This window comes from Chryseobacterium sp. JM1, assembly GCF_000737715.1.
Classification (GTDB): Bacteria; Bacteroidota; Bacteroidia; order Flavobacteriales; family Weeksellaceae; genus Chryseobacterium.
This window is the reverse complement of record NZ_JPRN01000006.1, coordinates 173014-285027: the sequence shown is the minus strand read 5'-3', so window position 1 is coordinate 285027 and position 112014 is coordinate 173014. Positions and strand designations below refer to the sequence as shown.

Sequence of the window (112014 nt, the reverse complement as noted above, 5' to 3'; positions counted from 1 at the left end):
AATGCAAGTTTATTTAACATAAAATTCATGAACAGGCCTTATAAATCCATAAGAGACTGGTAAGCAGAGAGAAAAATTATAAACAAATGTTTAATTTTTTGGCTTTTCTTTTCTGTAATATGGATTTTATCTTTTCACGTGTTCATAGATCAGGCTCAAAAACTCAGCGTAAGACTTTTCCAAGCCTATGATATCTCCGGATTTTAGATTTAAACCGCCGTTTCCGGAGGTGTCAGATTTTATTTTGGCGGAAGAGGCCTGGAAATAAAGGTTTTCATCAGCTGTCTTGGGTTGAATTTTAATAGTAGATCCTAAAAGCTTCTTTGTAGAAATGGTATAGACTTCTCCGGGAATGACATCCAGGGTAATGTAGGATCTTGGGGTTAATACATAATCCTTCTTATTGATGTTAATCTTCTGATCTTTGTCTGAGGAAGCAAAAACATACAACATTCCCTTCTCTATCGTCAGTTTTTCTTTGGGAGTATAATATAAAACTATTTTATAATTTGCAGGATTGAAGGCCTGGGGAGTACCATCTATATTTTCGAAAGGTTTAAATGAAAATGTATTGGCGCCAATTTCTTTTGCCTTCTTATATATTAATGAAAAAACGCCAGCGTCATCATTTGAGAATCCCTGAACATCAATTTCTCCCAAATATTCGGCATCCACTGTAGATTCTGTTTTTTGATACAGAAATTTATCTGTGTTGTCGTTTGTTTTTGCCACTTTTGAAAGGTATACATTCTGGGCAGTACACAAATGGGCACAGAATATGGAAAAGGCAACGGTGAGATTCTTAATCATAATTATTGTTGTGTTAGTATTCTGACAGATTCTTCAAGACTGTTTTCCCAATGTTTTGGTTCAATCTTATATACTTCTTCTATTTTATCCAAAGACATAGTACTTCTGGCCGGTCTTTTTGCAGGAGTAGGATACTGTTCTGTTGTCAGAGGATTTAACTGTATTGAAGAGTTTGAAAATTCTGCAATCTTTTTTGCAAACTCAAACCATGTTGTTTCCGGATAGTTTGAAAAATGAAAAATACCAAAGCTCTTGTTTGGATTCTGAATAATATCCATGATTGCTTCTGCAAGGTCATTGGCATTGGTAGGCTGTCCGAACTGATCAGCAACAATTCCAAGTTCGTCTTTCTGAGAGAATAGGTTCAGCATTGTTTTAACAAAATTCTTATTAAACTCTGAGTACAGCCAGGAGGTTCTTAAAACAATAGTTCTAGGATTAATTTCCAAAGCCAGTTCTTCTCCTTTTCTTTTTGACTCTCCATATATTCCCGTAGGGCTGGTAAAGTCATCTTCTGAATACGGAAGATTTGTATCTCCATCAAAAACATAGTCGGTGGAGATGTGGATCAGTATACTTTTGTGATCTGCACAAGCCTGAGCCAAATATCCAACTCCGTCTGCATTGACTGCAAAGGCTTTATTACTTTCTTTTTCGGCTAAATCAACGGCTGTATATGCAGAGGCATTGATACAGTAGTCGGGCTGATTGTCATAAAAAAAACTGCTGACCTGATCTTCATCTGTAATATCTAAAGTCTGTGAATCTGTAAATATGAACTCATAGGAGTTTTCAAAATCAGGGGCAATTTTTCTGATACAGTTACCCAACTGCCCATTGCTTCCTAATACGGCTATTTTTTTCATCTGTAATTTTATTATTTTACTTATCAAATGTACTGTTAAAAGAAAATATTCACTTTATAATGCGTAATTATTTTCCTTTATCATGTGATCACGAATTTTTTGCGTTCTGAGATCTTAAAAATTTCACTCTCGGCTGGAAATCTTTCTGTTCAAGATCTACATAGAATTTATGGAACGTTTCTTTTATATCTTCCGGATGAATTTCGGATTTTCTTGTTTTGATATTGAAATAGATCACGGTAACCCACAGTACGGCGTGAACCGTTTTTTCGTCAAGGCTTTTCATTAAAATTTCCACCTTAGCCGTTCTATCCTGTATTTCGATGGTTTTACTGCTGATCACCACCTGGGTATTATATCTTACTTCTTTCAGGTAAGCGATTTCGTTTTGAATGGCAATCCATGTACATCCCGTTTTCTTGGTGTATTCTTCATAGGTAAATCCATAAAATGTTTCTACATGGTCTTCTCTGGCATTGAACATATAATCCAGATATTTTACATTATTCAAATGTCCTATCGGATCACAATCGCTGAACCTAACTTTTACGGTTGTTGATACTTCTTTTTCCATAGCGCAAAAATAAAAAAACCACCTCTAAAAGAGGCGGTTAATTTATAAAACTTTGTTAATTTCTTAGTTGATCCCTAATTCTTTCTTAACAGCTGCTGTAGCATCAGCACCAGCTCTGTAAACAAATGCCGGAGAGTTTGCATCCATAATGAATTCGTATCCGTTAGCTTTAGCTACTTTCTCGATAGCATCATTCAGTTTTTTCTCAATGGGTCCAAAAACTACATCTTTCTTAGCTTCTAAATCTTTAGCCGCTTTTTCCTGCATTTGTCCAATTTCTTCCTGAAGTTTTTGTAATTCTCCTTCTCTAGCTTTGTTTTCGTCAGCTGTTTTCTTAGGAGCTTCGTCCGTATACTGCTTCAATTTAGCCTGACCTGCATCTGCTTTTTTCTTGATCTCAGATTGTTTAGTATCCAAGAACGTTTTTATATCAGCATCAGCTTTCTTTTTTTCCGGCATTGCATTAAGCACTCCCATTACATCTACAGTAGCAAATTTCTGAGCTTTTGCCATACTTACCGACACAACCATTATTACCGCGGCAAATAATACACTTAATTTTTTCATAATTGGTAAAATAAATAATTTAATTTGTTTTTAGATTGTAAATTTAAGCAAAAGTTAATTGATTTACTTTTTGCTTTTAGATTTTTCTTTTTTATCAGATGTAGATCCTTTCAATAAGATCGTCAATACTTTTTCTGTATAATCATATCTTGGAAGAAGGAAAAGCACATTGTTATCGGTTTTATCAAGAACCGTGCCCAATCCGTTTTTTTCAGCCATTGTTTTGATGGCGTTCCAGATCTCATCCTGGAAAGGTACTACAAGATTGGTTCTCAGTTTTGTAATCTCTCCATTAGCTCCAAAACGCAAACTGGTTGTCGTTTTGATGTTCTTTTCAAGATCCATTACTTCTTTTTCTCTAAGTTTGAGCTGGTCTCCTATCAACAATACTTTCTCACTTTCAAATGCCGCTTTTTTTCTTTCATACTCAGACTGCAAATTCTGAAGTTCAGACTGCCAGGTATCGATCTGGGAGTTTAATCTTGCTTCAGCTTCTTTGTACTGAGGCATCTTATCTAAAATATAGCCTGTGTCTACCACTCCTACTTTCTGGGCATTTGAAAACCCGAAAAGCAGAAACAATACAAATGTGAAAATGATTTTAAAGTTCTTCATATCTATGAATTATAATGATTGGTTCATCAAGAAGTGAGGAATCATTTTAGATTGTTTTTCTCCTGAAATCGTCTTATCAAATCCATAAGCGAAGTCAAATCCGATCAAACCAAACGCTCCCATATAAACTCTTACCCCTACCCCTACTGATCTTTTCAATTCGAATGGGTTGTATGCACCCCAACTGTTCCACACGTTACCTCCTTCTGCGAAAGTAAGTGCATAGATCTTGGCAGTCTGGTTCATTGAGATCGGGTATCTTAATTCTAAAGTAAATCTATTGTAGATTGTACCCCCTCCTTTTGGTGTAATATCAGCCGGCTCACCTCCGTAAGTGGAAGCATTTTCATATCCTCTTAAAGGAATCAATTCACGGCCGTCATATCTACCACCGAATAAACCTGTTCCTCCAACATAGAATCTTTCGAATGGCGGAGCACCCAGTTTTTTGTTATATCCATCCATGAATCCCATTTCAGCAGAAGATCTTAATACCAGTTTTCCGGCGATCTCGTTATAGATATCAGCTTTGAACTTTATTTTATAGAATTCCATCCACTTATACTTATCCACTGGTGACATTGTAGAGTAATCCTTGTTACTGAACAATGAGTAAGGTGCCGTCATTTTCGCGGAAAGTTCAATATTTGAACCCATTGTTGGGAAAATCGGGTCAATACCTGCAGAGTTTCTGCTTAAACCCAGGTTAAGACTTAAGTTATTTGCATCACCATAGTATTCTGTAGTATCTCCAAACTGGAAAGGATAATTACTGAATTTATAATTCTGGAACTGGATACCTGTATATAATGAGAAATAATCATCCGGCCAGTTTAACAGTCTGTTCAGACCAACTGATGCGGAGAAAATATTAAGTTTCTGGGCACTACCAGTAGCATCACTGTATTTTACTCTGGATGTATTTAAACTTACCGAAAGTGCTGTAGGTTTTGTTCCAAACAACCAAGGTTCAGTAAATGATACTCCGTAGTTCTGGAAATACTGTCCGGCCTGTGCCTGGATAGACAAGGTCTGGCCATCTCCCTGAGGTACCGGTTTAAAGTCTTTAAACTTAAGGAAGTTTTTAAGAGAGAAGTTGTTGAACGTAAGTCCTAAAGTTCCGATAAAACTGTTACCACCGTAACCTGCCTGTAACTGAACCTGAGAAGAACCTTTTTCAACCAGTTTCCAGTTGATGTCCACCGTATTATCCTGCTGGTTAGGCTGGATGTCCTGACCTACCTGCTGTGGATCGAAGAAAGACATCCCCGCAAGATCAAAGTAAGTTCTCTTAATCTCTGTCTTTTTGAAAAGCTCTCCCGGTTTTGTTCTTAAAGCTCTAAGCACCACATGGTCATGGGTCGTTGTATTCCCCTGCCAGGTTACTTTATTCCAGGTTGCCTGCTCTCCTTCAGTAATTCTGATTTCAAGATTTACAGCATCACCTGTTACCGATTTTTCTACCGGTGTAACGCTGGAGAAAAGGTAACCGTTATTCATGTACACAGACTTGATATCTGAGTCATCTTCTTTACCTCCGTCTTCTCCTACTTTTTTGTTGAAACCTACAGCATCGTAGATATCTCCTTTTTTATATCCTAAAAGTCTCTGTAAATGCTCTGTAGCGTAAACCGTATTTCCGGTGAATGTAATATCTCCGATATAATACTTTTTACCTTCTTTAAGCTTTACATTGATCTCGTAGTTATTTCTTTTATTTCTCCATACAGAATCTGAAACAATGGTAGCGTCTCTGTATCCTAAAGAGTTATAGTAGCTTACAAGGCTCTGCTTGTCTTCCTGATATTTTTCTTCAATAAATTTTGAAGATTTCAGGATTCCACCGATACTGAATCTTCTCTGTTTGGTTTCTTTGAAAGCTTTATTTCTAAGCTTCGAATCCGTAACGCTTTGATTTCCTTCAAATTCGATATGGTCAATTTTTATTCTTTTGCCCTTTTCTACATTGATGGTCCAGTCTACCATAGACGGATCATTAGCGTTTACTTTATCCTGGATGGTAATTTTAGCGTCAGCAAAACCTTTTTTCACATAATCCTTAGGAACTTTTGTCTTAAGGCCGGAGATCAGGTTTTGGGTGATCTTTGTTCCAGGCTTCAGATTATTATCTTTGATCAGTTTTTCGCTTTTGGATTTACCAATTCCTTTTCCTGCGAATTTTACTTCACCAAGTTCTTTAAGGTCTTGCAGGTAGAATCTTAAAATTACGGTTTCTCCTTCAATACTCTGCACATACACTTCAACTTCCGAAAAAGACTGGGTATCCCAAAGCTTTTTAACAGCGTTGCTGATTTTCTGTCCCGGAATATCTACAACTTCGCCTTTTGTTAAGCCTGTAAATCGTAAGATCTGAGCTGGCGTGTATTTTTTTACCCCATCTACAACAATGTCTTTAAGTGTGTAAGTTCCTGTGCCATTTTCTGCATGTACAGCATTATTTACTTTAGTGCTGTCCTGAGGAGTCACTTGTCCATAAAAATGCGCAGAAGCAGCAAACATTATGATGGGTAATAGTCTAAACTTCATTTTATCGAGTCTTTCTTTTCTTTAAATTTATTGGGCTTTTATCTGATCGCCTGTTAATCCGTATCTTCTTTCCTTATTTTGATAATCAACAATACACTGGAAGAAAATATCTTTTGTGAAATCGGGCCATAGGACATTTAAAAACTGTAGTTCCGCATAAGCAATCTGCCAGAGGAGGAAATTACTTATTCTTATTTCTCCGCTGGTTCTTATCAACAGGTCTACAGGAGGAAAGTCTTTTGTATAAAGGTAGCTTTCGAATAATTTTTCATCAATATTCTCAACATCCACTTTTCCATCTTTCACGTCAGCACTTATGTTTTTCACGGCTTCGAGTATTTCGTTCTGTGAGCCGTAGCTTATGGCAAGCACTAAGTTCCCTTTTGTGTTTTCTTTTGTAAGCTCTACTACACGTTCCAGCTGTTCTCTCACTAGGAGAGGAAGCTTTGCGAGATTCCCTATAACATGCATTCTGAGGCCTTTGCTAAAGATCTCTTCCGCTTCCAGCAATAACGTTTCCACCAGCAGATTCATCAGTGTACTTACTTCATCTGCAGGACGGCTCCAGTTTTCAGAAGAAAATGTATACAGTGTTAAATAAGGTATATCAATCTCATTACAGGCATTAATAGCATTTCTTACTGCATTAATGGCATTCTTGTGACCGAAGGTTCTGTCTTCGCCACGGGTTTTTGCCCATCTTCCATTGCCATCCATAATGATGGCGACGTGTTTCGGTAAATTCTCAGAATTTATTTTATCTTTAATCAACGACATATTAGTTAATCACAATAGCACGGAGGTCTTCCGAATGAATAGGTAAGTCCTAAACTAAAAGTATTCATCCAGTCCTTAGACCTTTCGTCACCTATATTTCTTTTGTTAATAAGTTCCTGCTCTCTTTCTTTAGAGACTGCATAATAATTCCCAGACTGCAATAACGAAGCTCCTGTAGCAGGGTCCAAAATATCCGCATTAAAGCTGGATGTTACATCTTTTGGCATTAATCTGCTATGGTCAAGCTGATCCGTCATTGTATATCTGAATGTAGCTTCTGCAAATATAGCCCAATTATGATTGAACTTATACTTTAAACCTACTCCAAAAGGAATATGCATCGTTACTTTTTTTCCTAATGTATATACCGGAGTACTTTTAAAATCCAGTTCATTAAGAGGAGCCTGTGCTACTCCGTCTGCATCTCTTCTGAAATCGTTCACAAGATCTGCCTTGGGAGCATCAAACATCAAAGCACCGATACCTCCGAAGATGTATGGGCTTACCATGCTTACCTGCTCATTATTAACAGGGAAAAGATTGTATTCGAACATTAAACTGGCTTCGTATACGTTATTTTTTCCATAAGAGTTTCTGTTCACTCTGTATTCTTCTTTCGCAGCTTTATCGCTGAACTGGATCTGGTTATACCCAAGGTCCAATCTCACGGTCTGATGCGGATTAAAATTAAATCTATATAATAAACCTCCATAAAATGGGAATCCCCATTCTGACATCCTGTCTAAATCCAACGGCTTTTGTAAAATGTAATTGGTCCTTCCTACGTCCCCTACTAGGTTACTCATCCCTAGACGAACTCCCAATTCGTTTCTTTGTGCTTTAACACTTACCATTCCAAGGAAGGCAAGAAAGCTAAACAATAATTTTTTATTCATAAAAGAATATGGATTTATGGTTATTTTAAAATTTAATTTTTGCAAATATAAAACATTTTTATATTAATGATATTCTTAATGTATAGTTAAAAATAAACAAAAAAACATAATTTGTTATAAAGTAAACGGCAAAGTGCCAAAAATATTCTTTTTTCCTTAGATTCCAAATACTGATCGTATAAAAAAACCCCCATTTGCTGAGGGTTTAAAACGCTATTTTTTATTAAATATTGTCTGTACCTTATTTCGTATTTTAATCAGTAAGGGTTCTTTATAATTTTTGTCTTCATCAAAATAGCCATATCCGTACCCATAACCATATCCGTAACCATATCCGTAGCCATATCCCTGCTTCGTATTGTAATCATTATATATAAGTCCGAAATGATCGATCTCTCCATTGTGGTACTTTTCAGTGATCATTTTCAGCATATATTTTTCTGTATATTCATGACGCACCACATAAATATTGGCATCAGAATGTTTCATCAGTTCATAAGAGTCTGCTACCAGACCTACCGGTGGGGAATCGATGATGATGAAATCGTATTTCTCTTTCAGTTCTTCTATAAATCTGATATTTCTTTCACTCATTAAGAGTTCTGAAGGGTTTGGAGGAATCGGCCCCGAAGTCGCCACATCCAGGTTCGGGATCTTCGTTCTGTTGATGATCTGATCTATTTCCACTTCTCCCGTAAGATAATTTGAGATCCCGTATTTATTATCAATCTTAAAATCTCCGAAGATCTTCGGTTTTCTAAGGTCCATCCCAAGAAGGATCGTTTTTTTATCACTTAATCCTATTACAGAAGCCAGGTTGATGGAAATATATGTTTTCCCTTCCCCGCCGATAGATGAAGTTACCAGGATCGTTTTCCCTTTCCCATCCTCTTTATTGTTCTCCATCAGGAATCTAATATTGGCACGGATTCCTCTGAATGCCTCTGATACTGAAGATTTAGGCTGCTCAAGAACCGTTAGCATATTTTCGTTGCTGTTGTTTCCAATCACACCCAGAAGCGGAATTTTAGTTGCGCTCAGCAGTTCTTTAATATTTCTGATCTTGTTATCCAGCACTTCTCCTATCAGAATAAATAATAACGGAAGAACCATTAATCCGATAATAATTCCAAATTTGATTGCTTTTACATTGGGTCCTATAGCACCCTGACCCAGATTTTTGGCAGGGTCAATGACTGTAATATCAGACTGATTGGTCGCCACTTTCATTTGCGCTTCATTCTGTCTGGATAAAAGACTGTTGTAGGTAGCCTCTATCATATTGTATCCTCTCTCCGCATCCAGATATCTTCTTTCTTTTTCAGGATACGAGGTCAGATCAGAATTGGCCTCTGCTACCTGACGATCTATCTTATTGATCTCATCATAATATTTCGTATAATAATTTCTCAAAGTACCGGATGAACCGGATCTTGCTTCGTCAATAAGTCTGTTTATTTCTTTAATCGGTTCAGAGTTCGGTCTGTAAATAGAAGCCATTTCTCTTTTCTTCGCGTATAGTGCTTTAAGCTCTGTAACTGTTGCGGAGAAGAAACCGTCTTCGAAACCGGCAGCATTGGTGCTGATCATCTTATCGAAATCCTGTGACTGAAGGGTTGTCTTGATATTATTCAGTGAACTGATTTTGCTCACAATATCAGCCTTCTTCCCTTCAAGATCTTTTATTTTGTCCAAAGATTTTTCGTCTCTGTCCTTAATATTATACAGTTTCTCCGAAGTTTTCAAATAATTCAGGACAGCTGCACTTGAATCCAGTTTTTTACGGATATTATCTATATTGGCCTGCAGATAAACATCAGTGTTTTTATTCACTATATTTTTATCAGCCAGCCTTTTCTTCTGAAGTTCATTTACTGACTTATTCAGGAAATTGACGGTACTGTTAAGGTTGAATCCTTTTTTATTAATGATCATGATCGTACCAATCTCTTTGTCAAACTCTACGGCTATCGTGGAAACAATATCATTAACACTTTGATTGACAGAGTTAAGAGTAACTATAATGTTGTCAACCTTTATTTTAGGGGTCTCCGGATTTTTAAGCAGTCTGAATCTTAGATTCGGAGAATTATACCATTCGTTGATCTTTATGATCTTATTGGCAGGCTTCGCGTACCCATTAACAGACTGAAAACCTTCAGATTCATAGCTGTATAAATTCGTAGACTGTCCTTCTTCAGGAAGAACGACTTCATAGGACCCATTTCCTTTTGGAACAAGGGTAACCGGATAATTGATCTGCTGCAGGTGCTTTTTATCAATCTGTATGAAGATAGGCGAATCTGTTTTATCAATATAAGTGGATTTGATCAGTCCTTTTGTCGAATAATTCACAAAAAGATCCAGCTCCTTTACCAAGAACTCGTTATGAGATCTGGATAAAAGCATCTTTTTAAGATAAATCCCGTCCTGGTTTCCACTCTGTCCCCAGATAAAGTTGATAGACTGGTTGGGTGTGAAATAGCTGGAGGTATTATTGGATATGCTCAAAGAAAGGTTTGAAGCATATATATTCTGTGCATAATATTTACTGTAAACCCATGAAATAACATACCCGATACACAGCATGAATACAAACCAGTACCAGTTTTTAAGGATTCTTCTCAGAAAATGTTCAATATCAAATAATGCAAACGATCCATACTTTTCCTTCTGGGGTTCGCTTTTCCCTACTTTGGTGTCTCTTTCTGGAATCATGGTTAAAGATTTTTAAGAAGCAGGTAAATTGATAATGCTGTTGTAATCACAGATACTCCGGTGGTAAGTGTCTGTACAGGATCTTTTCCAAATCCGTTCAAGCTTTTCCCTCTGGTATTCAGATAGATTTCGTCACCATTCTGCACATAGTAGAACGGGGAATTCATGATATCTTCACGGGTAAGATCAATCCTTGCCTTTTTGATTCCTTCCGGCAGTTTTCTGTGGATCACGATATTTTTACGGTCAATGGTTCTGTTCAAACCTCCGTTAATAGCCAAAGCTTCGGTAATAGTCAGTGTATTTTTATGCACTACCTTTTCACCTGAAAGACCAGTAGTTTCAACATCTCCCAAAATGTAATAAGTGATTCCGTTGGTATTCAGTCGTACTTCCGCTTTTCCTTCCTGGAAGTTTTCGTTTACTTTTTCCTGAAGTTCCTGTGTAATATCTTCCAGCGTTCTTCCTTCAGCTTTTACGTATCCTACTCCAAAAACATTGATATCTCCTTTGGAATCCACCTTCAAACCATTAAAATAGAAGTTCATATTTCCACCGTTGGCCGAACCTCCTACTCCTCCTGCTAATGCCGCAGGATTAGCACCACCTCCTACACCGCCTGATGTATTCAGAGAAGAATAAAACTGAGCCGCGTCTCCCTTGGGAGTGGTCACAATGTTGAGATTAAGGATGTCATTTTTTGTAATTCGGTAGGTAGGAATGTTGTAAGGAACAAGCCCTTCTTCGTTAATGACCAGGCTTTCACTTGGCTGCATATACCTAACATCCTTTTTGGTGATGCAGGATGTAATAAAAAAGGGGAAAATTAAAAATAAATACTTTAAGTTCTTCATCATATTTGAATGTATTGCAAAAGTAAAAATTAAATTGATATTTTCTTATTATTTCGTAAGCGATAAATCAAATCCGGCAGATAAGCGCCAAAAAAACCTAATAAAATAATAATCAACAGTAAAAGATTGATATTAAGATGTCTCAGGTAATAGGCCACGGTTACGATCATAAGATAATATACAATGATATAAAATGTGGAACGTCTATGGGTAAGATCCAGTTTCAGGAGCTTGTGATGGATATGGTTTTTATCCGCATCAAACGGTGATTTTTTATTGCAAAGCCTAACAATGATCACATTCAGGGTATCTACAATCGGCAGAATAAGAATAGCGACTGCGACGGCAGGTGCCGACTGAAGATGGTATCTCGGAACATTGGGAAGTTCTTTGTCTATAAAAATATCGATAAAACAGATGGATGTAAAAGCCAGCAGGAAACCGAGAAGCATAGATCCGGTATCTCCCATGAATATTTTGTTGGTCCTGTAGTTGGACAGATTATAATAAAGAAATGCCAGTACGGTTCCGATAATAATAGCTGATAAAACAACCAGCGGATAATTATATTCACCTAATCTGTAATAACTTATCCCGAACAGCGCACTGCAGATCACGGAATACCCTCCTGCAAGCCCGTCGATTCCGTCTATCAGGTTGAATGCATTGATCAGAATGATAAAAGTAATGATGCTAAACAGTACACTTACCATATAGCTCATCTCATATATTCCGAAAATCCCAAATAAGCTCCGGATTCTGATGTCTGATCCTATCACCACAAGTGAAGATACAATGATCTGTGCCACCAGCTTCTTATACGCCCGCATCACCACAATATCGTCCATAACTCCGATGTAGAGAAGGATAATTAATGAGGCGAATAAAAATTTGTAGAGATCAAAAAGCTCATACGCAAAGATCGATGCGCTGATCCCGATGGAATAAAAGATGGCAATCCCGCCAAGATTGGGGATTTTTCTGAGATGGGAACTCCTTACTCCGGGTTCATCCATAAGATTCTTTCTTCTGGATATTTTAATGATGGTGGGTATGGAGAAAAAGGTAATTAAAAAAGCGAACAGAAAACCGAATCCTATTTTCACATAAAAAATAGAAATACCTGATTCGCTTAAGAACAATTCAAAATTCTTCATTTTTTTTTATCAAGCACATCATTCATGCCTTTCATAAAACTCATTAGAATCCTTTTATAAAAGACTATCTGTCAAAGTTTTAGTAATGACCGAAATAATTGCACTTATCATTTGTGTTATAACATTTTTCTTATCAGTTTCTTTTGTCCGGCAAAAAATAACAGATAAAAAATCTTTTTTTTCACCGGCAAAGATAAAAGATAATTCTTACCAAAACGACTATAGCTCAATATATCTTGAATATTTATTTTCCTTTCGTGCATAAAAACAGCCAGTTCATCTGCCATTGTATTGAAAGTTTCTTCGCTCTTCACAAATGCTACATACGCCAGAAAAGAATATACCCCTTCAAAGATCTGAAAATTTTTCAATTCTTTTCTTTTGTGGGAATATCCGGATTTTTCAAAGGCCAATTCTACATCTTTAACTGCTTTCAGGATATCCAATCCTTTTTCAGTGTGGGTTTTTGTGATAGAATCCGTACGTTCCAGATACTGATAATGAAAATTCTGCGTCTGAGCCACCACTTCACACTCAAGAAGCAACTGTGGAATCAGCTGGATATCTTCAAAATGAACTCCTTTCTTAAATCTTTTATGGTCAAAAAGCTCTTTTTTAAAAAGCTTATTGCAGGCAAAATAACTCAGATCCGAAAATACGGAAAAGTGATCTTCCAACATGATCTTCTCAGACATATTGGGAATCTGGGTGAGTTTCTGGGTAATTTTCCCGTTCTGATCGACTTTCTGGATATTACAGATCACCATTTTGGCATTATGTTTTTCTCCCAGCTGCATCATCTCTTCAAACATCGTCTCAGTCACATAATCGTCACTATCCACAAAACCGATATATTTTCCTGATGCTTTTTCCAGTCCAAAATTCCTGGCATCGCTCAAACCTCCGTTTTCTTTGGTAAAAGCTTTTATTTTCTCCGGAAATTTCCGGGCGTACTCTTCAATGATCAATCCGGAACTGTCTTTACTCCCGTCATCTACCACAATAATCTCAATTTCCTGAAGACTTTGGTTAATCAGAGAATCAAGGCATTTGGCCAGATAATTTTCAACATTATAAACGGGAACTATAATTGAAACCATCATTTTGTTCTTGTTAAATTAATAATCCCTTTTGCTAAAAACTCACTGAATTTCTGGTATCCAAGCTTATTCAGATGCAAAGGATCTCCAAACAGGTTCCGGTCTTTTTCATAATCTTTGGTCACTTCATCGAAATTTAAAACGACTACTTTCTGATCCAGTCCATTCCGTTTTAAATCTTCCAGGAGTGCATTTCTGTAATCCTGTATTTTAAATGCTGTACCGCCGTTTAAGACCCATTCAGCGCCTTTGTTGCTGAGTCCGCTAATGATATTTTTATTTTTTAAATCTTCTTCCACTCCAAATTCGGGAAGAGAAACCACCACCGGCTTAATGTTGTAATGAAGCAGTGTTTTAATGATCATCATCATGTGATGGGTATAAAAATCCGGTCCCACATGGGTAGCTGCATCATTTACGCCTGCAATAACGATACAGTAGTCCGGTTTTTTCTCAATCACTTTTTTGGAAGAAAATTCTTCACCATCTTCTTTAAAAAGGTTTTCATAGATCCTTCTGGTCTTGGCACCCGGATTTCCGGAAGAATAGATCTCTGCATGAATTCCTTGGTCAGACAATTTCCTGCTTAAAAGGGAATCTAGGTTCTGCCGTACGACCCAACTGTCACCAATAATACCGATCTGTAAACCTTCTTCGGGTGTTGTACCGGACGAAAAATAATTTTCTTCCCCGGCATAAGCGTATTTATTCCAGAAATAAACGAAGCAGAAGGCTCCGGCTAACAGAACAATACTTAAAACAATCTTTTTTTTCATCTTGTGTATCCTTAAAAGGTCAGCCTGGGATTAAGCGTTCCTCTTTTTGCTTCTTCAAAATCTTTTTTGGAACATGGAATGCAGTTTTCAATATTTTCATCGTCTCCAAAGTACCACAAATTACTGAATGTATCCCGTTTGAACGCATACTGATCATCATCTATCAAAACATAGAACAGTTCATAATGTCTTTCCCTTGGATGAGACCGCTGAATATTGATTCCTTCGATCAGATACCAGATCATCTGGGCCAGCAACTGGTGATTCAGCTGGTTTTCGGAATAAATATTATAATTAAAAATCCCGACAGATTTCAAATTTTCACTCAGTCCTATTTCTTTCATGTAGGCACAGATCTCTCTTCTGTTCAAACCGTTGACCTGAGGATTCATAGAAAACGGCTCGCTAAAACTTTCAACGGCATCACAATTCAACGTTACCAGATCGGTTTTTCTGAAAAAAGGTTCTGTTTTTTCTGTGGAATTCATCATTTCGGCAAGACGGATGATGTCAAACTCCACTTCTTTAATCAGTCTGATGGAATCTGCTTCATTCAAATGCTTCTGATAGCCTAAGTGATGGTAATTTTTAATCGAGAAATTTTTGGAACCTAATATTTTTCCCAAAAAGGTATGCTCATTGATCTGTTCCCCCTGTTTCAGGGAAATAATATTGCTGATCTGGGTATAATTAATATTTTTCTTATGAAAATTCAATGTGGAAAATAATGAAAAAGCAAAATCATTGGATCCCCCGATAATGACCGGAAGGGCTCTTTTGTAATGACATGCCGATAAAACCTCCTGCAGAATATAATGGGAATCCTGAACAGATTTTCCGGAAACCAGATCTCCAAGATCTACGACAGGAATTTCAAAATCCAGCTGTGAAAGTTTATAAAACTCTTTTCTTACCGCTGTAAAATCCTGTACCTCCGCATCGCCGCCTGCTCCTCTGTAATCCGAAACAAAGAGAAGGACAATACTGTCTTCTTTGATATCTTTCGTGATTCTGCTGCCTATCTGCCAGCTTTCTGTTTTGAAATTTCTTGGTGAAATGATAAAATCTTCAAAATCCATATTTTTTAATCTGAAAACTTGAGAAAATGTTAGTTTATTAATTCCTTTACCGAACAAACATACAAAAAAACCACAGCAAGTACATATGCTGTGGCGTATTTTGTTGATAAAAAAAGCCGTCAACACATATTGTTAACGGCTTTGTATACTTATTTTAATATTACTTCTTTTTGGCGGCTGGCTTTTTAGCTGCAGTTGTTTTCTTTGCTGCAGGTTTCTTGGCGGCCGGCTTCTTTTTCTCTGCAAAAGCATTTTTATCCTGATCCGTGATCCATTTCTTCACCTCATCCAGAGACACATCTTTCAACTCTTCAGCTTCGTATTTGGTGTCGTCTTTTTTCTTCGGAATTTTGAACATGGCTTTCCCAAATTTTACGAATGGCCCCCATCTTCCGTTTTCAATGGAAATTTTTTCTTTTTCCCACTGCTGGATATATCGGTTGGCTTCTTTTTCAAGTTTGGCATCAATCAGTTCATTGATGTCATCCTGAGAAAGATTATCAAAATTGTATTTTTTAGGAACATTGATAAAAAGATCTTTGTATTTGATAAAAGGTCCGAATCTTCCGGTTCCTTTCGTTACAGGATCTCCTTTGTAAGAAGCAATCGGTGCATCAGCTTTTTTCTTTTCGTTGATGATCTCTTCTGCACGCGCCTGGCTTACTGAAAGCGGATCTTCTCCTTTTGGAATACTGATGAATGTTTCGCCCCACTTCACATAAGGTCCGAATCTACCCACTCCTACAGAAACAGGCTGCCCGTCAAATGCGCTTAGTTCAAATGGTAATTTGAAAAGTTCCAGTGCTTCTGCCAGCGAGATGGTTGCAATATTCTGCCCTGTCATCAGGGAAGCAAAGATTGGTTTTTCTTCATCTTCCGTTTCTCCGATCTGGATCATCGCTCCAAATCTTCCGATTCTTGCGTGTACATTTTTACCAGTCTTAGGATCTACTCCAAGAAGTCTGTCCCCATTGGCTCTGTCTGCATTTTCTTCTACATCTTCAATCCTCGGGTGGAATTTTGAATAGAAAGTGGTCATCATTTCTTTCCACTTTTGGTCTCCGTTCGCAATTTCGTCAAAACTTTCTTCTACTCTTGCTGTAAATCCGTAGTCCAGAATTTCTTTGAAGTTATCGGTCAGGAAGTCATTTACGACTTCACCGATATCTGTAGGTATAAATTTATTTTTGTCGCCCCCGAATTTTTCTTCAAGAACTTCTTTTTTGATCTTATCGTTGGTAAGAGACATTTTCACCACTTCACGGGTCTGAGGATCAATTTCTCTTTTGTCTACATATTCTCTGTTCTGAATGGTCTGGATCGTCGGTGCATAAGTAGACGGACGTCCAATTCCCAATTCTTCCAGCTTTTTCACCAAACCTGCTTCCGTGTATCTTGCACTTGGTCTTGTAAATTTCTCTGAAGCTGTGATTTTTTTATAACTTAAGATTTCACCTACACTTACTTTAGGAAGCAATTTCTCGTTGTTGTCCTCATCATCATCTTCTGTCTTTACAATTCCGTAAGCTTTTAAGAAACCATCAAAAATGATCACCTCACCTTGTGCTTCAAAATGCTGAGGCAGTGATGCATTTCCTATTTCGATCACCGTTTTCTCAATTTTAGCATTAGCCATCTGAGAAGCCAGTGTTCTTCTGTATATTAATTGGTATAATCTGTTCAATTGGGCATCACCGATACTTTTTACAGCAAAATCAGTTGGACGGATCGCTTCGTGAGCTTCCTGTGCCGATGCCGATTTTGTGGTATAATTTCTTGGTGAAGAATATTCAGCGCCGTATTCTGATGTGATTTGTTTTTTTGCGCCTTCGATAGCTTCCTGGGAAAGGTTCACGGAGTCCGTTCTCATATAGGTAATGTACCCTTCTTCATACAGTCTTTGGGCAAGACGCATGGTGTTGGTTACATTATATCCTAATCTTGATGAAGCCTCCTGCTGTAGTGTGGAAGTGGTGAACGGTGCAGATGCAGTACGTGTTCCCGGTCTTGTTTCAACATTCAGAACTTTAAATTCTGTAGTTTTTGCTTTTTCTAGGAATTTTTCGGCGTCTTCTTCTTTCTCGAAGTCTTTTTTAAGTTTGGCAGAAATTTCCTGCTCGGTTTTATTTAAGAAGATCCCGTCCAGTTTAAAGCTCGCTTTCGGAACAAACTCGCGGATCTCTTTTTCTCTTTCTACGATTAATCTTACGGCTACAGACTGTACTCTTCCTGCAGAAAGACCCGGTTTTACTTTTTTCCAAAGTACCGGAGACATTTCAAAACCTACGATTCTGTCCAGAACTCTTCTTGCCTGCTGGGCATTCACAAGATTCTGATCAATATCTCTTGGGTTTTCAATAGCTTTTAGAATGGCATTTTTAGTAATCTCGTGAAAAACAATTCTTTTTCTGTTTTCAGGCTTCAATTTCAATTCATCTGCAAGGTGCCATGCAATAGCTTCCCCTTCACGGTCCTCATCGGAAGCCAGCCATACCATCTCTGCTTTCTTTACTGCAGCCTTTAATTCTGTTACCAGTTTCTTTTTATCAGCCGAAACTTCGTAATCAGGACTGAAGGTGGCAAGATCTATTCCCATACCTTTTTTTGGAAGGTCACGGATGTGTCCGAAACTCGATTTCACATCGAAATCCTTCCCTAAATATTTCTGAATAGTTTTTGCTTTTGCCGGGGACTCTACGATTACTAAATTTTTCGACATTCTAAAAAAATTTTTTGCAAAAGTAAAGCTTTTTTATTATATACTTTTTGTTAAAACAGTTTAATTTAATATTTAGATCCGTTTAACAGGCCTTCCCGAGGGCATTTTTATAGATATCAAGTCCTTTAGGGCGTATGGTTTAGGGCAAAATTCAGCTTTAATAAAATAGATGATATAGAATTTTTCATCGGTGTTGATAGATGCAAAGTATATGGAAGGCATAAAAAAGCAGAACAGGAAACCCTATTCTGCTCTGCTATTGCTTTTTTAAGTTTTACTGTTTAATGATTTTCACAATTTTCTCAGAATTATTAATTCTTATCAGATATATTCCTGAAGTGAGTGCTGAAAGATCGGTTTTTCCGTTTTCAAACTTGCCGGATCTCACCAGCTGTCCGGACATATTATAAATCTGATAATAGTAGCCTTCTTTCTCAGGAGCATTGATATAAAGGACATCTTTTACCGGATTCGGGAACAAGGTCATTTTATTTTCATTTACCTTTTCTTTTACCTCAGCACTGCTTAAAACGGCAGCTCCTTTTCCGGAAGCCAAAGCGGTAATCTGCAGTTTCGGAATAGGACCTGCTTCATTTCCATCTGTATCATATTTTATTCTAACACATCGGCAGCCCGTTCCAAAATACGGGTCGTTGTTATCATGGAAAGCGATGAAACGGTTGGATGAAGATGCCGCATCAAATAAAACATTTATGGATCTTCCCAGATAATTGGCCGCCAAAGCTCCTGTCCATACCCCCGGAAACTGAAAATTCACAGTATTGAAAGTTCCTTGCGGGGACTGATTGGCCAGAACACTTCTGAACCCGCGGGATCCTGAATCCGGAAAGTTCCCTACGGTGTATCCGGCACCATTAAACATATACCCAATGGTAGATGTTGTAGAAGGATTTCTCACCCTTGTTCCGGAATAATCTGTGGCTACACTGTAAAAAGTGGCAGCATTTTTATCTTTTTTATACCAAGGCGACTGTCCAAAATCCTGATTCGAGATCAAAGCTGAACTTGTAATATCCGGAATTCTCCAGCCTTCAGGACATGGATCAAAAGGAGATTTCTTCCCTCCTCTTCCCCATCGGTCCGGAGCAAGGTTGGGTTCATTCGCCAGCCAGTCTGTTCCATTGGTATAATTCGGCATGGCACTGTTATAGGATGCAAAAGAACTCGGAATCATATAGACCAGAGGGTTTTTAACGGAGTAAGACATCACTTTCGCTACTTTTTCTGCAGGTCGATCTGTACTCTGTGCATTTACAGATGCTGCATACGTGTTGTACGGAACAATATAATTTCCCGGTATCGTATTGTAAGTAGCCGGAGTCAGTGTTGTATAGCTCACTGTTCCGTTATCCGCCGCCGCTCCTAAAAACACATTATAGGAAGCTCTGTTATCTGCATATTGAAATGTAGGAATCGGGTCTTTTCTTCCCCACTGATAATGCATTCCTGTGGAAGCTCTTATTTTGGCAAGCTCTGCAGCAGTGGGACTCAATCCGTTAGCCACCATTGGAAAGGCATCTGTTGCTCCCAGGTTTCTGTCCATGAATTCAGTTTGAAGAACAACATCTGCTTTGTTCACATAATTCACATAATTGACCGCCTCAATTGCCGGAAGCTCTGTGGTATAATTAAAAGATCCAAGAGCAGAATCCGTGATCCAGATATGCCAGCTCCAGTATACCGGAGACGTAATACTTCCATTATGAAGTGTTACGACTGCATTTCCGCTTTGATTGGGTCGGATCTCCACTGAGATTTTTGAGCTACTGATACTTTGAAGCGAAGAAGGTGAAGGATTAACCACACTTATTTTATTAATCAGAGCTGTGTTGGTCGTCCACAACACATTCGCTTTTAAGCTGCTGAAATTGGAAGGATTCAGAATTTCCTGATTGTTCAGCAATTGGCTCTGTACCGAAAATGCTTTACTTACAGGAATCTCTACCGTAAACAGCTGGGTATTCTTAACAGCCTGATAGGTATTGGGATTATTCATTCCCTCTCTATACTCTGTAGGGGACAATAAATATTCGGAAGGGAAATTATATTTATTTACAATATACAGCGGGTCTTTGATGCACCGACAGCCATTCGCTTCTGACGTATACATTCCGGACATCGGCATATAGGTATATCTTCCTATAATGTTCGGATAAGCGGGATCAGGAACGTCCGGCTGACCTTTATCAGGGATCATATAAAGCCCTCTGGTGATTACCGTGGGAGATCCATCAAAATGCCTGCCCATAGTAGCGGTCCATAAAGCGGTATGGTGCTGATCGGTATACTGTCCTTCATGGGCACTTCTGATCAGCTGTCCTGTTCCCGGAAAAACACCCATATTGTTTCCGCCCACATTCGAAAGATCAAAACCCAGATTGGGATAAATTCTGAATCCGGTCATGAATGCAGGAACACCGGTATCAGTAGGTTTTATAATGTGATATTTATTCGTTTCAAAAAGGTCTTTCCCCATATTGGTTCTGACACCGAAAGGAGAAAAATCTACCCTAATATCATCTGCATAAGACTGAGAACCTAAATTGGCAACGAGCATTGATGGTACTCTCCATCCATTCGGACAAGGGTCGTAAGGAGATTTGTCTCTGTAAGGCTGAGCACTGTTGTCATTATTATAATCCGCATTGATTAACCCTCTGGAATTATCCGACCAAAGATTAAGCTCTGAAAGTCTACCATCGCCTATTTCTGAGTAACGTCCAAACCAGTTGACCGGGAGATTCGGGTTATTGTTATAAAAAGCCTGGACATTACTTCCATCTTTATTTACATAGATCAGGCTTAACGGGTTCTTTACAGAAAGTCTGATATTACTGATGACTTCAGCATTGGCAAAAGGAACGAATTTCGTAAGGTTGTCAATACTTGCAGCACCTGCCATATTCTTAGCTCCCCGATGTCTGACTCTCCCCACAGACCCGGACACTTCATAAAAATCATTTCCTCTGGTCACTAGGGGTGGAATCGGATCTTTTCGTCCCCACTGATAAAGAAGCCCGATACTCCTGTTCCAGTCTGAGGAAGTAATAGAACTGCTTAAAGCACCGAGATTACGGTCCATCCATCCCCAGTCGGAATCGGGAATAGGCTCAACAGTTCCGTCGGTCTTCACTCTAGTGATATTGCTAAAGCTTTTATAAGTGGCCCCGTTGCCCGGATCGTCAGTTACCCAGATATGCCAGCTCCAGTAGATCTCTCCATTTATTCTGAAGGCAATGACAGCATTTCCTTTTTTGGTTTTATTGATGGGAACTTTTATTTTGGCATTCTGATTAGAATCCAGAATCTCGAGAGAATATCCTGTTCCTGATTTGATCAGCCCGTGGGAATCTTCCCACAAGACATCGGCAGTTACTGTACCCGGAGGAATCCCGCCGTCTTTAATGTATTTGTCATCTGCCCACATAGCGTAGGCCTTCCGGACCGGAATCAGCAGGCCTTCACTGCTTTGACCGGGATCAAAAATATAACTGTTGGGAGCTTTTGTCCAGTCCGGAGCTATCTCTCTGCTAACAGGTCTACGTAAGGTATCACCTGTTAACATTAATCTTTCCGTATATCTATACGAGGGAGGAATTTCATTTAATCCCCTGCTATTCATGGAATAGGTACCAATCGACACTAAGCAAAAAATTGCCGCAAAATTTTTAACTAAATTTCTCATATCCTTAGACTTGTGTGCCCTTCAGGAAATACAACTTTTAAGCCTTCGCCAATAATAAATCATTAATAATATAAATAAGAATATAATATTCAAATTATATCATTAATAATCAATCAGTAAAATATTATAAATACGAAAACGGCACAACTCGTTTCACAGCATGCAAAAATAAATGATTCAAATGAGATATGAGAACGGGAAATTCAAGTTGAATAAATTTTAATAAAAGAGGGGGAAAGCAGGAAGCGGGAGTATGGAAATAACAAAAAAGACAGCCTTAAAGCCGTCTTTTATATAGTATATAGATTAAGTTCTTAAGGAAGAATGTGGTTTTTATAAAGCTCGGTTGTAAATCTACCCACTTTAATATTGTTAAATGAGCAGAAAACAATAATATTAAAAATAACAAGCGCTATGATAAAGGCGTAAATCATTTTCTTCATCCCACTAGACACTACATACATCGCATTAGGGATAATAACGAATGAGAAACCAATAAATGCACCTACCAGCCTGGATGAAAACACAGGATTATTTCTGAAAATGAAATAAAAACATATTCCTATTACCGCATAAGCTCTGTGATATTCATAATATGGATACAGTTCTTTCATCTTGGTATCGAAAGCAAAGAGGAAGAAGGTAAGGATCATCATCATGGCCTCGGGAATTCCGAAACCACCATTCAGCCTTTCTATGGACTCATCCATATATCCGTTCAGACCTTCTACAAGGATATTCTCAGAAGCCATACTGCTCAGGAAATCTCCAAAAACCCTGTACACTTCAAAAGGTGAAAGAAATACGGAGATAATGATCAGCACAAGCATCACTGTTTTACTCAAAGGAATACGTACCAGCCAGTACAGCGGAAGAAACAGGTAACTTACCGTATGGATTCCGGACGCGATAAATATAAAAAAGAGATAATGCCAGAGTTTCCGCTCTTTGATATACCGTATGGCAAAATAAACAATGAATGTCCCTAAATTCTGCCTGATCTGCCCACTCTCCCCAACAAAAAAGTAGGGAACAAACATAAAAAGGGTAAACGTAAAGGGATAAAAAGTATTGTCTTCCGTATATTCTATCTTAAAAAAAATAGCGCAGACGGCAATGACGAGTGTGAGGACATAAAAGGGAGCATCAAAGACATTAAGCAGTATTTTATTGATCAAAGTATACAGCCATTCCACATCCAGCTGATCCGGTCCCTCAATATGAAGCATCTTCAGAAAGATACTTTCATAGCTTTTGGTGTCGGAATAGATGTACAATCCTTTGTAACTTCCGTAATCCGGACCTACGTTGTCACGGAAACCAACCAGTATGATGAGATAGATTCCCAAAAACCAGAGCCATTTTTTATCTACTTTTTTGCCGAAAACTTCCTGTACACTAAAAAAAAGCATATAGACAATCGCCACTATAAAATATGGATGTAATACACTCATGCTAGTTGTAGGTTTTATTTAACCGGTGCAGGGTGCACAAGGAGGCTCCAAATCTGTAATAAGATAAGAAATACAGCAGAAAAGGGAATACTATTGGGAATAGAAATCCGTCTATTTTTTCATCATTTTTTTTCAACATATCTAAAACAGATTCTTATTTCTTTAATAATAATATGGGTTTAAAATATATTTCTTGAAAGGGAACTTTTGCAAAAGTAGAATATTTTTTTATTCTGCCTAGAATATTTTGTTGATTTTCAGACAAAACTTATAGCCCAAATGTTTTGAACTAATGTTGAAAAAATTAAATTTGCAGACTTGATTTCACCATATAATGCATCGTTTTTTTATTTTTTTATATTATCTCATTTCTAAAAACAGGGTCCTTTCTGCTCTTATTGCTATTGGGACGGCTGTTCTATGCGGATTTTTTGCTTCAAAAATTAATTTTGAAGAAGATATCAACCAGATAATTCCTAAAAATGAAAAATCAGATCTTACGGCAAAAGTTCTCAAACAGCTGAATTTTTCGGACAAGATCATCGTGATTATAGAAAACAAGTCCAAAGAAGATAATTTTCAGTTATCCGAAACCGCAGATACTTTTCTGCAGAAAGTGGAACCTTTGAAGAAATACATCGGTGCTATTCAGGGAAAGGTGAACGACAGTGAAATTTCGGAAACATTTGATTTTGTGAATCAGAATCTGCCTTTGTTCCTTGATGAAAACGATTATAAGGAAATTGAAAGAAAACTTCAGAAAGACAGCATTTCAAAACAGGTAGAGAACAATTATGTATCTCTGGTTTCGCCTACGAGTCTTGTGACGAAAGAGTTTATCAAAAAAGATCCGCTGGGCATTACCTATTTAGGCATTAAGAAATTAAATGCTTTAAACATCAGTAAAGATTTCAAGCTTGAAGACAATTACATTGTCACCAAAGACGGGAAAAACCTCCTTCTCTTCATCGATCCGAAAAACAAAAGCAACGACACCAAGGGCAATGAAGTCTTTGTCAATCAGCTTAATGAGATAAAAGACGGCATCAACAAACAGTTCAAAGGAAAAACGGAACTCAGCTATTTCGGTTCTCCGGTAATTGCTGTAGCGAATGCACAACAGATCAAAAAAGACATCCAGAATACGGTCATGATCTCAATGACGGTGTTATTGATCCTGCTTATTTATTATTTCCGGAACTTTTTCACCCCGATTATCGTATTTCTCCCGACTGTATTTTCAGTACTCCTCGCCCTGCTGATTCTTTATTTTATTAAAGATAAGATCTCTGCCATTTCTTTAAGTGTAGGGGCTATCCTTATCGGGATCACGATTGATTACGCTCTTCATATTCTTACCCATTATAAACATAATAACAATATAGAAGAACTTTACAAAGAGATCACCCAGCCCATCGTCCTGAGCAGTGCTACAACAGCCGTTTCTTTTCTCTGTCTGGTATTTGTACGTTCTGAAGCATTGAAAGATCTTGGTCTTTTCGCTGCCATTACTGTTATTTTATCGTCCATCACGGCATTAATCATCGTTCCTCAGCTTTATAAGCCAAAGCAGAAAGGGGAACATCAAAGCACCAATTTTATAGACAGGATCGGGTCTTATCCTTATGAGAAAAATAAACCTCTGATTATAGGCTGTTCTATTATCATCGTGGCCTGTCTGTTTGGTTTCAGACATGTAGGATTTAATGAAGATATCGGGGACCTTAATTATATTCCAAAAGATTTAAAGATAAGTGAAGCCAAGCTACAGAAACTTTCCGACATCACTTCAAAATCTATTTACACCATTTCTTACGGTAATTCTGAGGAAGAAGCCCTGGCAAGAAACTCCCGTCTGAGCAATTTCCTTGAAAAAGAGAAAAAAGAGGGAAAAATTCTGAGCTACAGTTCACTCGGAAATGTTGTTCTTTCTGAAAAGGATCAGAAGCAAAGGATTGAAACCTGGAAGAAATTCTGGGATGCGGATAAAAAGAACCGCACGGTTTCGGAACTGGTGAGCAGTGGAAATCAATTTGGATTTAACAGCAGTGCTTTTGATAACTTCAATGAAGTTTTAAATAAAAATTATACGGAATTAAGCCTCAAAGACTACGAAAAAGTAAAAGCATTACAGATCTCCGAATTCCTGAGCAATGAAAACGGTTTTTATACGGTTTCCAATGTGGCCAAAGTAGATGAAAAGAAAAGAGATCACTTTATAAAAGATGTTGAGAAGCATCACGATGCACTGGCCATCGACCGCCAGCAGATGAACGAAAACTTTCTGGGACTGCTGAAGAGAGATTTCAGTACGCTGATTAATTATTCGCTTCTGGCCATTGTTCTGACGATTATTGTTTTCTTCAGAAATTTTGAACTTACAGTTCTTACGATGTTTCCTATTGTATTGACCGGAGTAGTAACAGCGGGCATTCTGTATTTTCTTGGATTGGAATTAAATATTTTCAGTACTGTGGTTTGTACACTGGTATTCGGTGTGGGTGATGACTTCAGTATTTTCCTTACAAAGGCGATGCAGAAGGAACATACCACCGGGAAAAACGAACTTCCGACTTACAGAACCTCCATTATTCTGGCGGTTTTCACAACGATATTATCCATCGGTTCTTTGATCTTTGCAAAACATCCGGCATTACATTCACTGGCGCTGGTTGCCCTGATCGGAATGTTCTCCGTGATTATTATTACCTCAACGCTTTATCCGTTCTGGTTTAGATTACTGATCACCAACAGAGCGAAAAAAGGACTTTCTCCTATTACATTCAGACTGTTCTTAAGATGTATCATTTCCTTCTTTTATTATGGATTGGGAGGATTGGTCTTTTCACTGATCGGGAGTGTCTTTGTCAAAAGATCGAAAGGGAAAACTTTAGATATCATTAAATTAATTTTAGCTAAATTTTTAACATCAGTATTGCACATCAGTCCTTTTGTAAGAAAAAGAGTGATAAAAAATCCAGCAGAAGATTTCAGCAGACCGGCCGTGATCATTGCCAATCATACTTCTTTTCTCGACACCCTTGCGATCGCCATGGCTACGCATAAGATTATTTATCTGGTGAATGACTGGGTGTATGATTCTCCGGTTTTCGGAAAACTGGTAAGAGCGCTCGGTTTTTACCCCGTTTCCCAAGGCATAGAGAACAGTATGGAAAAGCTGAAAGAAAAAATTGATCAGGGATATTCGCTGGTTGTTTTCCCGGAAGCAGAACGTTCTTACACGAATGATGTAAAAAGATTCCACAAAGGAGCCTTTTATCTTGCCGAACAGTTCGGACTGGATATTCTTCCATTATACATTCACGGGAATTCTGAAGTGCTGCCGAAAGGTGACTTTATCATCTACGACGGAAGTATTACAGTAAAAGTTGGTGACAGGATCAGTAAAGATGATCTGAGTTTTGGAAAAAACTATTCCGAAAGAACGAAAAAGATCAATGCGTACTTCAGAGAAAAATTTGCCGAACTAAGAATCGAACTGGAGGATGAAAATTATTTCAGGAAAAAATTATTCCTGAGTTATTTATTTAAAGACAGTGAGGTGGTAAAAGAAGTTAAGGATGATTTCAATGCCAACAAATCGGTTTATTTTGAATTGAATAAACACATTGCCAGAGATGCATCTATTCTGCATATGGCTGATGATTTTGGGCAAAAAGATGTACTTTTAACTCTTTATCAGGCCGAAAGAAGAATTTTTTCCCTTATCACAGATGAGGAAAGAAGACAAACGGCTATGCAGACTTATCTGGTGAAAAGAAGAAAGATTCACTATATTAAAAATGTTTCTGAGATTCATAAGACTGTTGACACTCTTTTGATTTCGGATCAGCAATTTGATGTCAGCAGCCTGGAGAAGCTTCCGGAGGCCATTATCTTCCTGAATACGATTCATTCAGACTTTAATAATTCAGATTATTATGAAGAATTTAATTCAAAAGGAATAAAAATATTCAAAAAACACTAAATAAATATGAAAAGCATATTTTTGTAACCGTTAAAGAATACTAATGAAAAAAAATATACTCGTAATCTACTATTCACAGACTGGACAGCTGGAAGATATTGTAAAGAATATAGCGCAGCCTTTCGAAGCCAAAAAGGAGGAATATGACCTTACGTATTATAATATTCAGCTGAAAGAGGATTTTCCTTTCCCCTGGCCGGAAGATGTTTTCTTCAATACGTTCCCTGAATCTTATCTTCAGATCCCGAAAGAGATCTTTCCTCCTTCTGAAGAGATTCTGAACAAAAAATATGACCTCATCTTATTCGGATATCAGGTATGGTATCTTACACCGTCTATTCCTATCATCTCCTTTTTAAAGAGTGGTTTTGCGGAAAAAATACTAAAAGGCACGGATGTGGTTACCATCTCAGGAACCAGAAATATGTGGATGCTTTCTCAGGAGAAACTAAAGGTATATTTAAAAGACCTTGGTGCAAAACTGGTCGGAAACATCGCCTTAGTGGACAGACATGACAATTATACAAGTGTACTCACCATCTTACGCTGGCTGACGACAGGAAAGAAAGAGAAATCGGGAATGCTTCCTGCTGCAGGGATTTCGGATGAAGAAATTTCAGGATCTGTAAAGTACGGCAGAATTATAGAAAAGCATTTCAACAGTGGAAATCTTTCCGGTCTTCAACCTGAACTGGTACAGAACGGAGCGATAGAAATCCGCCCTTTTTTAGTAAGAGTGGAAAAAGTAGGGAATAAAATATTCACCATATGGTCTAATCTGATTATGAAGAAAAAAGAGAAACGTCCATTGTTGATAAAATTCTTTAAGGTATATTTGATGGCTGCGATATGGATTATCTCACCTGTCGTCTTAGTTTTACACCTACTGACAACCCCCATATTTTGGTCTAAAAGACAAAAACAAAAAACATATTTACAAGGAATTAATTTAAAATAGAATGTACGACGTATTTATAACAAAAGCATCAACATACTTACCCAACAACCCGGTATCAAATGATGAAATGGAGACTTATCTTGGTCTGATAAATGACGCTCCTTCTAAAGCAAGATCACTGATTTTAAGAAATAACAAGATCACCACAAGATATTATGCTTTGGACAAAGAAGGAAATCCTACTCATACCAATGCACAGCTGACCGCAAAAGCTGTAGAAGGACTATTCGATGAAAATTTCAAAAAGGAAGATATGAAACTGTTGTCCGTAGGAACTACTTCTCCGGATCAGATGCAGCCTTCACACGCTTCTATGGTTCATGGTGAGCTGAATATCGGTAAATCTATTGAAATTAATACCGCTACAGGTCTTTGTAATTCCGGGATGAATGCCCTGAACTACGGATTCCTTTCTGTAAAGGCCGGTGTGAATGAAAATGCAGTATGTGCAGGTTCTGAGAGAATGTCTGCATGGATGACCGCCGATAAATTCAACCATGAAGCTGAAAATTTAAAAGCACTGGAAGAAAGACCTATCGTTGCCTTTAAGAGAGAATTCCTGAGATGGATGCTTTCTGACGGTGCAGGTTCATTCCTTCTTGAAAATAAACCGAGAGAAACCGGAATTTCTTTAAAAATAGAGTTCATCGATTTTTATTCCTACGCTCACGAGATCGAAGCATGTATGTATGCAGGATGCGACAAGCAGGAGGACGGAAGCCTTAAATCATGGGCAGACTACCCTTCTGATGAATGGCTGAAGCAATCTATCTTTGCCATTAAACAAGATACCAAGATCTTGGACAAATACATCCTGGTAAAAGGTGCGGAAAGCTTAAGGTCTTCTTTCGACAAACACAATTTAGATCCGGCAAAAATCGATCACGTTCTGGCTCATATTTCTTCAGGGTATTTCAAAGAAGGCTTGAAAGACGAATTTGCTAAAAAAGGAATGGATTTCCCTGCGGAAAAATGGTTCTACAACCTTTCTGACATCGGAAACATCGGAGCAGGCTCTATCTTCGTAGCACTGGAAGAATTAATGAATTCCGGAACGCTGAAAAAAGGAGAAAAAGTATTGCTTTGTGTTCCTGAAAGCGGAAGATTTGCTTATTCTTGTGCCCTGTTAACAGTTTGCTAATGGAGAATCAACTGCCGACATCCGATACGAATTTTGTGGGAAGCCTTATTCCCCAGCGTTTTCCGTTTGTCATGGTTCATGAGCTTACGGAATTTTCTGAAAATCATCTGGTATCAGGATTTGAGATCAAAGATGATAATATTTTTATCCAGGACGGAATATTTCAGGCTTCGGGACTTATAGAGCATCAGGCACAGAGTGTCGCTTTGCATACCGGTTACAAATATTATCTTTTAGGAAAAGACGCGCCTACCGGATACATCGGTGCCATCAAATCTTTTGAAGCGGAAATCCTCCCTAAAACAGGTGACCGTCTGGTATCGGAAGTAACGATCCTGAATGAAGTAATGGGCGTAACACTGGTAGATATTGTCACGAAACTGAATGGCGCAATCATTGCAAAATCCCAAATGAAAACTGCTGTAAAATAACTGTAATGGAGATCAAAGAAGACCAACTTATCAATATACATAACTTTCTGCCGCACCGCGAACCGATGCTGATGGCAGATTATATTCTGGAATTGACCAAAGAAAAAGTTGTGACTTCCTTTGAAATAAAAGAAGATAATGTGTTCGTCTACAACAATGAACTTGCAGAGGCCGGCCTGATTGAAAATCTTGCCCAAACCTGCTCTTCTATTCTGGGACAAAGCTTCTTTGAAAATCCTGAAGCAGATACCAAAGTAATTGGCTTTATCACCAATATTAAAAAGATCGAACTTTTCGGTCTTCCGAAGACAGGGGATAAGATCATTTCAAAAGCCTCGCTGATCTCTCAGTATGAAAATGTCTGCAATATCTTTTGTGAGACGTTTAATCATGATGAGCTGCTGATCAGGGCAGAGATCAATCTGTTTATTCAGGAGATAAAATCTTAATACTTCATTTTAGTTAAAATATATAACCGTACGATTACCGTGCGGTTTTTCTTTTTGGGGTTAAAGCCAGTTTTATTGTTCTTTTAAAACTACCTCATCAAATTGTAAGATAAACTGTGAGATATGGAAAGCCTGCCGGTAACTTCCGGCCTCCATCTTCCCTCTTCCCTCCTAATGATCAAACAACCCTTATTTTTCGATATATTTGATGAAAATAAAAGTATGAGTGTAAAAGTAAGGTTCTATTCAGATAATGTTGAATTTGATTTTGAAAATTCTGTTGAGTTTCCCGTAGCTCCGCAAATTGGGGATGAAGTGAATCTTATTTCATTTTTTAAATACAAGACCTCCGAAAGACTGGAATACTATAACAATATGGATGATCTTGATCTGTATAATGACGCGGTAGTATCTCAGCGTACCTGGTGTAATGATCTTGACAAACAGGAAGTGTATCTGCTGGTAAAACTGACTTACCGTCCAAACAGATAAAATTTTCTTTTGAAATTAAATTCAAAAAATAAAAAAGCGGAGCATTGCTGCTCCGCTTAAAAAAATTGGTATCATAAAGGGTTAGTACCCGAAGATTTCTTCAAGAGATACCTCCTGGAACGTTCCCATTTTATTGATGGATTCCATATTCAGGTTTTCTTTCTTACCGATGATCGCTGTGTTGTATTTCATAGGCTTGATCTCAGTATTGTAGAAGCTGGTAAGCTGTGGTAATGTCAGCCCCTGGATTTCAGCATATGTATCTTTTCTGATATCATAATCTACTCCCAGTTTTTTCAATGCTAACTGATTAAAGAAAATATTCGTTCTGTTAATTCTGTTAGACGCAATCTGCTTCAGCGCAGAACCTTTTGAGTTCTCAAACTGTGCAGGAATCTGCGGCAGAGAAGCCATAAGATCGCTCATTGCATTGACTGCTGATGGAAGCTTATTAGCCTGAGTTCCGATATAATTCGTGATATAGTTGGCATGTCCTTTTTCTGAAGCATTAGCATAATACACATAGGCTGAATACGCCAGTGACTTACTTTCTCTGATTTCCTGGAAAACAATAGAAGAAAGTCCTGATCCGAAATAGCCATTGAAAACATTCGCTTTTCCGAAGTTACTTAAGTTTACATCACCACCTTTAGCTACTTTAGACATTTCCATCTGAACCATGTCGTAGTTGGTGAAATATACTTTTCCGTCTGCTGCGGGCTCCTGATATTCTTTAGCTTTTGCCGGCTGAACGCTCGCTTCTGTAATATATGGCTTAACTGATTTTTCTAAACCTGACTGCTCCTGTCCATAAAGGAATACCTCATATGGCGACTGGTTCAGTACTTTGATTTTCTTAGTCAGTTCATTCACATCAATGCCTTCAAGACGTTCTTTAGAAACGACATCTGCCATTCTCGAATTTTTGCCGTATTTTGCATAGTTCGTCAAAGCAGCCATGATTCTGGTTTTATCTTTTTTAGCAGCAGCTCTTGCTTCAAGGATTGTTTTCACCGTCTTCGCGTAAGTCTCTTTATCTGCTTTTACATTCGTCACCCAGTGGTTCATCAGCTCAGCACCTTTCTTCATATTGGCTTCAAGACCGCTCAATGTGATGATTACCTGATCGTTTGAAGTTCTGAAACTGTAAGTGATTCCCAGTTTGTAGAACTCACCTTTCAGCTGTTCAGGGGTGTATTTATCCGTTCCAAGATATTCGAAAAGGGTTACTGCTACTGAAAGCTCCTTATCGTTATCCGTTCCAAAAGGGAAAATATAGCTGATCTGTGCTACATCATTATATTTATTCTTTACAAAGCTAACTTTCTTATCTTTGATCTGAGTCGTCTGAATAGCCGCTTTATAATCGATGAACTCAGGTTTGATCTCAGCTACTTTAGTGCTTAGAATATCTTTAAGGAAAGGAGACTGTGCTTCTCTGTTCAGTTTGATTGGAGTAATTCCAGGATTCTGTACACGAACCAGTTTATCATTCACTCCTTTTTCTTTGTAAACAACCACATAGTTGTCTTTGAAAAATTCGTTGGCAAACTTTACCACATCAGCCTTTGTAATTTTCTCGTACTGGTTGATATCATTTAATTCCTGCTCCCAACTTTGCTCGTTGATATAAGTACTGTACAGTGTAGTAGCTAATCCGTCTGCAGTTTCCCACGACTTCATACGCTGTACCTTTTTATCATTAACGATTGCTTTCAGCATCCAATCCGGGAACTGCCCTTTTTTCACAAGATCCAGCTGATCCAATAGCAATTTCTTAGCATCATCAAAGCTCTGTCCTTCTTTCGGCGTTACAGACATGGTAAAAGCACCATAGGTTTTAAAAGCAGATTCGTAAGCGCCTGCACCCAGTACTTTTTGGGTCTGGTTCATATTAAGATCTATAAGACCTGCATCTCCCCTGTTGCTTAAAATTTCTGCAACGACATCTGCCAACCTTGCATTCTGGCTTCCATTAGAATCGGATCTCCATGCAAGAGTCATTCTCGGCGTACTTGGGCTTTTCACGGTTCTGGACACAATGCTTTCCATAGGCTGTTCCGATACCATTTTTTTCATGGGCAGCTCTTTGTATTTGAAAGTTCCGAAATACTGATCTACCATTTTGATGGTTTTATCAAAATCCAAATCTCCTACAAGAACCACTGCCATATTATTAGGCACATAATAGGTGTCAAAGTATTTATGAATGGCAACCATAGACGGGCTTTTCAAGTGCTCTGAAGTTCCTATTGTTGTCTGCTGACCGTTTGGATGTTTTGGGAAAAGAGCTTCCATCATTGCATAATTCACAAGACGGCCGTCGTTATCCTGAGCTCTGTTGTATTCCTCATACACCGCTTCCAATTCTGTATGGAAAAGACGCAGTACCAGTTCGGAAAAACGTTCTTTCTCTACCTGAAGCCACTTTTCAAGCTCATTGGCCGGAATATTATTTTTATAAACCGTTTCATCAAGCCACGTGTGGGCGTTTGTTCCTGTTGCTCCCAATGAAGAGATCGCTTTGTCATATTCGTTGGCAATCGCATATTTAGATGCTTCCTGAGAAACTTCATCTATTTTCTTATAGAGTAATTTTTTCTTTTCAGGATCCTTTTCTGCTTTGTGCTGCTCGTAAAGATCAGAGATCTGTTGTAACAATGCTTTTTCCTTTGCCCAATCCTGCGTTCCCAAATGAGAGGTTCCTTTGAAAACCATGTGCTCAAGATAATGCGCCAAACCGGTGTTATCGCTAGGGTCGTTATTAGATCCAGTTCTTACCGGAATATAGGTTTGAATTCTCGGAGCATCATCATTTTTTGCCAGATACACCTTCAGTCCGTTTTTCAGCGTATAAACTCTTACCCCGGATTGGTCATTCTTTACCGTTTCATAAGTGTACCCCTGACTGTCCGTCATCTTCTGAGTATCAAACTTCTGTGCCATTGCATGAAGCATGCAGAAAAGCGAAACAGAAATAAAAAATTTCTTCATAAGTCTTATTTTATTTTATCCAAATTTCTTAGAACATTATTAGTCTACATTTATAATACACTTGTTACAGCTTATGTATTACAAATTCTGAATTAATATTTTTCAGTTAAAAATAGCTTTTATCCCTTTAAAAAGCCTATCCGGTGCATTCTGATTTAATATGATTTACATATAATGTATTTTCACTATTTTAGCCAACTGATTAAAAAGAATTAAAAAGGTGATCCTTTTTGATTCTTAAAGTAGAAAAATAATACAGTTTACATGAAAAAACAAGACCTGCCTCAGGATGAAAGCAATCTGAAGTCAGCAAACATGACCGAAGTCTTGTATGTGACGGATGAAAACGATAATTATACGACGGCCAACAGCATTGGCTGGGAAGCTAAAAAAGCAGCCCTGGAAGAATCTCTGGAACTTATTCATGAAAGAATTGAAGAAGCCAGACAGGACGTCGCCAATAATATATCGAGTCCCATTATGTATTTTATGGAACTGAATAAAATGGATCTGGGTGTTCTTGCTTCCTATGTCGGAATGTGGCAGTGGAGAGTAAAAAGACACTCAAAACCAAGAGTATTTAAAACACTAAACGAATCCGTACTGAAAAAATATGCCGATGCGTTCGGGATTTCAGTGGATGAATTAAAGAACTTTGACGGAAAATAATACTGAAATGAAGCATACCATCCTATGCACAATTTCATTTCGCCAATGAAAAAGATAAAAGCAGCAAATGAAACTTAACTTTGAACACCATCAGACCGCGCATTGCGAAAACGGTGTTGCCTCCAATCTGTTACTCAACAAAGGCTTAAAACTCAGTGAACCAATGATCTTTGGGATCGGTTCCGGACTGTTTTTCGTCTATCTGCCATTTTTGAAAGTCAATTTTGCTCCCGGCTTCAGCTATCGTCCGATGCCCGGTGCTATTTTCAGCAAAGCAGCCAAAAGATTGGGAATTAAAATCAAAAGAGAAAAATTTTCTAATCCTAAAGACGCACAGTCCGCTTTAGAGAGAAACTTAAATCAGAATATCCCGACAGGGCTTCAGGTGGGCGTTTTCAACCTTACCTATTTCCCTGAAGAATATAAATTCCACTTCAATGCCCACAACCTGGTGGTATACGGAAAAGAAGACGGAAAATTCCTGATCAGCGACCCGGTAATGGATTATACAACTTCTCTGTCCGAAGCTGAACTTGAAAAGGTAAGATATGCCAAAGGCGCACTGCCTCCAAAAGGACATATGTACTACCCGACTTACATCCCGGACAATGTAAATATTGAAGAAGCCATTAAAAAAGGAATCAAAGACACCTGCAAAAACATGCTGGCTCCGGTTCCCCTTATCGGAGTAAAAGCCATGAGATGGGTCGCCAAGAGCATCCCGAAATGGGCAGCAAAGAAAGGAACTAAAGTCACTAACCATTATCTCGGACAGCTGATCAGAATGCAGGAAGAGATTGGTACTGGTGGTGGCGGTTTCAGATTTATCTATGGAGCTTTTCTTCAGGAAGCAGCGGTCATCCTTAAAAATGATGAATTAAAAGAGCTGTCCAAAGAAATCACTGCGATTGGTGACCTGTGGAGAGACTTTGCCGTGGATATTGCCCGTGTTTACAAAAACAGGAATTCAAAAAGCGATATCTACAACAATCTTTCAAAATCTATGCTTCATATCGCAGATCTGGAAGAAGCTTTCTATAAAAAACTGAGAAAAGCGATCTGATATGGCGGAGAATATGATTGAGATCAAAAATCTATACAAAAAGTACAAAAACTCCGAAGAGTTTTCTGTGAACGATATCTCGCTGAATATTGAGAAAAATGAGATCTATGGAATTCTGGGACCAAACGGTGCCGGAAAAACCACTCTGATTTCCATGCTTTCAGGATTAATCAAACCTACCTCCGGACAATTTACGATCAATGGTCTGTCTCCTCAGAAAGACAGTTTCAAGATCAAAGAAATTATCGGAATCGTGCCTCAGGAATATGCGCTCTATCCTACTCTTACGGCTAAAGAAAACTTAATGTTTTACGGAAGTCTGTACGGATTAAAGCATAAAGAACTTAAAAGAACCATCGATGAATCCTTGGAGATCATGGGACTTTCAAAGTTTGCAGATAAAAAGGTAGAACAGTTTTCCGGAGGAATGAAACGCCGGTGCAACCTTATCGCAGGAACACTTCACAATCCGAAAGTACTGTTCCTTGATGAACCGACTGTAGGTGTTGATGTTCAGTCTAAAAAAGTAATCATCGATTTCTTACAGGAACTGAATAAAAACGGGACGTGTATCATTTACACCTCTCACCACCTTTCCGAGGCAGAAGAATTCTGTACGAAGATCGCCATTATCGACAGAGGAAGAATACACGCGGTAGGAACACCGGAAGAACTGGTAGCACAGATCGCCAACGCTGAAAACCTGGAAGACGTTTTCATATCATTAACAGGAAAAGAACTAAGAGATGTTGTTGTATAAACTTTGGAGAAGCTTCGTGAAGGAAATCCTTCTTCTGAAGAGAGATATTGGGGGAATAGTCATTATTTTCGTCATGCCGTTGCTGTTAATTGTAACGATTACATTAATTCAGGATTCTACTTTCAAAAATCTGGAAGGTTCAAAAATCCCGATTATTTTCATTGATAATGACAAATCCGAGGTATCCAAAAACATAAAACAGGAACTGGAAACCAGCAAAACATTCCAGCTGCTGACGAATTATAACGAAAAGTCAGCGCAGGAAGCCGTGTTTTCTGGAGATTATCAGATGGCCATCGTCATTCCTGAAAATTTAACGAAAGATTTAAATTCAAATATAGATTCCAAAGTTCAGACGATCGTAAGTTCGTTCGGACTGGAAGGCGATGCAGCAGCGGTGAAAAAAGCAGCTCCGAAAGCCAAAGAAATTCATCTGTATTTTGATCCGGCAACCAACGTAGGATTCAAAAACTCCGTGATGAATTCTGTGAATAAAATGGTGTTTGAGATCGAAAATAAAAAGATCTACAAAGCATTTCAGGATCAGCTGGGAACAGAAGAAAACCTTGATGAGAACAAAAACCTCATCAGCTTCAAAGAGATCACCCCGAAAAAAGGAGCGATGGATGTGATGCCGAACTCAGTTCAGCACAATGTTCCGGCCTGGACGCTTTTCGCGATCTTCTTTATTGTCGTTCCGCTTTCTATCAATTTAGTCAAAGAAAAAAGTCAGGGCACGAGTGTAAGAGCGAGAATCAGCCCTACGCCATACTTTGTTCATATTTTAGGAAAAACATTCACGTATCTGATCATCTGTATCATTCAGTTTTTACTGATGGTCGCTGTGGGAATCTACCTTTTCCCTTACATGGATCTGCCGGCATTTGATGTTTCAGGGAAAATGTTCCAGCTTATTGTGGTGACTTTATTTTCCGGACTGGCAGCCATCGGATTTGGGGTTTTACTGGGAACTATTGCAGATACTCAGGAACAGTCTGCGCCTTTTGGAGCTACTTCGGTGGTAGTTCTGGCCGCTATCGGAGGAATTTGGGTTCCCGTATTTTTAATGCCGGAATTTATGCAGACCGTAGCCAAATTCTCCCCGATGAACTGGGGTTTGAATGCCTATTATGATATTATTTTAAGAAACAGTGGTATCGGAGGAATTGCCAAAGAACTTGCTTTCCTTTTTGCATTCTATATTGCGATGGTCGCTATTTCTATTTTTTACGAACGAAAACAAAATGCAGTCTAAAGAAAACATATTAACCTGTACGGAAGAAGTAAGGGTAAGATTCAACGAAACAGATCCTCTGGGCATCGTCTGGCACGGACATTATATCGTGTATTTCGAAGACGGAAGAGAAGCCTTCGGAAGGGAGCACGGCCTTACTTATCTCGATATTCAGAGAGAAGGCTACGTGACACCTATCGTAAAAAGTACCTGTGAACATTTTCTTCCGTTAAAATACGGAGAAACATTCAGGATCGTCACCACTTTTGTGAATTCCGTATCTGCCAAACTGATCTACACCTATGAACTGTTCAATCAGGATGATCAGCTGGTATGCAGCGGAGAAACCATTCAGGTTTTCTTAGACAGTAATGGAAGCTTATGCCTTTATAATCCTGAGTTTTTTCAGGCATGGAAAGATAAAATGGGATTATAATGAAGAAAGAAATTTATATTACAGACTACAACTGCGTCACTCCTTTAGGTTTTGACGTTACTTCGAACTGGAATCATCTGGTAGAAGGAAAATCAGGCGTGGGTCTGCATCAGGTGATAGAAAATCAGGACGCTTTTTATGCTTCCATTATTGATACTGAAAAGCTGGAAAAAGAATTTAAAAACAATTTTGACGGTCAGGATTTTACAAGACTTGAGAAAATGTTTCTACTGAGTTTAAAACCTCTGGTTGAAAAGGATGATATTTCGGAAGAAACGGCTTTCATCCTATCAACGACCAAAGGAAATATCAGCTTATTAAAAAATCAGACGGCATTACCGGAAGGCGTTTATCTTTCAAAATTAGCACAGAAAATTGCTGATTATTTTGGATTTAAAACAAAACCCATCGTGGTTTCCAATGCCTGCGTTTCAGGAGTAATGGCTATTGCTGTTGCTAAAAATATGATTAAGGCCGGGAAATATAAAGATGCTTTTGTAATTGCCGGTGATGAGGTTTCAGAGTTTGTGATCTCAGGATTCAACTCTTTCCAGGCCATCGGAACGGAACCATGCAAGCCTTACGACAAAAACAGAAACGGAATTAATATCGGTGAAGCGACCGCAGCGGTGTATATCACTTCTGCTCCAAGTGAAAACGAAAAGTTTAGGTTTAAAATATCCGGAGACTCCGCCGTGAATGATGCCAATCACATTTCGGGACCTTCCAGAACGGGAGACGGATTGTATGCAAGCATCAAAAATGCAATGACAGAAGCGAATGTTACCTCTGATCAGATCGATTTTATTTCCGCCCACGGAACCGCCACCATCTACAATGACGAAATGGAAGCCATCGCCTTCAACAGAATGGAACTTCAACATGCTCCATTGAACAGCATGAAAGGATATTACGGACACTGCCTTGGCGCATCGGGACTTTTGGAAAGCATTATTTCTATGGAAAGTGCCCGCCACGGACTGCTGATTCCTTCTAAGAATTTTGAAGAAACGGGAGTTTCCCAACCTTTGAATATCATTACAGAAAACCAGTCTGCAGCCATTCAGTATATTTTAAAAACAGCTTCAGGCTTCGGCGGATGCAATGCAGCGATTGTTTTAGAAAAATGTTAAAATGAAAGTGATGAAGAAAACGGACAGCTGTACCATAGAACATTCGAAAATAACCGTTAACGGACTTCCTGTTTTTGAAAGCCATGCGGAAACATTTCACGATTTTGCGAAAGAAGCTTATAAAAGTTTAGAAATCAATTATTCCAAATTTCACAAGATGGATAATCTGAGTAAGCTTGCTTTTCTTGCTTCGGAAATAATTTTAAAAGATGAAGATCACAGCAGAACAGCAGTGGTTCTTGCCAACCGATCATCCAGTCTGGATACGGATTTCAAATACCAGGAAAGTATCAACTCAGAAGAAAATTACTTCCCTAGCCCTGCCGTATTTGTCTACACCTTACCTAATATCTGTGTAGGTGAGATCAGCATCAGACATCAAATGCAGACGGAGAATGCTTTTTTCGTTCTGGATGAATTGGATGAACAATTTTTAAACGACTACGCAGAGCAGATCCTGCTGTCCGGAAAGGCAGAAAAAGTTCTCTGCGGCTGGACGGAACTTTATCAGGAAAATTATAAAGCTTTTGTATATTTGCTAACCCTATAAAAATGTAACAATATAACAATGGAACAATATAACAATGTAACAGTCTAGCAATGTAACAATTCTAAACATAGAAATGGATATATTCATGCATTGGTACACTGGTACATTAAGTACATTGGTACACTATTAATCTATATTATGGAAAACTTAAAAACAGAATTAAAGCACAAAATCATTGAAGTTCTAAACCTTGAAGACGTTTCTGTAGAAGAGATCAAAGATACCGATCCTTTATTCGGAGGCGGATTGGGTCTTGATTCTATTGACGCTCTTGAGCTTATCGTTCTTTTGGATAAAGACTATGGAATAAAATTAGCCGATCCTAAAAAAGGAAAGGAAATTTTCCAATCTATCGATACAATGGCTCAATTCATTGAAGACAACAGAACGAAATAAATAAATGTACCAATATATCAGTTTAACAGTCTAGCAATCATTGTTACACTGGTAGATTGATACATTGGTACATTAATACACTGTTACATTAAAAATAAATGAACAAGAAAATTGCCATCACAGGAATGGGCATCATTTCTTCCATCGGAAACAATGTGGAGGAAAATTTTATTTCGTTAAAAACCGGAAAACACGGAATTTATGACATCCAGATGTTTGAGACCCGCCATGCCGGAACTATAAAAACAGGCGAGATAAAATGGTCTAATGAAGAGCTTGTACAACAGCTTCAGCTGCCTGAAGACAATAATGTGACAAGAACTTCTTTATTAGGCATGATCGCCGCAAGAGAAGCTGTAGCATCTGCCGGAATTTCGGATATCAATGAATACAAAACCGGTCTCATCTCTTCTACCAGTGTCGCCGGAATGGATATCACGGAAAGGTATTTCTACTCTTACGAAGACTTTCCTGAAAAGCAAAAATACATCGATGCTCATGATGCGGGAAATTCCTCATTGGCCATCGCTGATTATCTTGGATTAAACGGTATGGTTTCCACGATCAGTACAGCCTGCTCTTCAGCAGCGAATGCGATCATGATGGGTGCTAAACTGATTAAAAACGGTGTTTTGGACCGTGTGATCGTGGGTGGCACGGATTCTCTTTCAAAATTTACTTTGAACGGATTCAATACGCTGATGATTCTTACCGATTCTTACAATACACCATTTGATAACGACAGAAAAGGGTTGAACCTTGGGGAAGCCGCCGCTTTTATCATTCTTGAGTCTGATGAAGTCGTGAAAAAAGAGAACAAAAAAGTCCTGGCTTATCTTTCCGGCTATGGCAATGCGAATGATGCCCATCATCAGACCGCTTCGTCAGAAAACGGACAGGGTGCTTTTCTCGCCATGCAACAGGCTCTTAAAATATCCGGTCTGGAAAAAGAGAACATCGATTATATCAACGTTCACGGAACGGCGACTCCCAATAATGATTTATCAGAAGGAATTGCCATGATCCGGATCTTCGGTGAAGGTCAGGTTCCTGAATTCAGTTCTACCAAAGCTTTTACCGGACATACTCTGGCAGCAGCAGCGGGAATTGAAGCGGTATTTTCCATTTTGGCGATGCAGCACAGCGTCATTTTCCCTAATCTGAATTTCAAAACGAAAATGGCAGAATTTGACTTAACTCCGGTTACAGAACTGAAGGAGAAAGACATTAACCATGTGCTTTCCAATTCATTCGGGTTCGGAGGGAACTGTTCTACTTTAATTTTCTCAAAATCATGAACGCAGTATACATCAACAGTGCATCCTGCATCTCTGTTCAGGACACTTTAAAAGAAAATTTTTTCCTGGATCTTAAAGCTGACCCATCTGTTCAGATCTTAAAAGCTGTAGATCCCAACTATAAAGAATTCATTCCCCCTGCGATGATCAGGAGAATGTCTAAAACCGTAAAAATGAGCTCTGTAGCCTCCAATTATGCTTTAAAAGAAGCAGGAATTGAAAAACCGGATGCCATCATTGTAGGAACGGGAATGGGATGTTCCCAGGATTCTGAAAAGTTCCTGAAAAATGTGATCGATAATAATGAAGAGTTTCTGACTCCTACATTTTTTATCCAATCGACTCATAACACCGTTGCAGGACAGATCGCTCTCGGACTTCAGTGTCATGCGTACAATTTCACGTATGTCAACACCTCTTCCTCACTGGAATTCTCTTTTCTGGACGCTCAGCTTCAGATCAACGACGGAGAGGCTGAAAATGTTCTCGTAGGCGCTGCAGATGAGCAGACAGCCAGAACCATGGAACTTTACCGTCTCAACAATACGATAAAAAAAGAAGAAGATCTTCCCGCTGATTATTTACATTCCGAAACGGATGGCGTGATCTGGGGTGAAGGGGCAGCTTTTTTTGTTTTAGGAAAAGATAAAACGGAAAGTTCTTTCGCAAAACTTAGAGACATTCAGATCATCAACAGATTGGAAATAGAAAAAACATCAACTTTTATAGGAGATTTTTTAGCTAAAAACAATTTGAAACATAAAGACATCGATGCTGTAATCTTAGGTTTCAGTGGTGATGCCACATCTGATGTTTACTACACAAAAGCAATGGATGCGTTTCATAATTCAGCTTTACTGTATTACAAACATTTGAGCGGAGAATTCAATACAGCAAGTGGCTTTTCCACATTTATGGCCTGCCATATTCTGAAGGAACAGCAAATTCCGGAAGTCATGATGATCCATTCAGTGCAAAAGACCGACATTAAAAATATTCTTCTTTACAATCATCTGGCTGGAAATGATCATAGTCTGATGTTGCTGGAAAGAGCTTAATCAAACAGGAAAACATCCAATTGGTAGGTTTCCTGAATGCAGAGATCAAAATAAGTACAACTCAAAATACCGGAAGATGAAGCATTATCCATTTATTCTATTTTATCTTTTCTGCAACGTATTTATTTATGCGTTTCATGGAAGTATCTGGGTTTATCTGGCTGGATTTCTGGCTTTTTCTTTCGTCGTGGTTTGGGGATCATTTGATATTACGCTGGGATATTTTGTAAACAGCATTACCCATAAAAGAACGAAAATCAATGAAGTTGCCCTGACTTTTGATGACGGGCCGACTGAATTTACACCCAAATTTTTAGATCTGCTTCAGGAACATCAGGTAAAAGCTACTTTTTTCTGTATCGGAAAACAGATCGAAAAATACCCGGAAACTTTTCAGCGGATTATTGCCGAAGGCCACACCATCGGAAATCATACGCTTTCCCATTCAAACAATACAGGATTTCTGTCTGCCTCAAAAATGACAGAGGAGATTGAAAAATGTGACGAAATCATCTTAAAAACCGGTCGGATTAAAACTGATTGGTACCGACCTCCTTTCGGTGTTACGAATCCGAGCATCGCAAAGGCCATCAAAAGAACTCATAAAAAAAGCATCGGCTGGAATGTCCGTTCACTGGATACGGTTACAGAAGATGAAAAGAAAATCTATAAAAAAGTAACCAAAGGCCTGAAGAAAGGAAGCATTATCCTTCTTCATGATACCTCTGAAAAGACGTACAACGTATTGGTCGATTTATTGTTATTTTTGAAGGAGAGAAAATATTCGACGTTTACAGTCGATTCAATTAACAAAATCAAATAAAAATGATTAAAAATATTGTTTTAGGAGCATTTATATTCATTTCAGGTTTCTTTTCTGCCCAGATGACCGCAATGTCAGGCGCAGAAGCTAAAGCATTTGTAGCGAAAGTGTCTTCTGAAACCCAGGAGATCAAAACCCTCCAGAGCGATTTTACCCAGACCAAAAAGATGGATTTTCTGGATAAAAGCATCGTTACCTACGGAAAAATGTCTTTGAAATCACCGAATATGCTGAGCTGGAAATATACAAAACCTTATCAGTACAGTATTGTTTTTAAGGAAGGTAAAATTTTCATCAATGATCAGGGGAAAAAATCGTCTGTAGATGCCAAGAGTAAAACTTTTGAGAAGATCAATAAACTGATTGTAGGAAGTTCAAACGGAAAAATGTTCAGCGATCCTGAGTTTACCGTGTCCTATTATAAAAACGGAAATTTCAATGTGGCCAAATTCACTCCGAAATCTGCCCAGCTGTTGAAATACATCAAACAGATTGAACTTCATTTTCCAAAAAACCAGTCAACGGTTTCACAGGTGAATATGACGGAAGCCTCGGGAGACACGACGAATATTGTATTCAAAAATACCAAGATCAATGCAGCGATTGCAGCTTCAGAGTTTAGTTTATAGTCTGGTTTTCCTGCTGTTGGTTTCGTGTAAAAGCTACCAGCTGACAGATGCAAAACCGGTTCAGAGTGCTGAGAAAACGGTTGAAAATTTATATTTTTCTTCCGGTGAAGATTATGTGTATAAATGCCAGATGGATATTTACAAAAATCATGTAAGCGGAATTCTGATCATTAAAAAACTGAATGAAACGACTCACCGCGTGGCCATGACTTCAGATTTTGGAAATAAATTAATTGATTTCGAGATTTCTGAGAATGATTTTAAATTGAATTACGTTCTTCCCGATCTGGATAAGAAGATTGTGATTAATTTTTTAAAGAACGACTTCCGGGAGCTGCTTAAAAGGAAATTTCCGGTGAGTGAATCTTTTGAAAATGATCATTCTAAAATCTATCTTTCCAAAGCCGACAAAAGGGCTTACTACCTGTTTTTCAATAAGGAAGACGGACTGCTGAAGAACATCATTTACACAAAAAACAATAAGGAAAAAATCGATTTCAGTTTTGCAGCAAAAAAACATATCTTCGCGGATAGCTTAAACCTGCAACACAAGGACTTTAAGATCAATATAAAACTATTTCAAATAACTGAAACCGAACAGAATTAACATGAACAAATTTCTACTATCAGCTGTCCTATTCATTTCAAGCCTGTCTTTTGCACAGGTAACTTTCAATCCGGGAATCAGAGTGGGGGCCAATATCGCCCATTTTTCTGATGGTCCCGCTCACGACTACTGGTATTATGTGGATAGTCAAAATTATTATTATAACGGAAGCAACACCTATGATATAAAGTCGAAAATTGATTTTTATATTGGTTTTCAAGCGAATATCCGATTTGCTAAATTCTATGCACTTCAACCGGAAGTTTACTATACGCGTCAGGGAGCGAAATACGAAAGCCAGAACCCTGCTGTAGCCTCAAAGACTGTAAGTGTTTCTTATGTGGGAGCAGCGGTAGTGAATAAATTTTATTTTGATAAATTCAATATTCATTTCGGACCAACTTTAGAACTTCTTACTGATCATAAAAACATTGAATCCCCTACTGATGCGGATTTAGGACTGCTTTTTGGAGCAGGATACGACATTACGAAAAACTTTGGGGTAGAAGCCCGAATTAAAAAAGGCTTTGTACACATCAAGAGCGACCAGACGAATGTGACATTCCAAACAGGTGTTTATTATACCTTTAACATGAAAAAATAATTGTATGCAGACCATTCTTACAGACTTTTACACTTTAGAATCTTTTGAAAAGGGAGACCATGGAAGTTTCACGGCCAACATTCATCTGAATAAAGATCACGATATTTTTAAAGGCCATTTTCCGGGTAATCCGGTGACGCCGGGAGTTTGTATGATGCAGATCGTAAAAGAACTGACGGAAGAATTTACCGGGTCAAAATTATTTTTAAAAACAGCCTCGAATGTAAAGTTCATGGCTATTATCAATCCTTTTGAAACGCCGGATCTGAAACTTCAGCTGGATATTACTGAAAATGAAGAAGATGTTAAAGTAAAGAATATCACTTCTTTTGGCGAGACTATTGCATTGAAAATGTCTGTAAGCTATAAAAAATAAGATCATGAAACTTCTCTTATCTCTCGTAACCGCTTTTATCTTTTTCTTCCAGACTGATCTTGAGTCTTTAAGAAACAGCTATGCAAAGGCTAACCAATCCAATGACAATACGGAAGCATTCATCAATCTTGCAGAAAAACAATCCGGTTCTGATGCCGTAACTACAGGCTATAAAGCTGCTGCACAGATTATGGAAGCCAAAATCGCTAAAAAGAACAGAAAAGCACTTGTAAAAACGGGTGCAACAAGTCTTGAAAGCATTATCAAGAGTAATCCGAATAATATAGAACTGCGACTGATCAGACTCAGCGTTCAGGAAAATATTCCTAAAATAGTAGGGTACAGAGGCAGTATCAAAGATGATAAGGCATTTCTGATCAATAATTACAGCAAGCAGAACGCAGCCCTGAAAAGCTATGTGAAGAAGTTTGCGATGCAGTCTAAATCCTTTTCAGAGGCAGAAAGAGCCACTATAAAATAAAACAATGACCCTTCAAGAAGTACAGAATGCAGTGATTGAGAAAAAGATCTGCATTTTAATACCTACTTACAACAATGAAAAAACCCTGAGAAGGGTAATAGACGGTGTTCTGGGCTACACCGAAAACATTATTGCGGTCAATGATGGTTCTACCGACTCTACTGCACAGATTTTAACTGATTATCCCCAAATAACCATTATTTCCCTGCCTGAGAACAAAGGCAAAGGAAACGGACTGAAAATAGGCTTCAGAAAAGCCAAAGAACTGGGGTATCATTACGCCATCACCATTGATTCAGACGGGCAGCATTATCCGGATGATATTCCTGTATTTGTAGAAGCTTTACTTCAGGAAAAACATGATGTTCTACTGATCGGAAACCGGAATATGTCACAGGACGGAATTCCTAAGAAAAGCAGCTTTGGGAACAGGTTTTCTAATTTCTGGTTCTGGTTCGAAACCGGAATCAAGCTGGAAGATACGCAATCCGGTTACAGATTATATCCGTTATTAAAAATTCCGAAGAAATATTTCACTCCAAAATTTGAATTTGAGATCGAGATTATTGTAAGGACTGCCTGGAGGCATGTTCCAGTAAAAAACGTTCCCATCAAGGTTTTGTATGATCCTGCAGAAAGGGTTTCTCATTTCAGACCGTTCAAAGATTTTACTCGGATCAGCATTCTGAATACGATTTTAGTAACGATCACACTTCTGTACATTATTCCGCGAAATTTCGTGAATAATTTCAAAAAAAAAAGCTTTAAAAGATTCATCAAGGAAGATGTCCTTGAAAGTGACGGCAGCAACCGTACGAAAGCATTTTCTATTGCGTTGGGCGTATTTATAGGATTTTCTCCCTTCTGGGGATTCCATACGCTTCTTGTCATCTCACTGTCTGTTCTTTTTAAACTGAATAAAGTTCTCGCTTTTGTGGCATCCAACGTAAGCCTTCCGCCATTTATTCCCTTTGTGATTGCAGCCTCTCTATTTTTAGGTTCTCCTTTTGTACACGGCGACAGTAATATTTTAAGCAGCGAACTTAATTTCGAACTGATCAAGAACAACCTCCTCCAATATGTGATCGGAAGTGCTATTCTGGCCACATCTATGTCTGCACTCTGCGGCATTGCCACATTTTTTTTCCTGAATAAACTGAATCCGGAGAATGAGTAGGTTTAAGAATCAAGAGCCAAGAACCAAGATGTCAGATTCAGACGTAAGACTTTTTGCATTAAGGTTAAAGACTAGCACTAGCAACTAGCAACTAGCAACTAGCAACTAGCAACTAGCAACTAGCAACTAGCAACTAGCAACTAGCAACTAGCAACTAGCAACTAGCAACAAAAATACACTCAAACACGCAACAAAAAAGCCCCGAAGCTTAGCTCCAGGACTTTTCTCTCTATATTGTTATTATTCTACTTTTATTTCGAAACAATGATTTTCTGGCTGTAATCAATGGCGTTACCCTTGATCGTTACCATATAAGCTCCGTTCAGCAGAGTATTAACATTTACTGTAGTCTGCTTATTAAGATTGATTTTTTCTGAAGAAACCAATTTCCCTGTAAAATCATACACTGAAACCGTAGTGATTCCTGAAAGATCCATTCCTGAAGGGGTTTTGATCGTAAATTCAGTTTTCACCGGATTTGGATAGATAGATATTCCTTTGGTATTAGCAGAAGCTTCATTCACTGCCAATGTGTTACACTCAGCAGGAACTGTGAAATCTTCCACCTGGTCGCTCAGGTCCGGAGCCGGCTGATTATAATTCTGCCATATTCCAAGCAGTCCTCCTGGAGCGGCATTGACACCTAATCCTCTTTTAGCAAACACTTTCCAGATCAGACATTTATCAGCTCCATTGGTTTTCGCCAAATCAGCAGCTAAGATAGCATCTCTTCCCTGTATAAAATTAGGGTTACATGGCTGTAATTTTAGAGCATCAACGACCAACTGCAGTACCTTTGCACTGCCACTGTTAGGGTTAGCCAGTACATTGCTGTTATAGCCATATTTTTCAACATATTTCCAGTTAAGATCCCAAAGCATCGTAGCCCATACAAATCCTATACTGTGAACATCTGCTCTGGTAACCGGAATTATGGAACCATTTGTAAGTCTCACATTGTCATTAACTTTCATCCCATTCGTTCTTGTGTAGGTATAATTATTAATGGCAAAATCAGGAGAATATTTTGCAGGTCTTATTCCTGGCCCATCTGTAGTCTGGCTGGCTGTAAAAGTAGCCATTCCACGTGGAACAGAAGCATTATCTCCAGGCTTGTTGGTCAGCATTAAAGCAAAGAAATCAGACCATCCTTCTCCCATTTGCTCATTGGAAGTCCCGTAATTTAAACAGTTGTTTCCGGTACCTGTCATACGGTTGGTGATTCCATGTCCGTATTCGTGTGCCATTACACCATTGTCTAAGCTTCCGTCTTTATAAACGTAATTTAATTTATCGTATTTTAATGTTGCACTGATCGTTGCCCCATTAGTAATTTCACCCGTTAGAAACTGTCCTTCCGTTTTTCCGATCATAATGGTTGGGATCGTAATTGTAGCATCTGTACCTCCTAAACCAATTGGTGTATCACTGTTTGGATGGTATTGTACAACTCCTATAGCTCCGGCATTCTGCAGGTTTTTAGTCTTCACTGCAAAACCGCAGGTCGCCGCAGTTACTACTGCTATTTTACCCGTTAAGCTACCTGCTGCAACAGCCGTACATGCGTCTGCAGGTACAGAAAGGGCTAAGTTTCCGGTGACAGGGGCGTTTCCTTCAAGCGCCGGGCCAAACTGTGCCGTTTTGCTGATGGGTACTCTTCCTGTATAAATTGATGGTGAATTGTAAAAAAGATTCTGCATCTGCGTCGGCTCAAATAAATACATCTGCATTCTTGGTAAAGATCCGTCTGCAGGTGACTGGAAATTGGCATTATTATAAGCTCCGCCATCTCTGGCCTCAGCCAAAACAGCATCATTTCCGGTACCCCCTAAACCGAAGTTATTGGTTTGAAAGTTTCTGGCTGTTTCTGTAAATCCAAGTTTATAAAATACGTCATGCATTTTATTGTTGACATAAAATAAATTGGTCACTGCCGCAGAGGTATAGTTCTGAGGAGGCAGGGTCACATCCATTGGAAAGTCAAAAGCTCTTGAAGCTCCACCATCAGCAGAAAACTGAACCGTATTGGTATTATTTTCGTCGGTGTATGCGTAAGCATTATTTCCTCTGGTATTGGTATAATGATTGGTTCCGTCAGAATGCCATCCTTCCGGAGAAGCTGTGAGATCCCAAGGATTATTCAGCAGTGCTCTTGCCCCAAAAGAAGGTGCTTCTACAGGGAAAGGCAGTACATTATAAGAAGCATTGTCCGGAGCCAGAACAAAATTCCTGTTAAGGCTGCTATTTTCCTGCTTTATGTAAGCGGGAAGTACAGAAGGCTGAACATTTAGCTCTGTCTGATTCAATTCAGTAGGAAGGTGCTGATGATCACCATCATGGAAATTACATGAAAGGTTAAGGTTTTCACGGTATAAAACGGTACCGTCATCTGTACTGATCACGAGTGTCCAAAGGTTACCTGTTTCCTTCTCTTCTACGTTAAACAGGTATCCAAGGATTAGTTCTCCTCCTTTTGCAAAATAGACGAGTTTGGTTTTTATAGGCTCTTCTTTTCCTTCGCTGTTTCTCGCAGTAGTCAGTCCATCAAACTGCTTGGCAGCCTTTACTACCAATGCTTCTTTTTGGGCGCTCTGTTTTCCTTTGACGATGGAAGGATAGGTTTTAAGAAAAGTATCTGCAAAACTCAATACTTTATCCTCTCTGATCAGAACATTAGCTGAACTTCCAAAAACAGGAACTCCATTTATGGTCTGCTGTATGCCTACAATTTCTCCATTTAAACTTTTTGACGGATCCACATTCACGATGGTAAATGCTTTCAGTTCAGGATTTATTCTTTGAAATGTCTTTTCAGAATTAACATAATCTTTTATTACCTGCTCATGTTTTTGGGCAGATAATGCACCAAAACCAAAAAAAGAACAAAGCAATAAAAACTTAACACTTAGTCGAATTCTTTTCATATGATTTACTTTTTAACGAAATATTGATTTAATTACTTCCCTAGTTAGTAGTAAAAATAACAAAATGTTACAGTATTCACATATTAACTTAAAAAAATATTTATTATTTCAAGTAAAAAGCACATTTTAGATATAAATAATCTTTATTCATCAGTCTAAAATTGAATGGCAATGATGCGATCGATTTATTTAAAAACAACATCCGAAAAAGATAACGGACTCATAATCAAGGTTACAAATATGGCGAGAATGATTAAAACCAATTGGTATTGCTGATAGGTTTTTTCCTTATCCTCTTCTTTCACTTCAAAAGTAAATTTGATTTTATCCGGTTTTCTGATGATCATCCAGATAAAGCCCAAAATGATCAGATTTAAGACGATAGGCGCAAAAAGAAACAGCTTACTTCCGAATCCGTCATTTTTCCCTCCATACCCATGAATCGGAATAATATCCGGAATCGCGCTGTATCTGGTAAGAAGGAACGCTGTGTAGCCGATAATGATGATAAAAGGAATGCAGAACAGCAGTTTTATATGTTTTGGGATCATTTTATTTTTTTTAAAGTCTTCTTTAGATATTTTTCCACATCTTTCCGGTCCGGAACTGTGGTAATTTCTTTTGTCAGGGCTTTTTCAAAAGCTGTTTTTGCATTGGCAAACTCTTTTTTATGGTAATAATATTGGCCTGACTGGTAATAACCCAACCAGAAATCAGGATTCAAAGACAGATAATGGGGAATGAAATCGTCTGTCAGGACTATATCTTTACTGTCTGTCGCAGCACTTACCTCTTCGCCCATCATTTTATACATTTCATAGTTCTCAAATTCCTGAGAATCTGCAAATGGATCTCTGGCGATATTCAGTATTGTTTTTGCCTGTAAACTTTCTGCCGCTTTTTTTCCGGAAAAGATTTCATTGAGATCATAGCAAACAAATTCTCCTAACTGATATGGATTGGAAGAAACCCAGACCAGTCTTTTTTCAGGTGAAAATATAACAGCATGGTGAGCCAGCAGCTGATTGATGGCTTTTTCATTTCCGTAGCCGATCTTCTGGTCTTTTAAACCGGATTTATCCCGTAAAATAGCCGCCATTTTTTCAGGATTGAGTTTTTTCTTTTCCTCAAGAAGTTCCTGAAGTTTTTCGTAGCGATATTCGGAATGGCTTTCTATGATATGTTTCTGATTTCTTTTATCGTCTTTATAGGCTTCCGACTGAAAATGATTGGTACAGAAAACCTTGCTTGTATTTTCAACTTTGTAGACCCCAAAATTTTTAGGAGAAACTTCGATAATCACCGCATTTTTATCATGAGCACTTCCCACCAGAATGGATTCAGAGACAAATACTTTCCTTTTTTTTGCAATGGCAATGGCCTCGTCAATATTTTTTGCATACTGCAGAATTTCCCTCGTTACGAGAGAGATTGGAGTCTTGGCAGTCAGAGGAATCTTAGATTTTCCGGCATTGATGGTTACTGTAATTCCTTCTTTATTCATCCCTGAAACTACGCCTATCATTCCCGGCCAGCTTACGGACATGTATGGAATTCCGGTATCCGGTTCTACAAATTCAATCAGTTTATTTTTAGCAAAATCATCTCCTACATAGAAATCAAAGTTTCTTCCGATTAGCATCTCGCCGTCTTCTGTATTTTCATTCCAGACCGCGAGTGAAGTACAGCCTACCATCGCCAAATCCTGCATGGCATGACCAATATCGTGAGCGCCATGAAGATACAGGTTCCGAAGGTATTTGGGTGCTATAAAATTGTATTGATCTGAGGAATACTGCGCTAAACCGTACAATTCAGCCTGATAATCTTCCCTTACATTCAGATACATTTTTCTGTTGTACCATTTTAAAAAGCCACGAAGCAGTTTTTGTTTAAACTTTGAAGGAACAAAACCTTCCACTTTGGAAAAGAAGATCTCTTCCTGCTGCTGCATCAGATTTTGAGTTAGAGCTCCGTTGTTATAGCCCAGCTGTAAAGGATTTCCTTTGATATAAAGTTCCCACAGCTGTTGTTTATTTTTGGTTAAATAATTCTGATTGAAACTGAACGTAGAATCATTGATCTTACTAACTTTCGGGGTTTCCAAAGCATATCTGCTGATATCCGGAAGATGATGAACCGATTTTGAAACGCCACACGACATCAGGAAAAGAATCAGGAAAAACTGAATTCCCCGGAATGCTGCAGCGAGCCTGTTATTTACTTTCATGAGTGTTGATCATTTGTTTCAGACGATCGTCTATCGTTTCTTTTCCCAGAATTTCTGCACAGGTATTGAACGCGCCTATCGTTACGCCCAGAATTCCATGCATATTCACAGACTGTCCGGTAAGAAACAGATTATCGGTCTTGGTACGCGGCGAAACCATTGTTTTTAACGGGTTATCCGAATTTTTCATGTATCCGTACATATTTCCTTCAAAACTGCCGATATAGTCCCTGTAAGACAGCGGCGATGAAGTATAGATGCTTTTGATGGAATGTCTTAAGTTTGGAATTTTCTTTTCTAATGCTGAGATCATTTTCTCTGCTTTTTCAAGTTTGAATTCTTCGTATTTCAATCCTCTTTCATGTTCTTCTGCCACCGTATTGATGGTTCTCTCCCAGGATTTCACCTCATCAAAATCCATATAAGAGATCGCTGTAAGACTTTCCGCATAATCAGGATGATGTTTGGATTGTGTGGAGGAAAGCATATAGGTTTCCGGCCAGCCTTCTTTGCGATAACGGAATGCATTCCAAACCATTTCTTCCGATGAATAGTGGTAGATATTGTAATTAAAATTCGGGAAAGAATGCGGTTTTAAAACCAGATAGACGCTGAAGCATGAGGAAACAGGCTCCCAGCTCATCACTCTGTTGGAAAAGGATTTTCTCAATCGTTCTTCTCCCATCAGTTTCATCGCAGAGCGGATTTCTATGTTTGAGATGAATTTTTTTGCTGCATATTCCTTTCCTTCCTTTGTTTTTACGGAGGACAGAACATTGTTTTCATTAAAGATGAACTCTGAAACCTCGGAATGTTTGTGAACTTCTGCTCCATATTGACGAAGTTTTTTAATCAGGAGTTTAGTAATCTGGCTTCCTCCTTTGACACATTTGTACGCACTCTGAATGTAGGAGTTCACCGTAAGGGCATGAACGTAGAACGGTATATTTTCTGAGTCACCACCATATAAAAAATTAGAACCAAGCAATACAGCCTGCAGTTTTTTATCCTGAGTCACAGACTCTATGAATCTTTTGGTATTGAGGTGAAGGATTTCTTCATTATAGCTGTCTTTCCCTATGACCTGATACCGTGGAAACTGCGCGCAGACATACTGGATCTCATCACAATAGCTTTCCAGGTTTTGTTTTTCGTTGGGAAAATGGGACGCAAGCTGTTCAACAAAGTTTTCGTAGCCCTGCGCATGAGGATATTCTATACTTTCTTCACCAAACGAAATCCGGTCATAGCCGTCTTCATTCATCTTGTGGAGTTCGAGATCATCCATAATCTCAAGATAGGAGAAAAACCGGTGAAGATTCTGCCCTTCTGAAAGGCCTCCCAGGTAATGGACTCCGGTATCGAAGATCAACTTATCCCGCGAAAAAGTCTGGAGATTTCCGCCATACTGGTTGTTTTTCTCCAGGACACAGACTTTCAGACCTTCTTTCGCCAAAATTAGAGCCGAAACAAGACCTCCCAATCCGCTACCGATTACAAGTATGTCGTATTCTTTTTTCAAAAGGAGAAAAGATGTGTGTTTTTATTTCAAAAATTAAGAAATCCTGAGATTTAGAAATTATATTTAAACCTAAATGAAAGGTTCAAATATCCAATTCCCGAATTTATTTAACGATTTGAGTTTATTAATTAGTTTTCAGGGATAAAATTAGAAAAATTAATCAATATCATCCCAAAAATCGAAATAATTGAACCATTGAAGGGGATATTTTCTGATCATAGATTCCAGATTCTGTACGTAAGAATTGAGAAGTCCCTGAGAGTCACGGTTTTTAATGTTCTGTGCAACCCTTGCGTACAAGTGGTAATGAAGATTTTTTTCTTTCATCACATAAACATAGACCACGGGAACACCAAGACGGGAAGCAATAAGGAACGGACCGGCAGGAAATTTAGCACTTTTTCCCAATAAATCAGCTTCAAGAAATTTTGAGCCTTCGAAATAGCGGTCTCCGGTGAAACAGATCAATTCGTTATCTGACAAAGCCTTATTGATCTCAAAAATATGCGACATATCTTCTTTGACGTAGATGAATTTGATATTGCTCTGTTTGACGGCAACGCTTTCGAGATATTCTTTGATCACCGTCACTTCCTGATCTGTAGTCACCAGGTTGATCTGACAGTCGAAATCGATATCGGCAAAGAAATGTTCTGCAATTTCAAAATTCCCGATGTGGGCACTGATAAGCACTCCGCCTCTTTTTTCGGCCAAAAGGTTTCTGAGATTTTCTATTCCATCGAATTCGTAGGTGTATTTTTCTCTTAAACCAGCAGAAATCGCGGTTTTATCAATCAAAACCTTACCAAAAGTAAAATAGCTTTTGAATACAGAGGCTTTGGATTTCCAGTATCCGTAATCGAGTCTTTTCTGAAAATAATAAAGAATGTAGCGGTTGCTCTTTTTTAAGAATAAAAAGTAATAGGACGCTACGAAATAGAGCACAACATATGAACTCCGGATCCCGATATTTCTAATACACCAGACGAATATTTTATATCCCAGTATGGTTCCTTTAGATTTACCTTTCCACTTGTTCATAAGTCTAATTTATCAATATAACAGTGTACCAATGTAACAATGCTATTACTGCATCTCTACATCATTGGTACATTGTTACACTATTACATTGGTATATTGTTAAAGAGTAAAGTTCAATCGATAGTTTATGCGTTTTTTTCAGCAATCTTCTGCTCAATCGTCGTATAGAAATCATCAAACGTGACCATTTTTTTAAAATCTGCCTCACCTAATTTCACTCCGAAATTAGATTCAATCACTACGACCATGTCGATATAGTCCAGGCTATCCAGCCCAAGCGTCTTTTTCAGGTTGGCGTCATTACTGATCTCATCGCCGTCTACCTCAAATTCGTTTACTAAGAAATCATTAACGATGTCAACAATTTTTTCCCTTTCCATGTTTTTAATCAAATTTTTTAACTATTAATGCAGAGTTGGTTCCCCCAAATCCGAAAGAATTCGACAAAAATACGTCAATTTTTTGAGTTTTCGTTTTTGATACCAAATTTATCTTTTTCGCCTCATCGTCAGGGTTTTCCAGATTGATGTTTGGTGCAACGAAATCATTCTGCATCATCAGAATGGAGTAAACGACTTCACTTGCCCCTGCCATCCAGCATTCATGACCGGTCATAGACTTGGTAGAACTTACCGGAATCTCGCTTCCGAAGATCTCGTGAATCGCTTTGGCTTCATTGGCATCCCCAATAGGTGTAGAGGTCGCATGAGCGTTGATATAGTCGATATCTTCAACTTTTAATCCTGATTGTTTCAGCGCTCTTTGCATGGCTAAAGCCGGACCATCCACATTGGGTGTTGAAATATGCCCCCCGTTTGATGAGAAACCATATCCTACGATTTCCGCAAGAATAGTTGCCCCTCTTCGCTGTGCAGATTCTAAACTTTCCACCACAAGACTGGCTGCTCCTCCGCTTGGGATCAGTCCATCTCTTCCTGAATCAAAAGGTCTTGATGCTTTGGTAGGTTCGTCTTCTCTCACGGAAAAAACGCCCAGTCCGTCAAAGCTTGCCATTGAATATTTGTTCGTTTCCTGAGCTCCTCCGCAGACAATCATATCCTGAAAACCATTGCTGATCATCATATGCGCCAGTCCCAAAGAATGCGAGCCGCTTGCACACGCTGCACTGATGGTAAGATTGATTCCTTTCAGCTTAAAAATCGTTGAAAGGTTCATCGTTACTGTAGAATTCATTGATTTAAAAATCGCTCCCGATCCCATCAATGTTGTATCTTTCTTTTCTCTGGCAATATCGATAGATTCTACGACTGCCTGAGAAACACTGTCGTTTCCGTACAGAATTCCTACTTCATGGCTGTCCAGGAAATCCTGGTCTATGCCTGCCTGTTTTAGCGCATCGCTGGTCGCAAGGTAAGCATATTCACTTTCCTCGCCCATGCTTACACGCTGGCGTCTGTTGAGAAGATTCTTAAGATCCGGTTTCGGCACTACCCCAGTAAGGCCAGACCTGAATCCGAATTCTTTTCTTTCCTGTACTAAAGCAATACCGGATTTTCCTTGATATAGGGATTCTTTGACTTCTTCCAAAGAGGTCCCGATGCAAGAATAAATTCCCATTCCGGTAATTACAACCCTATTTTCCATTTTTTCTATTAATTTAACAATGTATCAGTTTAACAATGTAACAATTATATTGAGGTCACATCACCATTGTCACACTGATACATTGTTATATTGTTACATTATTTTTATTGTTAAGAATAAATTCCTCCGTTGATGTTCACGATTTCACCGGTAATGTATGACGCCTTTCTTGACGCTAAAAACGCAACCAGATCCGCTACTTCTTCCGCTTCTCCAAATCTGTTGGCCGGAATCATCGCTTTAAGTTCGTCTTCATTGAAGTCCTGGGTCATATCTGTTCTGATGAATCCCGGAGCGACGGCATTTACCGTGATATTTCTTTTAGCCACTTCCTGAGCCAAAGCTTTTGTAGCACCTACCAAAGCTCCTTTTGCTGCAGAATAATTGGTCTGTCCCGCTGTTCCTTTTACTCCGGAAACGGAAACCATATTGATGATTCTTCCGTATTTATTGCGGAGAAGTTTCTGGATAAAGAAATTGGTTACGTTGAAAAAGCCGTTCAGACTTGTGTTGATGACACTGTTCCAGTCTTCACTCTGCATCCACATGAATAATCCGTCTCTTGTAATCCCGGCGTTGTTCACAATCACCTCAACGATGGCGTCCGGATTGCTGTCCTGCCATTGGGTCAAAACATTCAGGCTTTCTTCGGCATTGGCAACATCAAACTTAAGGAGCTCTCCTGTAGCACCCAATTCCTGTACTTTAGCTAAAGTTTCCTTTGCTGCGGTATCATTTGAAGTATAATTAATTAAAATATGATAGTTCTTTTCTTCTGCCAGTTTTAGACAGATTGCCCTTCCAATTCCTCTGGATCCGCCTGTTACGATTGCACATTTCATGTCTTAGTGTTAGTTTTTTTAATTTTGAAAAAGTTCTGCGTTGTAGAACCATTTATCGCCAAGTAGATTTCCAGATGTATCGATGAATCCCCATTTCCCTCCTTTCTTCACTCTGGAAACACCCTGATTAAATCCTTTATTTTTTTCTCCGAAGCCAAAACTTGCAGAGATTTCGTATCCCATGGGAATCACTATTTTTCCTGTATTATCGATAAATCCCCAACCTTTTCCTCTTACCGGAGCAAGATTGTCGCTGCTGAAAACTTCCGCATCACTGTACTCAGGCTTTATCACGAAATTTCCTGTGGGATCAATATAGCCCCATTTATTTTCCAGACAAACCGGCGCCAGATTCTGGCTAAAGCTTCTGGCCTTTTCAAACTGGGGTTCAATAATCCATGTTCCTGTTTTATCTACAAAACCGATTTTACCATCTTTCTTTGCATACGTCATTGGCTGATTATCAAAATCCCAGATTTTATCAACTCCTTCAATTACTTTAAAGTCTTTTCCGTCAGCAAGTCCAAATGATTTATCTTTCTGTGCCCATGTAATTCCGTTCGAATATTCTCCAATATTGTCATATTCAAAAGGAACAATGATTTCACCTTTTGTACTGACAATTCCCCATTTACCGTTTTCAGAAGCTCTTGCAAAACCGTTTTGAAAAGGTTTAATCACCTCATATTCCGCACGGATAATTACTTTTCCTTCAGTATTGAATGCCCCGATTTTATTATTAATCTTAAAAAAAGCGAGCCCTTCATTAAAGTCATACAGCTTTTCTGAAGAAGGCATCGTCAGTTTTTCTCCTTTTTTGTTGATGTACATCCATGTTCCGTCTTTTTCAACGACGCAAATTCCATCATGGAATTCTCTTATATTAGTAAAAGAAGGCTCAATAACCATTTTACCGTCCTTTCCTATGAATCCCCAAAGCTGTTTGATCTTTACAGCGGCTAAACCATCTGAAAAACTTTTTGCGGTATCGAAACTCGGTTCAATAATATATTTCCCTGATTTATCGATATATCCTATTTTTGATTTTTCCTTTACCAACGCTAATTCCTGGGCAAAAAGCATTTGTCCTATAGCTATCAGTGAAAAAATCAGTATTTTTTTCATGTCTTATTTTAAATTTTTAAGATATTGCTTTACTTCCTCCAGATACGGATACATCACCATATCATCTGAGAACGCGGGAATAATCTTTCTTATTTCGTCATACAGCTCTTTGGTAGAAGACGAAACCTTATCTTGAAATCCTAGGTATTCTACAGCCTGAATGATGGTAATCGCTTCAATGGCCAATACCTCAAATGCATTCTCGATCACCTTTCTGCAGATCACTGCAGCATTGGTTCCCATGCTTACAATATCCTGATTATCATTATTATTAGGGATACTGTGTACATACATTGAATTGGACAACATCTGGCTTTCCGCCGTGGTAGATGTCGCCGTAAACTGAACGCCCTGCATTCCGAAATTGAACCCTAATTTACCTAAATTTACAAAAGGAGGCAAGATTTCGTTGATCTTTGCATTTAAAAGGTAGTTCAACTGCCTTTCTGCCAGCATTGTCAGCTTGGTAACAACGATTTTCAGTTTGTCCATTTCCAATGAAATATAATCTCCGTGGAAATTTCCTCCGTGATAAACGTGCTTGTCCGCTACATTGATAATCGGGTTGTCATTCGCTGAATTGATCTCATTCTCAAGAACATTTTCAGTATATTCCAAAGTATCCAAAACAGGTCCTAAAATCTGCGGAACACATCTTAATGAATAGTACTCCTGAACTTTTTCCTTAAATACTTTTTCCTGCTCTTCAAAATGGGTATAAAGGTGATCTTCTCTTTTTCTGATCAGTTTACTGTCAGCCAGATGGGCACGCATTCTCTCGGCTACTTTCTGTTGACCGTAATGTTTTTTCGTCCCGTTCAAAGCTTCCGAAAGGTGGTCATCATACGCCTGAACGATCTCATTGATCGCACATGAAAGTCTGATTGAAATATCGGTCAGCTGATTCGCTTTATAAGCATTTACGATTCCTATCCCAGACATTACGGAAGTACCGTTCATCAAAGCAAGTCCTTCACGGATCTCTACTTTGATCGGCTCTAATCCTTCTGCTTCAAAAACATCTTTTGTTGCTTTTCTTTCGCCATTATAATATACTTCTCCTTCTCCTATCAGTACCAAAGCAAGATGGGCAAGCTGCACCAAATCTCCACTTGCGCCTACTCCTCCATGCTCAAAGATCAACGGCGTAATGCCTCTGTTTATCAATTCTTTAAGTAAATAAACAACAGACTGATGAACGCCTGAATTTCCAAGTGAAAGGGTATTGAGTCTTGCCAGCATACAGGCTTTTACTTCCTGAGCAGGCAGCGGGTTCCCGATTCCTGAAGAATGGCTTCTGATCAGGTTATACTGAAGCTGGTGTGTGTCCTCATCACTGATTTTGAACTGAGCCATAGGCCCGAATCCGGTATTCACACCATATATTACTTTGTTTCGCGAAAATTCCTTTAAAAACTGAAAACTTGTTTCCACTCTATCCAAAAGTGTTTCGTCCAGTTCGATTTTTTCGTTCTCAATGATAATTTTTTGAAAATCCTTCAGTTCTAAAAAGCTATTTATTTTCATCAATTAAAAGTAATAGTTGATAATTTTGTAAAATATTAATTAATTGTCACTAATTTTGCGGCAAAGATAGAAGTTATTATTAAAATAAAAAATCAAGATGAGCAAAGAATTTGTTGATGTTCTCGTAATCGGGGCTGGGCCTTCCGGATGCGTATCTTCTTCATACTTAAAGAAGAACAATGTCAACGTAAAAGTGGTCGAAAAGACAAAATTCCCCAGACTTGTAGTAGGTGAAAGCCTAATTCCCAGAGTAATGGATCATTTTGACGAGGCCGGACTTTTTCCTGCTTTGGATAAAATGGGCTTTGAAAAAAAACTGGGCGCCCGTTTTTTACGTGGCGATGAAGTCTGCATTTTTGATTTCAGTGATAAGTTCGGAGAAGGCTGGGACTGGACCTGGCAGGTTCCGAGAGCTGATTTTGATAACACTCTTGCCCAGGAAGTGATCAATAAAGGCATCGATCTTGAATTTGAAACTGAAGTCATTGATATCCAGTTTAACGGTACAGACTCTATCACGACTGTAAAAACAAAGGATGGTGAAACGAAAGAGATTCATTCTAAATTCGTCATCGATTCCAGTGGATACGGAAGAGTGCTTCCTAGACTTCTTGATCTTGAAAAACCTTCCAAACTTTCTCCCCATTCTGCTATTTTTGCCCACGTAGAAGATAGTAACAGAGAGGAAGGTGAAGAGGGAACACTGATCTCTTTTGATATTATAGAAACTGAAGTATGGCTTTGGGTGATTCCTTTCTCCAACGGAAATACGAGTGTTGGGATTGTAGGTCCTACGGAATACATCGACAAACTTTCTGAAAACGGTGATACTGCAGAAGCTTTAAGAAAAGCAATTTCTCTGTCAGATTATTATGTAAAACGTTTCGGAGGTGTAGATTTCCTTTTTGAACCAAGACATCTGAAAGATTATTCGTGTTCGGTGAAACAGTTATTCGGAGACGGATATGCGCTTACCGGAAATGCTTCTGAGTTCCTTGATCCGGTATTCTCATCGGGAATGGCTTTTGCTACGGAATCAGGAATGCTTGCTGCGAAACTGGCCTTACGACAGCTGAACGGCGAGAAGATCGACTGGCAGACGGAATACACAGACTATATTCTTTATGGCGTAGATGTATTTACGACGTATGTAAAAGAATGGTATACAGGAAATCTTCAGGAATTATTTTTCCATCAACCGGAAAACCCTGATGTTAAAAAGAAAATCTGTGCAGTATTAGCCGGTTATGTCTGGAATAAAGACAATCCGTTTGTCAAAAAGCACGATACGGTTATTAAAAATCTTGCGAACCTGATTAAGCTTGAAAAACAGCAACAGCAGGAACAATCATAAAAAAACCGGTCTGAATTTCAGACCGGTTTTATTTTATCTTAAAGCTTTTTTTATTTCTCTTCCTACATACCTTCCGGCAGATTCATAACCCGCAGCAATTCTCCCATATTCCATTACGAACTCTTTATTATTCACAAATTTATCAAACTTATTAAGTTCTACTTCGGCTAAGACAACTGAAGGATTACCCGTTTCCACCAGTTTTATCTTACCGGTTATTTCTGCAGTCATTGCCGTCAGTCCTGCGTGCCAGCCCGGGAAGATCCATTTTGTTTCCAGCAATAAGGTATATTGTGCAGAACTACCTTTTTTAAATGAAATATTCTTATAAGATTTGTTTAATCCTTTTATCAGATAATCTGCGTAATTCTCTTTTTTATATTGTTCCCACTCGTCAATCCATTTCTTCCATGCTTCTTCTCCTCTTTTAGGATTTTCAAGAACCTGTTTTTTCCTGTTTTCAAGATATTGAGCTTCTGTAATATTTTCTTTCATAAATAATACATTTTCAAACTTCAGTTCCACATTTACCTCTGTTTGATCTTTTAAGGCAAGAAAATTTCCTGAGACAATACTGAATTTTTCCTGTGCGAAAGTGGTCGTTGCCACTGCCATAAACAGTAGCAATAATAATTTTTTCATGGTTTATTTTTTTTTTAAATTTAATAGTTGAAAAACTTGATTTTTATCTCAAATCTATAAATGTGATCGGTTTTCTGCTGTTCGGATTAAAAACAGTTTTGGACAGAATATCGAAGTCTATGATTTCAATTTTAGGACTTACTCTCAGTTTTGCACGGAAGTGGTCACGAACTTCATTCACAAAGGTTTCCTGATCCTGATCTGTGCTTAGTTTAATGATAATTTCATCCAGCCCGATTTCATTAGACTGAATAACGATCTGATAGCACAAAATCGTATTGAAATCATTTAAAATATCAGTCATTGCTGGTGGATACAGCGTTGTTCCTTTGTATTTGATCATCTGCTGTTTTCTTCCGACAACAGGACCAAGCCTCATCGTATTTCTTCCACAACGGCAAGGTTCGTAATGGGCTTTTACAACATCTCCCGTCTTGAAACGTAATAAAGGAATGGCTTCAACACCTAAAGTAGTGATCGTAAGCTCGCCGTTTTCTCCTTCCGCGACAGGATTTTCATTATCATCAAGAATTTCTGTGATAATCAGTTCCGGATGTTGATGTCCTCCGGTTTGAAATTCACACTCCGTGAAGGCTGTACTCATTTCTGTGGAAGCGTAAGTGGAAAATAATTTGATGTTCCATTTCTCTTTGATTTTCTGTGAAAGAATATTGTCTGTAAAATCCTGATTTTTGATGCTTTCACCGATACAAATGGCTCCATAGACACTGGAATTCTTATAATCTACACCATGTTTTTCAGCATAATCAATCATCTTTAATAGAAAAGACGGAACGGTAATCAGGTATTTGGGTTTGTATCTGAAAATAGAATCCCACTGCAGCTCGGGAATACCGGGTCCCATTCTGACCACACTGGCACCCATTTTTCTCAGTCCCAGAAAATAAGCCAGACCGGCCATAAATCTTTTATCAATGGTAGTGATCATCTGTACAACATCTCCTTTCTGAATTCCTGCACAGGCAAAGGAAATCGCTTCATTGTAAGCCAGCCTTTCGAGATCGCTGTCAGAAAGCCCGAATGTAACCGGATCTCCCAACGTACCTGAAGTGGTGCTGTAGTCTACAATTTTATCCGGCGAAATACAGAAAAAATCGTGATTGTGCTGCTGCAAATCATCTTTCGTGGTTGTGGGAATTTTCCGCAGGTCTTCCAATGTCTGAATATCCGAGATACTGATTCCGTTTTCCTGAAACAGTTTCTGATAAAAAGGTGAGTTTTTTTCAAGATAAACGAGAAGCTCCTGAAGCTTTTGCTCCTGAAACTTTTTGATGTCCTGAAGGTCTGATCTTTCGATGTCCGGATAGAATTCCAATGATTTTAATTTTAAGGAACAAATTTATTTAATTAAAATTAAAAGATTGAATGATTAAAAAATTAAAAATCTGAAGTCCCAATAATTTTATCGCTGAAAGGTAAAAGACTGTGTATTGGTGTTTCCGGCGGTATTGGTTGTGGTGACTTTTAAAGTGTGTAAACCTGAACCTTTAGGACATTTTTCATCAAAAACATAGATAAAATCATCTTTTACGCGGGCAAAACGAAGCCATTTCCCATCCAGCTCTGCACGGAAGGATCCGATGTCTCCAATTTTAGTTTTTCCGCTTAATTTCAAAAAGCTGCCATTTACAAGGGATCCTTCTTTCCAACCCGGAGAAACAGAGGGTAAACTTTGATCCAAAAGCAATGTTGCTGTTCCCAATCTGTTGTACTGTGTTTCCATTCTTTCCCCGTCCCACTTTCCTTTGATCGCTTTTGTATCGCTTCCATAATCAAAGAGAACAATTACTTTTCCTTTTTCTTCACCGGTTAATTTTCTGTTGGGTTTTATTTTTAAAGTGTAATCATCATGCACCGGAATGTAGGGAGATTGGAGAACAATGGTATTTGAAATTCCATCTGCACTTACGTTTTGCTTTTCAGATAGTTGAAAATTCACGGCATCATATACTGCATTTTTACTGAAACTGATCTCCGCATTTTCACTAGCAATCGTTTTCCCTTGGTTGGGTAATATTGTACTTCCTTTCGGGGAAACTTCATCTGAATTTTTATTTAACTGCACTTTTGTTTTCAACCGGCTGGTATTTCCATTGACATCTTTCAAAATAATTTCAATATCGTGAATGTCTTCATCCTGGAGATTGATCACTCCATTTAAATCAGACTGGCCATAATTTTTCAGTTTCATGCCCGGTAAAGAAGATAAATGCTGAATGCTCATTTTATCTTTTGAAAACCTGGTATAATCGATACAACCATTAATATAACGGGTATCATCATAACTCACCTGATCAATGGAAAAACTGTAGACCAAGTGGTCATCCATTAATAATTCTGCATGATAGATTCCGAGATTAAACCCCTGATTGGCTTTATCTATAGCTTTTATCGCAAAGCTTATCGTTGGAGAATTCACCTGCACTACGTCAGTTGTGTACGTGCCACCAGCTTTTTTCACAGCAATTCCATTGGCACCGGGTTCATAGGTACTGAAACGTCGGTCATACCAATAAAGCCCACTGATAATAGGTGGTATACCATCAGGAATATTAAATCCGAAGAGCAAAGGATTGATGCATTCTTCCGTTTTCGTATCTCTGATTTCAAAATGAAGATGCGGGCCGGCTGAACCTCCGGTATTTCCACTCAAAGCAATGAGCTGTCCTTTGGTTACGGGAAACTGTCCGGGAGAAAATGTGATATCCTGCTCCCATTTTTCGTCTTTATACTGTCTTTCTTTTACAAATTCATCCAGTTTGTCATAATATTTATTCAGGTGAGCATATAAAGTCGTATACCCGTTCGGATGAGTAATATACACAGCATTTCCAAAGCCATATCTTTCCACTTTTATTCTGCTCACATAACCGTCTGCTGCCGCAACAACGGATAGGTTTTCCTGGCTGTTGGTTCGTAAATCCAGCCCCATATGAAAATGATTGGAACGGACAGCTCCGAAATTCGCCGCAAGCTGCATGGGAATGTTCAGAGGATTCCGGAAATAATTTTGCGGATAGTTTTTCTGAGCCTTTATTGTGAAAGCATTGATGAATAAAGTGATCACAAAGAGTTTACAAAACATATTCATACGGTGGTTAGGTTTAGAGGATTACTTAAAGCTACGAAATTTTAAATAAGGAAGAAACTGTTTTTTATACGTCAAGTTCTGACGTTTCCGGCATTGATATTTGCATCATAACGATACAAGTTAAGATCAATATCATTTATCTGAAGCATTATCGAAGCCAAATCAAAACATAAATATTATTTAATGAAAAACCCAAAAAATGAATTTTAAAGAATACCTAAATGAAATAGATGATTTTGATAAAATAAGCCGCGAAATATGGGCCGATATGAAGGGTGAAAAAATAGTCACCACTTCTATAGAACCTTTTTTCACAAACCTGTGGGTGGATGAAGAAAAGATTTTCAGACTACTGACATCTTCAACAGATTTCAACACTTATCTTTTTGATGCGAAACAAAATTTTATCAATTCTTCACAAGGAGTGGAAAAAGTAAATTTAAAAGAAATACCTCCTTCAAAAATTGACAACGTAAGGGTAAAAGCTCAGATGATCGAAAAGCTAGTCATCCAGGAACCTAAAATAGATGAGAAGAAGTTTCAAAACGCATTTTTAGAACGCCTCGATAACAAAGTATGGGTGAATGTGAGCCCCGGTTATATAGACCCTCAAAAATATACCCACCATACAGAAATAGGCATTAAAGAGAAAAAAATAGAATGCACGATCAACATCCCGTACCGTGAATATAACAGAGAAGCAACACAGACTGTAATAAATGAGGTCGAAACGACGGTAAGCTACTCATCAGATGCTGCTGACGCCATTAAAATTAAAGTAAGTGATGTAGAGGATTATATGGCTGCTATCACTTATCTTTTCCCACATCACAGAGACATGGCACAGGTTGCTCTCATCTCTCATTTTGAAGAGGCAGGAAATGGCCTTACTACGATTGATGATCTAATGTTTTTTTACAACCAGCTGCCTAACTTTGCATTAACAGGAGTAGACTATAAAGGAAAAGCCAAAAAACTCTCCGATCAGTTATTATGGGACCATTTCTTACAGTTTTTAACCTATGATTCCCAACTGCTTCGGGATGTCAATACAATAGGTAAAGCCGCTGCTTTGGCAGTAGAGCCTTTCAGAGACAAAAGCCGGTATGCGATCCGGATTCTGACGGCAATTTCCGGAGATTTTGTTTATAAAAAAATTAAAAACGATCCCAAGCTTATCCTTCATATTTACCATTCTTTAGACGGGGAAAGCGTTTATATGGGAAAAGGTGTCATTTCTGAGACCAATCAGGTAGCCTATGGACAAATGGTTGAAAACAGAGAACTTTTTGTCATTTACATAACCGCTTTTATGCAGGCTCAGCATGCCATGGATGATGCTCATCAACCTAAACAAAAAGGAAGTCTTTTCGCATTTGGAGTCAGTAGAGATTCTGATACCATCGAAAGACACTGTGAGCTCACCGGATACTTCTTGGAAGGAGATCCTAACAATATCGTCACACTGATCAATACCGTAAAAGTCTGGAATATAAAAACGGAGAAAATTGAAGCGGAGAATGAAATTGAAAACGGAGAATTCAGGCCACTGGACATGCTCCATCTTAAAGTTTATGAAAAGGTAAAACTGCGTACGGGCAACACTCAAACTATTGAAACGGATACTGAAGTTCCCGCCTTATTTCTGTATCACATAGCACAAAAGAAAGCGGCAGAGGACGCATTAAGGTGTCTGCGTGTTGCAGCGGATCTTATAGTCATATCCGCCAGTCTTGCCACCATAGAATCCGGAGTATCAGGATTACCTTTATACGCAGCTTATGCAGATATTGGGGTTGCTCTTTCAGATGCCTATATAGAAACTCAACTGAAAGACGAACTTAAAATGACCACACGTGGAAGAAAACTTCTAGAACTGTGGGATGATATTTATATCGCTCAAGGAACAGCCAGTGCCATGGTGAGCATGCTCCCGAAAGCGCGAAAAGCACTGGATGTAACAGTAGAAGTATTATATACTTCCAGATATCCATCGCAACAAAAAGGTCTCAAAAAATTAATTGAAAATACATTATATTCGTTTCCTTTAAGAAATTATTCTAAAAATGGATTAAATGTTCTTTTAAAAGACGGCGTTAAAAATATTACCAAGCATCCTGCTGATTTTGAGAAGCTGAGAGTGCTTTTTGTGGAGAATTCAGCAAAAGAAATAGCGGTACTTTATAAAGGAAAAAAATTCTTTCAAGCAGATTCTTTAGGAAGAACAGGAAAATTCCTAGATTATCTCTACATAAAAGCTGGGGGCAACACAGCTAGACTGGAAGAAGAAATGAACCGTCTTGCTGGGATGGCAGAGAACATCGATACAGGTATTCAAATGACTGTAAAAGAGTTTCAGGATGGGCTAGAAGCTCTTATTAAAGCTGAGATTACTCCTGAAACAGCAATAGATTATCTTAATGATGCACTAATTTATTTTAATCATCACGTAGTAGATAAAAAAGTTGTACAAATTTCTGACAGAAATTGTATAAATGTGGTACAAGCTATAGAAGATTTCTTAAGAACAGGAAAAATTAATGTTGCTTCTACTTCTGAGGCACAAAAACTTAAGGTTTTAACAGATAAATACGGTGGATATTTTCTTACTTTGAAAATAGAAACATTGCAAAATAAAAATTATTTCAAAGTGGGAGAAAGAGGTATTTTATATTGTGATAGAGGACCAAATGATTATGACCATGTATTAAGTGTTTTTATGGAAGAAGACGGACTAGTTCTTAAAGACGCACAATCACAGTCACAAGAATTTGTCAAAATAAACTATCTTAAGAACACATATTTGCCAGATTTTAAATTACTCAAAACAAAAAAAATATTACCAAAAAAATAGATATTATGTTATCAGAAAATGAAATAATAGAAGTTGCTAATACTTATTTAACAACTCTAGAACCCAAAATTGGCGAACCTCTTATTCTTCCACAGGAATTAATGATCAAAAAAAATTATGGTATATACTTTATATACCACTCAAAAAAATATTGGGAAACTAAAAATTGGGAAGAAAAACTTTTAGGAAATGCTCCTTTTTTAGTAGAAAAGAGCACTGGAAAAATAATAGAATTTGGTACAAATAGAAGTATGGAGGAATATATTAAAGAATACGAAGCAGGAAAATATTCTTAATTTTTTTAAATTAAACTTAATCCATTTCAATTATTATGCTAACAGACAACAAAATGCTAGAAATAGCTAATAAATAGGTCAGAAAATAAATATTGAACTTCTAGTTTTTAGTGAAACAAAAAAAGTTACGGAAATGTTTATGGTTATGTCACCAAAGATTCTACAAAACATCGTTTAGCAGGCAATGATCCATTCCTCATATGATATAAAAAACTCAATATGTTAACAGAACAACAACTTATAGAAATTGCAAAAAAACATGTAAAAGAAAGAAGCGAAAAAAGCGGATTAGATCTCGTTATTTTGGAAGACAGATGTGTTAAAAAATCCTATGGAATAATCTTTAGATATAATACAGAAAAATATAATACTACAAGAAATGATGATGATAATACATTACTGGGCAATGCTCCTTTTATAGTTGAAAATAGTAATGGGAAAATTGTATTATTCGGAACAGGAAGAGAAATAGAATACTACATAAAAGAATACGAAGCAGGCAAATGGCCAAATATGCCAAGACTTAGCGATTTTGAATAATTTACAACCACCTTCGGGTGGTTTTTTTATCGAATAAAAGCTTCGAAAAACAATGTTTATATTGAATAAAAATGCTGAAAAAATTGACCGATTCACCATTCACCATTCACTTCCACCCCTTCTTTCCATTTATATTTCTGAAATTGAACTTTTTAATAGATATAAGCTAAATAAAACATATATTATAAACCGACAAAATTTAGTAAATTTGCAGACTTAATTAATCAACGATATTGAGATATTTACAATGAGCCAATTTAAAGAATACAAAAACCTCAACCTTATTGACATAGCCGAGAATGTATCGGAGTTTTGGAAACAGAATAAAACGTTCAGTAAAAGTGTTGAGATTCGCGAGGGTAATGCCGAGTTTGTTTTTTATGAAGGTCCGCCTTCAGCAAACGGTATGCCCGGAATTCACCACGTTATGGCCAGAGCATTAAAGGATATTTTTTGTCGTTACCAGACTCAGAACGGAAAACAGGTTTTCCGTAAAGCGGGCTGGGATACACATGGACTTCCTGTAGAACTGGGCGTAGAAAAAGAATTAGGAATTACTAAAGAGGATATTGGCAAAAAAATCTCTATTGAAGACTACAATAAAGCTTGTCGTGAAGCAGTAATGCGATATACAGACGTTTGGAACAACCTTACGGAAAAAATCGGATACTGGGTAGATCTTGAAGATCCGTACATCACGTATAAGTCAAAATATATGGAGACGGTTTGGTGGTTGCTGAAGCAGTTGTATAATAAAGAATTATTGTACAAGGGCTACACGATCCAGCCTTATTCTCCGAAAGCAGGAACAGGATTGTCTTCTGCGGAACTAAATATGCCGGGAACTTATCACGATGTTTCTGATACTACCGTTGTAGCTCAGTTCAAAGTGAAGAAAGAATCTTCTGAATTATTTAGTGATGTGGAAGGAGACGTAAGCATTCTTGCATGGACGACCACTCCATGGACCTTGCCATCCAACACAGCATTGGCCGTAGGTAGAGACATTGAATATGTTTTAGTTAAAACATTCAACCAATATACATTTGAACCGATAGCTATCGTTTTATCCAGAGTTCTTTTACCTAAAGTATTCGGTAAGAAATATGCAGAAGGAACCGATGAAGATTTCGCTGGTTATACTCCAGAAAGCAAAGTGATTCCTTTCAAAATCGTAAAAGAATTTACAGGAGAAAAGCTTGCCGGAGCTCAATATGAGCAGTTAATACCTTGGTTTACCCCTAATGATTCCCCTGAAAAAGCTTTCAGAGTGATTTTGGGAGATTTTGTAACCACTGAGGACGGTACCGGTATCGTTCACATCGCGCCTACTTTTGGTGCGGATGATGCAAGAGTGGCCAAAGAAGCCGGAATTCCTCCAATGCTGATCAAAGACGAAAATGATAATCTGGTTCCGCTGGTAGATTTGCAGGGAAGATTTATCAAAGGAGAAAATGTTCCTGAATTATTCTCAGGAAAATATATCAAGAACGAATATTACGACGATGGAACTGCACCTGAGAAATCATGGGATGTGGAACTTGCCATCGTTCTGAAGACTGAAAATAAAGCCTTCAAAGTAGAGAAATACGTTCACAGTTACCCACACTGCTGGAGAACTGACAAACCTGTATTGTACTATCCGCTGGATTCATGGTTTGTAAAAATGACCGCTGTAAAAGACAGATTGGTTGATTTAAATAAGGAAATTAACTGGAAACCTAAATCTACGGGAGAAGGACGTTTTGCGAACTGGATTGAAAACGTAAACGACTGGAATCTTTCCCGTTCAAGATATTGGGGAGTTCCGTTACCGATCTGGAGAACGGAAGATCTTAAAGAAGAAAGGATCATCGGATCTGTAGAGGAATTATACAACGAAATAGAAAAATCTATTGAGGCAGGATTCATGAAAGAGAATCCGTTCAAAGGTTTTGTGATCGGAAATATGTCTGAACAGAACTATGAATTGGTGGATCTTCATAAAAATGTAGTAGACAAAATAGTTTTAGTTTCAGAGTCAGGAAAAGCAATGAAGCGTGAAAGTGACTTGATCGACGTTTGGTTCGATTCAGGTTCGATGCCTTATGCCCAGCTGCACTACCCTTTTGAAAATAAAGAATTAATTGACAACAATAAAGCGTTCCCGGCAGATTTTATCGCAGAGGGCGTTGACCAGACGCGTGGATGGTTTTACACCCTTCACGCAATCGGAACGGCAGTTTTTGATTCAGTTGCTTATAAAAATGTAATGAGTAACGGTCTTGTTTTGGATAAAAACGGACTGAAAATGTCAAAATCCAAAGGAAATGCAGTAGATCCGTTCGAAACACTTTCTGTATACGGTCCGGATGCTACCAGATGGTATATGATCTCGAATGCGAATCCTTGGGAAAACCTGAAGTTCGACATTGAAGGAATCGACGAAGTGAGAAGAAAGTTCTTCGGAACACTTTATAACACTTATTCATTCTTTGCATTGTATGCGAATGTGGATGGCTTCAATTATTCTGAAAAAGAAGTTGAAAACAGACCGGAAATCGACCGATGGATCCTTTCCGAGCTTAATCTTTTAATTAAAGAAGTAAAAGCATTCTACGAAGATTACGAACCAACAAGAGTAGCCAGATCAATCAGCACCTTTGTGAATGATAACCTGAGCAACTGGTACGTAAGATTATGCAGAAGACGTTTCTGGAAAGGAGAATATTCTGATGATAAGATCTCGGCTTACCAGACTTTATATACATGTCTTGAAACCGTGGCGAAACTATCCGCGCCTATTGCTCCGTTCTTTATGGATCAACTGTATCAGGATTTGAATAAGGTAACAGGAAAAGAGAACTGTGAATCTGTGCATTTAACAGATTTCCCTGTAGCCGACGAAAGTCTCATAGATCAGGATCTGGTAGAAAAAACACACCTGGCTCAGAACATCACGAGCATGGTTTTCTCCCTGAGAAAGAAAGAAAATGTAAAAGTTCGCCAGCCGTTACAGAAAGTATTGGTTCCGGTTCTGGATGCTAAGTCGGAAGAGCAGATCTTAGCCGTTGCAGACCTGATCAAACAGGAAGTGAACGTGAAAGAATTACAGTTGATTAATGCTGAGGAAGCATCTCATTTAATTATAAAACAAATCAAACCGAATTTCAAAGCTTTAGGTCCTAAATTAGGGAAAGACATGAAAACGGTAGGAGGAGAAATTGCCAATCTAAACACAGAGCAGATTGCCAGTCTTGAAAAAGATGGAAAAGTAGATATCCAGGGGTATGAAATCACCCTTGATGATGTAGAAATTTCTACTAAAGATATCCCGGGATGGACGGTAACTTCCGACGGGAAAACAACTGTGGCATTAGATTTGACGTTAACAGAAGAATTAAAATCTGAAGGTATCGCAAGGGAGTTCATCAACAGAATTCAGAACCTGCGAAAAGAGAAGGACTTTGAACTGACAGACAGGATCAAAATCTCCATTGAAGAAAACTCACCTTTCATTGAAGATGTTAAGAAAAATGAGGAATATATTTCTTCAGAGGTCTTGTCAAATAAAATAGAAATTGTATCTTCACTTTCAAATTTTAACGAAATCGAAATAGATGAAGTTAATTTTAAGATAAATGTCGAAAAAAATTAACATATAGTTATTGTATTTCAAATTCCATTTCATAATTTTATTAAAAAAGAGAAAAGAATATGTCAGACGAAAGAGTTAGATACAGCGATGCTGATTTACAGGAATTTAAGGCTATCATAAAAGAAAAAATAGAAAAAGCAGAAAGAGATCTTCAGCTGATCAGAGAAAGTTTCATCAACGACCAGAATAATGGTACGGATGATACGTCTCCTACCTTCAAAGCTTTTGAAGAAGGAGCAGAAACACTGAGCAAGGAGCAGAACTCTATATTGGCAGGGCGCCAGGAAAAATTCGTACGTGATCTTAAGAATGCTTTGATCCGTATTGAAAATAAAACCTACGGTGTATGCAGAGTGACAGGAAAGCTGATTCCTAAAGAAAGACTTTTAGCCGTTCCTCACGCTACGCTGAGCATTGAAGCGAAAAATATGCAAAAATAAACCACTAAGGTTTGTAAAAATAATATTGGGTTTATATCGTATTCGCGGATACTTTATAAACCTAATTTTTAATGTATACCCATGAGCGGAGTATTAATTTTAGGCATCATCGTGGCCGCAGTTTTGCTGTTTGTAAACAGGGCCTGGATCAAAAACAGATTCTTCCCCGAGCAGCATAAGAACTACACCATCGATGATCAGTTTAATTCTGATAAACGGGAAAGGGAAAAAGAAATCGACAGACTTTTGAGTAAGATGGGCAAAAACGGGATCAGTGACCTGTCTGCAAAAGACCGGAAAAGACTCGATGAACTGTCCAAAATGTAACATTTAAAACAGAAAAGAAAATGGAATCTATCATAGTACATCCTAAAAATCCTATGGAAATGAGTGCACTGAAAAGTGTTTTAAAAGATATGAACATCCGATATGAGCGTACTCAGACCAAAAACACGTTCCATACAGAAAAGGTGGCGAAGAAAATTTTCGACAAGAAAAACCCTGAGAAACCTTCTAAACCAAAAGGACAGTAATGAAAAAGATCTTAGCTATAACATTTTTAGTATTGTTAATTGATCAGGCTTCAAAAATTTACATCAAAACCCATTTCAATCTGGACGACAGCATCAATGTTCTTCCGGGCTTTAAACTGACTTTCGTAGAGAATCCGGGAATGGCTTACGGGCTCCATTTCGGGGGAATTATCGGGAAATATTTTCTGGTGATTCTGAGACTTTTCTTAATCGGAGGAATGGTTTATATGTTTAAGAAATGGCTGAAACAAGGGGCTTCCAATTATCTTCTGATTCCAATGGCTATTATTTTCGCCGGTGCTATCGGAAATATCATTGACGGTATGTTCTACGGATTAATCTTCGACAGCGGAACCGTTTACGACCAAAGCATCGACCGATGGATCGGATATGGCGGCGTTTCCAAGTTTGTTCCGATAGGACAGGGCTATTCTTCCTTTATGAAAGGCTGCGTGGTAGACATGCTTCACTTTCCTTTGGTAGACTGGTATGTTCCTGAAAATATCCCTTTGATTGGAGGTAAGCACCTTGAATTTTTCAAATATATTTTCAATGTGGCTGATTCTGCCATTACGGTAGGTGCTGCCTTCTTATTAATATTCAGAAAAAAAGCTTTCCCGAACGGACTTGAGTTTTAAAAACAGTATTCCGGATGAAAAAAGTAATTAAAAATATTTTTAAAATATTCCTGCTGCTGCTTGCGGCGGGAATTATTTTTATAGCCTGGGCTAACTACAGCATCAGAAAAGAAAGCAGTGCTTTTGTTTCTTACCGCATTGCCGATGTTCCTGAAACCAAAACCGCTTTACTGCTGGGAACCGGAAAAACATTAAGCAATGGCATGCCCAACGCCTATTTTTACAACAGGATTCAGGCCGCCATTGATCTGTACAAAAGCGGAAAGATCAAATACATCATCGTAAGCGGAGACAACAGCACTAAAGATTATAATGAACCGGAAGATATGCAGCTCACTTTGATGCAATACGGGATTCCAAAAGACAAAATCGTGATGGATCATGCAGGATTTCGAACGCTGGATTCGGTAGTAAGAGCTAAAGACATTTTCGGACAGAATAAACTGGTGATCATTTCGCAGAAGTTCCACAATGAGCGAGCGGTGTTTCTTGCAAAGAAAAACGGTATGGAAGCTTTCGGGTTCAATGCGGCAGATGTGAACAAATATGCAGGTTTAAAAACCAACCTGAGAGAATACCTTGCGAAAGCAAAAGTGTACTGGGACCTGCTTTTTGGCGTGCAGCCTAAATTCGGAGGAGAAAAGATTGAAATAAAATAATTTTCTTACTTTAAAGTCCTAAATTAGGCTATGTTAAAAATTTATTCTACATTCCTTTTATTCGGACTTTTGTTTCTGCTTTCGTGCAAGAAAGAACTGGTAAAAAATGACGGATATACAGATCCTGCATTGGGAATTCCTCAGACCCAGATAGATTCTATCCGAAAGGCTGAAGATCAGAAACAGGTTCTTCTGAAGAAAGTTTCTTATCAGACGGATTCTGCCAGTTCCGTTGAGATCATGCTTCCCGTCAGTAATTATGTAAAAGAATATTCATTTTCTCCGGGCATTAATCTTACTGACCCTCAAAAGACGACAGAAACAAAGGATGAAACTACGTATACTCAAGGATTGAATATACAGAATGATTTTTCTGACAGCAGCTCTGATGAAGTGGTACTGATTGGACAATCCAATAACCCGGATGTATTTCCTGTTTCTGACATTAAAGAATTTAACGAGACGGAAAAGATTCTCTCCGAAGACAAAAATTCTTTGCTCTACATCGATGCTTTCGGACACAAAAAACTATACTACAGACAATACGTTCCGGCTACCAAAACCTATTATCTCTATATCGCAGAAGTTCCTAAATACAGCAGTGAAAAACTTCAGTACGCCGCCCTGTTTTCAATATACAGCAAAGCAAAGCATCTGCTCTCATTTGATAAGGAAGCCCTGCCGGAAAACTTAACATGGGAAAAGGTAAAGCCGAGTATTTCTCAAGTAGAATTGAAAAATTACAATATTTATTACAATTCCCTTCAAAAAGAACTTAAATATTTTCTGAAAAATAATGACAGCACGGAGATCAGAAAGGATCATTTTGACCTTTATCTGTACCGTGACAATGCTCATACCCAAAAAGCAATGGATCAGACAGCGCTTATTGCTGATTCCAACTTCTCGGGGCATTTTGAAGACCTTCCGTTTGAAAACCATCTTATTCCCGGATATTTCAGTGGAAAGTTCAGCAATGATGATCTGTTTGCGTTTGTCCGAAGACTCAGCAGCAACAGCATTCTGGTAAGTGCAAAGAATGATAGTGGCTATGTGAATGACACGACGGAGTATTTCATCATCAGCTCCATCAAGACTCCAAAAGGACAGTTTTATCTGATCAGCAGTACCAATAAAGATGGAAATGATACGACCGCTTTAATGAATGATTACTTCAGTAAACATTTAAAAATCTAATTATGAAGCCACTATACCTTATTATATTATGTTCTTTGTTTACTTTTTCCTGCAATCCTGTAGGTGAAAAAATAACAGAAGAAACGCCTGCAGATATGCAGCTGGTTAACACCATTGACGGTCTGGATCTGAAAAAAGGGGATGTGATTGTTGTCTGGAGCAAGCTGGAAGCCTCTTTCGTAAAAAACGGAGTGCTGCCATCTTTTGATTTTATCTACAACCTAAGCCTGAACGGAAATACCGTAGCCAATTCTTCCGTTGCTATGTTCAGTGATAAAAAAAACATTATCAATTCTACTTATACCCAACAAAAAGAAGAAGAAGAACAGCCAATGACGGTAAAAACTTCCGAATACAGCGATGATTCCGATACCACCCAAGTGGAAAAACAGAAGGAAGTAAGTGCCTCATGGGAATTCGAGCAGAAAGTAATTGAAATCCCGATAGAAAAAGACGGCAAATACACCCTCGACTATAAAGTAAAACCGAAGGATGCTGAAAGCAACAGCATGTTCAATAAAGCTGCTATTATTCTCAGAAAGAAATAGGTCTTATTTTTTGGTATTCAAAGCCTGGTAAGCGATATAGTAAATCCCATAAAATACAATAACAGTAAGTACTAGTGCAATGGAGAAGGTATGTTTAAAAAGATCTAACACATAATCCTTGAACACAAACTCCTGATCATAAACTCCGTTATAAAAAGGAAACACTTTAATCACAGTCACTACTGCTCCCAGGATAACCGGAAAAAGCCATGTGAATTTCTTGATATACGCTACAACCCAAAAAGCGGCTATATAGATGATACACATCAGAATATCATCCACCTTCTTTTCCATCAATCCGTTTCTGAACTGGAATATAATCAGAAGGGAAATAATACCCAAATGTATTTTTTTAGCCTTTTCTATATTAAAAGGAGCCAGAAATTTAATTTTATCATCAAACCTGATCATTAAAAGCGAGACAATATTGATCAGCGGAACCCAGATCGAAGCTCCTACTGCTCCGTAATATTTTTGTTTAAGTACGCTTCTTTCTTTAAGCAGCTGCCCTGTAAATCTTGTGCAGATCACAAAAAATACGACAATGACCACCATATTCATCCATCCGATAAGGGTAAGATCTCTTCCGAAAAAGTCCAGTTCCATAGATAATGCACTTTCCAGAAGACCTCCGAATGAAAATATAATACAACTGATCACAATAAGCATCGCAGGAACAAAATACTTATTAGCAGTTTGTAATGCCTCCTTTGAAAATGTGTAAAAGCTTTCACGATTGGCAAGACAGGCTGTTAAAAAGAAAAACGCTCCCAGATAAGCCACATTTTTTATACTGGTAAGGGTATAATAAACGAAATTGACTATAAATTCCGTTGTTTTGGAGTCATAAGAAGCAGATCCGATCAGTTTTTCTATCAGGCCGAGATCTGTATTGTACAGAATAAAAAGTCCAAGATTTAAAAGAAACAGCTTAAGTAGCGGCTGTTTAATATTCATCTCCTCTTCTACCAGATATCGCTTTGAAACTACAAAAACAGTGACAAACTGTATGATCAGATAGGTCCATTTTCTCAGCGTATCAGAGTTGATGGTCTCTTCAAACGGGACATAATAATCCACCATATTCCGGATTCCTTTCATACAAAAGAACAGAATGATAAAAAAAGGAAGGATGATCAATACGGACTTCCAGCGTTTGTTCACGAGGAAATACCAGAGAAAAAACAGACTGCTTAAGGTATAGGAAAGGTAATCCAGGATTTTAGACAGTGTGTTATCTGTTTCGGGATAAAAATAATTGCCTGCAAAATCCAATACAACGAAGATCAGTAATAAGATCCACAAGCTTTTAAGGGCATTAAAGAGCTTTGGAGACAAAAAATTGTTATTTCCCATATGGAAGAGGTGTTTCTACAAATATAATTTAAAAACTGTTACTGAGCACCTTAAATCATTCCCCATTAAAAAGGATTTGCCAGCCATCGCAATCTTTCCTATTTTTGTTCTTTATTTTAAACTTAATAATTTAAACAAATGTCAAGAATTCTTACCGGCATTCAAGCCACCGGAACACCCCATCTTGGAAATCTCCTTGGGGCGATCATTCCTGCTATTGAACTTTCCAAGCAGGAAGGAAATGAATCATTTTTATTCATTGCGAATCTTCATTCTCTTACCCAGATTAAAGACGCGAAGGAGCTCAAACAAAATACCTACGAGATCGCTGCGGCTTGGCTTGCTTGTGGGCTGGATACAGAAAAAACATATTTTTACAGACAGAGTGACATCCCTGAGACCTGTGAACTTTCTTGGCATTTATCATGTTTTTTTCCTTACCAGAGATTAACCCTTGCCCATTCGTTTAAGGATAAGGCAGACAGACTTCAGGATGTGAATGCCGGGCTGTTTACCTACCCTATTCTGATGGCTGCAGATATTTTACTGTATGATGCAGAAATTGTTCCTGTAGGAAAAGACCAGCTTCAGCATCTGGAAATTGCCCGTGATGTAGCATCAAGGTTCAACAATCAGATGGGAGAAGTTTTTGTACTGCCTCAGTCTGAACTTCAGGAAGACACGAAATATGTTCCCGGAACAGATGGCCGTAAAATGTCTAAATCTATGGGGAATATCATCAACATCTTCTTACCTGAAAAGGAACTGAAAAAGCAGGTGATGAGCATAGAAACCGATTCTAAAGGTCTGGAAGAACCAAAAGACCCTGAAACAGATAAGGTTTTTGCGATCTACGAACTGATCGCTACTCCTGAACAGACTGAAGAATTAAGAGCAAAATATCTGGCCGGAAACTTCGGATATGGACATGCTAAATTAGAGCTGTTAAATCTGATCTTAACCCGTTTTGCAAAAGAAAGAGAGATGTTCGCTTATTATATGAACAATCTGGACGAGCTGGAAGCTAAACTTCAGGAAGGAGCAGCAAAAACAAGAGTGGTTGCTACTGAAACCATTAAAAAAGTAAGAGCAAGCTTAGGAATTTAAAGCCTGCTATTTAAATATAAAAAAGCCTTTCCCATTGAAAGGCTTTTGTTTTTTTGTAATTTTATTGTAATGAAAAATATAGGGTTACTTATTATTCTAGTTTTGACTTCATGCAAAAAAGAACCTCGTTATATCAATATGAAGGATGAATTGATCTATAAAAATGAAAATGGTTTGTTCTTAAAGCATACGATCATTCTTAAAAGCAGAAATCCTGAAGATTCAGGAAAAGTTACCCGCTTTTTCAACTATGTTCTATACAAAGACCAGGTGCTTGAATTAAAAGATTTCATTGATCTGAAAAGCTTTCATGAAATTCAGAACAATAATCGGGACAGATTTATTATAAGTGCCTACGAAGATTCCAGATATCGGTATCTGTTTAAAGATCATCCCGCTTCATCTCCCAATATTTTAATTCAGGAAAAATAAATGACAGTTAGCTTTTCGAAAGAATAAAACAGTGCATTCCATCCTGGAACTCATATACGATTTCCCAGCCGGGATATTGTTTTGTTATAGTTCTGATGATAGACAGCCCCAAACCTGTAGAACTGTGGTCTGAACCCTGTTTGTAAAAACGGTTAAAAATCTGCGTTTTGTCCAATGGAACACCACTGCCGTTATTCTGAAAGATCAGTCTGTTATCTTCTATGATGATGTTCACATCTCCATCCTGACTGTTATACTTCACTGCATTTTTAAGCAGGTTCGAAAGCAGAATATCCGCCAGATCAGGATTAAAGTCTGCACCAAAGAATCCTTTCTCTATAATGCTGACTTTAACTTTTTTAAACTCGATAAAGTCTTCATAGCTTTTCACCAGCTCTGCAATCATTTCATTAAAATCTACTTTCGATGTTTTATTAAACTGGCTGTTTTCTATTTTTGAAAGCATCAGGAGGGATTTATTCAGTCCTGCCATTCTTCTCAGATCTCCTTTTACTTCGGTAAGGAAATTCATATTCTTTTTGTCCAGATCATCATTCTGGATCACGAGATCAATTTTATTAATTACGATAGCCAAAGGGGTCTGAAGTTCATGAGATGCGTTTTCAATGAACTGTTTCTGCTGGTGAAAGACCAATTCATTACGCTCAATCATTTCCTCTATTTCCACATTCAGTTCCTCAAATTCTTTGATGGAATAATTTTGAGCCTCATTGGAAGCAGAAACCCCGAACTGATATTTTTTAAGCCGCTCAAGAATGCTATAGAAAGGTCGCATCGCTTTATTCAGCAGATAGCCATTGACAGCCAAAATACTTATCACAAGAAGAATATACAACACGATCAAAGCGGTAGTCAGATCATATACCAATTCATCCTGCTCTACCGTAGAGGTCCGTATTTCAAGTCTCTGGCGTTTTCCGAACTGATCTATAAAATCCGTCTCAAGTACGCGGTAGGGCTGGTCTTTGTCGTCGTACTCCATATAAAACATCTTGTTATAGAGCCGGTTCTTGTCTTTATACTCAGATTCCGAAATCGGTTTGATTTTAAATTCATTAAATCCAAAATCCTTACTGTCCAACAGCTTAGGGTCGTGGTAAACGGCTTTAATGATCTGTATCTTTCTGTCTTTCAGCCCGTCATCTACATTATCATACACTTCATCCAGAATATAGGCGTAAAAGAGCGCTGCCCAGACTGCAATGATGAGCAGCAGGATCACGATCATGTATTTGATGGTGTAGTATTTTAACGAAACTTTCATCAGACAAATTTATAACCTATTCCGTAAACAGCCTGGAAATCGGCTTCTGCATTAAGGGTTTTCAGTTTTTTGCGGAGATTTTTGATTTGTGAATAGATAAAATCCAGACTGTCTGCCTGATCTATATAATCTCCCCAGATGGCTTCAGCCAGGGTAGTTTTCTGCAGCGTTTTTTCCGGATGGATCACAAAATAGTACAGCAGATCATATTCCTTACGGTTTAAGATCAAATCTTCATTACCTACTTTTACCGTTCTGTTTTCCGGATCAATGCTGATATTTTTATACGTGATGGTATTTTCTCCATCCTGATTTTTCCTCCTGATGACTGAACGGATTCTCGCCATCAATTCAGCAAGATGAAAAGGTTTCGCCAGATAATCATCGGCACCGATCTCCAGTCCTGCGACTTTATCATCTACGGAATCCTTCGCCGAAAGAATGATCACAGGATCTTTTTTATGGAGATTCTTGATTTCTCTCAGCAGATCTATTCCGTTTCCGTCCGGGAGCATGATATCCAGAAGAATACAGTCATATTCATAGGAAATGATCTTTTCAAGCCCGGCATTGTAAGTAAGGGCAAATTCCACAATAAAATGCTCTGCTTCCAGAAAAGTCTGTACAGTGTCTTTCAGTTCCGGCTCATCTTCTACGATTAATATCTTCATGCTGCAGTATTGGCTTATCAAATATATGAAAAATGGGAAGGAAGACGGAGGATAGACGGTTGAACTTAATCCTAGACAACCAACTTCCATCCTCCATCTTCTCTCTTCCTTCTAAATTATTTATCTCGTTTTCACAGCGTGTCCGTCTGCATCAAAAGTAAGGCAAAGACCGCTCATCAGGTAGATTTTATAAGCATTATATTTCTTTTCGATAGCATCTACCACACTGCATGGATAATTCCTTGTCAGGAAAGAAACAATGTTCTTTCTTACACTTTGGGAAGACTTATTTCCTCCGCTGCTGTTTATTATATTCCAGTTAACCATCATATTAAGATTTTAAGGTGTTAATTTAGAGGTAAGGAAGTCAGAAGCTCGAAGAGGGAAGTTATTGAAGTCTAAAGAAGAAATACCAGGTATTTTTATTCATCTTTTTAAAACGACTTCAATACATTAAAAAGGAATTGTTAAATACTAATACCCAATAGTAACTTCCATCCTCCAGCTTCCATCTTCCAACCTTCTTATACCGAACTCAGGTTATTCAATTTGAATTAATCGTCTATTTTTTTGAAATTCCCGTTTCTGTCAAATTCAAGATCCAGTCCGTTTGAAAGTTCGGCTTTATAAGACCATCTTTCTTTTTCTATCTTAACGATGTAGGTGTTCGGGAAATTTTTAGCGGCATAATTTCGGATTGATGCGGGAATGAATCCATAAGGTAGTTTCTGATGTTTTCCGTCTACTTCCTTCCAGTTTCCTTTGCTGTCGAATTCTACTTTCGTTCCGTTGGCCAGATATACCTGATATTCGTCAACGCCATAGATTTCCCTATCTTCAATAGCAGATCCTATCGCAATCCCTTTAAAATGGGTCGAAAGGAAAACTTTAGCTGTTTTAGGAAGTTGGTTGGCGTTAATCGCTTTGTCCTGTGCAAAAATAAATCCGCCTGCCAATAAGAATAAGATAACAAGCGCTCCGGTGATTTTTCTAAAATTTTTCATAATGTAAATTTTTTCTGTCTTTATGATGGAGCAAAGTTCAGAATCAATTTAGGAAAGAATTAGGAAAAATGAAAAGTGGAAAAATATTTGAACCATTAAGATCAGATAAGAGTTTAAGAACATTAAGAAAGCTACTGCTTAAAAAAAGCATTTGATTTTTCTTAATTCAACTAAACCTTCCATTATCTTAATGGTTCAAAAAATCAGTTTTTACAGTACTGAAAACTGTATATTTTATAAGTATTCTTTAATCTGTAAAAGATGCGTAATGGCTTTGAGTCCTTCCTCCTGCTTATTTTCTTTGTATACATCAAAGAAGATTACATCAAGTCCATAATTTTGAGACCCCACTACATCTGCGATCCAGTCGTCGCCGATCAGGATGCTTTCTTCCTTAGTGGCTTCTGCCAGTCCGAGAGAATATTCAAAGATCTTCGGATTAGGTTTTCTCACACCTATAGAATCAGCGCTGGTAATGGTTTTAAAGTATTTATCGATTCCGGAGAGGATACACTTTCTTTCCGTCACTTCTTGGAAGCCGTTCGAAATTACATGCATTGTATAGTGTTTGGATTTCAGATATTCAAGAATACATTCCGCTCCTTCTACCAGCTCGTTGTGATTAAGGATTTTATCAAGAAAATGCTCCTCAAAATATTGGGAAAGTTCCTCATCATCCACTCCAAAATGTTTGAAAGTATCATAGAAACGATGCTTTCTCAGATATTCTTTATCGATAAGACCGTCTCTTATTTTCTCCCAAAGACTTTCATTGATGTCGTGATAGACGGTATGGAAGCTTTCAAAGTCGATATGATAATGTAAAGTGATTTCCTGCTTTTCAAAAAGGTCTTTAATGGTAAGATACGCGTTCTTACGGTGATCCCAGAGCGTATTGTCCAGGTCAAAAAAAATGTGCTGAATTTTCATACAGCACAAAATTACTCAATTTAATTTTTGGAAATTGGGAAATTCTTGTTTTTGGTTGGTACCACTTCAATACTTTTTGAGTAATTCAGTAGAAAATCAATTGTTTGTTTCTTAGGTTTCAAAGTTTTCACTTTTAAGGAATCATTTTTTTTCATAGGCGAAAGCATGTTTTCCTTTAAACGTGAATTTTCTGAAATTATTATCCTAACGTGTCAATACAATATTATTTTCGTCCATGATTTTTCTCAGGTTGATCAATGCGTAGCGTACTCTTCCCAATGTGGTATTGATGCTCATATTGGTATGATCTGCAATTTCTTTGAAGCTCAGCCCGTCAAAAAACCTCAGTTTAATGACTTCCTGCTGGTTCTGTGGCAGAAACTGAAGCATCCTTAAAAGATCCTCCTGGATCTGAAGGGTTACCAACTGATCTTCAATGTTTTCCGATGGCTCTCTGATCAGATCAAAAATAGAATACTCGTCTGTTTCGAAAGTGGTTTCCGAAACTTTAACGTTTTTCGCTTTCAATCTGAAATGATCGATGATAAGGTTGTGTGCGATTCTTTTTGCCCAAAGAATGAATTTGCCTTCTTCGTTATACCGTCCTTCTTTCAGCATCAGGATGATTTTCATGAATGTATCCTGAAAAACATCATTGGCCAGGTCTTCATCATTAATTTTGTAAAAAATGAATGTAAACAGTTCTCTCTGATGACGATGAATAAGGGCTGATAGGGCTTCTTCGTCTCCTTTCTGGTAAAGGGAAATTAGTAGGCTGTCCGTTTTTGATTTCATAACTCTTCTCAATAATAAAAAATTTGCAGACCAGCAATTCTCCAGATATTCTATCTGGCCCTAGCTGTAAATACAAAACAGTTTTTTGGAGTAAAGTAAAATCAATAGGCAGTACAATTATTATATGGTGTAAATATAATAATTTTTTAATAACTGTTAAGCAATTATTAAATTTTTACAAGAAAAATGTAAAAAAACTTATTTAAACATATCATGAATAAACACTGTAGGGATATTTAATGTTAAATTAATATTTAAACCTTTCATCTCTTTTCCGTTCAAACGCGTGTCTCCGATCGGAAAAGCATAACCTCCGGCAAGGTCCAGAAGTCCGAAAAGCGTAACTCCTATTTTCGGAGCGATATATTTGTTGGTTCCTTCCGCACCGATCAAAAGATAGTACGCGTGATAGAAATCTACATTTTTCTCAAAATTAAGCATGACATCGGCCTGCAGTTTCGGCATGATCGCAAATTTAGAACCGGCTGAACCCATCAGAGCAGATCCACCCAATCTGTATATCACATCATCATTCTTCAGGAAAAGCAGCTTGCCCCCAACTTCTCCAAAGCTCTGGTTTTGGTACGTATACCCTACACTAACCATCTTATGCATGGTATATTGTGCTTTCGCCATTATGCTCAGGAAAAATACAAATACTACGGTTGCTGCTGTTCTAAAATTCATCATCTCTAAATTATTTAAGGTGTAAAATTAAAAAAAACTGCCTTACCCAAAGATAAAGCAGTCTATTTATTATTTCTGAAGAGTAAATTAAATACCGAAAGCGGCTTTAATTTCGTCTACTTTGTCAAGTTTTTCCCAGGTAAAGAACTCAAGACCTGTAAGGGTAATTTCATTTTTCTGACCTTTATTAAATGTTTTGTCAGCTGTATAATGCTCTTTCCCCATGTGTCCGTAAGAAGCCGTTTCAAGGTAGATCGGGTTTCTTAATTTTAAGTTCTGCTCGATAGCATAAGGTCTTAAATCGAAGATGGTAGACACTTTCTTAGCAATGTCACCGTCGTTAAGATCTACTTTCGCAGTTCCGTAGGTATTGATGTATAAACCACAAGGTTCAGCAACACCGATTGCGTAAGAAACCTGTACCAAAACTTCGTCGGCTACTCCTGCAGCCACTAGGTTTTTAGCGATGTGTCTTGTAGCATAAGCCGCACTTCTGTCTACTTTGGAAGGATCTTTTCCGGAGAAAGCACCACCACCGTGAGCTCCTTTTCCACCGTATGTATCTACGATGATTTTTCTTCCTGTAAGACCTGTATCTCCGTGAGGACCACCGATCACAAATTTCCCTGTAGGGTTGATGTGATATTTGATCTGATCATTGAACAACGCCTTGATCTCTTCAGTCTGCTGAGCCACTACTCTTGGAACCAGAATACTTTTGATATCTTCACGGATCTTGGTCAGCATTTCTTCTTCAGTACCGAAGTCATCGTGCTGTGTAGAAACCACGATAGAATCAATTCTTACCGGTTTGTGGTCATCAGAATATTCAATAGTCACCTGGCTTTTTGCATCAGGACGCAGGTAAGCGATTTCGCTTCCGTCTCTTCTCAATACAGAAAGTTCTTTAAGGATCGTGTGGGCAAGATCTAAAGCAAGAGGCATATAATTAGCCGTCTCGTTGGTTGCATAACCGAACATCATCCCCTGGTCACCGGCTCCCTGTGCGTTTGCCTTAGCTTCGAAAGATTCGTCGTTTACTGCTCTGTCTACCCCCTGGTTGATATCCGGAGACTGCTCATGGATCGCGGAGATTACTCCACAAGAATCACCATTGAACATATATTCTCCTTTCGTATAGCCAATTCCGTTAATAACGTCTCTTGCAATGGTCTGAACATCAAGATATGCATCAGACTTCACTTCACCGGCAAGTACTACCTGTCCGGTAGTTACAAGGGTTTCACAAGCTACCTTAGAGTTTTTATCGTATGCTAAAAAATGATCGATTAATGCATCGGAAATTTGGTCGGCAATTTTATCCGGATGTCCTTCTGAAACGGATTCAGATGTAAATAGATAAGACATATTATTCTTTGTTTTTTAGATTAAAATAAGTGAAGAAAAATAAGAATAAATTGCCCAAAAAAGAATACTGTTTTAGCATATTTTTAGAGAGGTTGCAATCAGGTCAAATTTTTCCTCGTTTATAAACGTCTGCAAATTTAAGTACTATTTTTTTAATACTCAAGATTTTTGCTTATTAATTATAATTTTCTTAAAATTAATGATTTATATCACTTTGCGGACTTCTTAGTTCATTGCGGTTTAATGCTCACAAACTCTTTCGGGTTGATGTGATAATTAAGCTTCTGCTCTAAAGAACTCTTGATAGAGTGAGATAATTCATCAATGATTTTCTGCTTGAAGGTCGGCTTATAATAGATGATCTTGATCTCTCTGTAAGGGAAAGGTTTTTTGAATCTGAACACATTTTCTTTCTGCTCATCAGAAAGCTGACTTAATGCCAGTTCCGGCAGAATACTGATGCCTCCTACCTTGTCTACCATATGCACCAATGTCTGAATATTGGAAGCCAGGAAATCAAGATTTTTAGGTTTCAGTGTATTTTCTTTCAGATGACAGATATTCTCAAACTGATTTCTCAGACAGTTCCCTTCCTCCAGAAGCCAAACTTTTTCAACGTTCAGTTCTTCAGGGATGATATAAGAATTCTTTTTATTCGCTTCCGTATTGGAGCTGTAAATCATGAGTTCCTCATTGAAAAGGAAATCCTGATAGAATTCATCAGCCGTGTCATATGGTGTAGAAATAATTCCTGCATCCAGTTCACCAGCTTTTAAAGCCTTGATGATATTATCTGTGGTCATTTCCTTCACATTCATCTGGATTTTTGGATTGTCTTCCAAAAACTTAAAGATTTCTGTTGGTAAAATGAAAGAGGAAACGGTAGGAATGATTCCTAAATTGATCGTTCCGCCTAAAATATTATTCAGAAGATTCGCTTTATTTTTCAGCTCATTGACAGATTCTATAATTACCTTTGCCTGATCAATGATCTGAAGCCCTACATCTGTAGTACGGATCGGGTGTGTAGTTCTGTCGAACACTTTCACATCCAGTTCATCCTCAAATTTTTGTATCATCGCACTTAACGTGGGCTGCGTAATAAAGCATGCCTGAGCTGCTTTACCAAAATGTTTGTACTTATCTACAGCGATAAGATACTCCAGTTGCTGAATGTTCATCTGATTAATATTATCTATTACAAAGATAAAATGTTTTTGCTATTAGTAATCAAAAATTCAAGTAAATTTGATATTTCATACGTCTGCATAAGACAGTTTACAAGGTAAATCAATCATACAAATCATAACTCTATGGATTCTAAAAAATTAACGCTAAGCAATGGCGCTCCTTATTTTGAACACCAGGACTCACAAACCGTAGGTCCTAGAGGGCCTGTCCTGCTGCAGGATTTTATCCTTCAGGAAAATCTCGCGCACTTTGTTAGGGAAAGAATCCCTGAAAGAATTGTACATGCCAAAGGAAGCGGTGCCTATGGTACATTTACGGTTACTCATGACATCAGCCAGTATACCAAAGCCAAACTATTTTCAAAAGTAGGAAACTCATGCAGGATGTTTGCCCGTTTCTCTACCGTGGGTGGAGAAAAAGGAAGCGCAGACACCGCAAGAGACCCGAGAGGTTTTGCTTTAAAATTTTATACGGAAGACGGAAACTGGGATCTGGTAGGAAACAATACACCGGTATTCTTTATTAAGGATGCTAAAAAATTCCCGGACTTTATCCACACCCAGAAAAGAGTACCGAAGACCAATTTAAAAAGTGCCACGATGATGTGGGATTTCTGGAGTCACAATCCTGAATCTCTTCATCAGGTTCTTATTTTAATGTCCGACAGAGGAACGCCTCACGGCTACAGACATATGCATGGATTCGGATCTCATACTTTCGCGATGATCAATGATAAGAATGAAAGGGTATGGGTAAAATTCCATTTTAAAACAAAACAGGGAATTAAAAACTTCACGGATGCCGAAGCAGTAAAAATGGCCGGAGAAAATCCGGACTTTGCACAGGAAGACCTTTGCAATGCCATCGAAAACGGAGATTTCCCGAAATGGACCTTGTTTATCCAGGTGATGACGGAAGAGCAGGCAAAAGATTTCAGATGGAATCCTTTTGACGTAACGAAAGTTTGGTTCCACGATGACTACCCGATGATCGAAGTGGGAGAAATGGAGCTGAATGAAGTACCTGTTAATTATTTTGCACACGTAGAGCAGTCTGCTTTTTCACCAAGCAGCCTGATTAACGGAATCAGTTTTTCTCCGGACAAAATGCTTCAGGGAAGATTGTTCTCTTATCCTGATGCCCACAGATACAGAGTGGGAGTCAATGCTCATCTTCTGGAAGTGAACCGATGTCCTTTTGCTGTCAATAACTATCAGAGAGATGGCTTCATGGCAGACTCAATTGAATATCAGGACAAACCGAATTATTTCCCGAACAGTTTTGATGATGTGAAGCCGGACCCTTCGTATAAAAATTACGAATATGAACTGGACAGTGCCCATGTTGCGAGCTACAACAGAAACGAAAACGACGATGACCACTATACCCAACCCGGATTATTGTATACAAAATCTATGACCGCTGAAGACAGAGAACACCTAATCAGCAACATCGTAGGAAGTATGAAAGGAATCACGGGACCGAAAAAAGATGAGATTATCAACCGTCAGTTATGTCACTTTTTCAGGACTAATATTGAACTTGGCATGAAAGTGGCATCTCAGCTTCATGTCAATATAGATGCGAATATGATGAATCATTCGAAATAGTATTTTGAAAGATAAATCAATTAAAAGGAAAAAAAACCAATATTTTTTCCTTTTTTTTGTAAAAAATTTATAATTTGCAGAAAATAATATTTTAAAGTGGAAAAATGAGTTACGAAAATATATTATTAGAAAAAGAAGACAGGATTGCTGTCATTACGATCAACAGACCTCAGAGCTTAAATGCTCTTAATGCGAAGACTATTCAGGAAATTGGCTCAGCTATAGATGAACTGAACGCTGACACCACCTGTAGAGCAATTGTTCTAACAGGAAGCGGAGAAAAATCATTTGTAGCCGGAGCAGATATAAAAGAATTCAGTGATTTTGGACAGGAAAAAGCCGAAGAACTGGCCAGAAACGGGCAAAACAGCCTGTTCAATAAAATTGAAAATACATCTAAACCCGTGATTGCGGCCGTAAACGGTTTTGCATTAGGAGGTGGTTTAGAGCTTGCCATGGCGTGCCACATCAGATATGCATCAGAGAATGCAAGACTGGGGCTTCCGGAAGTAACTTTGGGATTGATTCCAGGTTACGGAGGAACACAGAGACTTCCTAAATTAGTAGGAAAAGGCATCGCCAACGAACTGATCTTCTCTGCCAAAATGATTCCCGCTCAAAGAGCAAAGGAAATCGGACTGGTGAATGAAGTATACCCAATTGAAGAATTATTAACCAAAACAAAAGAATTAGCAAGTATTATAGCCAGCAACTCACCAATGGCTATATCAAAGGCCATCCAAGCCGTCAACTTGTCTGATACGGATAAAGGTTTTGAATCTGAAATCAAGTATTTCGGAGAACTTTTTGACCTGGCAGACAAGAAAGAAGGAGTTACCGCTTTCCTAGAGAAAAGAAAGCCTAACTTCTAAGATTTTTAATCCAAATTATTTCGAAAAAAACTAATGCTGCGGTATGAATAAGTTTGATAAAGCTTATCTAAAAATGGCCCAGGAGTGGGCAAAACTATCCTACTGTAAGAGAAAACAGGTAGGAGCACTTATCGTAAAAGATAGGATGATTATTTCAGATGGTTACAACGGAACACCTTCGGGGTTTGAAAACTGCTGTGAAGATGGAGAGGGGAAAACACACTGGTATGTACTTCATGCGGAAGCCAATGCGATATTAAAGCTGGCCGCTTCCACTCAGTCTGCAAAAGGTGCCACGTTATATTTAACGCTGTCGCCCTGCAAAGAATGCAGCAAACTGATTCTGCAGGCAGGAATTACAAGACTTGTGTATATCAATGAGTATTCGGACGACGACGGGATTGCGTTCTTGAGAAACCATCATATTGAAATAGAACAAATATCGGACTGTGAACTAAAAAAATAAGCACAAATGACTTGGGATGAAAAGATCAAAGATTTTGAAATATTTCTTCGCTTCGAAAGAAATTTTTCAGAAAACACTCTCGATGCCTATATTCGAGACATCAAAAAATTAAAAGATTATGCCATAGTGGATCTGGAAAACGTCGGTCCGGATGCTATAGGCTATGAAAACTTACAGGAATATATCTTCAATCTTTCCAAACAGAAGTTCAGCGAAAGATCTCAGGCAAGATGGATTTCTTCTATTAAAGCTTTCTTCAAGTTTCTTCTTGAAGATGAGTTCAGAGAAGACAATCCTGCGTCACTGCTTGAAGGCCCGAAACTGGGATTATATCTTCCTGACACCTTGAGCCTGCCGGATATCAATAAGATCATCGCAGCCATCGAGGCCAATTCTGATCTCGGAAAGAGAAATCATTGTATCATTGAGGTTCTGTACGGATGCGGATTACGTGTCTCGGAACTTATTGACCTTAAAATTTCGAACATTAATTTCAAAGAACAGTATATCAAAGTAAACGGAAAAGGCAATAAAACGCGTTTCGTTCCTTTGGCAGATTATACTGCTGAACTTTTGGAAACCTACATCAATGAGGTCCGTTCTACCAATAAGATCAATAAAAAGTATGAGGATACGCTGTTTCTTAACAGCCGTGGAACATCTATGTCCAGGGTGATCGTATTTCTGATCATCAAGGAACTTACAGACAAAGCGGGAGTAAGCAAAAAAATATCTCCACACACATTCAGACATTCTTTTGCTACACACCTTTTACAGAATGGTGCAGACCTTCGTTATATCCAGGAAATGCTGGGACATTCCAGTATTACCACTACGGAGATTTATACCCATCTGAAGACAGAAGAACTTCGGGATGTAATCCTGAACTATCACCCGAGAAATATTAATATTGCTCAGTGATACGAAGTTCCATCTGAATTTTGAAAAAACGATTTTAAACAGATGAAAGTATTGAAATATTGCCCAAGCTGTGGCAAAGAAACGCTTCACTGGGACGGTGAAAAGAAATGGAGCTGTCCTGAATGCGGGTTCACCCTTTACAATAACGTAGCCGGCGCAGTAGCCGTTGTTATCCGATGTGGTGATGAAATCTATCTTACCAGAAGAAACAGGAATCCTAAAAAGGGAAAACTGGATCTGGCCGGAGGTTTTGTAGATCCGAAGGAAAGTGCCGAGGAAACCTGTAAAAGAGAGCTTTTCGAAGAACTTCAGCTTGATGTGGATATTTCAAATTTAAAGTATCTGACCAGCCTTCCGAATGTGTATCAGTATAAGGAAATTGATTACAATACCATCGATCTCTTTTATGATTATACCGTTCAGGAAAAGTTTGAGGTCAGTCTTGAGCTTTCTGAAATATCAGAAGCTGTCTGGATTCCTTTGAGTACATTGGATCTCAATGACATCGCTTTTGATTCTCAGAAAAAGTTTTTTGAGGAATATGTGAATAAAAACTTATAATACTTCCCACAGATCTCACAAAAAACACAGCTATTTTCAATAATACTGTGTTACGGTGATATCTGTGGGATTTTTTTTAGTAAGATTTAGATTTCAGCATCTCTTCGAAGTACTGAACCATCAGTGTTCTTTCGGCATCGGAAAGATTGGCTTCTTTGTGATACACAATATAGCCCGGCATAGGCATCGTTTTATTTTGAACCGTCTGAATAGCTTTGCTCAGCATATTCTCCTTTAATTCCTTGTTATAAGTTCCCCAAATGGAAAAATTCAGGTGTTCCCTGCCTTCATTCACGTGGCTTTTTACAGACCATGAGATAGGTGCGAGGTAAGCATATTTAGGATATACCGTTTCGTTGGAATGACAGTCGTAGCAAGCTCCTTTTATCAAATCTCTGATCTTCTCCGGGGTTTTCTTTGCCTCCACAAAATTAGCTGCTTTATCAATAGGCTTATTCACCCTGTCAATAGGGATAAACTGGATCAGTGCAAAAGCAACCAATGTCCAGAACAATACTTTTTTTACCGTTTTCATATTTCTATTTTACCGGTGTCAGTACTGCGTTTCCGGAATCTGACTTCAGTTCTTTTTTTACTTCTTTCTGTACGGTTTCTTTCGGGGCTTCTTCCGTTGGAGTTTCTGCAGGTTTAGGAGCAGCAACAGTTCCTTTAGGATTATCCAGTGTTCTGGTGTCTTTCAGATCCCAGTCTTCCTTGGTTTCCCAAAGTGGCCTTACAATAGCTTTTTTGTAGAAGACATATGAATCTTCTGCCGGGGTTTCGGTTTCGAAATCGGCTACGTCCCAGAATTTATTTCCGTTGTTGTCTACCAGTATCCTGACAATGTATTCATTAGGTTTCAGGATGTCAAATTTCACTTTGTCTCCTTTGGTATATCTTGAATAAACCACTTTGTCCGAAGCATCAAGAAGCTGGATCCAATAGCTGGCTTCCGGAGCATTCTGAATGGCAAACGCCAGACTTCCGAACTGATCTACTTTTTCTGCCTCAAAATCAAAACGTTTTGACTGTACATTTTTAGCATAATACGATGAAACGGTTTCTTTCGGAACGGTAAGCTGATATTTTTTACCCGGTACAAAATCTGAATGAATCATGATCTGGTACGGATCTGTTTCTGAAATTTTGGCTGTAAATTCCTGTGTGGTCAAACTGTCGCTCTTCAGGACCCATTTTTCAGGGCTGATCTGATCAATGATATAATTGGATCTTATCTTAAAATCAGAATTCGGGGCTAATGCAGGGCCTCCGTTATCATTCTCAAGATCCATAGCATTTTTCTTATTGTATTTGTAGAAAACGGACACAGTATCCTGTTTAGTTCCTGTATCATAACTGAATTTGAGATTCTCTGTTACCGTCTGCCCTACATCGCTTTTCACCGGATCAAACCAAATCCTTACGGTATCTGATTTCGGACGGTGAGTGAATTTGATATCCTTGAGTTTATCGCTTACAGAAGCTATTTTTACGCTCTCCGGATTCCCTTCAAATGTCATGACCACTCCACCCGGATTTTCTTTCATCTCAGCATATTTCAGAGGCTTTTTGGACGGATATACTTTTAATTTTAATCCTGAAATAGATTTTTCAACATCTACCGGATCTTTTTGGAAACCAATTTTTTCTTTCCCCGGATCATAAACAGAATTGCCGTTTTCATCTTCAAAGGCGATGATCTTGTATTTTCCCTTTGTCAGATAATTAAGTTCGAAATAGCCATCTTCATCTACCTTAGTGATGTAATATGGTTTCTGCTTATAATTAATGGTATCTTTTACCTGATAAAGGCCTACAACAAGCTTATTTTCGCCCTGTTTCTTTTTAATCGCGGTGGCATCAATGATATCACCACTGATGTACAGGTCATCAAGTTTATCTCCCGTAGAGAAAGCAAAATTGAAATAACGGAGAATATTGGCTTCGTTATTATCTGCAATAGAGTTTCCGAAGTTGAAATTATAGGTGGTATTCGCCTGAAGTGTATCTTCCCACTGAATCATCACATATTTATTAGCGATATTCGAAGGAAGGATCCGCTTTATACTTTTAATAGGCGGAGAAATGATCAGGTTTTTATTAATATCCTTTAAGGTAATATATTCGTCAAAATCCAGCCTGAGCTCGTGGATGTCTCTTTTCACATTGACTCTTGTGGTGTCAATATTCGAACTTAAAAACTTGGGCGCCAAGGTATCTTTCGGGCCACCAACGGGAGCCCCTACTCTTGCACATGAGTGTACAAGAAAACAGATAACGAATAATAGAAGAAGTCTTTTCATATATGTTTAACAAAATTAAACATTATTCTCCAAAAACTTCATGTCCGGCATTCAAAGTATCTTTATTGTCGTTCATTACACTGTGAAGTTTATCTTTCTGAACAGGAAAATCTTCAAATAATCCTGATAAAGCAAGGGCTGTGTACACCTGATTCGAATATTTATTTCCAATCGCTACGATTGTTACTTTTGATTTCAGAAGGTGTGCAAATACGGAATTGGTCCCATGCCACCAACCATTGTGGTACGTAAGTTTCTCTCCGTTGTCAAAAATTTTCATCCTGAAGCCAAGTCCGTAATTATTCATTCCTGATTTTTCATTGCTGTATGGCGTGAAAACCATCTGCATCAGATCAGGCTTTAAGAAATCTTTTGAATACATGGCTTTTGAGAAATTGTAAAGATCTCTTGGCGTGGTGTACACATTTTTATCTCCGTAAATAAGATCAAGTCTGTCCAGAGGATATAATCTGTTTCCACCGTAATAAAAGGACTGTGCCGCTGTTGGAATATCTTTCTCCTGGAAAATATAAGTGTGCTCCATTTTCAGAGGCTGAAATATCATTTCCTTCATCGCCTGTGGAAAAGGAGTTTTTGTGATCTTCTCGATCAGTAGAGCCAACATCGCAAAATTGGTGTTACAGTACATAAAACCTGTATCTGTATCTCTTGCAAGATCCGGCTTATACTTGATGATCATGTCCAGAACATCCTGATTGGTAATGAAAGGCTTGGACAGTTCTGCCGGAGCCGGCTGTATTTTGGTGATGAAATATTCGTATTTCGGAAGACCGCTTCTCTGATCCAGTAACGTTTGTACCGTAACGTTCGGATAAGGGAATCCCGGGAAATATTGGGTAAGGTGATCTGTCAGTTTAATTTTTCCGGCTTCTACCAGCTTCAACATCGCCATGGCCGTCAAAGTTTTTGAAACGGAAGCCACATGCAGCGGTGTATTTTTATCGATTGGCATCTGGTTTCCTTCTCTTCCGAAACCTCTGTAGTTTTCGTATAGAATTTCATCTCCTTTTGCTACCAGAATCCCTCCACTCAGGTTTCCTCCTTCCCAGATTTTTTTGTAATACTGATCGATGTATCCCGTGAGTATTCCTTTGTCACCAAGCTGGCTGTCAGCTTTGGTAAAAACACTGTTCAGATCTACGTTTCCATAGTTCGGAAGGTTGGTTGTATTTTCCGCTGAAGCCTTTTTAGAATCAGCATCTTTTTTACAAGAAATAAGGGATAAAAAAACAGTTACAATAAGTACTAAATTACGCGTCTTCATGAGTATCAAAAAATGAGCAGCAATTTAATAAAACTCAAAATAAATCCTCAATCCGGAGCGTACATTATGAATTATTTAACATTATTAAATGCTCTTTCGAAAAATATAAAATCATATGACACAAATCTTCTCAGTGTGGAGAAAATTTCTTATAATTCAGATTAAGTACTTATTTTTTTAAGTGTAAAAAATTAATAATTTTTTTTCAAGAAATATATATTTTAAATAAACTAACGCAAAAAAGAATAATTTATACGGAATTTAGGCAATTATCTGCAATTTTAATTTTTGTTTTTATGTCTTATTTATGGGAAATATGTATTTTTGCGCTCAATAAAAAATAATAAAAATGTTAAAAAAAATTTACTTTTTCTCTTTCTTCTTTTTGGTCATTGGTGCACTAAGGGCACAGACACCACTTGTGTTAAAATTTTTGGTGACCGATGCTAACAACCTAAAAATAAAATTAAATACCCAGGGTGTCTATAGCTACTCATATGTAAAGACGAACAATTCTGCTATTACAGGTAATGGAAATGGAAACACGGGTTTAACAGAAATAAACGTTCCTTCAATAGGAACATATGCTATTTCAATTACGCCTACCGGTACTTTTAGACTTGGTTCCGGAACTGATGCAGATAAAGTTGTTGAACTGACACAATGGGGGCAAATTACCTGGAATACCAATTTATCAGGAATGTTTTCCGGATATGCGAATATTCAAATTACAGCAACTGATATTCCCGATTTTTCACAAGTTACCAATCTAAGCTCGTTTTTTTCAGGTTGCACCAACTTATCCATTGTCAACAATATCAACAACTGGAATGTAGGCAACGTGACCAATATGAGTAATTTATTCTTTAATGCCAAAGCTTTTAATAGACCAATCGGTAGTTGGAATACCTCAAAGGTGACAGATATGAGCCAGATGTTCTTTTATGCTGATGCATTCAACCAGGATATTAGCAACTGGAATGTTTCAAATGTGACTAACATGAGTTCAATGTTTAATCGTGCGAAGGCATTCAACCAGAATATTAATACCTGGAACGTGTCAAATGTTCAGAATATGTCACTGATGTTCGAAGCATCTCAGGCGTTTAACCAACCATTAAACAACTGGAATACTTCAAATGTCACCAATATGGCTCAAATGTTTTCTTATCCAAGTTTCAACCAGGACATCTCCTCTTGGGATGTATCTAATGTTACCGACATGTCCCGTATGTTTTGGTCTAACAATAATTTTAATAGGAATTTAGGCAACTGGACCCTTTCTCCAATAGTGAATATGACAGAAATTTTTGGCTATAGTGGTTTGGATTGTGGAAATTATGGGGCAACATTAAAAGGCTGGGCTGAAAATCCTAATTCTCCACTTGGACGACTTGTGGGAGCAGTTGGAAGAACTTATGGAAACGGCGGCCAAATATTTCGTAATCAATTAATTAATAGCAAGGGCTGGACATTTGTTGGAGACAGTTTTTCTCCAAACTGCTCGGAGCCTTCGTTACTTGTTGAAGAAATAAAATCAGGCAAGACAAAATTACTGCTGTACCCAAATCCTGCCTCAGAAATGATCTTTATAAAATCAGAATACATCACTAAATCAGTACAGGTTTTAGATGCTTCAGGAAAAACATTATTGAACAAAGTGGGTGAAACAAATCAATTAAACCTGCAACAGATTCCTGTCGGAACCTATTTTATTAAAATTGCAACAGCCGATGGATCTGAGAGTACACACAAACTCATAAAAAAATAAACAATACGTAAAAATTGCCTTTTGCTGTGTAAATATAGCAGCTTCCGGCAATAAATGGAAAAGCACAGATCTTACGATCTGTGCTTTTTTATTATTTGAAAATAAAAATATCATTTACTGAAAATCATTTGGAAAGATTACGTCAAAAATAGATTTGTAACTATATTCTAACACAGATCAGCACCTTCAGCGGGGATGATTAACTACCTTGCAAACTTCTCCACAATTTTATCTACAATCACCTGAGCCAGTTTTTCTTTACTCTGATGAGTCCAGCCGGCAATGTGTGGGGTTACAATTGTTTTTTCAGATTCCAGAAGATACTTGAGATCTTCGTTTTCTGTTTCAAGGTTTTCAAAAGATGCTTTTTCATACTCGAGAACGTCCAGACACGCGCCTTTAACTTTCCCTGACCTCAAAGCATCAACTAAATATTTAGTTTCTACATTTTTTCCTCTTGCGGTATTGACAAAATAGAAGTCCTTTTTCATTCCCAAAATAAACTTTTCATCAATAAGATAGTGGGTTTCAGAAGTAAGCGGAATATGCAGGCTTACAATATCTGCAGACTGCCGTAGCTCTTCCAAGCTGACCTGTGAAGCGTACTCATCAGCAAGTCCGGGAAGGATATCATGAAAAACAACTTTACAGCCGAATCCTGAGAATCTTTTCGCAGTAGCTTTTCCCATATTTCCGTATCCGATAAGGCCTACTGTTTTTCCAAGCAGCTCGTCTCCTCTGTTCTCTTCCCGTTTCCAGATTCCGTTTTTCACTTCATTGGAAGCAATGAAAAGGCGGTTCATCAGAATCAGCAACATTCCTACAACGTGTTCTGCGACAGAATCTCTGTTGCCTTCGGGAGAATTGATCAACTGTATTCCCAATTGTTCTGCAACAGGAATATCAATATTTTCCATTCCGGCTCCTACCCTGGCGATAAATTTCAGATTCTTTCCCTTTTCAAGAAAGTTTTTATCCAAAGGAATTCTGCTCCTGATGATGATTCCGTCATAATTTTCAATTTTATGGCAGACCTCATCGTAGGAAGACGTAAAATCCTCTTCCAGCACAAAGTTTTTAGCCAGAAGCTGCTCTGTGATGAGAGGATGGTTTTTATCTAAAAGGAGAATTTTCATTTTTTAAACACTAATGATTTAAACACTAATGACACTAATTATTTTCACAAATGACACCAATGTGAATTTCATAGTGTACCATTGATTACTCTTCTTACCCAGTTTTTAAACTGGAGGGTATTAAAATTGATCAGCATTCCAAGCTTGCTGTTGCATGAACAATATCCTGCTTCATACACCATTCTTGATATATCATTCTCTGACATACCTGATGTCATCATTTTTTTTCATTTATTCCGCACAAATCATTTGTGAAAATTTGTGCAGCCATTTGTGTTATTTGTGTTTAAGTCTTACAAAGGCAGGTTTTATTTTTTATCCTTCTTTGAATCCTTTGTTTCTTCCGGCTCTTGGAACAATTTTTTAAGCTCTACAGAGTCAAGAGGCTTCATTCTTCCGGAAAGGATAAGAGAAAGTTCTTTTCTTCTGATCGCCGCAGCATGTCTCAGTTTTTCTTCTTCTGTTTCCGGGATCATATCCGGGATCGGAATAGGACGGTTGAATTCATCCACGGCAACGAAAGTATAGATTCCTTCATTGGTGTGAATTTTCTTCTGATTGATCGGGTCATCCAACCATACATCTACATATACCTCCATTGAAGTTGAGAACGCTCTGGATACTTTAGATTCCAGAACCACTACTCCCCCTTCAGGGATAGGATGATTGAAAGAAACGTGATTTACAGATGCTGTTACAACTCTTCTTTCACAGTGTCTGGCTGCAGAAATGGAAGCACAACGGTCCATTTTTGCCAGAAGTTCACCTCCGAAAAGGTTTCTTAAAGAGTTCGTTTCGTTCGGAAGAACAATATTGGTCATGATGGTCAGGGATTCTGACGCTTTTTTTACTTTTGCCATTGAGTCTTAGTGTTGTTTTGAACGGCCGGAGCTGGTTTTACCACTTTTCCGGCAGGTTTTGATAATGAATCTTTTTTCAGGGAATCCGAAACTGCTGTTTTGGGAGCAACTATTGCTTTTACAGTATCTTTTGCAATTCTGTGCGTAGAAGTCTGTACAGAAACTTTATCAAAAGATTTTTTTCCGAAAAGAAGTTCCTGCTGGGTAAATGCCAGATACAGGATTCCCAGAACAGGAATCACAAGAAGGAAAATCCAGAGGATCGTCTTTTTGAATCGATAATCTTTTTCCCTGTTGACTGTGGTGTTTATTTTTTCACCGTTATTGATATCTGAAATCCTGATTTCTTCGAGTCCGTAAAAGTCCGGGTGTCCCGATTCTATTCTTTTCCCTTTGAAATGGGTATGATCTTCTTCAATATTAATGAATCCAAGGTTTTGAATGTCCAGAACCTGATCTGCCTGAAGTTTTTTCTTCCAAAAATCGGTCTGAATCTTCAAATCGCTTTTGGATGCTTCCAGAGACATCTGTTTCTGGGCCGCAATGAAAGCAGCCAGCTCATCAGACTGTATCTCATAATCCACCGCAAAAACAATCTCGCTGGCGGGCGGAAGGATGCTTCCGTTCTCAGAATTAATAATTGCCTTGGAGTTTTTAAGCGAAAACACACCGAAGCCCGGAACCGTCACAGTTCCAAATTGTTTCAGATATTCTAAAATGTAAGCTGAAATATTCATTTGGCAGCAAATTTATAATTTTTTCGTGACTTTTTGAAGAGATTTAACGGATATAAAAAAAGACTGCCGAAACAGTCTTTTGATAAATATGTATAAAATTGAAAGTATTAAAACCTGTTTGGTAAATTATTCTACAGATTATTGAATTTTCCAGCTGATCCCAAACATAAAATTAATACCTGCCTGTGAAAAATAATATGGATCGCCACTGTAAACGGCTCCGTTGTTCACATATTTTTTGTTGAAAAGATTATTCACCAATAATTTTAAAGCGATATCATTATGTGCGATGGTAAAATGATACTGGGCATTAAAATCGGTTAAGAAATAATCTTTCAGTTGCAGATTTTTATCCCCTGTATTATCCAGATACTGTTTTCCAACATATTGGTTCATCAAAGCAAACTGGAAATTCTTGTTTGGATTAAATTTCAGACCCAGATTGGCGATAACATTCGGAGAGAATGATATTTCGGTATCTCCCAAATTCTGAAGAACGCCTTTATTTTTAATATTAAAATCAAGATTTTTATTCTGGCTAAGGCTGACATTCCCCGTCACTTCCCATTGCTTTGAAAGTTTAGCTAATGCTCCGATCTCAATTCCTCTTCTGTAGCTTTTCCCTGAGTTTGTTCTGATAAATGCGCCTACATTGTTCAATTGACCGTTCAGTACCAGCTGATTCAGATAGTACATATAATATAGATTGGCTGTTACGGATACTATTCCAAGCTGCTTTTCGATACCTGCTTCGAAATCGTGTAATTTTTCAGCTTTCACATTGTTGTCGCTCATCAGGTCATCCCTGTTCGGTTCACGCTGTGCGTGGGCATAGGAAAGGAATATTTTTCCGTTTCCGATTTTATAATTCACACCCGCTTTTGGATTAAAGAAAAGCCAGTTTTTATCAAGGTTTCCGCCTTCTCCATCTCCTGCAGTCAGGATCTTTGTATCGTAATCAATATTTCTGAGCTGAAGATCTCCAAAGAATTCAAAATGTTCTCCCGTTCTCCACAACGCTTTTGCAAAACCTGCCAATTCAGTTTTCACAGAACGGTTTCTGTAGTATTCATATTCATTGATCTGCGGAAAATAAACTCCGGTCACATTTCCAAAGTGCCTTCCGTAATACTGGTTAGCCACCACTCCGAAATTAAGATCTACATTCTCCAGCTTTCCATACAATGTGGAAACGGCACCGTAAAAATCATTGTTCAGCCATTTTTTTCTGATAAAATCGGTTATTTCTACCGGAGCGCCATTCACTACAGGTACCAGGAGATTATAATTGGAATAATGGGTAGCCTCTACATCCGTTTCATCTACTCTTTTGTAGTTTTCGTAATATCCTCTTCCTTTTGTATAGTGAAGGGTTGTTTCTAAACTCCAGTTATCATTGAATTTCTGCTCCCACAAAAGCTGATAATGATTCTGTCTGTAATTGTCCGTTTCATTATCATAAAACTTCTCTTCTCCGGTAACGAGGTCTGTATACTGTCCTGAATAGTTAAACTTCGGATTCGTTTCCCAGGTCGGTCGGTCGATCCCGTTCCAAGCCTGATAGGTTTTTTCTTTCCCTCCGAAAGCCATCAGACGAATCCTTGTTTTTCCCTCTTCAAATAACGCCGTGAAGTTGTAAGAATCAAGATTCGAAGAAGCTCTGTCAATATATCCGTCGGAATGAATTTTTGTATATCTACCCATCACCGAAAGTCTGTTTTTCCAGAATTTCCCGGAACCTGCTTCTGCTGAATATTTGTAGGTATTGAATGAACCATAACTGTCATCCGTCTTGAAATACATTTTCTCGTCCGGTTCTTTGGAGATCACATTGATGCTCGCTCCAAACGCAGAAACACCATTATTGGAAGTTCCCACCCCTCTCTGAATCACGATTTGTGAGGCTGAACTTGTAAGGTCCGGAACATTCACAAAGAAAGTTCCCTGACTTTCAGAATCGTTGTACGGAACTCCGTTCATCATCACATTGATCCCTCTTCCGGCTACCCCACGGATCCTAAATCCAGTATAACCCACCCCGTTTCCGGCGTCAGAAGTAGAGATAATGGAAGTTTGATTTTTCAGGAGGATCGGGAGATCCTGGCCCAGATTTCTGCTGTCTACATCTTTCTGTACGTTGATGATTTCCTTAGCAACGGGCAGCCTTTTTGTAAAGCTGACCGCTTCAATTTCCCTGATCTTCAGAGAATCCTTATTTTGAGCCTGGATAAAGGCTGCAGAGCCTACAGTAAGCCCTAAAAAAAATAATCCCTTCATTCTATAAATCTTTAAAATTTAATGAATAAAAGGGGCGGATTAAATAATGTAGCAATTGACTAATTTAACAGTCTAGCAATGAGATTGGTATATTGTTATACGGTTCCATTGATACATTTTCAAATTTCCCTAAACAGCATTATCCGTTCCAGGTTCATTGGGTATAATCTCAGCCTGTTAAAGCACCCCTTTATTTCAGCCGCAAAATTACAAAAAAAATACGGGTTTTCGGGAAACGGGGTTTAGGCTTTGAGATACGAGGTGCGGGATTTGAGTTATAGAGGTTAATCCGGTTATATAGATCTGCTCAATTTGTTTGATCTGCGCGAGATTTTTAAACGTTAAAGATTCATTCTCTCCACATTTCAAAAAGCCAATCGCCAAAAGCAAACTGCCATCCGCCATTAATAAGTCTTATTCCTCACATCAATATAATAATAGTTCGTGCCGTCTTTTGTCACTTCAAACATTCTCCCCAGTTTCCAGCTGAAGTTTCTTTTGATATTGGAATATTCGAAGGGAATGATCACTTTATTATTCACATCAATTACTCCGAATCTGTCGTTATGAGAAGCTACAATCATCGGATCTGCAGTGTCGTCACCTTCCATGATGTATAAATACTGGTATTGAGGATAGATCTGGTATTGTCTGTAATCTGCCGCGTTCACGAATTTGGCTTTTTCAATGATTCCGTAAAAACCATTCAGAACATAGGCCTGATAAAGCTGTTGCTTATAATCTCCGAACTTACATTTTCCGAGATCAGCATCTTTGAACTGATACACTCTTTTCCCTGTTTTGTCTACACGGTAAGAGATCATATCTTTTTCAACCGTAGCGTAGTCATCAGTTCCGAATTTCCTTGCTTTCAGGTTAGGAGAATTCAGCAAATTACAATCTTCATAAAAAAAGACCGCGATATGATATTCAGGCTTGATGATGAATTTTCCGTTTTGATTCACGTATCCGAATTTTCCGTTCTCCTTTTTCGGGATCAGAACAGGAAGATCCTGATGGATCGTTACGAGATCCGCGTTCGGCTTAGGAACTGAAGTCACCTTTTTTACTGCCGTTTTCGTTACATTTTTAACCGGTAGTTTTTTCACGGATTTCGTCTGAGAAAAAACGAAAATCGAAATAAATACGCATAAAAAATTCAGGATATTTTTCATATTCACCATTTGCGTGCAAAACTACGGCCAAAAATAGAAATTATCAAAATCATATTTATAAAGAATCTAAATAATTTAGCGTATAAAAAATATTAAAAATCCGTAAATTTGGGAACACTTTTTAAGTGTTTGATAATCTAAAAACGTTTTGGAGATATAATTTCTGGCAGTCATGCTGTCAAAAAGGTGTATAAATCTTACCCAAAGAGAGTTTTTTCAACAGGACAAACCGCAGGTAAACTACGTACACTTCTATTAGAGATCATCTATACTTCACTTCGAAACTGAACATTATCTCGCATTTTTTAAGGAGGTAGATGATGTTGTTTATTACTATAGTCGTTTTGCTGCGGCAACTTTAAATGTTTTATTGTAATTTATAACCCTGTTAAGAATAACAGAATTGATTCTACTTTTAAAATTTTAAAAGACTTCTATTATTATGAATATGTATCAGGATTACATCCAAGAGATTGAGGAAAGAAAAAACCAGGGGCTAAATCCAAAGCCAATTGACGGTGCCGGATTATTAAGCGAAATCATTGCACAGATTAAAGACTCAGGTAACGAATACCGATCAGATTCTCTTCAATTTTTCATTTACAACACCTTACCCGGAACGACCAGTGCAGCAGGTGTGAAAGCTCAGTTTTTAAAAGAAATCATTCTCGGTGAATCCGTAGTAGAAGAAATAACCCCGGCGTATGCTTTTGAGTTATTATCTCATATGAAAGGGGGTCCTTCCATTGAGGTATTGCTGGATCTGGCTTTAGGGAATGATATTTCTATTGCTAAACAGGCGGCCAACGTTCTTAAGACACAGGTTTTCCTTTATGATGCGGATACAAACCGTCTGAAGGAAGCATTCAATAGCGGCAATGAAATCGCACAGGAAATCGTTGACAGTTATGCAAAAGCTGAGTTCTTTACTCAACTTCCGGAAATTGCTGAAGAAATTAAAGTGGTAACATTTATCGCCGGTGAAGGTGATATCTCAACCGATTTACTTTCTCCGGGTAACCAGGCTCACTCAAGATCTGACCGTGAACTTCACGGAAAATGCATGATCACTCCTCAGGCACAGGAAGAAATCAAAGCTTTACAGGCACAACATCCTGACAAAAGCGTGATGCTTATTGCTGAGAAAGGTACGATGGGTGTAGGTTCATCCAGAATGTCAGGAGTAAACAACGTGGCTTTATGGACTGGAAAACAGGCTAGCCCTTATATTCCTTTCGTAAATATTGCTCCAATTGTTGGAGGAACAAACGGTATTTCTCCGATTTTCCTTACGACAGTGGACGTTACCGGTGGTATTGGTCTTGACCTTAAAAACTGGGTGAAAAAACTGGACGAGAACGGACAGCCAATCCGTAACGAAGCAGGAGAGCCGATTCTTGAAGAATCCTATTCTGTGGCTACAGGAACTGTTCTTACCATCAACACTAAAACAAAAAAACTTTATAACGGCGACCAGGAGCTGATTGACATTGCTAAGGCATTCACGCCTCAGAAAATGGAATTCATCAAAGCCGGTGGATCATACGCGATTGTATTCGGTAAAAAGCTGCAGACATTTGCTGCCAAACTTTTAGGAATAGATACTCCTCTTGTTTTCGCTCCGTCTAAAGAGATTTCTCATGAAGGACAAGGTCTTACCGCAGTAGAAAAAATCTTCAACAGAAATGCTGTAGGTTCTACACCAGGAAAAGTATTGCACGCAGGTTCTGACGTTCGTGTAGAAGTTAATATCGTTGGATCTCAGGATACGACAGGTCTTATGACTTCTCAGGAACTGGAATCAATGGCAGCAACAGTGATTTCTCCCATTGTTGACGGTGCTTACCAATCCGGATGTCACACCGCTTCAGTATGGGATAAAAAAGCTCAGGCTAATATTCCTAAACTAATGAAATTTATGAACGATTTCGGTTTGATCACAGCCCGTGACCCGAAAGGTGAATACCACGCCATGACAGACGTAATTCACAAAGTTCTTAACGATATTACGATAGACGAGTGGGCGATCATCATTGGTGGTGACTCTCACACAAGAATGTCTAAAGGAGTTGCTTTCGGAGCAGACTCAGGAACAGTGGCTCTTGCACTGGCTACAGGTGAAGCATCTATGCCAATCCCTGAATCTGTGAAAGTAACATTCAAAGGAGACATGAAAGAACACATGGATTTCCGTGATGTGGTTCATGCTACTCAAGCTCAAATGCTTAAGCAGTTTGGAGGAGAGAACGTATTCCAGGGTAGAATCATTGAGGTTCACATCGGAACACTTCCTGCTGACCAGGCATTTACTTTTACAGACTGGACGGCAGAGATGAAGGCAAAAGCGTCTATCAACATTTCTGAAGACGAAACCCTGATTGAATCACTGGAAATTGCAAAAGGCAGAATCCAGATCATGATCGACAAGGGCATGGATAATCACAACCAGGTTCTTCAGGGATTAATCAATAAAGCAGATAAGAGAATTGCAGAGATCAGATCAGGTGAGAAACCTGCTTTAACTCCGGATTCAAATGCTAAATATTACGCTGAAGTTGTTGTGGATCTTGATATCATCGTAGAACCCATGATTGCTGACCCGGATGTAAACAATGATGATGTTTCCAAGAGATATACCCACGATACGATCAGAACCCTTTCTTACTACGGTGGGGAGAAAAAAGTAGATCTTGGTTTTGTAGGATCTTGTATGGTTCACAAAGGAGACTTGAAGATTGTTTCTCAAATGCTTAGAAACATCGAAAAGCAACAAGGTAAGGTAGAATTCAATGCGCCTCTTGTAGTAGCAGCTCCAACGTATAACATCATCGATGAGTTAAAAGCAGAAGGAGACTGGGAATTTTTAGAAAAATATTCAGGTTTCGAATTTGATGATAATGCTCCAAAAGGCGAAGCTCGTGTTGAATACAAAAACATGATGTATTTAGAGCGTCCCGGATGTAACCTTTGTATGGGTAACCAGGAGAAAGCAGCTAAAGGAGATACTGTATTAGCAACTTCTACCCGTCTTTTCCAGGGAAGAGTCGTTGAAGATTCTGAACGTAAGAAAGGAGAATCTTTACTGGCTTCAACTCCGGTTGTTGTTCTTTCAGCGATTATCGGAAGAATTCCTAATATCGACGAATACAAAGCAGCAGTTGAAGGTATTGACCTGACTAAATTTGCTCCACCGATCAAGGAGCTGGTTCAGGTTGGCCATTAATAGAATGTAACGAAGTCTCAGGACTTTTTAATAATCATACAAATGAAAGATTTTAGTCCTGCGGGATTTAAAATCTTTCATTTTTTGTTTAGAACCTTTCCATTTAAGACCGGTTAAGAATTATTTTACATAAAATTGAGACTTGAAATTCCATTTTTTCTTAACTTGATAGAAATAAAACATCCCCATTATTGATTAGAAATATCCTTTTTTCAGACCTAAGGAACAGAATTTGATGAATCGTAATAACGAAAGAATTTTTTCCGTTTTAAGCATTCAATGAATGACGGGAAAGTATATTTAAAAAGAGAAAAATTAAATTAAGATATGACTTTTGATATTGATATGATCAAAAAAGTGTACGAGCGTTACCCTGAAAGAATTGCTTCGGCAAGACAAATCGTGGGCAAACCTCTTACCCTTTCAGAAAAAATCCTTTACACCCATCTTTGGGAAGGAAATGCCACATCAGCGCATGAAAGAGGAAACTCTTATGTAGATTTCGCACCGGACAGAGTAGCCATGCAGGATGCCACCGCACAGATGGCACTTTTACAGTTTATGCAGGCTGGAAAGGCTAAAGTAGCGGTACCTTCAACAGCTCACGCCGATCACCTGATCCAGGCAAGAGTAGGTGCAGAAGCAGATTTACAGGAAGGTATCAACAAAAACTCGGAGGTTTTCAACTTTCTGAGCTCTGTTTGTGATAAATATGGAATTGGTTTCTGGAAGCCGGGAGCCGGTATCATTCACCAGGTGGTACTTGAAAATTATGCATTCCCGGGAGGAATGATGATCGGTACCGACTCTCACACGGTAAATGCAGGAGGTTTAGGAATGGTGGCCATCGGTGTAGGAGGCGCAGATGCAGTAGATGTTATGGCCGGAATGGCATGGGAACTAAAAATGCCAAAACTTATCGGGGTAAAATTAACCGGTAAAATGAGCGGATGGACGTCGGCAAAAGACGTTATCCTGAAAGTAGCAGGAATTCTAACCGTAAAAGGTGGAACAGGATGCATCGTAGAATATTTCGGAGAAGGAGCAGAATCTCTTTCAGCAACAGGTAAAGGAACCATCTGTAACATGGGTGCTGAGATCGGAGCGACTACTTCTACTTTCGGATATGATGATTCTATGAGAAGATATCTGGCAGCAACAGGAAGACAGGATGTAGTAGATGCTGCAGACAAAATTGCAGAACACTTAACGGGTGATGCTGAAGTATATGCCAACCCAGAGCAATATTTTGATCAGGTAATCGAGATCAACCTTTCTGAGCTTACGCCACACTTAAACGGACCTTTCACTCCGGACTTAGCGACACCAGTTGCTGAATTCAGAGCTAAAGCTGAAGCGAACGGATGGCCAATAGAGGTAGAATGGGCATTGATTGGTTCTTGTACCAATTCTTCGTATGAAGATTTATCAAGAGCTGCTTCTATCGTAGAAGATGCGGTAGCAAAAGGAGTTAAGCCTAAAGCGATTCTGGGAATTAACCCGGGTTCTGAGCAGGTGAAATTCACAGCGGAAAGAGACGGTTTCTTAAATTCTTTTAGAAAATTTGAGAACACGAGAATCTTCACCAATGCTTGTGGACCTTGTATCGGACAGTGGGACAGAGAAGGCGCTGATAAAGGGGAGAAAAACTCGATTATCCACTCTTTCAACAGAAACTTTGCAAAAAGAGCTGACGGTAACCCGAATACCCATGCTTTTGTAGCTTCCCCGGAAATGGTAGCTGCGGTAGCGATTTCAGGAAGATTAGACTTTAACCCGATTACAGATACATTAACAGCCGAAAACGGCGAGCAGGTGAAACTGGATGAGCCTAAAGGTTCTGAATTGCCACCAAGAGGATTCGCTGTAGATGATAACGGATACCAGGCACCCTCTGAAGACGGTTCTTCAGTGGTGGTGAATGTAAGTCCTACTTCAGACAGACTTCAGCTATTGGAAGAATTCCCGGCCTGGGACGGTAAAAACATCGAAGGAGCTAAGGTATTGATCAAAGCTTTCGGAAAATGTACAACCGACCACATTTCTATGGCGGGACCATGGTTGAAATACAGAGGTCACCTTGACAATATTTCAAACAATATGTTGATTGGAGCTGTTAATGCTTACAACATGGAAACGAATCACGTTAAGAGTGAAATTACAGGTGAATATGGTGAAGTTCCGGCCGTACAGAGAGCTTACAAAGCCGCTGGGATTCCTACCATCGTTGTCGGAGACCAGAACTACGGGGAAGGTTCTTCAAGAGAGCACGCAGCTATGGAGCCGAGACACCTTGGTGTAAAAGCGGTATTGGTAAAATCATTCGCGAGAATCCATGAAACCAACCTTAAAAAACAAGGGATGTTGGGAATCACTTTCGCTAATGAAGCTGATTATGACAAAATCCAGGAAGATGACACGGTTAACTTCTTAGATCTAGATCAGTTTGCTCCAGAAAAACAGCTGACGTTAGAATTCGTTCATGCTGACGGAACTAAAGACATTATCATGGCAAACCATACGTATAATGATCAGCAGATTGATTGGTTTAAGGCAGGTTCTGCACTTAACCTGATTAAGAGACAGGAAAATTAATTGTTAGATTTAATTAATCATAGAAAAGCGGCTTCCAGGGAAGCCGCTTTTCATTTTATCTTACTCAGAAGATGGCTCCGATAGCTTTCTCCAATCGGAATTTCCTGCTCAGAGACTAAAACAATCTTCTTGATCCCAATATTTTTGGTTTGATCCAGATTCACGATGAATGATTTATGAACGCGGACAAATCTTTCAGAAAGCTGGGTTTCCAGAGATTTAAGGGTGTCCAGAACAATATATTCCTCATTGGAAGTTTTAATGTTCACATAATCTTTGATGCTTTCGATATACAGAATATCATTAAAGTTGATGCGGTGCTGCTGACCGGAAGATTTCACAAAAAAATAGGATTCTTCATTGCTTTCAGAAAAGGAAAAACGTTCCTGTGCCTTCACTGCGCTTTTATAGAAGCGGTCAAAAGAAACCGGCTTCAGAAGATAATCAATAATATTGTGCTCATACCCTTCCAGTGCGTATTCGGAATAGGCTGTTGTCAAAATATATTTTTTCTTTTCCCCGACAATTTTCATAAAATTAATCCCTGAAAGTTCAGGCATCTGAATATCCAGAAAAATAAGATCCGCTTCATTGTTTTGTATAAATTCCAACGCCAGAATAGGATTCTCCGCAGAGAAAACCAGTTCTAAAAAAGGAATTTTCCGGACATAATTTTCCAGCAGCGATATCGCCAGCGGCTCGTCGTCTACAATGATGCATTTAATCGTTTTCATAAGGGAAAATAATTCTTAAATCTACAATAAATTCAGATTCCAGGTCTTTTATATAGAGCTCGTGTTTCTTCGGATACAGAATTTCCAGCCTTTTTTTCACATTATCGATCCCGATTCCGGACGCAGTATCTTTGACTTTCTGGTTTTTATAATTGTGAAGGTAAAAATGAAGCACCTTATTGTCATCCGACACTTTTAATACAAATCCTTTCTCCCGGAAATCCCCATGTTTAAAAGCATTTTCTACAAACGGCACCAACAGCATGGGTGAAATATTGATTTTAGGATGATTGATATTCTTTTCAATAATCAAGAGTTCAGGATTTTTGATTCTGAGCTTTTCCAAACCAATTAAACTTTCAATATAGCCTATTTCCTTATCCAGGCTGATGAAATCTTTCTCAAGATCTTTGGTGCTGTACCTCAGCAGTTCACTCAGCTTTTCAATAGCCGGAAGTGCTTTATCCGAATTCTGATACACCAGGGAATAGATGTTATTTAAAGAATTAAAAATAAAATGAGGATTGATCTGCGTCTTCAATGCCTGAAGCTGAGCATGCTTTCTTTCTTCAACAAGCCTGTTACGCTCTTCTTCCACTTTAAAATAATACTTAAAGAACCACAGGTTGGTACTCACGAAAACCGTTAAGCTCGAATAGTAAATATTGTCGTAAAAATAATACAAAAACGTTGTTCCTTCTGCATAATTTCTAAAACCTGTCAGCGCAGGAAGCAACAGTTCTTCTATTGAATATCTGAAAAGCACAAAAATAAATACACCTACAAAAAAACCAACGATCATCATGTAGAATCTATTCGGATTGAAAAACCGTGGTGCGACGAAAAAATAATTAACATAAAACCCCAGGAAATTGGCCAGGAAGATAGTGACATCCAAAAGATCAAAATTAGATTTGCTGTATACTATCCTGGCAAGAAGGCTATTAAAAATCATCAACAGCCAATAAAAAATGTGCAGAAGGAGAACTTGTTTTTGCTTCATGTTCAAATGTAAGACACAGAGCTTTTAAATTCCTACACATTTCCGACGAAACCCGTTTTTTTTCCGATGAAAATATTTTGAACGGATTAATCTGTGCTGAAATCTAAACGCCATTTCATAAAAAGAAGTTTGAAAATACCTTTGGACCAAGATTTTAAACTATGAAACTGAAATATATTCTTATCAGCACCCTTTTATCAGCAGCGCTATCTGCACAGGTTCAAAAAGACAGCATTAAGCATGTGGAACAGATCAATCTGTTAGTCAAGAAAAAACTTCTGGAAAGAAAAGCAGACCGCCTTATCTTTAATGTAGAAGCATCAATAACTTCCCAGGGAATGGACGCAACAGAAACCCTTGCCAATGTTCCTATGCTGAAAGTAGATGAAAACATGGGCTCTATCTCGATCACCGGAAAAAGCAGCGTGAATGTAATGATCAACGGAAGAATGCTGAACCTTTCAGGAAATGCTCTTTTGAATTATCTGAAATCCATCCGTTCAGAAAATATCTCAAAAATAGAAGTGATCACCACGCCTCCTTCAAAATACGAAGCTCAGGGAAACAGCGGACTCATTAATATTATCCTGAAAAAGAACCCGAATTTAGGGTTCAGCGGAAATATCAATTCGAACCTCATCCAGAGAAGTTATTCAGGTTTCAGTTCCAATGGTTCGCTTAATTATCAGACGGAAAAATTCAGCAGCAGCCTAAAACTGACGTATTATGATTCAGCCAAGCGTACCGACGAAAATTACAATATTATCGGAGCTTCCCAAAACTACAGCAACTCCATCCGGAAAGATATGTGGAAGGAACTAACGCCAACCCTCAATCTCTCTTATAAAATCAGCAAAAATGCTGAGATCGGAATGGAATATATCTACGCGCATCAAAAATCCGGAATGGACATCGTCAATACCACAAAAAATATTGATGCCGGTCTTAATGAGGAAAACCTTTTAACCAACACCTTTCACCGCGAAAAACTTCCAACCCATACCTTAAGCGCTTATTACGACCTGAAGCTGGATTCATTGGGTAAGAAACTAAGCATTGCAGGAAATTTTTATAAGAACAATTCGGATACGGAAGTGAATTTTTCTACGCTTACCCTTTCAGATCATTCCGCTCAGGATGTAAAGACAACGTCTTTGATCTCGCCACAGATCTTTTCTGCTCAGGCAGATCTGGAGCTTCCTTTCTCTTTCGGAACCATTGAAACAGGGGTGAAGTTTAATCAGTTTAAAAACAGTTCGGACATTCAGTATTTTAATCTGAATGGCGGACAATATGTACCGGATCTTTCAAGAGCTAATCTGTTCACCTATCAGGAAGAAAATTATGCCGCATATTTCAGTTATGCAAAAACATTCGGGGAACACTGGGAAACCAAAGCGGGCCTTCGCTATGAACATACCAATGCAGAAA

At 38.3% G+C, this 112014-nt stretch carries 98 protein-coding genes (1 of these 98 only partly in view); 46 read left to right on the top strand and 52 right to left on the bottom strand.

Translation table 11 applies throughout. From position 1 onward, the window contains the following. Positions 1-126: 126 nt before the first annotated feature. The 17 genes from IW22_RS13030 to IW22_RS12950 form a co-directional block, all read right to left on the bottom strand. Positions 127-810: a hypothetical protein gene (locus tag IW22_RS13030; RefSeq protein WP_034727031.1), complete on the bottom strand. Its 684-nt coding sequence runs from the start codon at positions 808-810 to the stop codon at positions 127-129. Positions 811-812: 2 nt separating this feature from the next. After that, positions 813-1700, bottom strand: a complete 888-nt coding sequence (rfbD, locus tag IW22_RS13025) for a dTDP-4-dehydrorhamnose reductase (RefSeq protein WP_262483629.1) — start codon at positions 1698-1700, stop codon at positions 813-815. Between the two features lie 64 nt (positions 1701-1764). Continuing rightward, entirely contained in the window at positions 1765-2250 is a 486-nt protein-coding gene (locus tag IW22_RS13020; RefSeq protein WP_034727029.1) for an acyl-CoA thioesterase, read from the bottom strand. 63 nt (positions 2251-2313) lie between these two features. Then, positions 2314-2817: an OmpH family outer membrane protein gene (locus IW22_RS13015; protein ID WP_034727028.1), complete on the bottom strand. Its 504-nt coding sequence runs from the start codon at positions 2815-2817 to the stop codon at positions 2314-2316. 63 nt (positions 2818-2880) lie between these two features. Further along, positions 2881-3432, bottom strand: a complete 552-nt coding sequence (locus tag IW22_RS13010; protein ID WP_034727027.1) for an OmpH family outer membrane protein — start codon at positions 3430-3432, stop codon at positions 2881-2883. 9 nt (positions 3433-3441) lie between these two features. After that, a complete protein-coding gene (gene bamA / locus IW22_RS13005) occupies positions 3442-5979 on the bottom strand; it encodes an outer membrane protein assembly factor BamA (RefSeq protein ID WP_034727026.1) in 2538 nt (845 codons plus the stop codon). 27 nt (positions 5980-6006) lie between these two features. Continuing rightward, on the bottom strand, positions 6007-6756 hold the full coding sequence (uppS, locus tag IW22_RS13000) for a polyprenyl diphosphate synthase (RefSeq protein WP_034727025.1): 750 nt from the start codon (positions 6754-6756) through the stop codon (positions 6007-6009). A 5-nt stretch (positions 6757-6761) separates the two neighbouring features. Further along, positions 6762-7652 carry a DUF6089 family protein gene (locus IW22_RS12995; RefSeq protein ID WP_034727024.1) on the bottom strand — a complete coding sequence of 297 codons (891 nt, stop codon included), beginning with the start codon at positions 7650-7652 and terminating at the stop codon, positions 6762-6764. 213 nt (positions 7653-7865) lie between these two features. After that, complete coding sequence (locus IW22_RS12990) at positions 7866-10370, bottom strand: exopolysaccharide transport family protein (RefSeq protein WP_034727023.1); 2505 nt, start codon at positions 10368-10370, stop codon at positions 7866-7868. A gap of 2 nt (positions 10371-10372) precedes the next feature. Beyond that, on the bottom strand, positions 10373-11227 hold the full coding sequence (locus IW22_RS12985; RefSeq protein WP_034727022.1) for a polysaccharide biosynthesis/export family protein: 855 nt from the start codon (positions 11225-11227) through the stop codon (positions 10373-10375). Positions 11228-11253: 26 nt separating this feature from the next. Beyond that, positions 11254-12381 carry a glycosyltransferase family 4 protein gene (locus tag IW22_RS12980; protein ID WP_034727021.1) on the bottom strand — a complete coding sequence of 376 codons (1128 nt, stop codon included), beginning with the start codon at positions 12379-12381 and terminating at the stop codon, positions 11254-11256. Positions 12382-12497: 116 nt separating this feature from the next. Beyond that, positions 12498-13484: a glycosyltransferase family 2 protein gene (locus IW22_RS12975; RefSeq protein WP_081873948.1), complete on the bottom strand. Its 987-nt coding sequence runs from the start codon at positions 13482-13484 to the stop codon at positions 12498-12500. Continuing rightward, complete coding sequence (locus tag IW22_RS12970) at positions 13481-14257, bottom strand: SGNH/GDSL hydrolase family protein (protein ID WP_034727020.1); 777 nt, start codon at positions 14255-14257, stop codon at positions 13481-13483. The genes IW22_RS12975 and IW22_RS12970 overlap by 4 nt, the downstream gene beginning before the upstream one ends. Before the next feature lie 11 nt (positions 14258-14268). Continuing rightward, entirely contained in the window at positions 14269-15336 is a 1068-nt protein-coding gene (locus IW22_RS12965) for a formimidoylglutamase (protein WP_051891229.1), read from the bottom strand. A gap of 160 nt (positions 15337-15496) precedes the next feature. Continuing rightward, positions 15497-18055 carry a type I DNA topoisomerase gene (gene topA, locus IW22_RS12960; protein WP_034727019.1) on the bottom strand — a complete coding sequence of 853 codons (2559 nt, stop codon included), beginning with the start codon at positions 18053-18055 and terminating at the stop codon, positions 15497-15499. A gap of 274 nt (positions 18056-18329) precedes the next feature. Further along, on the bottom strand, positions 18330-21641 hold the full coding sequence (locus tag IW22_RS12955; protein WP_165571888.1) for a T9SS type A sorting domain-containing protein: 3312 nt from the start codon (positions 21639-21641) through the stop codon (positions 18330-18332). 434 nt (positions 21642-22075) lie between these two features. Next, the gene (locus tag IW22_RS12950; RefSeq protein WP_051891226.1) at positions 22076-23215 is read right to left on the bottom strand and encodes an EpsG family protein; all 1140 of its coding nucleotides are present in this window, start codon (positions 23213-23215) and stop codon (positions 22076-22078) included. A 334-nt stretch (positions 23216-23549) separates the two neighbouring features. Here IW22_RS12950 and IW22_RS12945 point away from each other — a divergent pair, with 334 nt between their 5' ends. The 6 genes from IW22_RS12945 (at position 23550) to IW22_RS12920 (ending at position 30674) form a co-directional block, all read left to right on the top strand. Next, positions 23550-27203 (top strand): MMPL family transporter, encoded by a 3654-nt coding sequence (locus IW22_RS12945; RefSeq protein ID WP_034727017.1) that lies wholly within the window; start codon positions 23550-23552, stop codon positions 27201-27203. Between the two features lie 43 nt (positions 27204-27246). Further along, positions 27247-28161 carry a hypothetical protein gene (locus tag IW22_RS12940; protein ID WP_034727016.1) on the top strand — a complete coding sequence of 305 codons (915 nt, stop codon included), beginning with the start codon at positions 27247-27249 and terminating at the stop codon, positions 28159-28161. A 1-nt stretch (position 28162) separates the two neighbouring features. Then, positions 28163-29302, top strand: coding sequence for a beta-ketoacyl-ACP synthase III (locus IW22_RS12935; protein ID WP_034727015.1), 1140 nt, complete (start codon positions 28163-28165; stop codon positions 29300-29302). Further along, positions 29302-29733 (top strand): hypothetical protein, encoded by a 432-nt coding sequence (locus IW22_RS12930; protein ID WP_034727014.1) that lies wholly within the window; start codon positions 29302-29304, stop codon positions 29731-29733. Before IW22_RS12935 ends, IW22_RS12930 begins: the two co-directional genes overlap by 1 nt. 5 nt (positions 29734-29738) lie before the next feature. Then, positions 29739-30182 carry an ABC transporter permease gene (locus IW22_RS12925; RefSeq protein ID WP_034727013.1) on the top strand — a complete coding sequence of 148 codons (444 nt, stop codon included), beginning with the start codon at positions 29739-29741 and terminating at the stop codon, positions 30180-30182. Between the two features lie 123 nt (positions 30183-30305). Then, positions 30306-30674, top strand: coding sequence for a hypothetical protein (locus tag IW22_RS12920; RefSeq protein ID WP_034727012.1), 369 nt, complete (start codon positions 30306-30308; stop codon positions 30672-30674). An 81-nt stretch (positions 30675-30755) separates the two neighbouring features. On the opposite strand, the gene IW22_RS12915 is transcribed toward IW22_RS12920, so the two are convergent. Beyond that, positions 30756-33668 (bottom strand): M16 family metallopeptidase, encoded by a 2913-nt coding sequence (locus IW22_RS12915; RefSeq protein WP_051891225.1) that lies wholly within the window; start codon positions 33666-33668, stop codon positions 30756-30758. 264 nt (positions 33669-33932) lie between these two features. Between IW22_RS12915 and IW22_RS12910 the strand changes: the two genes are divergently transcribed. The 17 genes from IW22_RS12910 (at position 33933) to IW22_RS12830 (ending at position 46962) form a co-directional block, all read left to right on the top strand. Further along, entirely contained in the window at positions 33933-34337 is a 405-nt protein-coding gene (locus IW22_RS12910; protein ID WP_034727011.1) for a hypothetical protein, read from the top strand. Positions 34338-34404: 67 nt separating this feature from the next. Beyond that, positions 34405-35400, top strand: a complete 996-nt coding sequence (locus tag IW22_RS12905) for a BtrH N-terminal domain-containing protein (RefSeq protein ID WP_034727010.1) — start codon at positions 34405-34407, stop codon at positions 35398-35400. Position 35401: 1 nt separating this feature from the next. After that, positions 35402-36160 carry an ABC transporter ATP-binding protein gene (locus tag IW22_RS12900; protein ID WP_034727009.1) on the top strand — a complete coding sequence of 253 codons (759 nt, stop codon included), beginning with the start codon at positions 35402-35404 and terminating at the stop codon, positions 36158-36160. Then, on the top strand, positions 36147-37415 hold the full coding sequence (locus tag IW22_RS12895; RefSeq protein WP_034727008.1) for an ABC transporter permease: 1269 nt from the start codon (positions 36147-36149) through the stop codon (positions 37413-37415). Before IW22_RS12900 ends, IW22_RS12895 begins: the two co-directional genes overlap by 14 nt. After that, on the top strand, positions 37405-37830 hold the full coding sequence (locus IW22_RS12890; RefSeq protein ID WP_034727007.1) for an acyl-CoA thioesterase: 426 nt from the start codon (positions 37405-37407) through the stop codon (positions 37828-37830). The genes IW22_RS12895 and IW22_RS12890 overlap by 11 nt, the downstream gene beginning before the upstream one ends. Next, on the top strand, positions 37830-38963 hold the full coding sequence (locus IW22_RS12885) for a beta-ketoacyl synthase N-terminal-like domain-containing protein (protein WP_034727006.1): 1134 nt from the start codon (positions 37830-37832) through the stop codon (positions 38961-38963). The genes IW22_RS12890 and IW22_RS12885 overlap by 1 nt, the downstream gene beginning before the upstream one ends. Before the next feature lie 10 nt (positions 38964-38973). Beyond that, complete coding sequence (locus IW22_RS12880; RefSeq protein WP_034727056.1) at positions 38974-39513, top strand: 3-oxoacyl-ACP synthase; 540 nt, start codon at positions 38974-38976, stop codon at positions 39511-39513. Between the two features lie 138 nt (positions 39514-39651). Beyond that, positions 39652-39909 (top strand): phosphopantetheine-binding protein, encoded by a 258-nt coding sequence (locus tag IW22_RS12875; protein ID WP_034727005.1) that lies wholly within the window; start codon positions 39652-39654, stop codon positions 39907-39909. Between the two features lie 98 nt (positions 39910-40007). Then, positions 40008-41207 (top strand): beta-ketoacyl-[acyl-carrier-protein] synthase family protein, encoded by a 1200-nt coding sequence (locus IW22_RS12870; protein WP_034727004.1) that lies wholly within the window; start codon positions 40008-40010, stop codon positions 41205-41207. Then, a complete protein-coding gene (locus IW22_RS12865; RefSeq protein WP_034727003.1) occupies positions 41204-42265 on the top strand; it encodes a beta-ketoacyl synthase N-terminal-like domain-containing protein in 1062 nt (353 codons plus the stop codon). Before IW22_RS12870 ends, IW22_RS12865 begins: the two co-directional genes overlap by 4 nt. A 76-nt stretch (positions 42266-42341) precedes the next feature. Beyond that, positions 42342-43088 (top strand): polysaccharide deacetylase family protein, encoded by a 747-nt coding sequence (locus tag IW22_RS12860; RefSeq protein ID WP_034727002.1) that lies wholly within the window; start codon positions 42342-42344, stop codon positions 43086-43088. Between the two features lie 2 nt (positions 43089-43090). After that, positions 43091-43717 carry a LolA family protein gene (locus IW22_RS12855; protein ID WP_034727001.1) on the top strand — a complete coding sequence of 209 codons (627 nt, stop codon included), beginning with the start codon at positions 43091-43093 and terminating at the stop codon, positions 43715-43717. Next, positions 43683-44324, top strand: a complete 642-nt coding sequence (locus IW22_RS12850; protein ID WP_034727000.1) for a hypothetical protein — start codon at positions 43683-43685, stop codon at positions 44322-44324. The genes IW22_RS12855 and IW22_RS12850 overlap by 35 nt, the downstream gene beginning before the upstream one ends. 1 nt (position 44325) lies before the next feature. Then, positions 44326-44928 carry an outer membrane beta-barrel protein gene (locus tag IW22_RS23665; protein ID WP_051891224.1) on the top strand — a complete coding sequence of 201 codons (603 nt, stop codon included), beginning with the start codon at positions 44326-44328 and terminating at the stop codon, positions 44926-44928. 4 nt (positions 44929-44932) lie between these two features. Continuing rightward, positions 44933-45304, top strand: a complete 372-nt coding sequence (locus IW22_RS12840) for a 3-hydroxyacyl-ACP dehydratase (protein ID WP_081873946.1) — start codon at positions 44933-44935, stop codon at positions 45302-45304. Positions 45305-45308: 4 nt separating this feature from the next. Then, complete coding sequence (locus tag IW22_RS12835; protein WP_034726999.1) at positions 45309-45785, top strand: hypothetical protein; 477 nt, start codon at positions 45309-45311, stop codon at positions 45783-45785. A 4-nt stretch (positions 45786-45789) separates the two neighbouring features. Continuing rightward, entirely contained in the window at positions 45790-46962 is a 1173-nt protein-coding gene (locus tag IW22_RS12830) for a DUF2062 domain-containing protein (protein WP_034726998.1), read from the top strand. Positions 46963-47213: 251 nt separating this feature from the next. Here IW22_RS12830 and IW22_RS12825 read toward each other — a convergent pair whose 3' ends face one another. The 10 genes from IW22_RS12825 to hutH all read right to left on the bottom strand — a co-directional run bounded on the left by IW22_RS12825 (position 47214) and on the right by hutH (position 59778). Beyond that, a complete protein-coding gene (locus IW22_RS12825) occupies positions 47214-49886 on the bottom strand; it encodes a T9SS-dependent M36 family metallopeptidase (protein WP_081873945.1) in 2673 nt (890 codons plus the stop codon). A 185-nt stretch (positions 49887-50071) separates the two neighbouring features. Next, on the bottom strand, positions 50072-50437 hold the full coding sequence (locus tag IW22_RS12820; RefSeq protein WP_034726997.1) for a DUF1648 domain-containing protein: 366 nt from the start codon (positions 50435-50437) through the stop codon (positions 50072-50074). Then, entirely contained in the window at positions 50434-52116 is a 1683-nt protein-coding gene (locus IW22_RS12815) for an acyl-CoA--6-aminopenicillanic acid acyl-transferase (RefSeq protein ID WP_034726996.1), read from the bottom strand. The genes IW22_RS12820 and IW22_RS12815 overlap by 4 nt, the downstream gene beginning before the upstream one ends. Continuing rightward, entirely contained in the window at positions 52103-53638 is a 1536-nt protein-coding gene (locus IW22_RS12810; protein WP_034726995.1) for a phytoene desaturase family protein, read from the bottom strand. The genes IW22_RS12815 and IW22_RS12810 overlap by 14 nt, the downstream gene beginning before the upstream one ends. 156 nt (positions 53639-53794) lie before the next feature. Beyond that, on the bottom strand, positions 53795-54679 hold the full coding sequence (locus IW22_RS12805; RefSeq protein WP_034726994.1) for a lipid A biosynthesis acyltransferase: 885 nt from the start codon (positions 54677-54679) through the stop codon (positions 53795-53797). Positions 54680-54804: 125 nt separating this feature from the next. Continuing rightward, positions 54805-55059: an acyl carrier protein gene (locus IW22_RS12800; RefSeq protein ID WP_034727052.1), complete on the bottom strand. Its 255-nt coding sequence runs from the start codon at positions 55057-55059 to the stop codon at positions 54805-54807. A gap of 4 nt (positions 55060-55063) precedes the next feature. Then, positions 55064-56284, bottom strand: a complete 1221-nt coding sequence (locus IW22_RS12795) for a beta-ketoacyl-[acyl-carrier-protein] synthase family protein (RefSeq protein WP_034726993.1) — start codon at positions 56282-56284, stop codon at positions 55064-55066. Between the two features lie 110 nt (positions 56285-56394). After that, positions 56395-57126, bottom strand: a complete 732-nt coding sequence (gene fabG, locus IW22_RS12790; RefSeq protein ID WP_034726992.1) for a 3-oxoacyl-ACP reductase FabG — start codon at positions 57124-57126, stop codon at positions 56395-56397. Positions 57127-57144: 18 nt separating this feature from the next. Beyond that, positions 57145-58251 (bottom strand): WG repeat-containing protein, encoded by a 1107-nt coding sequence (locus tag IW22_RS12785; RefSeq protein WP_034726991.1) that lies wholly within the window; start codon positions 58249-58251, stop codon positions 57145-57147. A gap of 3 nt (positions 58252-58254) precedes the next feature. Next, positions 58255-59778: a histidine ammonia-lyase gene (gene hutH / locus IW22_RS12780; protein WP_034726990.1), complete on the bottom strand. Its 1524-nt coding sequence runs from the start codon at positions 59776-59778 to the stop codon at positions 58255-58257. 97 nt (positions 59779-59875) lie between these two features. Here hutH and IW22_RS12775 point away from each other — a divergent pair, with 97 nt between their 5' ends. Continuing rightward, positions 59876-61132 carry an NAD(P)/FAD-dependent oxidoreductase gene (locus IW22_RS12775; RefSeq protein ID WP_034726989.1) on the top strand — a complete coding sequence of 419 codons (1257 nt, stop codon included), beginning with the start codon at positions 59876-59878 and terminating at the stop codon, positions 61130-61132. A gap of 33 nt (positions 61133-61165) precedes the next feature. On the opposite strand, the gene IW22_RS12770 is transcribed toward IW22_RS12775, so the two are convergent. The 3 genes from IW22_RS12770 to IW22_RS24715 all read right to left on the bottom strand — a co-directional run bounded on the left by IW22_RS12770 (position 61166) and on the right by IW22_RS24715 (position 64886). Next, positions 61166-61774: a hypothetical protein gene (locus tag IW22_RS12770; RefSeq protein WP_034726988.1), complete on the bottom strand. Its 609-nt coding sequence runs from the start codon at positions 61772-61774 to the stop codon at positions 61166-61168. A 43-nt stretch (positions 61775-61817) separates the two neighbouring features. Continuing rightward, positions 61818-63110 (bottom strand): phenylacetate--CoA ligase family protein, encoded by a 1293-nt coding sequence (locus IW22_RS12765; RefSeq protein ID WP_034726987.1) that lies wholly within the window; start codon positions 63108-63110, stop codon positions 61818-61820. A gap of 87 nt (positions 63111-63197) precedes the next feature. Further along, positions 63198-64886: a M23 family metallopeptidase gene (locus IW22_RS24715; protein ID WP_034726986.1), complete on the bottom strand. Its 1689-nt coding sequence runs from the start codon at positions 64884-64886 to the stop codon at positions 63198-63200. A gap of 199 nt (positions 64887-65085) precedes the next feature. On the opposite strand from IW22_RS24715, the gene IW22_RS12755 reads away from it, so the two are divergent. From IW22_RS12755 to IW22_RS12705, 11 genes are all read left to right on the top strand, one after another. Further along, positions 65086-67740, top strand: a complete 2655-nt coding sequence (locus tag IW22_RS12755; protein WP_034726985.1) for a hypothetical protein — start codon at positions 65086-65088, stop codon at positions 67738-67740. Between the two features lie 5 nt (positions 67741-67745). Beyond that, positions 67746-68036, top strand: a complete 291-nt coding sequence (locus tag IW22_RS12750) for a hypothetical protein (RefSeq protein WP_051891222.1) — start codon at positions 67746-67748, stop codon at positions 68034-68036. Positions 68037-68255: 219 nt separating this feature from the next. After that, a complete protein-coding gene (locus IW22_RS12745; protein ID WP_034726984.1) occupies positions 68256-68576 on the top strand; it encodes a hypothetical protein in 321 nt (106 codons plus the stop codon). A gap of 247 nt (positions 68577-68823) precedes the next feature. Further along, positions 68824-72213 carry an isoleucine--tRNA ligase gene (ileS, locus tag IW22_RS12740; protein WP_034726983.1) on the top strand — a complete coding sequence of 1130 codons (3390 nt, stop codon included), beginning with the start codon at positions 68824-68826 and terminating at the stop codon, positions 72211-72213. Between the two features lie 59 nt (positions 72214-72272). Beyond that, positions 72273-72653: a TraR/DksA family transcriptional regulator gene (locus IW22_RS12735; protein ID WP_034726982.1), complete on the top strand. Its 381-nt coding sequence runs from the start codon at positions 72273-72275 to the stop codon at positions 72651-72653. An 81-nt stretch (positions 72654-72734) separates the two neighbouring features. Further along, the gene (locus IW22_RS12730; protein WP_034726981.1) at positions 72735-72980 is read left to right on the top strand and encodes a DUF6576 domain-containing protein; all 246 of its coding nucleotides are present in this window, start codon (positions 72735-72737) and stop codon (positions 72978-72980) included. Between the two features lie 20 nt (positions 72981-73000). Further along, complete coding sequence (locus IW22_RS12725; RefSeq protein WP_034726980.1) at positions 73001-73186, top strand: hypothetical protein; 186 nt, start codon at positions 73001-73003, stop codon at positions 73184-73186. After that, complete coding sequence (locus tag IW22_RS12720; protein ID WP_034726979.1) at positions 73186-73824, top strand: lipoprotein signal peptidase; 639 nt, start codon at positions 73186-73188, stop codon at positions 73822-73824. Before IW22_RS12725 ends, IW22_RS12720 begins: the two co-directional genes overlap by 1 nt. Before the next feature lie 14 nt (positions 73825-73838). Continuing rightward, positions 73839-74483: a vancomycin high temperature exclusion protein gene (locus tag IW22_RS12715; protein ID WP_034726978.1), complete on the top strand. Its 645-nt coding sequence runs from the start codon at positions 73839-73841 to the stop codon at positions 74481-74483. Between the two features lie 30 nt (positions 74484-74513). Beyond that, on the top strand, positions 74514-75680 hold the full coding sequence (locus IW22_RS12710) for a hypothetical protein (protein ID WP_034726977.1): 1167 nt from the start codon (positions 74514-74516) through the stop codon (positions 75678-75680). Positions 75681-75682: 2 nt separating this feature from the next. Continuing rightward, the gene (locus tag IW22_RS12705; RefSeq protein ID WP_034726976.1) at positions 75683-76228 is read left to right on the top strand and encodes a hypothetical protein; all 546 of its coding nucleotides are present in this window, start codon (positions 75683-75685) and stop codon (positions 76226-76228) included. A gap of 3 nt (positions 76229-76231) precedes the next feature. On the opposite strand, the gene IW22_RS12700 is transcribed toward IW22_RS12705, so the two are convergent. Beyond that, positions 76232-77584, bottom strand: coding sequence for a hypothetical protein (locus tag IW22_RS12700; protein WP_034726975.1), 1353 nt, complete (start codon positions 77582-77584; stop codon positions 76232-76234). A 138-nt stretch (positions 77585-77722) separates the two neighbouring features. Between IW22_RS12700 and trpS the strand changes: the two genes are divergently transcribed. Then, on the top strand, positions 77723-78691 hold the full coding sequence (trpS, locus tag IW22_RS12695; RefSeq protein ID WP_034726974.1) for a tryptophan--tRNA ligase: 969 nt from the start codon (positions 77723-77725) through the stop codon (positions 78689-78691). Between the two features lie 69 nt (positions 78692-78760). After that, entirely contained in the window at positions 78761-79123 is a 363-nt protein-coding gene (locus tag IW22_RS12690) for a hypothetical protein (protein WP_034726973.1), read from the top strand. A 7-nt stretch (positions 79124-79130) separates the two neighbouring features. Here IW22_RS12690 and IW22_RS12685 read toward each other — a convergent pair whose 3' ends face one another. The 9 genes from IW22_RS12685 to IW22_RS12645 all read right to left on the bottom strand — a co-directional run bounded on the left by IW22_RS12685 (position 79131) and on the right by IW22_RS12645 (position 87044). Continuing rightward, positions 79131-80408: a sensor histidine kinase gene (locus tag IW22_RS12685; RefSeq protein WP_034726972.1), complete on the bottom strand. Its 1278-nt coding sequence runs from the start codon at positions 80406-80408 to the stop codon at positions 79131-79133. Further along, positions 80408-81079, bottom strand: a complete 672-nt coding sequence (locus IW22_RS12680; RefSeq protein ID WP_034726971.1) for a response regulator transcription factor — start codon at positions 81077-81079, stop codon at positions 80408-80410. The genes IW22_RS12685 and IW22_RS12680 overlap by 1 nt, the downstream gene beginning before the upstream one ends. A gap of 120 nt (positions 81080-81199) precedes the next feature. After that, positions 81200-81409, bottom strand: coding sequence for a hypothetical protein (locus IW22_RS12675; protein WP_034726970.1), 210 nt, complete (start codon positions 81407-81409; stop codon positions 81200-81202). 224 nt (positions 81410-81633) lie between these two features. Then, entirely contained in the window at positions 81634-82083 is a 450-nt protein-coding gene (locus tag IW22_RS12670; RefSeq protein WP_034726969.1) for a PepSY-like domain-containing protein, read from the bottom strand. Between the two features lie 234 nt (positions 82084-82317). After that, positions 82318-83013, bottom strand: coding sequence for a YjjG family noncanonical pyrimidine nucleotidase (locus IW22_RS12665; protein WP_034726968.1), 696 nt, complete (start codon positions 83011-83013; stop codon positions 82318-82320). A gap of 204 nt (positions 83014-83217) precedes the next feature. After that, on the bottom strand, positions 83218-83808 hold the full coding sequence (locus IW22_RS12660) for an RNA polymerase sigma factor (RefSeq protein ID WP_034726967.1): 591 nt from the start codon (positions 83806-83808) through the stop codon (positions 83218-83220). 198 nt (positions 83809-84006) lie between these two features. Then, positions 84007-84498 (bottom strand): hypothetical protein, encoded by a 492-nt coding sequence (locus IW22_RS12655; protein ID WP_051891221.1) that lies wholly within the window; start codon positions 84496-84498, stop codon positions 84007-84009. 84 nt (positions 84499-84582) lie between these two features. After that, entirely contained in the window at positions 84583-85863 is a 1281-nt protein-coding gene (gene metK / locus IW22_RS12650; RefSeq protein ID WP_034726965.1) for a methionine adenosyltransferase, read from the bottom strand. Positions 85864-86093: 230 nt separating this feature from the next. After that, positions 86094-87044, bottom strand: coding sequence for a LysR substrate-binding domain-containing protein (locus tag IW22_RS12645; protein WP_034726964.1), 951 nt, complete (start codon positions 87042-87044; stop codon positions 86094-86096). Between the two features lie 132 nt (positions 87045-87176). On the opposite strand from IW22_RS12645, the gene IW22_RS12640 reads away from it, so the two are divergent. From IW22_RS12640 to IW22_RS12620, 5 genes are all read left to right on the top strand, one after another. Continuing rightward, positions 87177-88664 (top strand): catalase, encoded by a 1488-nt coding sequence (locus IW22_RS12640; RefSeq protein WP_034726963.1) that lies wholly within the window; start codon positions 87177-87179, stop codon positions 88662-88664. A gap of 104 nt (positions 88665-88768) precedes the next feature. Continuing rightward, positions 88769-89536 (top strand): enoyl-CoA hydratase/isomerase family protein, encoded by a 768-nt coding sequence (locus IW22_RS12635; RefSeq protein WP_034726962.1) that lies wholly within the window; start codon positions 88769-88771, stop codon positions 89534-89536. A 43-nt stretch (positions 89537-89579) separates the two neighbouring features. Next, positions 89580-90002: a deoxycytidylate deaminase gene (locus IW22_RS12630; protein ID WP_034726961.1), complete on the top strand. Its 423-nt coding sequence runs from the start codon at positions 89580-89582 to the stop codon at positions 90000-90002. Between the two features lie 6 nt (positions 90003-90008). Beyond that, positions 90009-90923 carry a site-specific tyrosine recombinase XerD gene (gene xerD, locus IW22_RS12625; RefSeq protein WP_034726960.1) on the top strand — a complete coding sequence of 305 codons (915 nt, stop codon included), beginning with the start codon at positions 90009-90011 and terminating at the stop codon, positions 90921-90923. A 42-nt stretch (positions 90924-90965) separates the two neighbouring features. Next, positions 90966-91484 (top strand): NUDIX hydrolase, encoded by a 519-nt coding sequence (locus tag IW22_RS12620; protein ID WP_034726959.1) that lies wholly within the window; start codon positions 90966-90968, stop codon positions 91482-91484. A gap of 76 nt (positions 91485-91560) precedes the next feature. Here IW22_RS12620 and IW22_RS12615 read toward each other — a convergent pair whose 3' ends face one another. The 3 genes from IW22_RS12615 to IW22_RS12605 are packed head-to-tail and all read right to left on the bottom strand — an operon-like array spanning position 91561 to position 95072. Further along, the gene (locus IW22_RS12615; protein ID WP_051891220.1) at positions 91561-92019 is read right to left on the bottom strand and encodes a heme-binding domain-containing protein; all 459 of its coding nucleotides are present in this window, start codon (positions 92017-92019) and stop codon (positions 91561-91563) included. A 4-nt stretch (positions 92020-92023) separates the two neighbouring features. Beyond that, the gene (locus IW22_RS12610) at positions 92024-93787 is read right to left on the bottom strand and encodes an Ig-like domain-containing protein (RefSeq protein ID WP_081873944.1); all 1764 of its coding nucleotides are present in this window, start codon (positions 93785-93787) and stop codon (positions 92024-92026) included. Positions 93788-93809: 22 nt separating this feature from the next. Next, the gene (locus IW22_RS12605) at positions 93810-95072 is read right to left on the bottom strand and encodes a serine hydrolase domain-containing protein (RefSeq protein ID WP_034726958.1); all 1263 of its coding nucleotides are present in this window, start codon (positions 95070-95072) and stop codon (positions 93810-93812) included. 349 nt (positions 95073-95421) lie between these two features. Between IW22_RS12605 and IW22_RS12600 the strand changes: the two genes are divergently transcribed. Then, positions 95422-96843, top strand: coding sequence for a BspA family leucine-rich repeat surface protein (locus IW22_RS12600; protein ID WP_051891219.1), 1422 nt, complete (start codon positions 95422-95424; stop codon positions 96841-96843). A gap of 203 nt (positions 96844-97046) precedes the next feature. On the opposite strand, the gene IW22_RS12595 is transcribed toward IW22_RS12600, so the two are convergent. The 6 genes from IW22_RS12595 to IW22_RS12570 form a co-directional block, all read right to left on the bottom strand. Then, on the bottom strand, positions 97047-97979 hold the full coding sequence (locus IW22_RS12595; RefSeq protein WP_034726957.1) for a 2-hydroxyacid dehydrogenase: 933 nt from the start codon (positions 97977-97979) through the stop codon (positions 97047-97049). Between the two features lie 68 nt (positions 97980-98047). Beyond that, entirely contained in the window at positions 98048-98200 is a 153-nt protein-coding gene (locus tag IW22_RS24555) for a hypothetical protein (protein ID WP_185113580.1), read from the bottom strand. 87 nt (positions 98201-98287) lie between these two features. Beyond that, the gene (locus IW22_RS12590) at positions 98288-98839 is read right to left on the bottom strand and encodes an acyl-CoA thioesterase (protein ID WP_034726956.1); all 552 of its coding nucleotides are present in this window, start codon (positions 98837-98839) and stop codon (positions 98288-98290) included. Continuing rightward, entirely contained in the window at positions 98827-99576 is a 750-nt protein-coding gene (locus IW22_RS12585) for a hypothetical protein (RefSeq protein ID WP_034726955.1), read from the bottom strand. Before IW22_RS12585 ends, IW22_RS12590 begins: the two co-directional genes overlap by 13 nt. Before the next feature lie 138 nt (positions 99577-99714). Then, positions 99715-101853, bottom strand: a complete 2139-nt coding sequence (locus tag IW22_RS12580) for a TonB-dependent receptor (RefSeq protein WP_034726954.1) — start codon at positions 101851-101853, stop codon at positions 99715-99717. 404 nt (positions 101854-102257) lie between these two features. Then, positions 102258-102962 (bottom strand): WG repeat-containing protein, encoded by a 705-nt coding sequence (locus IW22_RS12570; RefSeq protein WP_228384041.1) that lies wholly within the window; start codon positions 102960-102962, stop codon positions 102258-102260. Between the two features lie 508 nt (positions 102963-103470). Here IW22_RS12570 and IW22_RS12565 point away from each other — a divergent pair. Next, on the top strand, positions 103471-106251 hold the full coding sequence (locus IW22_RS12565; RefSeq protein WP_034726952.1) for a bifunctional aconitate hydratase 2/2-methylisocitrate dehydratase: 2781 nt from the start codon (positions 103471-103473) through the stop codon (positions 106249-106251). Between the two features lie 327 nt (positions 106252-106578). Beyond that, positions 106579-108846, top strand: coding sequence for an aconitate hydratase (locus IW22_RS12560; RefSeq protein WP_034726951.1), 2268 nt, complete (start codon positions 106579-106581; stop codon positions 108844-108846). Positions 108847-108896: 50 nt separating this feature from the next. Here IW22_RS12560 and IW22_RS12555 read toward each other — a convergent pair whose 3' ends face one another. After that, positions 108897-109580: a LytR/AlgR family response regulator transcription factor gene (locus tag IW22_RS12555; protein ID WP_034726950.1), complete on the bottom strand. Its 684-nt coding sequence runs from the start codon at positions 109578-109580 to the stop codon at positions 108897-108899. After that, positions 109567-110535 carry a sensor histidine kinase gene (locus IW22_RS12550; RefSeq protein WP_228384040.1) on the bottom strand — a complete coding sequence of 323 codons (969 nt, stop codon included), beginning with the start codon at positions 110533-110535 and terminating at the stop codon, positions 109567-109569. The genes IW22_RS12555 and IW22_RS12550 overlap by 14 nt, the downstream gene beginning before the upstream one ends. 209 nt (positions 110536-110744) lie before the next feature. Here IW22_RS12550 and IW22_RS12545 point away from each other — a divergent pair, with 209 nt between their 5' ends. After that, positions 110745-112014, top strand: the 5' portion of a protein-coding gene (locus IW22_RS12545; RefSeq protein ID WP_034726948.1) for an outer membrane beta-barrel family protein. Its footprint extends 851 nt past the window's final position; 1270 of the gene's 2121 nt are visible here — the first part of the coding sequence; it begins with the start codon at positions 110745-110747; the stop codon falls past the right edge of the window.

Excerpts from the sequence above, each read along its gene's own strand:
- IW22_RS13030 (WP_034727031.1), bottom strand. The coding sequence starts at position 810 with ATGATTAAGAATCTCACCGTTGCCTTTTCCATATTCTGTGCCCATTTG.
- IW22_RS13020 (WP_034727029.1), bottom strand. The coding sequence starts at position 2,250 with ATGGAAAAAGAAGTATCAACAACCGTAAAAGTTAGGTTCAGCGATTGT.
- IW22_RS13015 (WP_034727028.1), bottom strand. The coding sequence starts at position 2,817 with ATGAAAAAATTAAGTGTATTATTTGCCGCGGTAATAATGGTTGTGTCG.
- IW22_RS13010 (WP_034727027.1), bottom strand. The coding sequence starts at position 3,432 with ATGAAGAACTTTAAAATCATTTTCACATTTGTATTGTTTCTGCTTTTC.
- bamA (WP_034727026.1), bottom strand. The coding sequence starts at position 5,979 with ATGAAGTTTAGACTATTACCCATCATAATGTTTGCTGCTTCTGCGCAT.
- uppS (WP_034727025.1), bottom strand. The coding sequence starts at position 6,756 with ATGTCGTTGATTAAAGATAAAATAAATTCTGAGAATTTACCGAAACAC.
- IW22_RS12995 (WP_034727024.1), bottom strand. The coding sequence starts at position 7,652 with ATGAATAAAAAATTATTGTTTAGCTTTCTTGCCTTCCTTGGAATGGTA.
- IW22_RS12990 (WP_034727023.1), bottom strand. The coding sequence starts at position 10,370 with ATGATTCCAGAAAGAGACACCAAAGTAGGGAAAAGCGAACCCCAGAAG.
- IW22_RS12985 (WP_034727022.1), bottom strand. The coding sequence starts at position 11,227 with ATGATGAAGAACTTAAAGTATTTATTTTTAATTTTCCCCTTTTTTATT.
- IW22_RS12980 (WP_034727021.1), bottom strand. The coding sequence starts at position 12,381 with ATGAAGAATTTTGAATTGTTCTTAAGCGAATCAGGTATTTCTATTTTT.
- IW22_RS12975 (WP_081873948.1), bottom strand. The coding sequence starts at position 13,484 with ATGATGGTTTCAATTATAGTTCCCGTTTATAATGTTGAAAATTATCTG.
- IW22_RS12970 (WP_034727020.1), bottom strand. The coding sequence starts at position 14,257 with ATGAAAAAAAAGATTGTTTTAAGTATTGTTCTGTTAGCCGGAGCCTTC.
- IW22_RS12965 (WP_051891229.1), bottom strand. The coding sequence starts at position 15,336 with ATGGATTTTGAAGATTTTATCATTTCACCAAGAAATTTCAAAACAGAA.
- topA (WP_034727019.1), bottom strand. The coding sequence starts at position 18,055 with ATGTCGAAAAATTTAGTAATCGTAGAGTCCCCGGCAAAAGCAAAAACT.
- IW22_RS12955 (WP_165571888.1), bottom strand. The coding sequence starts at position 21,641 with ATGTTAACAGGTGATACCTTACGTAGACCTGTTAGCAGAGAGATAGCT.
- IW22_RS12950 (WP_051891226.1), bottom strand. The coding sequence starts at position 23,215 with ATGAGTGTATTACATCCATATTTTATAGTGGCGATTGTCTATATGCTT.
- IW22_RS12945 (WP_034727017.1), top strand. The coding sequence starts at position 23,550 with ATGCATCGTTTTTTTATTTTTTTATATTATCTCATTTCTAAAAACAGG.
- IW22_RS12940 (WP_034727016.1), top strand. The coding sequence starts at position 27,247 with ATGAAAAAAAATATACTCGTAATCTACTATTCACAGACTGGACAGCTG.
- IW22_RS12935 (WP_034727015.1), top strand. The coding sequence starts at position 28,163 with ATGTACGACGTATTTATAACAAAAGCATCAACATACTTACCCAACAAC.
- IW22_RS12930 (WP_034727014.1), top strand. The coding sequence starts at position 29,302 with ATGGAGAATCAACTGCCGACATCCGATACGAATTTTGTGGGAAGCCTT.
- IW22_RS12925 (WP_034727013.1), top strand. The coding sequence starts at position 29,739 with ATGGAGATCAAAGAAGACCAACTTATCAATATACATAACTTTCTGCCG.
- IW22_RS12920 (WP_034727012.1), top strand. The coding sequence starts at position 30,306 with ATGGAAAGCCTGCCGGTAACTTCCGGCCTCCATCTTCCCTCTTCCCTC.
- IW22_RS12915 (WP_051891225.1), bottom strand. The coding sequence starts at position 33,668 with ATGAAGAAATTTTTTATTTCTGTTTCGCTTTTCTGCATGCTTCATGCA.
- IW22_RS12910 (WP_034727011.1), top strand. The coding sequence starts at position 33,933 with ATGAAAAAACAAGACCTGCCTCAGGATGAAAGCAATCTGAAGTCAGCA.
- IW22_RS12905 (WP_034727010.1), top strand. The coding sequence starts at position 34,405 with ATGAAACTTAACTTTGAACACCATCAGACCGCGCATTGCGAAAACGGT.
- IW22_RS12900 (WP_034727009.1), top strand. The coding sequence starts at position 35,402 with ATGGCGGAGAATATGATTGAGATCAAAAATCTATACAAAAAGTACAAA.
- IW22_RS12895 (WP_034727008.1), top strand. The coding sequence starts at position 36,147 with ATGTTGTTGTATAAACTTTGGAGAAGCTTCGTGAAGGAAATCCTTCTT.
- IW22_RS12890 (WP_034727007.1), top strand. The coding sequence starts at position 37,405 with ATGCAGTCTAAAGAAAACATATTAACCTGTACGGAAGAAGTAAGGGTA.
- IW22_RS12885 (WP_034727006.1), top strand. The coding sequence starts at position 37,830 with ATGAAGAAAGAAATTTATATTACAGACTACAACTGCGTCACTCCTTTA.
- IW22_RS12880 (WP_034727056.1), top strand. The coding sequence starts at position 38,974 with ATGAAGAAAACGGACAGCTGTACCATAGAACATTCGAAAATAACCGTT.
- IW22_RS12875 (WP_034727005.1), top strand. The coding sequence starts at position 39,652 with ATGGAAAACTTAAAAACAGAATTAAAGCACAAAATCATTGAAGTTCTA.
- IW22_RS12870 (WP_034727004.1), top strand. The coding sequence starts at position 40,008 with ATGAACAAGAAAATTGCCATCACAGGAATGGGCATCATTTCTTCCATC.
- IW22_RS12865 (WP_034727003.1), top strand. The coding sequence starts at position 41,204 with ATGAACGCAGTATACATCAACAGTGCATCCTGCATCTCTGTTCAGGAC.
- IW22_RS12860 (WP_034727002.1), top strand. The coding sequence starts at position 42,342 with ATGAAGCATTATCCATTTATTCTATTTTATCTTTTCTGCAACGTATTT.
- IW22_RS12855 (WP_034727001.1), top strand. The coding sequence starts at position 43,091 with ATGATTAAAAATATTGTTTTAGGAGCATTTATATTCATTTCAGGTTTC.
- IW22_RS12850 (WP_034727000.1), top strand. The coding sequence starts at position 43,683 with ATGCAGCGATTGCAGCTTCAGAGTTTAGTTTATAGTCTGGTTTTCCTG.
- IW22_RS23665 (WP_051891224.1), top strand. The coding sequence starts at position 44,326 with ATGAACAAATTTCTACTATCAGCTGTCCTATTCATTTCAAGCCTGTCT.
- IW22_RS12840 (WP_081873946.1), top strand. The coding sequence starts at position 44,933 with ATGCAGACCATTCTTACAGACTTTTACACTTTAGAATCTTTTGAAAAG.
- IW22_RS12835 (WP_034726999.1), top strand. The coding sequence starts at position 45,309 with ATGAAACTTCTCTTATCTCTCGTAACCGCTTTTATCTTTTTCTTCCAG.
- IW22_RS12830 (WP_034726998.1), top strand. The coding sequence starts at position 45,790 with ATGACCCTTCAAGAAGTACAGAATGCAGTGATTGAGAAAAAGATCTGC.
- IW22_RS12825 (WP_081873945.1), bottom strand. The coding sequence starts at position 49,886 with ATGAAAAGAATTCGACTAAGTGTTAAGTTTTTATTGCTTTGTTCTTTT.
- IW22_RS12820 (WP_034726997.1), bottom strand. The coding sequence starts at position 50,437 with ATGATCCCAAAACATATAAAACTGCTGTTCTGCATTCCTTTTATCATC.
- IW22_RS12815 (WP_034726996.1), bottom strand. The coding sequence starts at position 52,116 with ATGAAAGTAAATAACAGGCTCGCTGCAGCATTCCGGGGAATTCAGTTT.
- IW22_RS12805 (WP_034726994.1), bottom strand. The coding sequence starts at position 54,679 with ATGAACAAGTGGAAAGGTAAATCTAAAGGAACCATACTGGGATATAAA.
- IW22_RS12800 (WP_034727052.1), bottom strand. The coding sequence starts at position 55,059 with ATGGAAAGGGAAAAAATTGTTGACATCGTTAATGATTTCTTAGTAAAC.
- IW22_RS12795 (WP_034726993.1), bottom strand. The coding sequence starts at position 56,284 with ATGGAAAATAGGGTTGTAATTACCGGAATGGGAATTTATTCTTGCATC.
- fabG (WP_034726992.1), bottom strand. The coding sequence starts at position 57,126 with ATGAAATGTGCAATCGTAACAGGCGGATCCAGAGGAATTGGAAGGGCA.
- IW22_RS12785 (WP_034726991.1), bottom strand. The coding sequence starts at position 58,251 with ATGAAAAAAATACTGATTTTTTCACTGATAGCTATAGGACAAATGCTT.
- hutH (WP_034726990.1), bottom strand. The coding sequence starts at position 59,778 with ATGAAAATAAATAGCTTTTTAGAACTGAAGGATTTTCAAAAAATTATC.
- IW22_RS12775 (WP_034726989.1), top strand. The coding sequence starts at position 59,876 with ATGAGCAAAGAATTTGTTGATGTTCTCGTAATCGGGGCTGGGCCTTCC.
- IW22_RS12770 (WP_034726988.1), bottom strand. The coding sequence starts at position 61,774 with ATGAAAAAATTATTATTGCTACTGTTTATGGCAGTGGCAACGACCACT.
- IW22_RS24715 (WP_034726986.1), bottom strand. The coding sequence starts at position 64,886 with ATGAATATGTTTTGTAAACTCTTTGTGATCACTTTATTCATCAATGCT.
- IW22_RS12755 (WP_034726985.1), top strand. The coding sequence starts at position 65,086 with ATGAATTTTAAAGAATACCTAAATGAAATAGATGATTTTGATAAAATA.
- IW22_RS12750 (WP_051891222.1), top strand. The coding sequence starts at position 67,746 with ATGTTATCAGAAAATGAAATAATAGAAGTTGCTAATACTTATTTAACA.
- IW22_RS12745 (WP_034726984.1), top strand. The coding sequence starts at position 68,256 with ATGTTAACAGAACAACAACTTATAGAAATTGCAAAAAAACATGTAAAA.
- ileS (WP_034726983.1), top strand. The coding sequence starts at position 68,824 with ATGAGCCAATTTAAAGAATACAAAAACCTCAACCTTATTGACATAGCC.
- IW22_RS12735 (WP_034726982.1), top strand. The coding sequence starts at position 72,273 with ATGTCAGACGAAAGAGTTAGATACAGCGATGCTGATTTACAGGAATTT.
- IW22_RS12730 (WP_034726981.1), top strand. The coding sequence starts at position 72,735 with ATGAGCGGAGTATTAATTTTAGGCATCATCGTGGCCGCAGTTTTGCTG.
- IW22_RS12725 (WP_034726980.1), top strand. The coding sequence starts at position 73,001 with ATGGAATCTATCATAGTACATCCTAAAAATCCTATGGAAATGAGTGCA.
- IW22_RS12720 (WP_034726979.1), top strand. The coding sequence starts at position 73,186 with ATGAAAAAGATCTTAGCTATAACATTTTTAGTATTGTTAATTGATCAG.
- IW22_RS12715 (WP_034726978.1), top strand. The coding sequence starts at position 73,839 with ATGAAAAAAGTAATTAAAAATATTTTTAAAATATTCCTGCTGCTGCTT.
- IW22_RS12710 (WP_034726977.1), top strand. The coding sequence starts at position 74,514 with ATGTTAAAAATTTATTCTACATTCCTTTTATTCGGACTTTTGTTTCTG.
- IW22_RS12705 (WP_034726976.1), top strand. The coding sequence starts at position 75,683 with ATGAAGCCACTATACCTTATTATATTATGTTCTTTGTTTACTTTTTCC.
- IW22_RS12700 (WP_034726975.1), bottom strand. The coding sequence starts at position 77,584 with ATGGGAAATAACAATTTTTTGTCTCCAAAGCTCTTTAATGCCCTTAAA.
- trpS (WP_034726974.1), top strand. The coding sequence starts at position 77,723 with ATGTCAAGAATTCTTACCGGCATTCAAGCCACCGGAACACCCCATCTT.
- IW22_RS12690 (WP_034726973.1), top strand. The coding sequence starts at position 78,761 with ATGAAAAATATAGGGTTACTTATTATTCTAGTTTTGACTTCATGCAAA.
- IW22_RS12685 (WP_034726972.1), bottom strand. The coding sequence starts at position 80,408 with ATGAAAGTTTCGTTAAAATACTACACCATCAAATACATGATCGTGATC.
- IW22_RS12680 (WP_034726971.1), bottom strand. The coding sequence starts at position 81,079 with ATGAAGATATTAATCGTAGAAGATGAGCCGGAACTGAAAGACACTGTA.
- IW22_RS12675 (WP_034726970.1), bottom strand. The coding sequence starts at position 81,409 with ATGATGGTTAACTGGAATATAATAAACAGCAGCGGAGGAAATAAGTCT.
- IW22_RS12670 (WP_034726969.1), bottom strand. The coding sequence starts at position 82,083 with ATGAAAAATTTTAGAAAAATCACCGGAGCGCTTGTTATCTTATTCTTA.
- IW22_RS12665 (WP_034726968.1), bottom strand. The coding sequence starts at position 83,013 with ATGAAAATTCAGCACATTTTTTTTGACCTGGACAATACGCTCTGGGAT.
- IW22_RS12660 (WP_034726967.1), bottom strand. The coding sequence starts at position 83,808 with ATGAAATCAAAAACGGACAGCCTACTAATTTCCCTTTACCAGAAAGGA.
- IW22_RS12655 (WP_051891221.1), bottom strand. The coding sequence starts at position 84,498 with ATGATGAATTTTAGAACAGCAGCAACCGTAGTATTTGTATTTTTCCTG.
- metK (WP_034726965.1), bottom strand. The coding sequence starts at position 85,863 with ATGTCTTATCTATTTACATCTGAATCCGTTTCAGAAGGACATCCGGAT.
- IW22_RS12645 (WP_034726964.1), bottom strand. The coding sequence starts at position 87,044 with ATGAACATTCAGCAACTGGAGTATCTTATCGCTGTAGATAAGTACAAA.
- IW22_RS12640 (WP_034726963.1), top strand. The coding sequence starts at position 87,177 with ATGGATTCTAAAAAATTAACGCTAAGCAATGGCGCTCCTTATTTTGAA.
- IW22_RS12635 (WP_034726962.1), top strand. The coding sequence starts at position 88,769 with ATGAGTTACGAAAATATATTATTAGAAAAAGAAGACAGGATTGCTGTC.
- IW22_RS12630 (WP_034726961.1), top strand. The coding sequence starts at position 89,580 with ATGAATAAGTTTGATAAAGCTTATCTAAAAATGGCCCAGGAGTGGGCA.
- xerD (WP_034726960.1), top strand. The coding sequence starts at position 90,009 with ATGACTTGGGATGAAAAGATCAAAGATTTTGAAATATTTCTTCGCTTC.
- IW22_RS12620 (WP_034726959.1), top strand. The coding sequence starts at position 90,966 with ATGAAAGTATTGAAATATTGCCCAAGCTGTGGCAAAGAAACGCTTCAC.
- IW22_RS12615 (WP_051891220.1), bottom strand. The coding sequence starts at position 92,019 with ATGAAAACGGTAAAAAAAGTATTGTTCTGGACATTGGTTGCTTTTGCA.
- IW22_RS12610 (WP_081873944.1), bottom strand. The coding sequence starts at position 93,787 with ATGAAAAGACTTCTTCTATTATTCGTTATCTGTTTTCTTGTACACTCA.
- IW22_RS12605 (WP_034726958.1), bottom strand. The coding sequence starts at position 95,072 with ATGAAGACGCGTAATTTAGTACTTATTGTAACTGTTTTTTTATCCCTT.
- IW22_RS12600 (WP_051891219.1), top strand. The coding sequence starts at position 95,422 with ATGTTAAAAAAAATTTACTTTTTCTCTTTCTTCTTTTTGGTCATTGGT.
- IW22_RS12595 (WP_034726957.1), bottom strand. The coding sequence starts at position 97,979 with ATGAAAATTCTCCTTTTAGATAAAAACCATCCTCTCATCACAGAGCAG.
- IW22_RS24555 (WP_185113580.1), bottom strand. The coding sequence starts at position 98,200 with ATGATGACATCAGGTATGTCAGAGAATGATATATCAAGAATGGTGTAT.
- IW22_RS12590 (WP_034726956.1), bottom strand. The coding sequence starts at position 98,839 with ATGGCAAAAGTAAAAAAAGCGTCAGAATCCCTGACCATCATGACCAAT.
- IW22_RS12585 (WP_034726955.1), bottom strand. The coding sequence starts at position 99,576 with ATGAATATTTCAGCTTACATTTTAGAATATCTGAAACAATTTGGAACT.
- IW22_RS12580 (WP_034726954.1), bottom strand. The coding sequence starts at position 101,853 with ATGAAGGGATTATTTTTTTTAGGGCTTACTGTAGGCTCTGCAGCCTTT.
- IW22_RS12565 (WP_034726952.1), top strand. The coding sequence starts at position 103,471 with ATGAATATGTATCAGGATTACATCCAAGAGATTGAGGAAAGAAAAAAC.
- IW22_RS12560 (WP_034726951.1), top strand. The coding sequence starts at position 106,579 with ATGACTTTTGATATTGATATGATCAAAAAAGTGTACGAGCGTTACCCT.
- IW22_RS12555 (WP_034726950.1), bottom strand. The coding sequence starts at position 109,580 with ATGAAAACGATTAAATGCATCATTGTAGACGACGAGCCGCTGGCGATA.
- IW22_RS12550 (WP_228384040.1), bottom strand. The coding sequence starts at position 110,535 with ATGATTTTTAATAGCCTTCTTGCCAGGATAGTATACAGCAAATCTAAT.